At 65.6% G+C, this 103,632-nt stretch carries 82 protein-coding genes, 2 tRNA genes, 1 pseudogene and 1 riboswitch; of the genes and pseudogenes, 52 read left to right on the top strand and 33 right to left on the bottom strand.

Annotated elements, in window-relative coordinates; genetic code table 11:
• The first annotated feature begins 763 nt into the window (after nucleotides 1-763).
• Nucleotides 764-881, top strand: a riboswitch (SAM riboswitch).
• From AQZ59_RS09430 to AQZ59_RS07000, 3 genes are all read left to right on the top strand, one after another.
• Nucleotides 882-1,313, top strand: coding sequence for a hypothetical protein (locus AQZ59_RS09430; protein ID WP_070445752.1), 432 nt, complete (start codon nucleotides 882-884; stop codon nucleotides 1,311-1,313).
• Nucleotides 1,314-1,488: 175 nt separating this feature from the next.
• A complete protein-coding gene (locus AQZ59_RS06995) occupies nucleotides 1,489-3,177 on the top strand; it encodes an alpha/beta fold hydrolase (RefSeq protein ID WP_062613961.1) in 1,689 nt (562 codons plus the stop codon).
• A gap of 162 nt (nucleotides 3,178-3,339) precedes the next feature.
• Nucleotides 3,340-4,638: a hypothetical protein gene (locus AQZ59_RS07000; RefSeq protein ID WP_152994732.1), complete on the top strand. Its 1,299-nt coding sequence runs from the start codon at nucleotides 3,340-3,342 to the stop codon at nucleotides 4,636-4,638.
• On the opposite strand, the gene AQZ59_RS07005 is transcribed toward AQZ59_RS07000, so the two are convergent.
• Nucleotides 4,587-5,318: a hypothetical protein gene (locus tag AQZ59_RS07005; protein ID WP_062613963.1), complete on the bottom strand. Its 732-nt coding sequence runs from the start codon at nucleotides 5,316-5,318 to the stop codon at nucleotides 4,587-4,589. The two genes, AQZ59_RS07000 and AQZ59_RS07005, sit on opposite strands and share 52 nt — an antisense overlap.
• Nucleotides 5,319-5,440: 122 nt before the next feature.
• Here AQZ59_RS07005 and AQZ59_RS07010 point away from each other — a divergent pair, with 122 nt between their 5' ends.
• The 8 genes from AQZ59_RS07010 (at nucleotide 5,441) to AQZ59_RS07045 (ending at nucleotide 14,067) form a co-directional block, all read left to right on the top strand.
• Entirely contained in the window at nucleotides 5,441-7,105 is a 1,665-nt protein-coding gene (locus tag AQZ59_RS07010; RefSeq protein ID WP_082661213.1) for an MFS transporter, read from the top strand.
• Between the two features lie 69 nt (nucleotides 7,106-7,174).
• Nucleotides 7,175-7,435 carry an ACT domain-containing protein gene (locus AQZ59_RS07015; RefSeq protein WP_062613964.1) on the top strand — a complete coding sequence of 87 codons (261 nt, stop codon included), beginning with the start codon at nucleotides 7,175-7,177 and terminating at the stop codon, nucleotides 7,433-7,435.
• Nucleotides 7,436-7,442: 7 nt separating this feature from the next.
• Entirely contained in the window at nucleotides 7,443-8,807 is a 1,365-nt protein-coding gene (locus AQZ59_RS07020) for a PFL family protein (RefSeq protein WP_062613965.1), read from the top strand.
• An 81-nt stretch (nucleotides 8,808-8,888) separates the two neighbouring features.
• The gene (locus tag AQZ59_RS07025) at nucleotides 8,889-9,776 is read left to right on the top strand and encodes an ATP-binding cassette domain-containing protein (RefSeq protein WP_062613966.1); all 888 of its coding nucleotides are present in this window, start codon (nucleotides 8,889-8,891) and stop codon (nucleotides 9,774-9,776) included.
• Nucleotides 9,776-11,947 (top strand): YhgE/Pip family protein, encoded by a 2,172-nt coding sequence (locus tag AQZ59_RS07030; RefSeq protein WP_062613967.1) that lies wholly within the window; start codon nucleotides 9,776-9,778, stop codon nucleotides 11,945-11,947. Before AQZ59_RS07025 ends, AQZ59_RS07030 begins: the two co-directional genes overlap by 1 nt.
• A gap of 40 nt (nucleotides 11,948-11,987) precedes the next feature.
• Nucleotides 11,988-12,887 (top strand): DUF4862 family protein, encoded by a 900-nt coding sequence (locus AQZ59_RS07035; protein ID WP_062613968.1) that lies wholly within the window; start codon nucleotides 11,988-11,990, stop codon nucleotides 12,885-12,887.
• A complete protein-coding gene (locus AQZ59_RS07040) occupies nucleotides 12,884-13,501 on the top strand; it encodes an NUDIX hydrolase N-terminal domain-containing protein (protein WP_062613969.1) in 618 nt (205 codons plus the stop codon). Before AQZ59_RS07035 ends, AQZ59_RS07040 begins: the two co-directional genes overlap by 4 nt.
• A gap of 116 nt (nucleotides 13,502-13,617) precedes the next feature.
• Nucleotides 13,618-14,067 carry a carboxymuconolactone decarboxylase family protein gene (locus tag AQZ59_RS07045; protein WP_062613970.1) on the top strand — a complete coding sequence of 150 codons (450 nt, stop codon included), beginning with the start codon at nucleotides 13,618-13,620 and terminating at the stop codon, nucleotides 14,065-14,067.
• A 130-nt stretch (nucleotides 14,068-14,197) separates the two neighbouring features.
• On the opposite strand, the gene AQZ59_RS07050 is transcribed toward AQZ59_RS07045, so the two are convergent.
• Nucleotides 14,198-15,217: a DUF5692 family protein gene (locus AQZ59_RS07050; protein ID WP_062613971.1), complete on the bottom strand. Its 1,020-nt coding sequence runs from the start codon at nucleotides 15,215-15,217 to the stop codon at nucleotides 14,198-14,200.
• Between the two features lie 2 nt (nucleotides 15,218-15,219).
• A complete protein-coding gene (locus AQZ59_RS07055) occupies nucleotides 15,220-16,260 on the bottom strand; it encodes a hypothetical protein (protein WP_062613972.1) in 1,041 nt (346 codons plus the stop codon).
• A 250-nt stretch (nucleotides 16,261-16,510) separates the two neighbouring features.
• Here AQZ59_RS07055 and AQZ59_RS07060 point away from each other — a divergent pair, with 250 nt between their 5' ends.
• Nucleotides 16,511-17,869, top strand: coding sequence for a DUF5692 family protein (locus tag AQZ59_RS07060; RefSeq protein ID WP_062613973.1), 1,359 nt, complete (start codon nucleotides 16,511-16,513; stop codon nucleotides 17,867-17,869).
• A 106-nt stretch (nucleotides 17,870-17,975) separates the two neighbouring features.
• On the opposite strand, the gene AQZ59_RS07065 is transcribed toward AQZ59_RS07060, so the two are convergent.
• From AQZ59_RS07065 to AQZ59_RS07080, 4 genes are read right to left on the bottom strand one after another with little or no spacing between them, the layout of a single operon-like run.
• Entirely contained in the window at nucleotides 17,976-18,599 is a 624-nt protein-coding gene (locus tag AQZ59_RS07065) for a LutC/YkgG family protein (protein ID WP_062613974.1), read from the bottom strand.
• Complete coding sequence (locus tag AQZ59_RS07070) at nucleotides 18,596-20,191, bottom strand: LutB/LldF family L-lactate oxidation iron-sulfur protein (protein WP_062613975.1); 1,596 nt, start codon at nucleotides 20,189-20,191, stop codon at nucleotides 18,596-18,598. The genes AQZ59_RS07065 and AQZ59_RS07070 overlap by 4 nt, the downstream gene beginning before the upstream one ends.
• Nucleotides 20,191-20,979 (bottom strand): (Fe-S)-binding protein, encoded by a 789-nt coding sequence (locus AQZ59_RS07075; protein ID WP_062613976.1) that lies wholly within the window; start codon nucleotides 20,977-20,979, stop codon nucleotides 20,191-20,193. Before AQZ59_RS07075 ends, AQZ59_RS07070 begins: the two co-directional genes overlap by 1 nt.
• An 11-nt stretch (nucleotides 20,980-20,990) precedes the next feature.
• Nucleotides 20,991-22,640, bottom strand: a complete 1,650-nt coding sequence (locus AQZ59_RS07080) for an L-lactate permease (RefSeq protein WP_371258062.1) — start codon at nucleotides 22,638-22,640, stop codon at nucleotides 20,991-20,993.
• A 191-nt stretch (nucleotides 22,641-22,831) separates the two neighbouring features.
• On the opposite strand from AQZ59_RS07080, the gene lysX reads away from it, so the two are divergent.
• The gene (gene lysX / locus AQZ59_RS07085) at nucleotides 22,832-26,176 is read left to right on the top strand and encodes a bifunctional lysylphosphatidylglycerol synthetase/lysine--tRNA ligase LysX (RefSeq protein ID WP_082661215.1); all 3,345 of its coding nucleotides are present in this window, start codon (nucleotides 22,832-22,834) and stop codon (nucleotides 26,174-26,176) included.
• A 24-nt stretch (nucleotides 26,177-26,200) separates the two neighbouring features.
• Here lysX and AQZ59_RS07090 read toward each other — a convergent pair whose 3' ends face one another.
• From AQZ59_RS07090 to AQZ59_RS07100, 3 genes are read right to left on the bottom strand one after another with little or no spacing between them, the layout of a single operon-like run.
• Entirely contained in the window at nucleotides 26,201-26,881 is a 681-nt protein-coding gene (locus AQZ59_RS07090) for an alpha/beta fold hydrolase (protein ID WP_083200650.1), read from the bottom strand.
• Entirely contained in the window at nucleotides 26,841-27,623 is a 783-nt protein-coding gene (locus AQZ59_RS07095; RefSeq protein ID WP_062613979.1) for a DUF998 domain-containing protein, read from the bottom strand. Before AQZ59_RS07095 ends, AQZ59_RS07090 begins: the two co-directional genes overlap by 41 nt.
• A gap of 34 nt (nucleotides 27,624-27,657) precedes the next feature.
• Entirely contained in the window at nucleotides 27,658-28,689 is a 1,032-nt protein-coding gene (locus AQZ59_RS07100; RefSeq protein ID WP_062613980.1) for an ornithine cyclodeaminase, read from the bottom strand.
• A 307-nt stretch (nucleotides 28,690-28,996) separates the two neighbouring features.
• On the opposite strand from AQZ59_RS07100, the gene AQZ59_RS07105 reads away from it, so the two are divergent.
• The 3 genes from AQZ59_RS07105 (at nucleotide 28,997) to AQZ59_RS07115 (ending at nucleotide 31,862) form a co-directional block, all read left to right on the top strand.
• Complete coding sequence (locus tag AQZ59_RS07105; RefSeq protein ID WP_062613981.1) at nucleotides 28,997-29,995, top strand: FecCD family ABC transporter permease; 999 nt, start codon at nucleotides 28,997-28,999, stop codon at nucleotides 29,993-29,995.
• On the top strand, nucleotides 29,992-30,819 hold the full coding sequence (locus AQZ59_RS07110) for an ABC transporter ATP-binding protein (RefSeq protein WP_068539287.1): 828 nt from the start codon (nucleotides 29,992-29,994) through the stop codon (nucleotides 30,817-30,819). The genes AQZ59_RS07105 and AQZ59_RS07110 overlap by 4 nt, the downstream gene beginning before the upstream one ends.
• A 77-nt stretch (nucleotides 30,820-30,896) precedes the next feature.
• A complete protein-coding gene (locus AQZ59_RS07115; RefSeq protein WP_062613982.1) occupies nucleotides 30,897-31,862 on the top strand; it encodes an ABC transporter substrate-binding protein in 966 nt (321 codons plus the stop codon).
• Between the two features lie 10 nt (nucleotides 31,863-31,872).
• On the opposite strand, the gene AQZ59_RS07120 is transcribed toward AQZ59_RS07115, so the two are convergent.
• Nucleotides 31,873-33,129 carry an AI-2E family transporter gene (locus tag AQZ59_RS07120; RefSeq protein ID WP_070808060.1) on the bottom strand — a complete coding sequence of 419 codons (1,257 nt, stop codon included), beginning with the start codon at nucleotides 33,127-33,129 and terminating at the stop codon, nucleotides 31,873-31,875.
• 127 nt (nucleotides 33,130-33,256) lie between these two features.
• On the opposite strand from AQZ59_RS07120, the gene AQZ59_RS07125 reads away from it, so the two are divergent.
• Together AQZ59_RS07125 and AQZ59_RS07130 are read left to right on the top strand one after the other, a co-directional pair.
• Nucleotides 33,257-35,047 carry a BCCT family transporter gene (locus tag AQZ59_RS07125; protein ID WP_062613983.1) on the top strand — a complete coding sequence of 597 codons (1,791 nt, stop codon included), beginning with the start codon at nucleotides 33,257-33,259 and terminating at the stop codon, nucleotides 35,045-35,047.
• Nucleotides 35,048-35,224: 177 nt separating this feature from the next.
• Nucleotides 35,225-36,343 carry a class I SAM-dependent methyltransferase gene (locus AQZ59_RS07130; protein ID WP_062613984.1) on the top strand — a complete coding sequence of 373 codons (1,119 nt, stop codon included), beginning with the start codon at nucleotides 35,225-35,227 and terminating at the stop codon, nucleotides 36,341-36,343.
• On the opposite strand, the gene AQZ59_RS07135 is transcribed toward AQZ59_RS07130, so the two are convergent.
• The gene (locus AQZ59_RS07135; RefSeq protein WP_062613985.1) at nucleotides 36,340-36,684 is read right to left on the bottom strand and encodes a DsrE family protein; all 345 of its coding nucleotides are present in this window, start codon (nucleotides 36,682-36,684) and stop codon (nucleotides 36,340-36,342) included. The genes AQZ59_RS07130 and AQZ59_RS07135 overlap by 4 nt on opposite strands.
• Before the next feature lie 854 nt (nucleotides 36,685-37,538).
• On the opposite strand from AQZ59_RS07135, the gene AQZ59_RS09765 reads away from it, so the two are divergent.
• The 6 genes from AQZ59_RS09765 (at nucleotide 37,539) to AQZ59_RS07160 (ending at nucleotide 50,031) form a co-directional block, all read left to right on the top strand.
• Nucleotides 37,539-39,080 carry an adhesin domain containing protein gene (locus tag AQZ59_RS09765; protein WP_236698690.1) on the top strand — a complete coding sequence of 514 codons (1,542 nt, stop codon included), beginning with the start codon at nucleotides 37,539-37,541 and terminating at the stop codon, nucleotides 39,078-39,080.
• A 53-nt stretch (nucleotides 39,081-39,133) separates the two neighbouring features.
• Nucleotides 39,134-42,022, top strand: a complete 2,889-nt coding sequence (locus tag AQZ59_RS07145) for a G5 domain-containing protein (RefSeq protein ID WP_236698691.1) — start codon at nucleotides 39,134-39,136, stop codon at nucleotides 42,020-42,022.
• Nucleotides 42,023-42,697: 675 nt separating this feature from the next.
• Nucleotides 42,698-45,277, top strand: coding sequence for a type I restriction-modification system subunit M (locus AQZ59_RS07150; protein ID WP_062613987.1), 2,580 nt, complete (start codon nucleotides 42,698-42,700; stop codon nucleotides 45,275-45,277).
• The gene (locus AQZ59_RS09200; protein ID WP_152994733.1) at nucleotides 45,278-45,859 is read left to right on the top strand and encodes a restriction endonuclease subunit S; all 582 of its coding nucleotides are present in this window, start codon (nucleotides 45,278-45,280) and stop codon (nucleotides 45,857-45,859) included.
• Nucleotides 45,856-49,044: a type I restriction endonuclease subunit R, EcoR124 family gene (locus AQZ59_RS07155; protein WP_062613988.1), complete on the top strand. Its 3,189-nt coding sequence runs from the start codon at nucleotides 45,856-45,858 to the stop codon at nucleotides 49,042-49,044. Before AQZ59_RS09200 ends, AQZ59_RS07155 begins: the two co-directional genes overlap by 4 nt.
• Before the next feature lie 60 nt (nucleotides 49,045-49,104).
• On the top strand, nucleotides 49,105-50,031 hold the full coding sequence (locus tag AQZ59_RS07160) for a site-specific integrase (protein ID WP_062613989.1): 927 nt from the start codon (nucleotides 49,105-49,107) through the stop codon (nucleotides 50,029-50,031).
• 50 nt (nucleotides 50,032-50,081) lie between these two features.
• Here the strand turns inward: AQZ59_RS07160 and AQZ59_RS07165 are convergent, their stop codons facing one another.
• Together AQZ59_RS07165 and AQZ59_RS07170 are read right to left on the bottom strand one after the other, a co-directional pair.
• The gene (locus AQZ59_RS07165) at nucleotides 50,082-51,344 is read right to left on the bottom strand and encodes an O-acetylhomoserine aminocarboxypropyltransferase/cysteine synthase family protein (RefSeq protein WP_062613990.1); all 1,263 of its coding nucleotides are present in this window, start codon (nucleotides 51,342-51,344) and stop codon (nucleotides 50,082-50,084) included.
• A 238-nt stretch (nucleotides 51,345-51,582) separates the two neighbouring features.
• Nucleotides 51,583-53,253 (bottom strand): dolichyl-phosphate-mannose--protein mannosyltransferase, encoded by a 1,671-nt coding sequence (locus AQZ59_RS07170; protein WP_062614027.1) that lies wholly within the window; start codon nucleotides 53,251-53,253, stop codon nucleotides 51,583-51,585.
• On the opposite strand from AQZ59_RS07170, the gene AQZ59_RS07175 reads away from it, so the two are divergent.
• Nucleotides 53,252-53,806 carry a metallopeptidase family protein gene (locus tag AQZ59_RS07175; RefSeq protein ID WP_306452656.1) on the top strand — a complete coding sequence of 185 codons (555 nt, stop codon included), beginning with the start codon at nucleotides 53,252-53,254 and terminating at the stop codon, nucleotides 53,804-53,806. The genes AQZ59_RS07170 and AQZ59_RS07175 overlap by 2 nt on opposite strands.
• Nucleotides 53,807-54,195: 389 nt before the next feature.
• Nucleotides 54,196-55,017, top strand: coding sequence for a 16S rRNA (cytidine(1402)-2'-O)-methyltransferase (rsmI, locus tag AQZ59_RS07180; RefSeq protein ID WP_062613991.1), 822 nt, complete (start codon nucleotides 54,196-54,198; stop codon nucleotides 55,015-55,017).
• 521 nt (nucleotides 55,018-55,538) lie between these two features.
• Here rsmI and AQZ59_RS09845 read toward each other — a convergent pair.
• Nucleotides 55,539-56,117: pseudogene (locus AQZ59_RS09845) on the bottom strand (isochorismatase family protein); the annotation flags it as partial.
• A gap of 203 nt (nucleotides 56,118-56,320) precedes the next feature.
• On the opposite strand from AQZ59_RS09845, the gene metG reads away from it, so the two are divergent.
• The 7 genes from metG to AQZ59_RS07220 all read left to right on the top strand — a co-directional run bounded on the left by metG (nucleotide 56,321) and on the right by AQZ59_RS07220 (nucleotide 64,686).
• Nucleotides 56,321-58,126, top strand: a complete 1,806-nt coding sequence (gene metG, locus AQZ59_RS07190; RefSeq protein WP_062613993.1) for a methionine--tRNA ligase — start codon at nucleotides 56,321-56,323, stop codon at nucleotides 58,124-58,126.
• Nucleotides 58,126-59,085 (top strand): TatD family hydrolase, encoded by a 960-nt coding sequence (locus AQZ59_RS07195; protein WP_082661216.1) that lies wholly within the window; start codon nucleotides 58,126-58,128, stop codon nucleotides 59,083-59,085. Before metG ends, AQZ59_RS07195 begins: the two co-directional genes overlap by 1 nt.
• A gap of 233 nt (nucleotides 59,086-59,318) precedes the next feature.
• On the top strand, nucleotides 59,319-60,434 hold the full coding sequence (locus tag AQZ59_RS07200) for an aggregation-promoting factor C-terminal-like domain-containing protein (RefSeq protein WP_062613994.1): 1,116 nt from the start codon (nucleotides 59,319-59,321) through the stop codon (nucleotides 60,432-60,434).
• Nucleotides 60,435-61,313 carry a 16S rRNA (adenine(1518)-N(6)/adenine(1519)-N(6))-dimethyltransferase RsmA gene (rsmA, locus tag AQZ59_RS07205; protein ID WP_062613995.1) on the top strand — a complete coding sequence of 293 codons (879 nt, stop codon included), beginning with the start codon at nucleotides 60,435-60,437 and terminating at the stop codon, nucleotides 61,311-61,313.
• Between the two features lie 35 nt (nucleotides 61,314-61,348).
• Nucleotides 61,349-62,251: a 4-(cytidine 5'-diphospho)-2-C-methyl-D-erythritol kinase gene (locus tag AQZ59_RS07210; protein WP_070445694.1), complete on the top strand. Its 903-nt coding sequence runs from the start codon at nucleotides 61,349-61,351 to the stop codon at nucleotides 62,249-62,251.
• Nucleotides 62,251-64,125, top strand: a complete 1,875-nt coding sequence (locus AQZ59_RS07215; RefSeq protein WP_201783170.1) for an ABC-F family ATP-binding cassette domain-containing protein — start codon at nucleotides 62,251-62,253, stop codon at nucleotides 64,123-64,125. The genes AQZ59_RS07210 and AQZ59_RS07215 overlap by 1 nt, the downstream gene beginning before the upstream one ends.
• A 36-nt stretch (nucleotides 64,126-64,161) precedes the next feature.
• Nucleotides 64,162-64,686, top strand: coding sequence for a MarR family winged helix-turn-helix transcriptional regulator (locus tag AQZ59_RS07220; protein ID WP_062613997.1), 525 nt, complete (start codon nucleotides 64,162-64,164; stop codon nucleotides 64,684-64,686).
• A gap of 162 nt (nucleotides 64,687-64,848) precedes the next feature.
• Here AQZ59_RS07220 and AQZ59_RS07225 read toward each other — a convergent pair whose 3' ends face one another.
• The 3 genes from AQZ59_RS07225 to AQZ59_RS07235 all read right to left on the bottom strand — a co-directional run bounded on the left by AQZ59_RS07225 (nucleotide 64,849) and on the right by AQZ59_RS07235 (nucleotide 67,712).
• Nucleotides 64,849-66,060, bottom strand: a complete 1,212-nt coding sequence (locus tag AQZ59_RS07225) for an ABC transporter permease (protein WP_062613998.1) — start codon at nucleotides 66,058-66,060, stop codon at nucleotides 64,849-64,851.
• Nucleotides 66,060-67,019, bottom strand: a complete 960-nt coding sequence (locus AQZ59_RS07230; protein ID WP_062613999.1) for an ABC transporter ATP-binding protein — start codon at nucleotides 67,017-67,019, stop codon at nucleotides 66,060-66,062. The genes AQZ59_RS07225 and AQZ59_RS07230 overlap by 1 nt, the downstream gene beginning before the upstream one ends.
• 87 nt (nucleotides 67,020-67,106) lie before the next feature.
• Nucleotides 67,107-67,712, bottom strand: a complete 606-nt coding sequence (locus tag AQZ59_RS07235) for a TetR/AcrR family transcriptional regulator (RefSeq protein ID WP_062614000.1) — start codon at nucleotides 67,710-67,712, stop codon at nucleotides 67,107-67,109.
• A gap of 137 nt (nucleotides 67,713-67,849) precedes the next feature.
• Here AQZ59_RS07235 and AQZ59_RS07240 point away from each other — a divergent pair.
• From AQZ59_RS07240 to mfd, 6 genes are all read left to right on the top strand, one after another.
• Nucleotides 67,850-67,920 (top strand) — tRNA-Gln (locus AQZ59_RS07240).
• Between the two features lie 20 nt (nucleotides 67,921-67,940).
• Nucleotides 67,941-68,966 (top strand): NTP transferase domain-containing protein, encoded by a 1,026-nt coding sequence (locus AQZ59_RS07245; RefSeq protein WP_062614001.1) that lies wholly within the window; start codon nucleotides 67,941-67,943, stop codon nucleotides 68,964-68,966.
• 88 nt (nucleotides 68,967-69,054) lie between these two features.
• A complete protein-coding gene (locus tag AQZ59_RS07250; protein ID WP_062614002.1) occupies nucleotides 69,055-70,038 on the top strand; it encodes a ribose-phosphate diphosphokinase in 984 nt (327 codons plus the stop codon).
• A 236-nt stretch (nucleotides 70,039-70,274) separates the two neighbouring features.
• Nucleotides 70,275-70,892, top strand: coding sequence for a 50S ribosomal protein L25/general stress protein Ctc (locus AQZ59_RS07255; RefSeq protein WP_062614003.1), 618 nt, complete (start codon nucleotides 70,275-70,277; stop codon nucleotides 70,890-70,892).
• A gap of 164 nt (nucleotides 70,893-71,056) precedes the next feature.
• Complete coding sequence (pth, locus tag AQZ59_RS07260) at nucleotides 71,057-71,641, top strand: aminoacyl-tRNA hydrolase (RefSeq protein WP_062614004.1); 585 nt, start codon at nucleotides 71,057-71,059, stop codon at nucleotides 71,639-71,641.
• 21 nt (nucleotides 71,642-71,662) lie between these two features.
• A complete protein-coding gene (mfd, locus tag AQZ59_RS07265) occupies nucleotides 71,663-75,178 on the top strand; it encodes a transcription-repair coupling factor (RefSeq protein WP_062614005.1) in 3,516 nt (1,171 codons plus the stop codon).
• A gap of 233 nt (nucleotides 75,179-75,411) precedes the next feature.
• Here the strand turns inward: mfd and AQZ59_RS07270 are convergent, their stop codons facing one another.
• Nucleotides 75,412-75,693: a type II toxin-antitoxin system Phd/YefM family antitoxin gene (locus AQZ59_RS07270; protein ID WP_062614006.1), complete on the bottom strand. Its 282-nt coding sequence runs from the start codon at nucleotides 75,691-75,693 to the stop codon at nucleotides 75,412-75,414.
• A 338-nt stretch (nucleotides 75,694-76,031) separates the two neighbouring features.
• Between AQZ59_RS07270 and eno the strand changes: the two genes are divergently transcribed.
• Nucleotides 76,032-77,312 carry a phosphopyruvate hydratase gene (eno, locus tag AQZ59_RS07275; RefSeq protein ID WP_062614007.1) on the top strand — a complete coding sequence of 427 codons (1,281 nt, stop codon included), beginning with the start codon at nucleotides 76,032-76,034 and terminating at the stop codon, nucleotides 77,310-77,312.
• A 262-nt stretch (nucleotides 77,313-77,574) separates the two neighbouring features.
• Here eno and AQZ59_RS09435 read toward each other — a convergent pair whose 3' ends face one another.
• A complete protein-coding gene (locus AQZ59_RS09435) occupies nucleotides 77,575-77,859 on the bottom strand; it encodes a hypothetical protein (RefSeq protein ID WP_152994734.1) in 285 nt (94 codons plus the stop codon).
• On the opposite strand from AQZ59_RS09435, the gene AQZ59_RS09440 reads away from it, so the two are divergent.
• The 3 genes from AQZ59_RS09440 to AQZ59_RS07290 are packed head-to-tail and all read left to right on the top strand — an operon-like array spanning nucleotide 77,858 to nucleotide 79,892.
• Nucleotides 77,858-78,358, top strand: a complete 501-nt coding sequence (locus AQZ59_RS09440; protein WP_143602029.1) for an FtsB family cell division protein — start codon at nucleotides 77,858-77,860, stop codon at nucleotides 78,356-78,358. The two genes, AQZ59_RS09435 and AQZ59_RS09440, sit on opposite strands and share 2 nt — an antisense overlap.
• A 17-nt stretch (nucleotides 78,359-78,375) precedes the next feature.
• Nucleotides 78,376-78,939: a DUF501 domain-containing protein gene (locus AQZ59_RS07285; protein WP_082661218.1), complete on the top strand. Its 564-nt coding sequence runs from the start codon at nucleotides 78,376-78,378 to the stop codon at nucleotides 78,937-78,939.
• Nucleotides 78,936-79,892, top strand: a complete 957-nt coding sequence (locus AQZ59_RS07290; protein ID WP_062614009.1) for a Ppx/GppA phosphatase family protein — start codon at nucleotides 78,936-78,938, stop codon at nucleotides 79,890-79,892. Before AQZ59_RS07285 ends, AQZ59_RS07290 begins: the two co-directional genes overlap by 4 nt.
• 78 nt (nucleotides 79,893-79,970) lie before the next feature.
• Here AQZ59_RS07290 and nhaA read toward each other — a convergent pair whose 3' ends face one another.
• A complete protein-coding gene (gene nhaA, locus AQZ59_RS07295) occupies nucleotides 79,971-81,299 on the bottom strand; it encodes a Na+/H+ antiporter NhaA (RefSeq protein WP_068538761.1) in 1,329 nt (442 codons plus the stop codon).
• A 91-nt stretch (nucleotides 81,300-81,390) separates the two neighbouring features.
• Between nhaA and AQZ59_RS07300 the strand changes: the two genes are divergently transcribed.
• Nucleotides 81,391-81,463: transfer RNA gene (locus tag AQZ59_RS07300), tRNA-Leu, on the top strand.
• A gap of 9 nt (nucleotides 81,464-81,472) precedes the next feature.
• Here the strand turns inward: AQZ59_RS07300 and AQZ59_RS07305 are convergent.
• Nucleotides 81,473-82,234, bottom strand: coding sequence for an ABC transporter permease (locus AQZ59_RS07305; protein WP_062614010.1), 762 nt, complete (start codon nucleotides 82,232-82,234; stop codon nucleotides 81,473-81,475).
• 1 nt (nucleotide 82,235) lies between these two features.
• Nucleotides 82,236-83,255 carry an ABC transporter ATP-binding protein gene (locus AQZ59_RS07310; RefSeq protein WP_062614011.1) on the bottom strand — a complete coding sequence of 340 codons (1,020 nt, stop codon included), beginning with the start codon at nucleotides 83,253-83,255 and terminating at the stop codon, nucleotides 82,236-82,238.
• A 288-nt stretch (nucleotides 83,256-83,543) separates the two neighbouring features.
• On the opposite strand from AQZ59_RS07310, the gene AQZ59_RS07315 reads away from it, so the two are divergent.
• The gene (locus AQZ59_RS07315) at nucleotides 83,544-84,398 is read left to right on the top strand and encodes a Bax inhibitor-1/YccA family protein (protein ID WP_062614012.1); all 855 of its coding nucleotides are present in this window, start codon (nucleotides 83,544-83,546) and stop codon (nucleotides 84,396-84,398) included.
• A gap of 210 nt (nucleotides 84,399-84,608) precedes the next feature.
• Here AQZ59_RS07315 and AQZ59_RS07320 read toward each other — a convergent pair whose 3' ends face one another.
• On the bottom strand, nucleotides 84,609-88,085 hold the full coding sequence (locus tag AQZ59_RS07320) for a proline dehydrogenase family protein (RefSeq protein WP_062614013.1): 3,477 nt from the start codon (nucleotides 88,083-88,085) through the stop codon (nucleotides 84,609-84,611).
• A gap of 207 nt (nucleotides 88,086-88,292) precedes the next feature.
• Between AQZ59_RS07320 and putP the strand changes: the two genes are divergently transcribed.
• A complete protein-coding gene (putP, locus tag AQZ59_RS07325) occupies nucleotides 88,293-89,891 on the top strand; it encodes a sodium/proline symporter PutP (protein ID WP_062614014.1) in 1,599 nt (532 codons plus the stop codon).
• Between the two features lie 110 nt (nucleotides 89,892-90,001).
• Here putP and AQZ59_RS07330 read toward each other — a convergent pair whose 3' ends face one another.
• From AQZ59_RS07330 to greA, 3 genes are all read right to left on the bottom strand, one after another.
• Nucleotides 90,002-90,445 (bottom strand): FKBP-type peptidyl-prolyl cis-trans isomerase, encoded by a 444-nt coding sequence (locus AQZ59_RS07330; RefSeq protein ID WP_062614015.1) that lies wholly within the window; start codon nucleotides 90,443-90,445, stop codon nucleotides 90,002-90,004.
• Nucleotides 90,446-90,533: 88 nt separating this feature from the next.
• Nucleotides 90,534-91,178, bottom strand: coding sequence for a peptide-methionine (S)-S-oxide reductase MsrA (gene msrA, locus AQZ59_RS07335; protein ID WP_062614032.1), 645 nt, complete (start codon nucleotides 91,176-91,178; stop codon nucleotides 90,534-90,536).
• Between the two features lie 26 nt (nucleotides 91,179-91,204).
• A complete protein-coding gene (greA, locus tag AQZ59_RS07340; RefSeq protein ID WP_062614016.1) occupies nucleotides 91,205-91,678 on the bottom strand; it encodes a transcription elongation factor GreA in 474 nt (157 codons plus the stop codon).
• Between the two features lie 242 nt (nucleotides 91,679-91,920).
• Here greA and mca point away from each other — a divergent pair, with 242 nt between their 5' ends.
• On the top strand, nucleotides 91,921-92,790 hold the full coding sequence (mca, locus tag AQZ59_RS07345; RefSeq protein ID WP_062614017.1) for a mycothiol conjugate amidase Mca: 870 nt from the start codon (nucleotides 91,921-91,923) through the stop codon (nucleotides 92,788-92,790).
• 98 nt (nucleotides 92,791-92,888) lie between these two features.
• Here mca and trhA read toward each other — a convergent pair whose 3' ends face one another.
• Nucleotides 92,889-93,629, bottom strand: coding sequence for a PAQR family membrane homeostasis protein TrhA (gene trhA, locus AQZ59_RS07350; protein WP_082661219.1), 741 nt, complete (start codon nucleotides 93,627-93,629; stop codon nucleotides 92,889-92,891).
• Nucleotides 93,630-93,750: 121 nt separating this feature from the next.
• Between trhA and AQZ59_RS07355 the strand changes: the two genes are divergently transcribed.
• Complete coding sequence (locus AQZ59_RS07355) at nucleotides 93,751-94,506, top strand: isoprenyl transferase (RefSeq protein WP_062614018.1); 756 nt, start codon at nucleotides 93,751-93,753, stop codon at nucleotides 94,504-94,506.
• Here the strand turns inward: AQZ59_RS07355 and AQZ59_RS07360 are convergent, their stop codons facing one another.
• Genes AQZ59_RS07360 through xseA form a run of 3 tightly spaced genes read right to left on the bottom strand, consistent with a single transcriptional unit; the run spans nucleotide 94,507 to nucleotide 96,970 of the window.
• Entirely contained in the window at nucleotides 94,507-95,460 is a 954-nt protein-coding gene (locus AQZ59_RS07360) for a carbohydrate kinase family protein (RefSeq protein ID WP_062614019.1), read from the bottom strand.
• Nucleotides 95,460-95,726: an exodeoxyribonuclease VII small subunit gene (locus AQZ59_RS07365; protein ID WP_062614034.1), complete on the bottom strand. Its 267-nt coding sequence runs from the start codon at nucleotides 95,724-95,726 to the stop codon at nucleotides 95,460-95,462. The genes AQZ59_RS07360 and AQZ59_RS07365 overlap by 1 nt, the downstream gene beginning before the upstream one ends.
• A gap of 2 nt (nucleotides 95,727-95,728) precedes the next feature.
• Nucleotides 95,729-96,970 (bottom strand): exodeoxyribonuclease VII large subunit, encoded by a 1,242-nt coding sequence (gene xseA / locus AQZ59_RS07370; protein ID WP_062614020.1) that lies wholly within the window; start codon nucleotides 96,968-96,970, stop codon nucleotides 95,729-95,731.
• A gap of 215 nt (nucleotides 96,971-97,185) precedes the next feature.
• Here xseA and AQZ59_RS07375 point away from each other — a divergent pair, with 215 nt between their 5' ends.
• Nucleotides 97,186-98,247 carry a 4-hydroxy-3-methylbut-2-enyl diphosphate reductase gene (locus AQZ59_RS07375; protein ID WP_236698692.1) on the top strand — a complete coding sequence of 354 codons (1,062 nt, stop codon included), beginning with the start codon at nucleotides 97,186-97,188 and terminating at the stop codon, nucleotides 98,245-98,247.
• 23 nt (nucleotides 98,248-98,270) lie between these two features.
• Here AQZ59_RS07375 and AQZ59_RS07380 read toward each other — a convergent pair whose 3' ends face one another.
• Nucleotides 98,271-99,482, bottom strand: coding sequence for a DNA recombination protein RmuC (locus tag AQZ59_RS07380; RefSeq protein ID WP_070808061.1), 1,212 nt, complete (start codon nucleotides 99,480-99,482; stop codon nucleotides 98,271-98,273).
• 161 nt (nucleotides 99,483-99,643) lie between these two features.
• On the opposite strand from AQZ59_RS07380, the gene ychF reads away from it, so the two are divergent.
• The 3 genes from ychF (at nucleotide 99,644) to AQZ59_RS09215 (ending at nucleotide 103,063) form a co-directional block, all read left to right on the top strand.
• Complete coding sequence (gene ychF, locus AQZ59_RS07385; RefSeq protein WP_062614022.1) at nucleotides 99,644-100,741, top strand: redox-regulated ATPase YchF; 1,098 nt, start codon at nucleotides 99,644-99,646, stop codon at nucleotides 100,739-100,741.
• A gap of 98 nt (nucleotides 100,742-100,839) precedes the next feature.
• Nucleotides 100,840-102,018, top strand: a complete 1,179-nt coding sequence (locus AQZ59_RS09210; protein ID WP_148132208.1) for a DNA methyltransferase — start codon at nucleotides 100,840-100,842, stop codon at nucleotides 102,016-102,018.
• A 4-nt stretch (nucleotides 102,019-102,022) separates the two neighbouring features.
• Complete coding sequence (locus AQZ59_RS09215; RefSeq protein ID WP_201783172.1) at nucleotides 102,023-103,063, top strand: hypothetical protein; 1,041 nt, start codon at nucleotides 102,023-102,025, stop codon at nucleotides 103,061-103,063.
• Between the two features lie 438 nt (nucleotides 103,064-103,501).
• Here the strand turns inward: AQZ59_RS09215 and AQZ59_RS09850 are convergent.
• Nucleotides 103,502-103,632, bottom strand: a 131-nt coding sequence (locus AQZ59_RS09850) for an IS3 family transposase (protein WP_330218614.1), incomplete at its 5' end; no start/stop codon positions are given.

The raw sequence follows: 103,632 nt of genomic DNA on the forward strand, positions 1-103,632 counted from the left end.
AGCGGTCATCGTTACGTGCCTTTCGGTGAGATGTGGTAGTTGAGTCGAAGGTTACTGACGATGGCCGCCCCACTATTTCCGGGGCCCACCATCAGCAAGCGTTACACCACACTAAGGGACGCAACCCACTCCAATGCCGGCTCATATTTGTGAATGGCATAGTGAGTGAACGTATCTCGATCGACAAGTCGGAGCCTCACTACCTCATTCGCCCTGGCGGATTCTAAACACACCTTGACCAGTTTTACCGTCCGTAGCTCACGTGAGGGCGAAAGACGGCACCCCACCAGCTGCAATGAACCAACTCTCACACGGCAGGAACCAGTAGCGTATTACGGCGGGTCAGTTTGGCCGCGGAGCCAGCAACGATCTGAGACTCGCAAGCTGGACAAGCAGCCCGAATGCCAGGGGCTGAGAAACCCACAGGCGCAGTTTGGCTTGTTGTCAAGCGAAAAGCCCTCCGTCGCCTCTCGCTCTGCGATCAGCATTTTGTATCGTCTTCGGCAGTTACATAACAGGTGGCCCGGAAACCGCGAGAAATTGAGGTTTCCGGGCTTTTTCGTGCCCGGGAATGACTAACCGGATGACCGATGCGGGGCCGGCGGTGGATGCCGGCGGCTGGCCGGTGGGGGCCGGCCTGTGGACCGGCAGGTGGTGGGTTGCCGCTGGATGGCTGCCCGCTGGGTGGCTGGTCCTCGGGGTTGGGGGCGGCACCCAACTCGGCTTTCCCCTTGCTCGATTTGGTGTGATACAGTCCTGCGTGGATCAAGAAGATCAGTCGCAAGCCCTTCGGCAGACTGACTGGCAACCGCGCGTCGCGCACGGTGCCCCCGAAGGAAGATCTGTCCCGGGTGGAATTCGCCTCCGGGAAAGAGCGATCAATGAAGGAGTTCCCCATGCGGAACATCGAAGAAGAAGCAAACCTGCCCACCCCGAAGAAGTGTGGGCGTTTCCTGACGGCTCACGACATCCATTACATCCGGGCGAGGCACAGCTGGACCGCCACGTGGCGGGACGTGGAGAAGGTCGAGATGGATGGAGACTTTATCGTCTTCGTCGTCGACGGGGATACCGTCCGTGGCTGGAACCATGAACCGTCCTATGTGCAGGCGCTGATTGACTCTGGTCGGCGGGTGAAGTGGTGTGAGAGGTACGGGATTCTGAGCTTTGAAGCGCCGGGCGGGGGTAGTTCTCGCTATGTCGGAGTCGACTCCGTTGCGAGCCCGGAGGAATGCACCGGCACTCGCACAGATGGGTTCGTGATCGAGGGAAGGAAGCTCCTCGGAGGCGACGGCCAGGATAGTCGCGCATAGCGCGGCGCCGCCCCGCCCCGGCGATTTGAATTCACTGGACGATTCTGGGGCGATCTTCGTATGTAGAAAGATCGCCCCAGAATCGTCCAACTTGTCTCAACCCGGTTGCCCCCACGTCGCTCGCCCTGCGTTCGGTCTAGACTTGTAGCGCCTGCCCACGAGCTAAGGAGCCCCCATGATCAGCAACGCAGCGTCGTATTCGGTATCCGGCCGCGAGGAAAGGGGCGTGATCGTCGCGCTGCATGGTGTCACCGACAACGCCGCCGCACTGTCCAGCATCTCGCGCCGATGGGGGACCGAGTGGCGCGTCTACCTGGTCGACGCCCTCGGTCACGGCTTGTCGCGCCGGTTTCACGACGACGACCTCGCCGACCCCTTCACCGCTCTCGTCGCGGCGGCCCGGGCGGTCGTCATCGACGCGGCCCGCCACGCGGTGAGCCGGAAGGTGGTTCTGATGGGGCACTCGATGGGTGGGGCGATCGCGGCGGCGATCGCGCGGGAGGTGCCGGACCTGGTACAGGCGCTCGTGCTTGAGGACCCCGCGCTCCTCACCGATACCCAGCGGCAGGCCTACGCTGACACGGCTCGCGAGCGCGTCGTCCACCAAGATGCCGTCACCGCGGATCCGAGCCGCGCGATCGCCGAGCTGAAGGTGTCATACCCAGCCTGGCCCGCCGCCGAGTATGGAGCGTGGGCGCAGGGGAAGGCGCAGGTGGACCGGCGCTTTTTGGCCACGGGCGTGGTGAGTGGGCGCGGGCGGGAGCTCCTGGCCGAGCTCGCGGTGCCCACGCTTCTCCTTACGGGCGACGGCGGCGATGTCCTGTTCGGTGCGGCCGGCCTTGCCCAGGCCGAGGCCCTCGCCAATCCGCACCTCAGCACGGCGCTCATCCCCGACGCCACCCACACGGTCCGCCGCGACCGGCCCAAGGAGTTCTACCAGGTCGTGAACGAGTTCCTCGGCCGCCACGGGCAGGACCCGCAGCCGGCCCCTTACATCGCCGACGAGCTGGCCTCCGTCCTCGACACGACGCCGTCACAAGACATGGCCCGCTACCACGTGGTTCGCCGGCAGGGAGAGGACGCCTTCGGCGGCGCGAGTCCGGGTGCGGGCGTGACGGTGGAGACCGTCGTCGTTGGCGAGGTGCCCCTGCGGTGCCTGCGGGGCGACGGGGAGCCGACCGCGGCGGTGCTGTCCATCCACGGCGGCGGATACGTGGCGGGTGAGGCGCGGTTCGACGACGCCCGCAACGCCGATCTGGTCGAACTGTTCGGGGGAGCGGTGGTGGCGAGCCCGGACTACCGGCTTGCCCCGGAGTACCCGTGGCCGGCAGGCGCCACCGACTGCGCCGACGCGCTGCGCTACCTCGCCCAGACTTACCCGGGCTTGCCGCTGTACGTGTTGGGCGACTCCGCCGGCGCCGGCCTGGCACAACAGGCAATCGCCCTGCTGGCAGAAAGCGGCGAGCCGGTGCGGATCGAACGCGCGTTCCTGCTCGAACCGTGCCTGGAGCCGGGGATGGATACGGGGTCGTTCGCCACCTACCGCGACGGGCCGATTTGGACGCGGGAGGCGTCGGCGGCGTCGTGGCGCCACTACCTCGGCGACCCGCGCGTCACCCCGCCCTACGTGCCCTCACGGCGGGCCGCGGCGCTCATGCCGCCCACGTTTATCGTGGTCAACCCGGCCGATCCGCTTCGCGACGAGGGCCTTCGTCTCGCCCAGGACCTCGCCGACGCCGGCGTCCCTGTCGAACTCCACATGTTCCCGGGCACCTTCCACGGGGCGCTGTCGGTGCCGTCCTCGCGCACGTGGCACCGCGTGAAGGAGGCGATGCGGGCCTTCCTCGCGACGCCGATGGGCTAGCGCCCGGTGGCTGGTCGCACGGCTACCGAAAACCCGTAACCTCGCGTTCACATTGGCGGCTTAGCGTGCAATAGCATGGGACGACTGCTCTTTGCGCTGGTTCTGGGTGGCCTGGCCTCATCGCTCGCCTTCGCTACGACCGGCTCGGAAAAATTCTGAACCGTGACTCGCGTGCTGCTCTTCGTGGCAGCGGCGAAGGACATCGTGTCCCTCCTTGACCTGCACGAGGTGGAGACCGGGGCCCTCGTGGCGGTCGCGCACCCGTACGAGGAATACAGCAACATCCACGTCCTCCTTGGCGATGAGGTTCCGCCCGCGTCGCAGGCGTTAAACGCCGACGCCGTGGCCTACGCCGAACCGCTCGAAGAGTGGCGTGCACCGACCAAGTTCCACCGGAGGTGGTGGGTGCTGGTGTTGGCGTTCGTGGTCGGCGCTGTTGGCGCGCCGTTCCTGTCGACGTCGGACCCGGTGCCGTGCCTGAAGTACATGGTCGGCAAGTACGACGGGCGTGTGCAGCAAATCGACGACGGCTACCTCTTCGAAGAAGTGCCCTTGCTTGAGGCGCTCGACGTGCTGGAGGGCGAGCTCGGACACGACCAGGTGATCGAGGTTGCGTTCGCGGACATCAAGCTCGACGCTGACGCGCCCACCGCGCTTGGCGGGGCGCAGATCGATGATGTGGTGGTGCGAGGCGGCAAAGTCATCTCGCGAACAGTCAAAATACGTGAGCCCGGGCTTGATTTCAACGAGGCGGCCTTCAGCTTGGGGACGAACTGGTCGCAGATCATCCGAGCCATCCCCGAGGCGAAAAACGTGGCGCGCGAGCTGGGGCTTGCCGACCCGAAGATCGAGAGGGTCTCGGTGGCCCGGCTCCTTCCCATTTCGGTTGCGCTTGAGGTGCGCACGGTGTTCCGAGACGAGACCGGGTCCGAGACGGTGTTCCTCACGCCCAAGGGCGAGGTCACGACGTCGACCGAGTTCGCCCAGCTCGACGACGCCGCCCGCGAAACCTACTACTTCGCCCTCGATCGCTTCATGCCCGCCGTCCAAGAGACCCTTGACGAGGTGGGTCTGACCGAGATGGTCAGCATCACGGTGTTCCGCGGGCGGCTTAACGTGGAGTCGTTCCGCGAGGAGGGTGGACGCAGCGAGACTGTTGAGGTGACGCACTCTGACGGGCGCGTGGCGCGCATCGCGCCCGCCGATCCCACGAAGGTGGACTCCGGGCGGCGCTTCACGATCAACGACGTCGACTGGGAGGCCACCTTCGCCATGATCGCCGAGGGGCAACGCATCATGGCCGAGGCTGGCGCTGAGGGCACCGAGCCCACCCACATCATCATTGAGCGCGACGACACGGACGTCCCGTATTTCCGGGTGTACTTAAAAAACGAGTACGACGAGGGTGGTTATCTCGAAGTGGACGCGAACGGGTCGATTGTGCGGACCATGCTCCCGTAGGCGCGAGCCAGTATCGCCCGCGTCGCCTGCGTGGCCTCCTCGATGACGTCCTCGCTGCCGCCCGCGTCGATGAGCGTGAAGCCCGTGGAGATGAGCCCGCGGATGAGGGCGGCCACGATCGCCCGCCGTTCGGCTTCAACCTGCGGCAGCGCCTCGGCCACGAGCTCGGCGAGCATGTCGTCCAGCACGGCGTGCCCGCCGCTCTCGCCCTCCAGCTGCGAGCGCCGGATCCCCGCGCCTAGCTGCATGAGCCAGCCGTGCCCGCTGCGGGTGGCCTGGCGCAGGTTCGCCTCCACAAAAGCAACCGTAGCCCGCGCCCCGCGCTCGGCGGTGCCGGCAGCCGCAGTGCCAGTCATCCCCGCGCCCGTGCGCTCAGCCACAGAGCTAGCCTCGGCTGGCTCGGTATCCGACGCCCCGGCCCGCGCCTCGTCCACCGCCTCCCGGACGGCCGTGATCCACGCGGGGAAGTGCCGTCCGACCACGCGGGCCCGCAGGTCGTCGATCGAATCGATGTAGCGGTAGAGCGAGTTGCGCTTGATCCCCACGGCGTCGGCCACGGCGCCCGCGGTCAGCTCCGCGCCCGAACTCATGATCGCCTCGGCGACGTCGTAGATCTGCGCGAGGGTCTTTGCGCGGCGGCTCGCGAGCTGTTCGTGGTAGGGGCTATTCACGCCTGCCATTGTGCCACGATCGGCTACCCGGCCGGTACTTGCGACACCCTGTCGCAGGGTGTTTAATGGAGAGGTGCGACACCGTGTCGCACCCTCGACGGCCGCGCCGCCGATCATCGAAAGGTTCATCCATGACCACTACGCGCAGCGCCGCCCTCGACGCTCCCGACGCGGAAACTCCCGCCGCGTCCGCCACCTCCGGCGTACCAAGCCGCGCCGCCCCAACCCCGCCCAACCGCTGGCTCATCCTCGGCGTGGTCATGTTCGGTGTCTCCCTCATCGTGCTGGACTCCACGGTGGTGGCCGTGTCGATCCCGGCGATCATCGCCGACCTCGGCCTCACCCTCACCCAAGCCCAGTGGGTCACCTCCCTGTACTCGGTGATCTTCGCCTCCTTGCTCCTAACCTCGGGCACGCTCGGCGACAGGATCGGCACCAAGCGGGTCTTCCTCGCGGGCCTCGCGGTGTTCGCCGCGGCTTCCCTCCTGGCCGCGCTCGCGACGTCGGCCGCCACCCTCCTCCTCGCTCGCGGCCTGCAAGGCCTGGGTGGCGCGCTCGTGCTACCCTCCACCCTGTCCACGATCAACGCCACCTTCCGCGGCAGCTCCCGCGCGGCCGCTTTCGGCATGTGGGGCGCAGTCATGGCGGCAATGGCCGCGATCGGCCCGCTGCTGGGCGGTTGGATCACCCAGACTTTCTCCTGGGAGTGGATCTTCCTCATCAACCCGCCGATCGCCGCGGTCATCTTCGCCCTCGCCCTGCGCGTGCTGCCCGCCGGGGAGCGCGCCCGCGTCGGGATCGACTGGCGCGGCTCGGCGCTGTCCGCCGCCGCGATGGCCACCCTCGTCTTCGGCCTCATCGAGGCCACCACCTTCGGCTGGGTCCGCATGAAGAACGACGCCGCCCTCGGCCCTCTCACCTGGCGCGCCGGCTGGGTCTCACCCACGCTCGTCGCGATCGCACTCGGGCTGGCCCTGCTCGCCCTCTTCGTCTGGGACCAGGCTCGCCGTGGCCGCGCCGGCCAGGCCGTCCTCCTCGACGTCAGCCTCTTTACCCTCTCCTCCTTCAGCAACGGCAACGTCACCGCGATGATGGTGGCGATGGGCGAGTTCGGCGCCCTGTTCGTCCTTCCCCTGTTCCTGATTAACGTGCAGGGCTTCGGCGCGATCGAAGCGGGCTGGGTGCTGGCCTCGCTCGCTATCGGCGCGTTTTTCTCCGGGGCAGCCGCGCGGCACGTGGCCGGGCAGATCGGCGCGGCCTGGACGGTCGTCGTCGGGCTGGTACTGGAAGTCGCCGGCATTGCGGTACTCGCCGCGATCTTGCACGCGGACCTGTCGGCGATCACGATGTCGGCGGTGCTGGTCGGCTACGGGCTGGGCATGGGTCTGGCCTCGGCGCAGGTGGCCTCCGTGGTCCTGGCCGACGTGCCGATCGAGCGCTCCGGCATGGGATCCGCCACGCAGACGACGTTCCGCCAGCTCGGCTCCTCGCTCGGCTCGGCGGTGGCGGGCTCCGCGCTCGCGGCCGGCCTCACCGTCCTCCTCCCCGCCAAGCTCGCCGACCTCGGCATCCCCGCCGCCGGCGCCAGCGCCATCACCGACGCCACCGTCACCTCCGCCGGCTCCGCCATGTCTCAGCTCGCCGCCCAGGCCCCCGACCCCGCGGCCCTCCACGCCGCCCTTACCGAATCCTTCGCGACGGCGACCAGCATCTCCCTCGCCGGCTCTGCCGTGGCGCTCGGCGTCGGCCTCGTCTCCGCGCTCATCCTCGCCAGCCGCGCGTCATCCCGCGCCTAAACCCGGGCGCCGAACCATCCCGCCCATGCGCCCATATGACCTCCCAGGCCAGCGCGATAGAATGGAAAAATGTACGCAATCATCACCGTTACCGGCTCGGACCACCCGGGCATCGTCGCAGGAGTGACCACCGCGCTCGCGGAACACAAGGCCAATATCCTCGACATCTCCCAGACTCTCATGGGCGGATTCTTCACCATGATCCTCCGCGTGGAGGTCTCCAACTCGATCGACGAGCTCCAGGCCGCCCTGACCGCCGTCGAACGCGAGCAGTCTACCGTGATCCGGGTCCAGTCCGAGGCCCTGTTCACAGCAATGAACGAACTGTAGGTGCGCCGTGGCTTTCCATTCGAGTCCGCAGTCCATCCTGTCCACGGTGGAGATGATTGAAAAGTACCGCCTGGACATCCGCACGGTCACGATGGGGATCTCGCTCCTGTCCTGCCGCCGGTCCACTATGGCCGCCACGTGCGAAGCGATCTACGAGCGCATCACCACCCAGGCCGCGCGCCTCGTGGAGGTCGCCGAGGGCATCGAGCGCGAGCTTGGCATCCCGATCGTCAACAAGCGCATCTCGGTCACCCCGATCGCGTTGGTGGCGGCGGGGTTGGAGGGCGACGTCGTCGACATCGCTCACGCCCTCGACCGGGCCGGCAAGGCCGTGGGCGTCAACTTCATCGGCGGCTACTCGGCGCTGGTGGACAAGGGGATGAGCGACGTCGATCGCGCCCTCATCGCCTCCCTCCCGCGGGCCCTGACCGACACGGATGTGGTGTGCGGGTCGGTCAACGTGGCCTCCTCGCGCGCCGGCATCAACATGGAGGCCGTGGCCCTGCTGGGCGAGGTCATCAAGGAGGCCGCCGCGCTCACGGCCGACCGCAGCGCGATCGCCTGCGCCAAGCTCGTGGTCTTCGCCAACGCGGTGGGGGACAACCCGTTCATGGCCGGCGCCTTCCACGGCGTGGAGGAGCCGGACGCCGTGATCAACGTGGGCGTATCCGGCCCCGGCGTCGTCGCCAACGCGATTGAACCCATGCGCGGCGCGCCGCTCAACGAGATCGCGGAGGAGATCAAGAAGGCCGCCTTCAAGATCACGCGCGCCGGCCAGCTCGTGGGTGAATTCGCGGCGGAACGGCTGGGCGTGCCCTTCGGCATCGTCGACCTCTCGCTCGCCCCCACCGCCGAAGTCGGCGACTCCGTGGCCGCGATCCTCGAGGCCATGGGCCTGGAGCGCGTGGGCGCTCACGGCACCACCGCCGCGCTCGCCCTGCTCAACGACGCGGTGAAGAAGGGCGGCATGATGGCTTGCTCGCGCGTGGGCGGGCTGTCCGGCTCGTTCATCCCCGTTTCGGAGGACGCGAACATGATCGACGCCGTCCGCGCCGGCACCCTCTCGATCGAGAAGCTGGAGGCGATGACGGCGATCTGCTCGGTCGGCCTGGACATGGTGGCCATTCCCGGCGACACCCCCGCCGCCGCAATTGCCGGCATGATCGCCGACGAATCCGCAATCGGGGTGATGAACCACAAGACGACAGCCGTGCGCGTCATCCCCGCCCCCGGCACCGCGGAAGGCGACGAGGTGGACTTCGGCGGGCTACTCGGCTACGCGCCCGTCATGCCCGTACGCGCCGTGTCCTCGGCCGAGTTCGTGGCACGCGGCGGATTCATCCCCGCACCCGTCCACGGGATGCGCAACTAACGCGCGCGGCGAACAAGTTTCGAGGGCATTTTTCACGGCGGTAGACTTCCGAAGTTAATGCTGGTCAGAGTAGGAAATCAGATGAGACGCAAGCAACAGGTCCAAGTTGATTCGCTTAACGACGACGGCAGCGTGCTTCGTGCCATTCGCCTCGCCGCTTCTTCGGTGCACGGCCCGATCTTCGGGCCGCTCGACCTCGCGCTCGCCCCGGGCACGCTCTGCATTGTGCACGGCACCTCCGGCTCGGGCCGCTCGGCCCTGTTGCTCGCGCTCGCCGGCCGGTTGCGCCGCGTGACCGGCGGGCTTGAGATCGCCGGGTACGACGCCGACACCGAGCTTTCCGCCGTCCTCCAGTGTGCCGCGGTGGGCCGGATCGGGCAGTACGCCGCCCCGGATGACCGCCTCACGGTAGGTGAACTTATCGGTGAGCGCGCGGTCCAGGACGGTATGAGCATCCGCCAGGCCGTCGAGCGCGCGGAGCAGATCGAGGACTTCCTCGGCTACCGAATCGACCGCGGCGCCCTCTACCAAGAGCTCCCGGGTGCGGAGAAGGCGATGCTGTGCGCGGCGCTGGCGATGCTGCGGCCGGCGGCGGTTATCGTCGTGGACGGGGTGGATCACGACGTGCCCGCCCACCACGCCGCCACCCTCTTGGCCTCCCTGCAAAAGCTTGCCACGATGGATAACAACGTCATCGTCGTCAGCGCCTCCAATGCCAACGCGGCGCCCGTCGGCGCGGTCCGCGTTCACCTCGTGCCCACGAAGGTCACGCGCATCCACAAGATTGAGGAGCCGCCCGTCACCATCGACGAGGCCATCGAGGAACCCGAGGTCATCGCGCCGTTGGACCCGGACCAGGACGAGGTGGTGGTCGCAACCGTCGGAGAGCCGACGCAGGCCGAGCCGACACAGGCCAAGCCGGCGGACGCGGCCGGGGGCGACGTCGTCGTGAACGAGGAGGAAGAATAATGAAGCCGCTGCGCTCCGCGACCCTCGAATTCAAGCACTTCCGGGGCATCCCCGTGATCGCCCTCGTCTTTATCCTCATCGTCCCCGCCCTCTACGGCGGCATCTACCTGCACGCCAACTGGGACCTCTACCACGAGATCGACAAGGTCAAGGTGGCGATCGTCAACTCGGACAAGGCGGTGGACTTCGACGGGCAAACCATCGACGCCGGCTCCCTGTTCGTAGATGCGATCAAAGGCCAGGACGGCTTCGACTGGCAGTTCATGGACGACGAGGCCGAGGCCGAGCGGCGGCTGCGTGAGGGCGAGATCTACATGATCGTCTCCGTGCCTGAGAACTTTTCCGCGAACCTCGTGGCCGCCGGGCGCTTCCAACCCGAACGCGCCACCATCACCTTCCACCGCGACGACGCCAACGGCTTCATCGCCGGCTCCCTCCTGTCCCAGATGCAGGCGCTCATCCAGGAGCAGGTCAACGCCGCGGTGGGCGAGGCGTACTTCTCCACCCTGTTCGGGCAGCTGTCCGTCATCCGCGATGGCATGACCACCGCCGCCGACGGCGCCCGCCAACTCTCCGACGGCCTCACCCAGGCCGCCACCGGCGTATCCACGCTCAACGAGGCGCTCTCCGGACTGGACGTGCCAGGGATGCAGGAGGAGATGGCGCAGCTGTCGGACGCGATGGCCACCCTCGACCGGGGCGCCACCAGCGTGTTGCTTGGCGTGTCCGGCGCCACGGGCTCCGTGGTCGGGCTGGAGAACGTGGCCGACGGCGTGCAGGTGGGCAAAGACAACGTCAAGGCCGCGCTCGGCCCGCTACGCAATTACGTCAACAACAACCTACCCAAGCTCCAGGACGACGCCGTCAACCTCGGCGGGCTCAGCGCCGAACTGTCCGGGAACGCAAACTCGACGATTGGGAAGACGAACTCCGCTCTCGACGCCGTCAACAAGGCCCTCCTCCAAATGGCTGCCAACCCCGACCTGGCAAACGACCCCGCCTTCCTGGCGAAGTTGCAGGAGGACATCGCAGCGTCGTCGTCGTTGCTGGGCGACCTGTCCGCGAACGTGTCCGGGCAGCTGAGGCTGACCTCGAGCCTGCAGGCGAACCTCGACTACAACGCCACGAAGGCGGCCGTGGACGCGGCGGATGCGGCGATGGCGGCGATCGATTCGTCGTTCAACAGCCTCGATGCCGCGCTGCGGAGCTTCGGCTCCTCCGCCGAGGACATCAACGCCGGCGTGGAACAAATCAACCAGGGTAAGACCCAGCTCACCACCCTCATCTCGGGGCTGAGTGGCAAGCTGCCCGAGGCTGTGGCGGGGCTGGAGCAGCTGGTCAGCGGCGTGTCCCAGCTCGACCTTGCGATGCAGCAGCTCGACACCGGCGCCGCGACCCTGGCCGACGGGCTCGAGCAGGGCGTGGCGCAGATCCCCGCGCTCACGGACTCCGAAGTGGATCACCTTGCTGAGATCATGTCCTCCCCGGTCAGCATCAGCGTGATCACCGACAACGACGCGGAGACCTACGGGCGCGGCCTGGCCCCATTCTTCTTCTCGATCGCCCTGTGGGTGTCCTCCGTGACCTTCTTCCTCGTGATGCGCACGATGCCCGGGCGGCTCGTGCTCTCCCGCGCCAGCAATTTCGCCACGATGATGCACGGGTTTGCGCCATTCGCGGTGATGGGCGTGGCCTCCTCGCTCATCATGGGCCTGGGCGTGTGGGGCCTGCTCGGCCTACACCCGGTGCACCCGTGGCGGTTCATCCTGCTGCTGATCGTGGCGGCGCTAGCCTTCATGGCGCTGGGCTATCTGGTAAGGCTGTGGCTGGGCTCGCCGCAGAGCGCCGTGTTCCTCGTGGCGTTGATCTTGCAGCTGCCGGCCTCGGGCGGCACGTTCCCCACGGAGATGCTCAACTCCTTCTACCGCGGGCTGTCGTCCATCTCACCGATGCGGTACTCGGTAGATGCCTTCCGCGTGGCGATCTCCGGCGGCACGGCCACCCAGTACTGGGGGTCGGTGGGGGTGCTCGCGCTGATCGCCGTGGTGTCGCTGGTGTTCCTGTACTGGCTGGTCGGGCGCCGGCGCGTGCTACGCATGCGCGACCTGCACCCGCCCATGATCACCGGCGAATCCACCGGCGACTTCGCCTTCTCCGTCCGCCCCCGCTAACCGGGGCTTTGAGAGGATTGGAAGGATTGAAAGGACTGACATGATCGTTGGAGCCTACGCGGCGATGCCCGCCACCCGTGCCGAACAAGAAGCCTTCCTCGACGCGCTCGCCCTCATCGCCACCGGCCTGGAGATCCCGTGGCGCACCGATGCCCTCGACCCCGACCCCGCCTGGCTCGCCCGCCAGCTCGCCGGCCGTTTCACGGACTCGGTGGTGACCGCGATCCCCGACACGATGCGGATGCTCGGCTCCTGGCCCGGGTTCGGGTTGGGGAGTCCCGATGACGCTGCCCGGACCGCCGCGCTTACTCAAGCGCGCCAGATCCTGGGCGCCGTTGAGTCGCTGAATGATGCCGCCGGGGGAGTGGTGCGGCGGGTGGAGCTACACTCCGCGCCGAGCCATACGGCCGATGCCGGGGCGCTGGTGGCCTCGCTCGGCGACCTGCTGCCCGAGGCCGAGCGGATCGGCGTGGAGATCGTGATCGAGCACTGCGACGCCCGCGGCCGCGCGGGGGCCGGGGAGAAGAACTTCCTCAGCCTGGAGGAAGAGATCGAGGTGGCCCGGCAAGTCGGTGTGAAGATCGCGCTGAACTGGGGGCGCTCGGTGATCGAGTCCCAGGATCCCGGCCGGCCCGAGGCGCAGGCGGCGCTGTTGGCCGAGCACGGGTTGCTCGCCGGGCTCATGTGCTCGGGCGCGGGAGGGGCGGACACCGCGTACGGCGCCGGCTGGGCTGACACCCACCTGCCCCTCAGCGTGGATGAGCCCTCAAGCCTGCTCACCCCGCGGCGCGTCCGCGATTTCATTGCGGCCGGGGGCGGCACCGAAGACTACCGCGGGGTCAAGATCCAGGTCCCCGCCGACGCCGGGGTCGAGGCGCGGGTGGCCATGATCGCGCGTGTGGCGGAGGCCTGGGCGGGCTTGGGTAGGCTGATCCCATGAACGAGCAATGGCTGACGTGGGCCACCGAAATCCAAGCAATCGCCCAGACGGGCCTGGCCTACGCCACGGACGTCTTCGACAGGGAGCGGTATACGCGCCTGCGGGAGATCTCGGCGGAGATCCTCGCCTCCTACACCGACGTGCCGGTGGAGAAGGTGGCTGAGCTTTTCTGCAACGAGGACGGCTACCAAACCCCGAAGCTAGACACCCGGGCTGTGATCGTGCGCGAGGGCAAGATCCTGCTGGTGCAGGAGGCCTCCGGCCGATGGGCGATGCCCGGCGGGTGGGCCGACATCGGCCTGACCCTGGGGCAGAACGTGGCCAAGGAAACCAAGGAAGAGGCCGGCCTGGACGTGGTGCCCCGGCGTGTGCTCGCCGTCCAGGACCGAGCCAAGCATAACCAGCCCGAGCTGCCGTGGAGCATCTGGAAGATCTTTGTGGCCTGCGACGTGATGGGCGGCCAGTTTGAGCCGAATGTAGAAACGATCGACTCGGGCTACTTCGGCTTGGACGAGCTTCCCCCGCTCCACGAGGGCAAAACCACCCGCGCGCAGGTAGAGATGTGCCTGGCGGGAGTGGCCGCGGGTGCGGGCGCGGACGTCGTTTTTGATTAGTGAATCGCGGGAATGAAATCCGCCCGTGGTCGGCTACAGGGTGCGAACGTGGTGGGCGCGCGCCCGTAGAATGCATGCGTTCCCCGAACGACCTCGCGTTTGACCGAAGGAGAAGAATGACCCGAATCGACATTGCCAAGGCAACCCCGGATGTCTACAAGGCTCTCAACGCCGCTTCGATGAAGTCGCGCGAGGCGTGGGAGGCGGCAGGCCTCACCGCGGAGGAGGTCGAGCTGGCGAAAGTGCGCGTCTCGCAGATCAACGGCTGCGTGGCGTGCCTCGGCGTCCACGTCCCCGCCCTGCGCGAGGCCGGTATGGACCAGCGCCACATCGACGTCCTGCCCGCGTGGCGTGACGCCGGCTCCCCGTTCACGCCCAAGCAGCGTGCGATCCTCGAGCTGGCTGAGGCTCTCACCACCCTGGAGCGCCCCGAGGCGCTCGACGCCGTGATCGCCGCCGCCCTCGAGTATTTCACCCCGGAGCAGGTCTCGGCCCTGGAGTGGTCGATTATCCTCATCGGCGCCTACAACCGGATTTCGATCGCGTCGGGCCACCGCCTGCGCTAACCCCCCGGCCCAGACCGCGCCTGGTAGCCGGCCGCGCCCGGCCAGCCCGGCCGGCAGGGCCAACCCTGTCCCTTCGCGGGACGAGGCCAGTCAGGTCACGCACAAGCCCGGTCAGGCCACGCGCTGGCCGTTACCGATAGCCCACTTCCTCGGGTATCTTGCCCAGGCGGGCGGCGATCCGGTCCTGCGCCTCGGGAGTGGCGGTGTCGTGCACCCAGGTGATGTAGGTGGGGGTGTCGGAGTAGACCTCCTGCGTGAGTGGGTTCCGCCGGTACTTGAACACGCGGTAGAAGTGGTAGATGGACAGCGCCGCGTTCGCTGCCAGGGCGAGTGCGGCGATGAGGAACATCGCGTGCGGGTTCTGGCTGTGCCGGTGGGCGAACATGGAATCGTGCATGAAGTGCGGGAAGGTGAGCACGATCGCGGACCAGAACGTGAGGGTGTAGGCCCGGTACTGGATCCACTGGCCGCGCCCGAACCACATGAGTGCGGGGATCGTGCAGGCCAGCAGGAGTGCCACGCCGGAGTACCACGCGCGGTCCGAGAGGCAGTTGTAGACGTAGGCAACGTTCCACAGGTCGTAGGCGATGATCCACCACACGGTGAGGTCGCCCCAGATGATGCCCTTGTCCTTATTCTTGGACACGTAGATGCCGATCCAACCGGAGATCATCAGCAGGTTGAGGATCCCGGCCACGCCGTTCATGATGTTCCAGGGCCCGCCCCACGTCCACTGGCCGGTCACGGGGTCGGCGCCGTGGATGAAGTAGCACTGGAAATCGCGGATGACCGCCTCCACAATGTTGACGGCCAGCAGCAGCGGCGGGATGAGCAGGTACCACTTGTTGGTCTGCAGTTTCTTCACGTACTGCAGGGCCACCAAGCTGAGTGATCCGGCGAGCGCCGAGTATTGCTTGACGATCGCGAACCACCCGGCGGCCTCCGTGCCTTGGGTGGAGGTGGGCCACACGAAAATTGTGAGCGTGACCGGGATGACGATGAACACGGCGAGCGCCACGTACTTGCTACGTTGCGCGAGCCACGCCGTGAAGGCGAGCCCCGCGATGACCACGAGGAGCATCGCGTAGTCCCACCACTCGCCCACCTCGAAGAAGAACAGGGTGGGGTAATCGGGAATTGGGGGATTCATGGCTATTTACCCTCGCTCGGCGTCTTCTTGCCCCAGCGCTTGAGGTAGGTGCGTTCCATCTTCTGGCGGATCTGCTCGTCCCAGGAGAATTCGGGCTCTTCCCAGTCCACGAAGTACTCTTCGTCGACGACGTCGGCCCAGGGCGTGTCCGGGCCCGTGGGCGGCCAATTTGGATTGTCGGTGACAGGTTCGCGGATGTCGAGCACGGAGGGCCGCTGGCGTCCGTACTGGAACCATTGCGTGTAGGTGTTGTCGAAGAGCGGGGTGCCGTCGTATCGGCCGGCCGGGGTGCCGGTGTTGATGATCCCGCCGCCGAAGACCTTGCGCATGGCCTTGCCGCCCAGGGTTTCCTTCTTGCGGAACTCGGCTACGCGCTTGATGTAGATGTTTTGCAGGTGGGCCATGACGCCGCCGATGAGCTCGATGTTGGTCCAATTGATAGCGGAGATGATCTTGCCGTTGGGCTCGAATCCGATGCGCCAGTGGTTGATGAGGCGGGTGCGCTCGCCCTTGAGTGGCATGAGGTAGAAGCACCAGGCTGCGGCGAAGTGTTTCATGCCGGGGAAGCGGAAGGCATACGATCCGGGGGCCATGGGCGCGGACTTCGTGTCTACCCATTCCACGAGGTACTTTCCGGGTACGACGTCGGTCCACTCCATCGACATCCCGTGGAAGTCGAATGCGGCGTTGTCGCCGGGCATGAGCGAATCGGGCTGCTGGTATTCTTCCTGGATTTCGTAGGAGTTGTAGAAGGGGAGCCGGGCGAAGACGCGTTCGAGCAGGTCCGAGCTGAATGAGCCGGTGCGGTTGGCGCCGATTTGCTTGATGATGCGGTAGACGGCGTAGGCGGGCGCGTCGATGTCGATCGCGTAGGTTGAGGAGCGGCCGTTGGTGTAGTGGGCGTCGATGAGGTCGTCGGCCGGGTAGTACCAGGCGTTTTCCTCGGGGGTGGCTTTGCCGGTGAGCTGGCTGAATGTGATCATGCCGCCCAGGCCGGCGAGCCCGATCGGCGCAAGGATCTTCAATGCGGACTTCGCTTGCATTGTGCTTCTTCCTTCGTTGGAATCTGTTGCGAACGACGACGACGGGCCGGGCCGACGTCGTCGGACGCCACGAATGCCACCGCACGCATTTTGGTTGAAGAAGAGCTTACTGTGACCTCGTGCACATTTGTGGGGACTGAGGTCCTTAAAGCGTGCCTGTGAGCTGGGTATACGCTAATGCCACTGTTTCTAGGCGTCAATGGCGACGCCGCGGGGCTGCGCAAGGGCGCGCGGCGGTAGGAGAAATGACGTGGACTCGCTCTTTTTGTGGGAGATAGGAACTCCCATTGTGTACGTGACATGGCTGGTGGTGTTCGTCGCGCAGGTGGCGATCGCGGAGGTGCATCGCAGGTGGCCGTGGACGGTGTTTGTGCTGTGGACGGTGGGTGGCGTGCTCGCGATGCCGTTCGCGATCAAGTATGCGATCCCGATCGTGGGCTGGTTCCCGTTCGGCAAGTTCGCGATCATGGTGGCCACCGCCACGATGACCGGCTATCTGCTGTGGTACGGCAAGCGCAACCCGCTCAAGGCCCACCGTTACGCGATCTGGTTTGGTGTGGCGCTTTGGCTGGGGTTGGCCCTCAACATCATGGAGGCCAACATCCGCGACATCACAATTTTCTTCGAGGCCGACACGTATAACGCCTGCGCCGCCGACCCGGCCTGCCTGCAGGCGATCAACGACGGCTCGGCCCGCGACATGCTGGCCGGCCTGCCCGAGGCCCGCGGGATCACCGCCACCCTCCACAGTCCCGAGTGGTACCAGGCGCTCGCCGCGAACTTCGAAGCGAACAACGTGGGCATCGACCCGGCCACCGGCTTCCGCACGATTGGCGGGTACTGGAACATCATCACCGCGATTGGCGGGTACTGGAACATCATCACGATCACGGGTCTGGGCAAGATCATGATCACCTCGCCGGGCATGAAGAAGGCCAACGGCAAGGACAAGGTGCGCGGGCTGATCTGGGTTGACATGGTCTGGCCGTGGGTCATCGCCTATGACCTGTGGAACCACGCCTTCCTCTACAACTCCCTGTCCGACTACACGTGGTACGCCACGCTCGCCCTGCTGTTGGCGTGCACGATCCCAGCGTTCACGTGGGCGCGCGGGCAGTGGATCTGGTTCCGCTGCTTCACCCTCATGTTCTGGATCGCGGTGAACAACCTGCTCGCCGAGTTCTTCGTGCCGCCGGGGAAGATGCACAACTTCTCCACGATGGACCCGTTCGCCAACGAGGTGTGCGCGTGGGCGGCGCTGATTTCCAACGTGGCGTTGTTCGTCTACTGGATTTACAAGATGGTTAAAACTGGCCGTCACCCGCTACGCGACGGCCTGTACCACGAGCACAAGGAGTTCCGCGACATCGTCAAGGACAATTTCGACGACGCCGACAAGTACTTCCTGGTCGACACGATCAAGGAAACCCCGGCCGAGCTGGGCTTCGAGCCCGAATCGCCAACCCCTCCCGCGCACGGCTGGGTGGGCTGGATGCCCTGGTGGAAGGAAGACAAGCGCTACCCCAAGCCGCGCACGCCGATGTCTGCCGACCCGCGCCTCATTGAGAAGGGCGTTAAGGCCGACCCCCGTTGGGACGTGAAGAAGTAACTGGGACATGAACCAGTGACTGGGACGTGAAGAAGTAGCTGCACGCTCAGCAGGCGAGGGCCCCGGGATCGCTCCCGGGGCCCTCGCCCTGTTGCCTACGTGTGGCCTACCGCTCGACGATGATCACCCGCAGGTTGCGCGGCCCGTGCACCCCGTCCACGCGCACCAGCTCGATGTCCGAGGTGGCCGACGGGCCCGCGATCCACGTGGTGGGCCGGGTGGGGTTCTCGCCCAGCACGGCCACGGCCTCGGGGAGGGTGGCCTTGATGGCGTCGGCTTCGAGCACGACGACGTGCGTGTCCGGCACCAGCGTGATCGCGCGCCGGCCCTGATCGGGCTGGCCGTCAAGCATGATCGTGCCCGAGTTAGCCACGGCCACGCGCGAGGCGGTGAGGACGGCGTCGATGGAATCAAGCTCGGCCTTGGAAAGCGCCGGCTCGTCCACGCGAACCTCCCGGCCCTTGCCGGCGGCCTCCTGCCACTCGGCGGGCAGGCCGGCGGGCACTACCACGCTCGAGCAGTCGTCGAGCAGCTCGTCGATCGCGGCGGCGATCCCGTCCGGACTCACGCGCTTGACCACCGCGGTGTAGTCGATAAGGGCCTCTTCCATCTCGTCGATGACGACCGCGCGCGAGGCGTCGGTGCCGAAGCGGTAGTCGCGCGGGATCTCCGGGGTGGGGATCGGGCCGACGTTACGGATGCGGTTCAAAATCACGTCCTTGGCGCTCATCGCGCACCTCCTTCATGGCCGCCACAGCAGCCCTCCGAGCCTTTGCCACCGCAGCAGCCCTCTTCGTGCCACCAATCGCGGAAGGATTGTGCGGGCGGGGCGGGGATGTCGCGGGCGCGGGTCCAGTCCTTGGCCACCGGCAGGGGCAGGTAGCCGATCTTGCGATCCTTGCCGGCGGCCACACGGCCGGTGGTCACGGCCTTGCCGGCCGCCTCCATGGCCTTGCCCGATCTCATGATCTTGGACGTGGCCTTCATGCCGATGTCCCACTTGTCGGGGATGCCGCCCCGGTTGGCTTCGGCGTACTTGTGGCGCAGGTGGACCAGGATGTCGGGGATGTTGATCTTGACCGGGCACACGTCGTAGCACGCCCCACACAGGGTCGAGGCGAACGGGAGTGTGGAGGCCGGGTCCTTGCGGTCCGTGGCGCCCAGCAGCTGCGGGGTGAGGATCGCGCCGATCGGCCCGGGGTAGACCGAATTGTAGGCGTGCCCGCCCGTCACCCGGTACACGGGGCAGATGTTCATGCAGGCCGCGCAGCGGATGCATTTGAGGGCTTCACGGCCCACCGGGTCGTGCAGCACGTTGGTGCGCCCGTTGTCCATGAGGATGAGGTGGAACTCCTGCGGGCCGTCGCCCTCCGTGACGCCCGTCCAGAAGGAGGTGTAGGGGTTCATGCGCTCGCCGGTGGCGGAGCGGGGCAGGAGCTGGGAGAACACCTCGATGTCCTGGAAGTGCGGCACCAGCTTTTCGATGCCCATGACCGTGATGAGGGTTTCGGGCAGGGTGAGGCACATGCGGCCGTTGCCCTCGGATTCGTAGATCGCCACGGTCCCGGTCTCGGCCACGCCGATGTTCGCGCCCGAGATCGCCACCTTCGCGGAGAGGAACTTCTTGCGCAGGTGGGCGCGGGCCGCCATGGCGAGCACGCGCGGCTCGTGGGTGAGCTCCCCGGCGTCGTCCATGCGCGCCTCGAAGATCGCCTTGACCTCGGCGCGGTTGCGGTGGATCGCGGGCACGACGACGTGCGAGGGCATGTCCTCCGACAGCTGGACGATCATCTCGGCCAGGTCGGTCTCCCACGCCTGGATCCCGCGCTCGCCCAGGTATTCGTTGAGGTTGATCTCCTGCGTGGCCATGGACTTGACCTTGACCACCTCGTCCACGCCCTTCGCCTTGACCAGGTCGTAGACGATGCGGTTGGCCTCATCGGCGTCGCGCGCCCAGTGCACGACGCCGCCCTTGGCGGTCACGTTCGCCTCGAACTGTTCGAGCAGCTCGACCCAGTTCGCGGCCACGGTGCGCTTGATGTTCGACGCCGATTCGCGCAGCGCCTCCCAGTCGGGCATTTCCTCCACGCGCGTGTTGCGCTTGGTGCGGATCTTGCCGGTGGCATACCCGAGGTTGCGCCGCATCTGCGTGTTGCGCAGGGTTTCCTCTGAGCCTTCACGGAAGGACTGACCCCAGCGGAGCGGGTCGTTGGGAATGGGGTGGCCGGGCACCCAGCCGAGCTCGGTTTCGGCGATGTCCTTTTCGGCCCAGTCGGCGGGGTTGAGCCCCAGCTTCGAGCCCAGTTCCTTGATGTTCAACATTAGGCACCTACCTTCGTGGTTGTGGCCGGGGCGATGAACGGGTCATCCTGGCTGCCGGCGAGCACCTCGGCCAGGTGCATGGCGCGGATTCCGGAGCGTGTGCGGGACAGGCCGCCGGCGATGTTCATGAGGCACGAGTAGTCGCCGGCCACGAGGATTTCGGCGCCGGTGGACTTGATGTTGGCCATCTTGTCGGTGAGCATGGCCGAGGACACGTCGGGGTTCTTCACCGAGAACGTGCCGCCGAAGCCGCAGCACACGTCGGCGTCGGGAAGCGGGACGTAGTCGATGCCCTCCACGGCCTGGATGAGCTGGAGCGGCTTGTCGCCCACCTTTGCCACGCGCAGCGAGTGGCAGGTGGTGTGGTAGGTGACGCGGTGGGGGAAGTAGGCCCCGACGTCGACCATGCCGAGCACGTCCACGATGAGTTCGGGCAGGTCGTACGTCTTCTCGGCGATCTTCTCGGCCTTGGTGGCGAGGTCCGTGTGGCCGAGTTCGCGGGCCACCATCGCCTGCTGGGTGCGGATCGAGCCGGTGCACGAGCCGGAGGGGGCCACGATCGCGTCCCACTCGCCGTCGAGCACGGGGGCGAACGTGCGCACGTGATTCTCAATGAGGGGCAGGGCCTCGGGGTAGTAGCCGGTGTTGATGTGCATCTGGCCGCAACATGCCTGATCCTCGGGGAAGACGACCTCGTGGCCGAGGCGGCGGAGGAGATGCACCGTTGCTTGCGCGGCCTGCGGGAACATGAGGTCGTTCATGCAGGTGGAGAAAAGCGCGATTCTCATGGTGAACCTTTCTATGCGATGAGGAATCCGAGGATTCCGTTGGAGGCGAGGACCGTGATGAGGCCCAGCAGGACGATGAGGGTAAGAGAGTAGGGGGCGGCCTTGCGCAAGATTTCCGACTCGGAGCCCTCGGACTTCACGGCGCCTGCCGCGATCGCGAGGTTCTGGGGGCTGACGATTTTGCCGATGCCGCCGCCGATCTCGTTGACGCCGAGGAGGAGGCGGGTGGGCAGGTCGGCCGCCTGGGCGGCGGTGGCCTGCAGGTTTCCGAACAGGGCGCCGGCCGAGGTGGCCGAGCCGGTCACGGCGGTGCCGATCCAGCCGAGCATGGGGGAGAGGAAGGCGAAGGCGGCGCCCGTGCCGGCCAGCCACGCGCCGATCGCCACGGTCTGGCCGGAGAAGTTCATGACGTAGGCCAGGGCCATGACCAGGCAGATCGTGAGGATCGCGATGCGCAGGTTGACCACGGTGGTGACGAGCGTGCGCATGCCGGTGGCAAACGGCAGCTCGAAACGTCCCTCCGAGCGCGAGTACGCGATCGCCACCACCAGACCGGTGAAGAAGAGCATCGTGCCGGGCGAGGACAGCCAGGGCAGGGTGAAGGTCACCGACGTGTTCTGCTGGCCGTTCAGCCCCATGACGTCGGCCAGGCCCGGCCAGACGAAGGAGATGTCGGTGGAGGCCAGGGCGGCCGGCACGTCCACCCCGATGCGCCACAGCTTGGCCACCGCGAAGACGATGACCACCAGCCAGTACGGCAGGAGGCCGAGCATGATCCGGCTGCCCGAAAGTTGCTCGGTGGGCGCGGGGGAACGCAAGTCCTCGGGCGTCGTCGGCGTCCAAAAACGTAGCAGCGCGGCGAGCGCGGCGAAGGAGAGCAGGGAGCCGACCACGGCGGCGAGCTCGTAGGACAGGAAGTTGGAGGTGAGCCCCACGCCGGCGGCCATGCCGGCCCAGGCGACGATCGCGGCGAGCCAGCCGTCCTTGATCCCGCGCATGCCGTCCATGATGAACAGCATGAGGAAGGGGACGATGATGAGCAGGATCGGGGTGATGCGGCCCATGGTGGCGCCCACCAGGTTCGGGTCTTCGCCGCCGAGTTTGGCCACGGTGGTGACCGGGATCGCCATCGCGCCGAACCCGACGTTGAGAGCGTTGCCTACCATGACGGCGAGCGCGGCGCGGATCGGGGGCAGGCCGAGCGCCCACATCATCGTGCAGGCGATCGCCACGGGGGCGCCGAAGCCGGCCAGGCCCTCGAGTAGGCCGCAGAACGCGTAGCCGATGAGGAGGCCCTGGATGCGCTTGTCTCCTTTGCCCACGGCCGAGAAGACGGCCTGGACGTCGGCGGCGCGGCCGGAGCGGTCGGTGAGGTTGTACAGCCACACGGCCATCACCACGATGTAGATGATCGGGATGAGGCCGAAGGCCGCGCCTTCAACGGCGGACATGCCCGCCATCGCCGCCGGCATGTCGAAGCCGACCGTGGCCACGATCAGCGCCACCACAAGGGCGCCGAGCGCGCACCAGTGTGTGGGGATGGAAAACACCCCGAGCGCGACGAAGAAGAATACGAGGGGCAGGAGGCTAACAAGAGCAGTGATCAGCGACGACCCGGCGATCGCCGTGGTCGAAGGCTGAAAGAGTGTAAGCGCAATCATAAACATCCTTGTTGTCGATTTCTTCTCCCTACCTTAGTGAAACACTTCGCGCGCACATAGCCAGGATCTGGGAAAATGTCCGTCTTTACGTCAGAGTTTGCTTGCGCAAATCGTGAGGTCTGAGGAGGGCGGTCCCGCGGCTGTACCACGGTATGACGGGCGCGCAGAGGGTCGAGTCATAGGATTGTCCTATGCATACATCGATGGACGTGGACCTACCGTGTCAGCCCGCGCGCGCCAGCCAAGAGGCAGTCGCGCGTTTCTTCACCTTCCTCCTTCAGGTGGTGGCCGTGTGGAATATCGTGGGCCTGCTGGTTGAGCGCATCGCTCCCGGCACCGCGGCCGCGATCTCGGACTTCTTTTGGCTGACGAACATCTACTCCGACCCCTCCCTCATCTGGGGCCTCATCAACGCCATGCTGGCCTCCGGCTTCATGCGCCGCCAGCGCGCCGCGATGATTGGCTTCCTCGTCGTCTTCCAGGTGACCACCCTCGCCCTTGCCGTGGCGGTCATCCCAATGTGGCACGACCTTGCCGAGCTGGGCGTGGAGCGCCTGGAATACTTCCTCTTTGTCGCCGCCACACTCTTCGCACTCGCGTCGATCATCGTGCTGTTGTGGGCGCGCGCGGCGTTCCCGGGGCGGCTCGTACGCGGGGCATGGTGGCGGGCGCTCGCGGTCGGCCTCGGCGGGCTTGGCCTGGGATTCGGGTACGGCTTCCTCAGCGCCGTCATGGTCCACCACATGCCCTACCTCGACGCGGCGAAGTGGGCGGCCGCCGCGATCGTTAGCGCCGACCCGACCGGCCACCCCTACGACGTTTCCTACGACGCCGGCTGGTGGACCTTCCTCATCGTTGAGATCATCGTGGTCGCCGGCCTGCTTGGCGCGATCTCCACCTTCTTTCGCGCCGACGCCCGCCAGGTGGCCCGCCAGGTTGATTCGGCGGTCACCGCGCGCACGATACTCCTTCACGATGACGACGCCGACTCCCTGTCCTACTTCGCCACCCGCGACGACCGCCGGCTCACCACCAGCCCCAACGGCCGGGCGGCGATCTCGTGGAAGGTGACCAACGGCGTGGCGTTGGCGGGCGGCGACCCGCTGGGTGATCGGCGCTCGTGGCCGGAGGCGATTGCCACCTGGCAGTTGGTGGCCCGCCGCTACAGTTGGGTGCCCGCCGTTATTTCCGCCTCCGAAGAGGGCGCCCGCGCCTACCAGGACGCCGGCATGCACCTCATCGCGATGGGGGATGAGTCGGTCATCTACCCCGCCGACTTCTCCCTGTCGAAGAACAAGCCCGTCCGCCGCGCGATCGCCGGCCCGCGCAATGCGGGCTACACCGTGAAGATCCGCCGCCAGGAGGAGATCGACGCCGCCGAGCTGGCCGAGCTGGCCGCCTGCGCCGAGCGTTGGCGCGTGGGCGACGAGCGCGGCTTCTCCATGGCGCTCGGCCGGCTGGGCGACCCGCGCGACCCCCGCATCCTCGTCGTCACCGCCCACGACGCCGGGGGCGAGGTCCGCTCCCTTCTCACGTTCGTACCGTGGGGCAAGCGCGGGGTGTCGCTGGACCTCATGCGCCGCTCGCCGGACGCGGCCTCCGGCGTCAACGAGCTCATGATGACCGAGCTCATGCAGAACGCCGAAAACCTTGCGATTGACCGTATCTCGCTCAACTTCGCCATGTTCCGCTCGGCCTTCGAGGTCAGCGAGCGCGTGGGCGCCACCCCGTTGCAGCGCCTCAACTACCGCATCCTCATGCTGGCCTCGCGCTGGTGGCAGTTGCACTCGCTGTACGAGTCGAACGCCAAGTACAACCCGGTGTGGAAGCGCCGCCTCATGTGTTACAGCTCGGCCCAGCAACTCACCCGTACCCTCATCGCGTGCGGGCGGGCCGAAGGCTTCGTGCCCGACGCCCCCCAGGCCTTCCGCCGCCGCAACGCCGCCCAGGAGTCGGCAACGTATGTGGGCGACGTTGTGGCGCGCATGCAACCTATCCTCGACGAGCTGCTCAACCCGCCTGCGATCGAGCCCAAGCGCAACGAGCAGCAGCGCGTGCGAATCGCCAAGCTCGCCACCCTTGAGGCGGCCGGCATGGATGCCTACCCGCCCGCCGTCTCGCACACGGCCTCGATCGCGCAGGTCAAGCGGGGTCCGGTTGCGTTCGGGCCTGGCGCGGACGCAACGGGCGCTGTTGACGCGACGGGCGCGGACGGCGTCGTGGGCGAGATCTCGATCGTGGGGCGCATCCTGCGCATCCGCGACCACGGCGGCATCATTTTCGCCGATCTGCGCGAGGGCACCGACGAGCTGCAGATCAGCCTCGAGCGCTCAGGCGCGGCCGACATGGCGCTGTGGCGTGCGGGCGTGGACCGTGGGGACGTGGTGTCCGTGACCGGGCGCCTCGGCGTCTCCCGTACCGGCGAGCCCACCTTCGCAGTGGAGTCTTGGACCATGGCGGCGAAGTCGCTGGTGGCGCCGCCGGACAAGTTCCGCGGCGTGGCCGACCCCGAGGCCCGCCTGCGCAACCGCCACATGTACCTGGCCACCGACGCGGGGGCGTGGACGCGCCTGTACACGAGGTCGGCGGCGGTGAAGGCCGTGCGCGACTTCCTGGCCGTCCGGGACTACATCGAGGTCGAGACCCCGATCCTCCAACGCGTGCACGGCGGCGCGAACGCCCGTCCGTTCGCCACCCACATCAACGCTTACGACCTCAACCTCACCATGCGTATCGCCCCCGAACTGTTCCTCAAGCGGCTGTGCGTGGCGGGCGTGGAGCGTGTGTTCGAACTCGGACGCAACTTCCGCAATGAGGGCGCCGACTCCACGCACAACCCCGAGTTCACGTCGCTCGAGGCATACGAGGCCTACGGCGACTACCTCACGATGCGCGACCTCACCCGCGAGCTCATCATCGCCGCCGCCACCGCGGTGCACGGCTCGCCGCGCGTGCCGCGCCCGGGCGGCGGCTGGCTCGATATCTCCGGCCCGTGGCGCTCAATCACGGTTCACGACGCCGTCTCCGAGGCCTGCGGCCAGCGCGTCACCGCCGAGACGAGCGCGGAGGAGCTGCGTGAGCTGTGCAAGAAGTTCGACATCGAGGTGGGCCTGCACGCTACGCCCGGCGCGATGGTGACCGAGCTGTACGACGAGCTGGTGGAGTCCCAGACCGAGGAGCCGACCTTCTACCTCGACTTCCCCGTGGAGACCTCGCCGCTCACCGCCCCGCACCGCTCCGTTCCCGGGCTGGCCGAGCGCTGGGACCTCGTGGCCTTCGGCATGGAGCTCGGCACCGCGTACACCGAGCTGACCGACCCGATCGACCAGCGCGACCGCCTCACCCGCCAGTCCCTGCTGGCTGCCGCCGGGGACGCCGAGGCGATGGAGGTTGACGAGGAGTTCTTGAGCGCCCTCGAGTTCGGCATGCGGCCCACCGGCGGGCTCGGGATTGGCATCGACCGGCTGACGATGTTCCTGGTGGACGGCACGATCCGCGACACGCTGGCGTTCCCGTTCGTCAAACCCGCCCAGTAGGGTGCCGGTGCCGGTGCCGGCGGGTCAGTTGGCGGGCGGCTGGCGAGTAGATGGGCCGGCCAGGATCAACTCCGCCACCTCGGCCGGGTGCGTGAGCGGGAACAGGTGGTTCCAGCCGCGTGCCTCGATGAGCTCGCTACCGATCTGGCGCGCGAACGCGCGCTGGGCCGAGCGATGCGAGCTCGCCCCCGGGTGGGGGAGAGCGCACACGTGCAACGTGGGCGGAAGCGGGTGCCCCAGCTTCTGAGAGATCCGATCCTGCAGGCGGGCAAGCTCGGCGAGCTGGAAGGTGATGGCCTCGAGGCCGGCGGGCGTGCCGTAGCGCGCCTGCCGCTCGGCCCCGGAAATCGGGTCCTTCCCCGTCAGGGCAAGCATGGCCGCCGCGCGGGCCAGCGCTCCGAGCGGGGCGGCGAACCGGGGAACGCGTACGTGGGAGCTGGCCTCGCCGAGGGTGGTGGGGTCGAGCAGGGTGAGAGAGTCTGCGCCGTCCAGGGCTAAGGAGAGGGCGGCGAGCCCGCCGAGCGAGTGGCCGATAAGGTCGAGCCGCTCGGTGCCGCGGTCGGGGAGTCCGAGGGCGCGCGGCAGATCCTCCGAGGTGAGGGGCACGGCCCACTGGTCGGCCACGATGACGCGCCCGCGAAGGAGCGCGGCGAGCGGCGCGTAGTCACGCGGAGCGAGAGCCAGTCCGGGCAGGATCACCCACATGTCCACCTCCCATCCGCGCCGCAATCATCAGCATGAGGACGACGGACGCCGCCACCTGCACGCGCTGCGCGATCCCCACCGGCCACCCGGCAGCGATCGTCACGAGCTCCACGCCCATCGCCCCCACCACCACGGCCCCCACGGCCTGCATCACCCGCGTGCCGGCGAGCAGCGCGCCCACCGCCACCGCGACCAGTCCGAGCCCCGCCAGCGACGACGTCACCGTATGGGCGAGGTGGCTGAACGACGTGCCGGCCTCGAGTTGTGCCCGGCACGAGGGCACGGATTCGGCACAGTCCATGGGGAAGGCGGCGTCCAACACGGTGGCGATTCCGGCCAGCGCCATCCCGCCCGGCACCAGTGCTACGAGCACCCGCTCCGGCACAAGCCCGGCCAGCCGGCCGCCAACCCCGGCACCGCCCGCCGCGCCCGGTAGCCCGCCGCGCGCTCCCGCCAGCCCCGCATCCAGCTCACCCGCGTGACCTGACCCCCAGCGCACCCCGGGCAGGAGGTCGCGCGCCGCGCCACGGCGTCGTGACCACAAGTAAAACCCGACGGCCGCGAACGCCACCCCCGCAGCCGCATCCATCGAGCGCACGAGCGCGGAGGACGCCTGGTCCGCCGCCGACAGCTCGGACAAATACGACACCGTGGGGGAGAGCGGGTAGCCGAGGGCGGCCTCGGTCAGAACGCTGGCATAGGCCAGCGCCCCCAGGGTCAAGGCGATCGCGGCAATTAACACGCATCAAACCTAGCGCGCCGCGCCCTGACCCCCATCAGCCCACCGGATGAAGCGAGGGCACGATGAGGGAGAACAGATCCTTGGGGTCGTCGGGTTCGGCGACCAGCTCGATGTCGTCGAAGTAGCTGGTGCCGGCCACGGAGTCGCGCGTGTAGCGCAGGGCGGAGAAGTCGCTCATGGCGAAGCCAACGGAGTCGAACAGGGTGATCTCGTCTGCCGACGTCCGCCCGGGCGCCTTACCCGCCAGGACGTCGGCGAACTCGGTCACGGGGAAGTCCGGGGCCATCTGCTGGATCTCGCCCTCGATGCGGGTTTGCGGGGTGAATTCCACGAACACAGTGGAGCGCTCAAGGATCGCGGCTTCGAGCTCGGTTTTGCCCGGACAGTCCCCGCCGATCGCGTTGAGGTGCACGCCGGACCGCACCTGCGCATCCGACAGGATGGTGTTGTTGGCCTTGTCGGCGGTGCAGACGGTGATGACGTCGGCCCCGGCCACGGCGTCGTCCACGCTGTCGCACACCGTGATCGTAAAGCCCAGCGGGGCGAGGTTGCGGTGGAATTTTTCCATGGCGTGCGGGTCGATGTCGTAGATGCGCAGCTCCTCCAGGCCGAGCGCGGCGCGCATGCCGAGCGCCTGGAATTCCGACTGCGAACCCGAGCCGATGAGGGCGTGGACGCGCGAGTCCGGGCGGGCCAGCGTGCGTGCCACGAGCGCGGAGCACGCGGCCGTGCGCAGGGCGGTGAGCAGGGTCATCTCGGCGAGGAAGGTCGGATAGCCGTTGTCGACGTCGGCGAGCACGCCGAACGCCGTGACCGTCTGGAAGCCGCGCGCTGGGTTGGACGGGTGGCCGTTGACGTACTTGAACGAGTACTCCTCCGAGTTCGACGTGGGCATCAGCTCGATCACCCCGATCGGGGAGTGGCTGGCCACGCGCGGGATCTTCTCGAACGAGTCCCAGTTGAGGAAGTCGGCTTCGAGGTAGTCCATCATCCCGGAGATGATCTTCTCCACGCCGGTGCTGAAGATCCAGCGCGACATGTTCGTCACGTCAACGAAGGTGGTCATGGGTGATCCTTTCGCGTTGTTCATCACATCGTAGCGCGCCGCCGGGGGCGTGGCTAGGCGGTCCGCCCGCGGGCTCGGCGGTGGCGGCGGGGGCCTTTTTCACGACGCCGTGGCGCGGCTTTTCCGGGCTTTCTCCCGATGCCGCGCGGGGGCGTTGGGTGCGGGTCGCGGCCGGCGGGGTGGGCGCCTTACGTGACCGGTTGCCGCGCGCATGTCGCTAAGCTGATCGGCCCTCCGTTCGACGCGCCGGCGGAGAGTGCGTAGGCTGAAACGGTTCAGATGGCAACGAGAGTGCGAGGAGGTTGCCATGAGCAAGCGCGGGCTCCTCATCGGGTGCGTGGCCCTCGGTGTCGCTATGCTCCTCGCCGTTGCCATCGGCCCGATCCTCACCCCGCCAGCCGACGTCGCCGCCGCCCTCTCCCGTGCCATCACCGGCGCTGATGCCCCCGCCTCCGACGCCCTCATCACCCACATCCGCCTCCCACGCGTGCTCATGGCCGCGCTCGTGGGCGGGGCGCTCGCGGTGGCCGGGGCTGCCATGCAGGCCGTGTTCCGCAACCCGCTCGCCGAGCCGGGGATCACCGGGGTGGGGACGGGAGCGGCCGCGGTCGCGGTGGTCGTCATCGTGTCCGGGGCCTCGCTCGCGCATCCGGCCCTGCTGCCGCTCGGCGCGTTCGCCGGGGCGTTGGCCGCCACTGGGCTCGTGCAGCTGGTGGGGGCGCGCGGCCCGCGGGCGTCCACGGCCACGATCCTGCTGGTGGGCGTGGCTCTCAACTCCTTCCTCGGCGCTATCATCGCCGCCACGATCGCCAACGCCCCCGACGCCGAAAACGCCCGCTCGGCCATCTTCTGGCTGAACGGCGACCTCGCCGGGCGCACGATGTCCGACGTCGCGCTGGTAGTGGCGCCCGTGGTGATCGGCGCGATCGGCGTGGGCCTACACGCCCGCGAGCTCAACATGCTCTCCCTCGGCGCCTCGACGGCCCAGAGCTCGGGGGTGGCGGTGCGGCGGGTGTCGCACACGGTGCTGGCCTTCGCGGCGCTCGCCACCGCCGGTGCCGTGGCTACCACGGGCGTGATCTCGTTCGTCGGGCTGGTGGTGCCCCACCTCATTCGTCTGGCGCGCGGGGAGAACTACCGGATGCTCATCCCCGCGTCCTTCATCTTCGGCGCGGTGTTCCTCATCGTCGCCGACACCGTAGCCCGCATGATCTTCACCCCCGTGGTGCTGCAGACCGGGGTGGTGACGGCACTGGTGGGCGCGCCGATGCTGCTCTTCCTCGTGCTGAGGGAGGGGCACCGATGAGCGGGGCGAGCGCCGGGCAGCCGGTTGCTGGGCGCGCGGCGGCCGCGGTCAGCCTGCGCGGCCTTCGGGCCGGCTACGGCGACCGGCCCGTGCTGGACATCGCCCACCTCGAGCTCGGCGCCGGCCGGATCGTGGGTCTCATCGGTCCGAACGGCGCGGGCAAGTCCACGCTGGTCAAGGCCATCCTGGGGCTGGTGCCGGCTGAGGGTGTGGTGGAGGTCGGCGGGGAGAGCCTTGCCCGACTCTCTGCGCGCCGGCGGGCCGAGCTCGTGGCCTACCTCGCCCAGGAATCCCTGCGCGGCTCGGCCTTCACCGGCCGCGAGGTGGTGGAGATGGGCCGGTATGCCGCCCTCCCGCGCTTCGGTTCGCTTTCCGCCGACGACGACGCCCGTGTCGCGTCCGCCCTTGCCGCCACCGGCGCGCTGGCCTGGGCCGAGCGCCCCACCCGGCAGACCTCGGGAGGTGAACGCCAGCTCACCGGCCTGGCCCGCGCTCTCGCACAGGACGCGCCCCTGCTCTTGCTGGATGAGCCGGTCTCCGCGCTCGACCTGTCCCACGCCGTGGCCGTGCTCAAGGTGCTACGGCCCTGGGTGGCGGCCGACCGGCGTCGGACCGTGATCGCCGTCCTGCACGATCTCACGCTCGCCGCCCGGTTCTGTGACGAGCTAGTCCTCCTCCAGCCCCGGCTGGGAGGGGCGCGGGTGCGGGCCCGCGGCACGCCAGGCGAGGTGCTCACTCCCGAGGCGATCAAGGAGATCTACGGCACGCCCGTGGACGTCCGGCCCTCCCCGGTCACCGGCACGCTCGTCGTCACCCCGCTCTAGCACCGCTCACGCAGTCTCCGCGAAGCCCCTGATCACATGCCCTCCTATCAATTTTCGACTCACGAAAGGTCAACATCATGAAGAAACTCCTTGCAGCCGCAGCCGTCCTGGCCCTCGCAGCGTGCTCCCACGCGCCGGCGAGTTCGGGGGAGGCCGGGCCGTCGGCGTCGGGAAGTGCCGAGACCACAACCCAAACCGATGAGCCTACGGACACCGTGACGGAGACCAGCGCCTACACGCGCATCGTGGCCACCAGCCCCGAGACCAGCGACATGGCCCTCATGCTCGCTGGGCCGGAGAACGTGGCGGTGATTTCGGCGTCGGCGGCGTCGCCGATGGGGCAGAACCCGGAGCTCGCGCGGCAGGTGACCGAGCGGCTCGAGACGGGCATCAACCCCGACGCCGAACAGATCCTGTCCTACAACCCGGACCTGGTGGTGATGACGGCGCGCTTCGAGTCGGAGAGCGGGGTGGCCGAGCAGCTGCGCGCAGCCGGCGTGGAGGTGCTCGACTTCGACGGCCACGAGTTCGACACCCCGGAGCTGTACGCGGCGGCGGTGGAGAAGATGGGCGAGAAACTGGCGATGCCGGTCACGGCCGCGGGGCTGACGAACGATTTCCTGGGGCGGATCGCGCAGATCGACGCCGAGGTGGCGCAGGTTGAGAGCAAGAAGAGCCCGGCGGTGCTCGAGCTCATCGCGCGCGGGGGCAAGGTCATGGCGATGGGCGTGAACAACGTGGTGCCCGGCCTGGCGATCCGCGCGGGCGCCACCGACGCCGGCGCGGCCGCCGGCATCACTCGTACCATGCCGATCGACGCCGAAACCCTGCTCAAGGCCAGCCCCGACATCTTGTTCGTGGAGGATTTCATGGGCGCCGGACTTGAGCCCTTCGAGGATCTGCTGGGCAACCCGGCGCTGGCCGACGTGCCCGCGATCAGGGACGGGCGCGTGGTGCTACTGCCGATGAACGAGGCCTCCTCCACGGCCGGCCTGCAGATGGACAAGGGCTACGCCACGATCGCTACCGAGGTGCAAAAGTAAAGGTGAGGGGTTAGTCCTCTTCAGGGAGCACCTTCTCCTGCGGGATGTCGGGAAGCTCGGTCATCTCCTCGTCGCCCTGGCGGAGCGTGCGGTAGACCGACCAGGCGATCGCCATGAGCGGGATCGCAATCACCGCGCCCACCAGGCCGCCGGCGAAGCCACCTGCCGCCACGCCGATCGCCACCACGATCGGGTGAAGCGCCACCTGGCGGCCCATGATAAGCGGCTGGAGGAGGTGCCCTTCGATCTGGCCAATGCCCGCGATGCCCACGCCCACGACGATGAACTTGACCAGGCCGCCCGACGCCAGCGCTACGATCATCGCCACCACCATCGCCGCCGGTGCGCCGACCAGCGGAATGAACGTGCCGATCAACACCAGGACGGCGAGCGGGGCTGACAGCGGCACGCCCACGATTGACAAGAAGATGAAGGCCAGGATCCCGTTGATGATCGAAATGATGACGGTGCCGCGGGCGTACCCGGAGAAGGCCACCCAGCCGGCCGTCGCGCCCAGGTGGCTGCGGTAGCGGTTGCGCGCCGGGAGCAGGTTCAAGAACCACAGCCACATCTGAGGGCCCTGGGCAAGGAAAAAGAAGGTGACGAACAGCGACAGAGCCAGGATCGTCATGACGACGGCGAAGTTCGAGGCGTTGGCCAGCACGGTCTGCGCGATGGCGCCCGCGTTGGACTGGATCCAATCCGTGCCCGTGGACACGGCGTTCGAGATCGCCTCGGACAGGTCCTGGCGGGACAGGTGCCAAGGCAGGTTGTCGCGGGTGAAGAAGTCGAGGATGGAGTTCACGCCGTCCTGAAACTGATTGGCCAGCGAGTCCCATTCGTTGGCCACCGAGTAGACTACGTAGCTGACCATCCCGCCGAACACAATGAAGCCAAACAGCATGGCGAGCGCGGTGGCAGCCGTGCGGGGCATGTACTTCGACAGCCACGATACGATCGGGTAGAGCACGGCGGTGAGCACGAAGGACAGGAAGACGCCCAGGAACACCTCGGTGACCGCGCCCAAGATCCACGCGATCGCCACGATCACGATCCCCAGGCCGATCAGCATCCAGGAGGCGAGCCCATACTTGGCCAGCCAGTGCGGCACGCCCAGCGCCGAGTTCATCGCCGCCGGGGGCGCCACCATGCCACCCCACGTGCCAGTGGATTTCCCCGCGGCGATCGCGGCCACCTGTGCCTCATCCGTAGCCACCTGCGCCTTCTCGGTTGACGCCTTTTTGCGCCCACAATTCCAATTCATCATGCCTTCGAGCCTACTCGCTTGTGCCGGTGGGCACGACCCGTCCCGCCGCCCCGCCTGGCGGGAGAGAAATCGCATAGTCTGCGCCCAATACTGGAATATATGCGGAATTTATTCAAAGAATGGAGGTATGGAAGAAAAGAATCAGGACGTAAACTGGAGCGAACCGCTCGACGCTAACTCATCAGCCACCTCGGAGCTCGCCGCGCTCCTGTCAGTGGAAAAGGAAATCAACGCGGCAGACATTCAAGAAAAACCAGTCGAACTTGCCTCCGAAACCGCCGACGGCTCCATCAGCTGGCCCGTGGTCATCCCCGCGATGGCACTGGTGATCGCGGTGGTCGCCTGGGGACTCGGCGCCCCGGACAACTTCGAAAACGCTGCCTCGGCCATGTTCAGCTGGGTACTTGAGAACCTGGGGTGGGCGTTCGTCTTGTTCTCCACGGTGTTCGTGGTATTCGTCGTCGTGATCGCCGCCTCGAAATTCGGCTCGATCCGGCTTGGCGCCGCGAACGAGCAACCGGAATTCTCCAACACGTCGTGGGTGGCGATGATGTTCGCCGCCGGCATGGGGATCGGCCTCATGTTCTACGGCGCCTCCGAGCCGCTCGCTTTCTACCGCGACGGCGTGCCCGGCCACGAGCCCAACGAAGTGGGCACCGCGATGGCCACCGCGATGTTCCACTGGACCCTGCACCCGTGGGCCATGTACGCGATCGTGGGCCTCGCGATCGCCTACTCGACCTACCGGATCGGGCGCAAGCAGCTGATCTCCGCCGCCTTCACTCCGCTGATCGGGGAGAAGCACGCGAACGGCGCGCTGGGTAAGGCCATCGACTCCCTGTCCGTCTTTGCCACTGTGTTCGGCACCGCCTGCTCGCTCGGGCTGGGCGCCCTGCAGATCCGGGCGGGCCTGACCGCGGCCGGTATCGTGGAGAATCCGGGGACCGGGCTGATCGTGGCGATCGTGTCCGTGCTGACCCTGGCCTTCCTGCTCTCCGCAATGTCTGGCGTTGGGCGTGGCATCCGCTACCTGTCGAACGCGAACATGGTCTTCGCCTCGATCCTCGCGGTCGCCGTCTTCATCCTTGGCCCCACGATCGCCCAGCTCAACCTTTTGCCCGGCTCGGTGGGCGCCTACCTGTCGCGCTTCTTCGAGATGGCCGGCCGCACCGCCGAATCCGCTAACGGCACTGCCGGAGATTGGCTGTCCGGGTGGACGATCTTCTACTGGGCCTGGTGGATCTCGTGGTCGCCGTTCGTAGGCATGTTTATTGCGCGGATCTCGCGCGGGCGCACGGTGCGCGAGTTTTGCATGGGTGTTATGTTCATCCCTGCCGGCCTGTCCACGGTGTGGTTCGCGATCTTCGGTGGGTCCGCGATCTCGATGGAGCTCGCCGGCGAGTCGATCTACGGCGATGGCAACGTGGAGTCGCAGCTGTTCAACCTGTTGCACTCGCTACCGGGTGGGTTCGTGCTTGGGTTGGTTGCGGTGTTGTTGCTCGCCACCTTCTTCATCACCTCCGCCGACTCCGCCTCCACGGTCATGGCCTCCATCTCCCAGGGCGGGAAGTCCACGCCTACCCCGTGGTTGTCCGGCCTGTGGGGTCTACTGACCGCGGCCATCGGGCTCACCCTGCTCGTGTCCGGCGGCGACAGTGCCCTCGGCAACATCCAATCGGTGACCATCGTGGCGGCCACCCCGTTCCTCTTCGTGGTGGTGGCGCTCATGTTTGCCCTGGTCAAGGACCTGCGCAACGATGTCGTCTACCTCGACCAGCGCTCCCAGGAGGCCTTCCAGCGCCAGCTCGCGATCGAACGCCGCCACCGGCGCGAGCGCGAGGAGGAGAAGCGGCTCAACCGAGCGCTGCGCCACGCGATGAGCCGCCGCGGGCCCCGGGAGCACAGCAAGACTGAGTAGTCCGCGCTGATCCTGTAAGTAACTGGTGAGTCTGGGGGCATTGCTGAAAACGGGGCTTTCGGGCTCAGATTCACCAATTAGCCACGCCGGGGCGTTTGCTGCCCCGCCACGTGGCCCGCAGGGCGGGCCAGCGGGAGTGGGTATGATGTGCGGGAACCGACTGAAGGCGGAAGTGACATGACCTCAACCCTTGACCAGCTGATCTTGGACGTGGCGGCGGCCGAAGCGCCGGGCGCCGCGTCCGTGGCGATCCTCGACGACCCCGCCGCCACCCTCCTGCGTAGCGCCCTTGATACCGCCGAGCGGGTGTGGGTGGCCTCGCGCACGGTGATGCAGGCGCGCGAGGCGGATCGGATGGCTCGTGAGCTGGGCGCCCGCGATCGCGTGCGGATCGCGGGCGCGGACGGTCCCCTGCGTCTCGATGAGTTCTTTACGGAAAAGATTGACGTGGCGCTCGGCCACACCCCGAAGTCGCTGGAGGAGGTTGCCTATCTCGCCGGGTCCGTGCCCGCCGGCGCCCTTATCTTCGGGGCGAATAACAAGCATATGGATCGCGGGCACAACGCCACGCTCGCCCGCTATTTCACTGACGTCCACGCCTCCCGCGGCCGCGGCAAGTTCCGTTGCCTTGTGGGCGCCGGCCGCACGGGCCAGGGCTACGAGCCGGCATCCCGTGAAACGGAGGCTGGGACGATCGTGGGCGTGGGCGGGGTGTTCTCTGGCGCGGAGGTCGACCACGGCGGCCAGCTACTGGCCGACACCGCCCTGGCCGAGCTTCGTGCCGAGCGCCGCAAGGCGAAGCTCGCCGCAAACCCGTGGGATTCCTGGGAGGCGCCGAGCGAGGTCGATACCGGCCGCAGCGTCGTCGACCTCGGATGCGGCAACGGAACCGTTGCCCGCATCGTGCTTGCCACCCTGCCCGACGCCACCGTGCTCGCCACGGATGCCGATGCCGACGCCGTCGTCTCCGCCAGCCTCACCCTCGCCGAGTTCGGAGACCGCGCCCGCGTGACCTGGGACGACGCCGCCGGGCAGGAGCCGACCGGGAGCTCCGACGTCGTGCTCCTCAACCCGCCCTTCCACGCGGGCACGGCGCTGGACGCCACGCTCGTCCAGGACCTGCTCGACGCGGCCGCGCGCCTCCTGCGCCCCGGCGGGCGTCTCTACATGGTCCACAACAACCATCTGCGCTACCGCCCGGAGGTGGAGCGGCGGGTGGGCCGCACGCGCCAGCTGGCCCGGAACGCGAAGTTCACGGTGCTGCGGGCAGACGTGCCGTTCGGTTCGCAGGTTTAGACCTTGACGTACCCGTAGCCCTCGGACTGGAGCTTGGCGATCTCCACGATGCCGGCGGGGACCACCTTGACGTATTCGGGGATGAGCTCTTCCTTGACTTGCCGCTCGCCGAGCGCGATCTGGCACACCACGAAGGACACGCCTTCGGCTTCGAGGCCGCGGATGCGGGCCATGCGGTTGGGGTCGGCTTCGAGTTGGGAGAAGGAGCGGACGGCCCCGCCGTTGGCGACCACCACTGCGCGGTGGCGGTCGTCGGCGCGGATGAAGTTGCGTACGGAGCGCAGGGTGAACGGCCAGCGGTCGTTCTCGTTGATGTGGAAGACGAGCTTGTAATCGGACATTCTTTTCCCCTTCGAAAATCCCGGCGTGTGCCGGTTGTCACCTGATTATTCTTCTGGTGCTCACACTACAATGTCCGCGGAGTATTTTCACGTCAAGATAAAGCCTTACCCTATCGGTTCTAGCGGGTGCCCGTGCGTCCGCCTGCCCGGCCCTCGTGTTCACGACGCCCGAGCCGCCCTGTCCGCCTGCGGGATCGCCTTGCCTTCACCCACCCCACAAGCGGCCTGGCTGCCGTGACGCAAAAGCTTTCGAGGTGGTGCCGTGGCGAATCAACACGCGTTCGCCTTGCTGGCGGCTCGCAACCCGGTCATGAAGGTGCTGGGCGCGGTGCTCGGGATCGTACTGACCGGCGTCGTCCTGTACTGGGTGTGGTTCGCCCTTGCGACGTCGACCAGAGCAGTGGCGACCAGACGGCGTTTGTGTGCGACCCCGTCAGCCAGACCGGCGGGAAGAACGGCATCCTTCTGGTCGGCGACGGCATGGACGACCAGGAGATCACCGCGGCCCGCAACTACGCGGTGAGCAACGGAAACAGATCGCCATCCTCCCCAAGGTGAGAGCATCTAGAACCAATCCTTGACGATTGCTGTGTGATCTTATGCTCACTAACAAAACGCCCGTAGGGGAGTACCCCTCAACGCCTTGCTGTTCAATTGTTGGCCGCCTCGGATAAGCGAAATCCGCGCAGTGTCGAAAGCAAGAAAAGTGCAGTATCCTAGATGCGAATGCTGTTAACTCCTTTACAAACCTGCCGACCCTGAGCCTGCGAGGCCGGCGGTGGAGAGTGTTCTTGCGCGCCGCCCCATCCTCCGGCTGCCGCAGAAGGCATATAGAAGATTGGAAGGACTTAGGGATGGATTTATCTAAAGCTTCGACACCGGGAAGGCGCTTTTTGCGTGCCCCGAGTGCTGCACTGACAGCCCTCGCCTTAACTCTGGGCGCATCTGCCGGATCCAGCCTCGTGACGGCCTCACCGGCGTCCGCGTCAACCTTCACCGGCGGCATCCGAGACACGTCCGGCGCGGTGGAGAAGGACGCCCAGAAGGCTTCCGACCTCCCGGCTGGATCGTGCGTTGTCTCTGAAAGCACTCCGGACGGCAGCCAGGCGGGTTTCACGTGGAAGACGTTGGAGCCAAGCGCAACGAGCCCCTCGAAAACCCTATGGGGCGTGAGTGTGTCTTTTGATAACTCGAAAGACCGCACATTCGCTGATTGGAGCTTCACCAATTCGGGTCTACTTGGCGGTGTTCTGGATGCCGGCGAGCTGCCCTCCATGGAAGTCGGTCAGACCTTCCTTGACAAGAACGTCACCCACAAGGCTGACGAGAACATTGAGATTACTGCGTCCGTCCGCCAACGAAACGTTAATATCTATGCAGAGCTGACCGAGGAGAAAATCAAACAGTTCGCCTCGGCCACTGCCGATAACCCTGTGCGTTACGGTTGGCAAAGTAACTACAAGAAAGAGAACCCGACCGGACCGTATGCCTCGCAAGGTAACAGTGCTGGATTCAGCGCTATCGTAAACCCGTGGCCGAGCGAGAACATCGAATGTAACCCGATCACGGTGTCGTGGGAGTCTTTCGAGAAGCACGTTATCGTCCCTGGTGTGGAAACCAAGGTCGGTAAGATCAACGTTCCTGCTGTCAAGGGCGAAGGCACGGACGATTCGATGTCTCGCATGGTCGTGGAGGCCTACGACGGCAACGGTAAGTTCATCGGCACCACCGACCCGGCAGCGTCCGGCGGTACGCAGAACCTGCGTATCGACGAAAAGACCGGCGAGATCTACTTCACCTGGCCTGAGTATCGCGGTACCGACTTGGCCACTGACAAGAACGTGAGCTTCTCCGTTCTGGCTAAGCCACGTACCGTGGACCAGCTCCAGGCTGCTGACAAGAACAACAATCTCTATGGCGAAGGCAAAGTCTTCGACAGCTCTAATTCGCTGACTCGCTACAACAAGGCGAACGTCATCGACTCGAAGGCCTTCTCCCTGGATGACACGGAGTACCACTCCCCGAAGTACGACAAGACCGAGGCTTCGATCATCTCCGGCGTCGATAGCGCTACCGGCCCGATTGCGACCGAGCCGCAGAAGGTCACCTTCACCCAGACCGCTGACCTGATTAAGAACTGGCAAAGAAGAAGGGCGACGGCGGCTTCGAAGCTAAGGTCACCCTCGACGAGAGGTACGTCTACGAGGGCTGGACCGTGGAGATGGACGAGGACTACAACGTCACCGTCACCGCCCCGGAGAATCCGCGTCCGGGCACCTTCGCGCGCCCTGTTATTACAGTGGAGTACTCCAACGGCTCCACTGACAAGCTTGAACTGCTCGTCGTTGTTGACCCGAACAACACCCAGGTCACCGACCTCGTACGCCCGGGTCTGACGAAGGGCACGATTGGCGACGAGCTGACCGCCCAGGTGGGCACGAAATCCATCATGAAGGGCTACAAGCCGGTTCACCCGGCTAAGTTCGAGATCGATGAGTCCACCGTTCCTGAAGGCTGGACTGTCACTATCGATGAGACCGGCAAGGTCACTGCGAAGGCCGACGACACCGTGGCGCCGGGCACCATCATCACCCCGAAGGTGAAGGCAACCTACCCGGACCAGACCACGGACGAAATCGAGACCCAGTTCCAGGCGATCGTTGACATCAAGATCCCGACCTACGGCACGGTGACCAATAAGCCGAGCGCCAAGGTCACTCTCAAGCCTACGGTTCCAGAGCGCGGCCTGAGTGGTAACACGACCGATGAGGCGCCGAAGCGCTACACGTTCAAGGACGGTAAGACCGAGTACACCCACACGGATGACAGCGGCACCTGGACCGTCAAGATTGACGAGAACACCGGTGAAATCACCACGACCATTCCTCGCACCGCTCCTGAGGGTTACATCCTGAACGTGCCGGTTCTTGCCTACTACGACAACGCTGACAAGCCGCAAGAGGTCAAGGGCGCCGTGGTCGTTCTGAAAGGCGATATCAATGCGTCATACGACGTGCAGACCACCGGCCCGAACCAGGCTGTGAACCACAACGTTCAAGACGCCCCTAAGGGGTCGAAGTTCTCGTTCGGTAAGGATGAGAACGACCAACCGATCACCGAGCAGGAGGTTGACGGCTGGAAGTACAAGGTCGACCCGAACACCGGTGTCGTCACTTCTACCCCTCCGGCAGATGCCAAGCCGGGTGACAGCAAGACCATCAACGTCACTGTTGAAACCCCAGACGGTTCAACTCCGTTGGTGCCTGTCACCACCGTGGTGAAGCTAACCAACAGCTGGGAAGCTGAGCCGACCTACCCTGTAGAAACGGTCTACCCGGGCGAGACCGCGACGCTACCAGTTGCTCTGGAAAAGCCAGACAACGTCAACGTCGCAAAGGAAAACCCCTACAAGCTGGGTGAGATTCCGGCCGGCTGGGATGTCCGCATTGACGAGAACGGCCAGGTAACCGCAACCGCACCTGCGGATGCAAAGCCGGGCGACCAGGTCAAGATTCCCGTCACCGTTTCCTACGAAGACGGTTCCACGGATACCGCTTACGCAGTGGTGAACGTTGTTGACGTTCCTACCCGTGAAGTTCCGTTCAAGGTCGAATACAAGTACGACGACACCATCCCTGCCGGCGAGTACAAGGTTGAGACCAAGGGCGAGCCGGGCTCAGAAAAGCAGAACAAGGACGGCAGCTGGGAGCAGACCAAGGCGCCGGTGAACGAGGTCGTCATCGTCGGCACTAAGCCTGCTAAGAGCGCCAAGGAAGTCACGTGGACGGTTCCGATCCCGTACCCGACCGAGGTTCGCGAGAACCCGGACCTGAAGCCTGGTGAAACCCGGGTTGTTCAGGAAGGTGAGAACGGCGAGAAGACCTATACCGCTAAGTTCACGGCCGAGGGCGATAAGGCTGAGGTAGCCGAGGAGAAGACCACCAAGGAGCCTGTCAAGCGGATCGTTGAGTACGGCCCCGGCCTAGCTCCGAGCGAGCTGGTGACCAAGGTCGAGAAGCCTGTTCCGTTCGAAACCGAGATCGTCTTTGACAACACCCTGGAAGAAGGTCAGCAGAAGGTTGATCAGAAGGGTGAACTCGGTACCGAGGTTGTGACTTCGACTCAGAAGATCGTGGACGGCAAGCCCTCGGGTGACCCGGAAGTGACGACTGAGCGCACCAAGGAACCGGTCAAGCAGATCATCCGCGTCGGCACCAAGACCACCACTGAAGGCACTCACACCAGTGAGTACACCAAGGACGTGCCGTTCGAGACAGAGGTCATCTTCGACGACACGATGGAAGCCGGGAAGCAGGAAACTGTTCAGGAAGGCAAGCTTGGTAAGGACAAGGTCACCACTACCCTGACCATCGAGAACTCGAAGGTTGTGGACTCCAAGACCGAAACCGAGCGTGTGACCGAGCCGGTCAAGCAGATCATCAAGGTCGGCACGAAGGGCAAGCCCGCCTCCACCGAGATCGAGTGGACTGAGAAGACTCCGTTCGACGTCGAGGTGCGCGTCAACCCTGACCTGCAGCCTGGTGAAACCAAGGTTGTCCAGGAAGGTAAGCAGGGCGAGGTCAAGCACACCGTCAAGGTGAACGCCGAAAACGGTAAGATCTCCACGGAGGACACCTCCGAAAAGATCAGCGATCCGGTTAAGCACATCGTCGAGGTTGGTCCGGCCAAGAACCAGACCGAGCTGACCGATAAGCACACCGAGAAGATCCCGTTCGACACGGTCATCGAGTACGACCCGAACCTCGAAGTCGGCAAGATCGTTGAGGACCAGCCTGGCGCTTTCGGCGAAAAGGAAATCACCAAGACCTGGAAGCTCGAAAACGGCAAGCCGGTCGGTGACCCGGAGACCACCGAGAAGGTCGTGACCGAACCGCAGCCGCGCAAGCTGCGCGTAGGCGCCAAGTGCAACTGCGAAGAGCCGACCCCGGACCCATCCGAGGACCCGAGCGAAGAGCCGACCCCGGACCCGACCGACGATCCGTCAGACGAGCCTACGCAAGACCCGTCCGAGGATCCGGGTGACAAGCCCAGCAACCCGACTGAACCCGGCACGCCTGGCGACGAGCCGAGCCAGCCTTCCACGCCCGGCGACGAGCCGAGCCAGCCTTCCACGCCCGGTGACAAGCCGAGTGATGGAGTTCAGACTCCTGGCACCTCGGGTGGGCACGGTAGCAACCCGGCGGGCTCGAGCAGCGCTGGTAGCTGGTCTCTGCCGCACACCGGCGCCAGCGTCGCAGCGGCACTCGTTGCAGCAGCTATGCTGATCACCGGCGGCGTGGGACTGCTCGCAGTGCGCAGGCGCCCCTCGAAGCGCTGAGCTGTAGAACAGTCACTGCGCTGAGTCGCTGACTAACACAAAAGCGGCGAGGCCACGGGAGAGATCCCGTGGCCTCGCCGCTTTTTGTATACGAATTTGTGTGGCGCGTTCAAAGCTGTCTCCTGCAGTGGGTTCAGGCTGCTCGTAAGGCTGGGTTGCCGTCGCCTGGTGAGGGGGACATAAGCCTGGACAACGCCCGGCTTCGCGCCGCGGGCAGAGCGTCAGAGCCGTGCGGGACATGGCACTCATTTGAACGCGCGAAGAGCATGCATGACGCGCGTGATTGCAGCTATGGAGTGTGGAAAATGTGGCAGGCCCTGCACCGTAATGGCATCGCGGTTAGTTGAGAACAGACTGCTAGACTGATGTGCATAGCTGGAGTATCGGGTAGAGGCAAGGGCACATCACCGGTGACAACTCGTAGCTCGAAGAGATTAGATATGTGTCCTGATCTGGTCGGCCGCGACTTCCACCCAGGACGCTTTAGGCTCTTCTCAATTGGTGGTGTATTGGGTCTATGGCTGGGGCCGGGCCGACGGCGACCGGCCGGCGTGCGGGCAAGCCCACCCAGACGGCGACCGGCCGGCCTGCTCAGGTGCCCGCTTCTCCTCCAGTAACATGGCAAGCAGCATGTCGGCGTTGGTGCCGGAGTCGAAGTAGAATGTGGGTTGAGTGATGAATAAGCAGGAGCTTGCTTCCAGGATTTGGAAGTCTGCGAATCGTATGCGCTCGAAGATCGAGGCGAATGAATATAAGGACTACATTCTTGGCTTCATTTTCTACAAGTTCCTGTCTGAAGAGCAGGTGGCGCGGCTGAGGCGGGACGGGCTGGATGACTTGACGGCGCTGACGGAGGACGACGTCGAGATCGTCGAGTACACCCGAGACCTGTGTGGCTACTTCATTTCTTACGAGAACCTGTTTGGCACGTGGCTGGCCAAGGGCAATGATTTCGGCATAGATAACGTTCGCGACGCGCTCTCCGCGTTTAGCCGCAACATTGACCCGGCTCGCAAGAAGGTCTTCAACGGCATTTTTGACACGCTTCAGTCGGGTCTTTCGAAGTTGGGTACGGATGCCCGCGCCCAGTCGAAGGCGGCGCGTGACCTCATCTACCTCATCCAGGACATCCCGATGGGGGGCAAGCAGGACTATGACGTGCTGGGCTTCATCTACGAGTACCTCATCTCGAATTTCGCGGCGAACGCGGGTAAGAAGGCGGGCGAATTCTACACGCCGCACGAGGTGTCGTTGCTGATGAGTGAGATTGTGGCCTGGCACTTGCGGGACCGCGAGAACATCGAGATTTATGATCCGACCTCCGGATCTGGTTCACTGCTCATCAACATCGGCGCGGCCGTGGCTCGCCGAAATGGGAGCAAGGACAACATCAAGTTCTTTGCGCAGGAGCTGAAGCAGAACACGTACAACCTCACCCGTATGAACTTGGTGATGCGCGGGATTCTGCCGGACAACATCGAGGTCCGTAATGGTGACACGTTGGATGCGGACTGGCCGTGGTTTGAGTCGGAGGAGAATAAGGAGGAAACCTATAACCCGCTGTTTGTGGACGCGGTGGTGTCGAATCCTCCGTATTCTCAGCAGTGGGAGCCGGAGGACAAGGAGCTCGACCCGCGCTTTGCGAACTATGGTGTGGCCCCGAAGTCGAAGGCGGATTACGCGTTCCTGCTCCACGATCTTTTCCACTTGAAGCCTGACGGCATCATGACGATCATTTTGCCGCACGGCGTGCTTTTCCGTGGCGGTGAGGAGGGCAAGATCCGCCAGAACCTGCTGGAGCGCGGCCATGTCCAGGCGGTGATCGGCTTGCCGGCGAACATTTTCTATGGCACGGGTATTCCCACGATCATCATGGTGTTGCGCAAGGCGAGGACGGAACGCGGTGTCCTGATCGTGGACGCCTCGAAGAACTTCCTCAAGGCTGGAAAGCAGAACGTGCTGCGTGCTTCGGATATCCAGCGGATTACGGACACGGTGGCGGGATGCCGCGAGGTGGACAAGTTCAGCCGCCTGGTTTCACTCGAGGAGATCCGTGCCAACGACTACAACCTCAACATCCCTCGCTACGTCGATTCCTCGGAGCCGGCGGAACCATGGAACCTGCACGCCCTACTTTTCGGCGGCATTCCGGAGGATGAGTTGGGCAGGCTGTCGCCGTTCTGGGAGGCGTGGCCGGGCCTGCGGGAGAAGCTGTTTGACGTGAGCGGGGACGCGATCGCGGCCTGGGATGTCGACGTCGAGGAGGTTGTGTCCAACGACGACGCCGTGGCCGCTTTCCGTTCGAGCTTTGGTCAGGCTGTGGGTTCCTTCCCAGCCCACATCAAGAAGCGCCTCATTGACGCGCGGATGGGTGTCAACGCGCTCGCGGAGCAGGGGATGTTCGCGGCGTTGCTCGAGGAGTCGCTGGATGGCATCCCGCTTATTGACTACTACGATGCATTCCAGGTTCTCGACGAGGCATGGGATGAGATGAGCCAGGATCTTGAGATCATTCAGACCGAGGGGGACTCGGCGATCACTGCCGTGGCGCCGAACATGGTGGTGCGGAAGAAGAACGGTAAGGAAGTGGAGGTCCAAGAGGGATTCGTGGGCAGGATCTTGCCGTTCGAACTCATTCAGCGCAGGCTGCTGAGCGACGAGCTGGGCGAGCTGGATGATTTGAAGCGCAGGGCTGCCGAGGCCGGGGAGGAGCTGACTACTTTGTTTGAGAGTCTACCCGAGGACGCTCCAGACAACCTATTCAACGAGGCCAAGTCTGCGTTTGCGCGCAAGGGTGTAGTCGATTACCTCAAGGCTGCGGGCGTGAAGCCGCGCGCGGTGCCGGAGGACTTCCCGGAGGAGTCGGCGGAGAGGATCGCCCTGCAGGCGAAGGCGTTGCTGGAGTCGAAGAGTGGGCTCGATAGGGAAGTCAAGGCTGCATCGCGAAAGCTTGAGGACGACACGAAGGAGCGGTTGGAAGGCTTGAGCGTGGAGGAGGGCCTGGTGCTCCTCCATGACAAGTGGAGCTCGCCTCTCATGGATGGTCTGGCCGGCCTGGCTGAGGCTAAGGTTGCCGAATGTGTGGCGGCTGTGCGTGCGCTCGCGAAGAAGTACGAGTCCACCTTCGCGGACGTCTCCCAGGAGATCGCTGACACCGAGCGTGAGCTCTCAGCGTTGCTTGGCGATCTCACGGGTAGCGAGGCGGCCGACATGGAAGCCATCGCCGAGCTCGAGCGCCTGCTCGGGGGTGAATAAATGCCTGAAGAAAGGAGTGTCCCTCAGATCCGTTTCAAGGGGTTCACGGAACCTTGGGAACAGCGAAAGCTCTCGGATGTTTATGGCTATGAGCAACCGCAACCGTTTATTGTTTCTAGTACAGAGTACGACTCACAGGGTGAAATACCAGTTCTTACTGCAGGTAAGAGCTTCATTCTCGGCTATACAAGGGAAAAATCCGGGGTAAGAGACGCATCGGTTTTCAATCCAGTCGTGATCTTTGACGACTTCACGACATCGGCACATTTCGTTGACTTCCCCTTCAAAGTCAAGAGTTCAGCAATGAAGATTCTGAGTCTGAAGAATCAGGGAGATAACCCGTATTTGGCTGTACATGCCTTGCAAGCGGTGAGGTACAAGCCGGAGACACATGAAAGGCATTGGATTTCAATCTTCTCTGAATTTAGAGTGCGGCTGCCTAGGGCATCAGTGGAGCAAGATGCGATTGGTGTGATTCTTAGAAACCTTGACCGTCTTATCTCCCTTCATCAGCGTAAGCATTCGCACTCCAAAACCCGACTTTCAACCCTGCGTCCGCTACAAGTAAAGGAAGTCTCATGACGTTTGAACGTGAATCGGACTTTGAAGAGGCCGTCATCGAGGTCCTGAAGCAGAACGGCTGGAACGATTCGGGCGGCGTGCTGAAGAATCCGACTGAAGAGGATCTCATCCGGAACTGGGCCGAAATCCTGTTTGCTAACAATAAGCACAGGGATCGGCTCAATGGCGTGCCGCTCACGGATAGCGAGATGGCCCAGATCCTCGACAAGGTCCAGGAACTCCGCACCCCCTACGCGCTCAACGCGTTCATCAACGGCAAGACGGTGTCAATCAAGCGCGACAACCCGGATGATCCCGAACACTTTGGCAAGGAGATCAGCCTCAAGATCTACGATCGGCAGGAAATCGCTGCGGGTGACAGCCGGTACCAGATCGCCCAGCAGCCCAGATACCCCGCACACAACCGCATTCGCAACGACCGCCGGGGAGACCTGTGCCTACTGATCAATGGCATGCCGGTCATCCACATTGAGCTCAAGCGCAGCGGGGTGGCAGTTAGCCAGGCCACGAATCAGATCGAAAAGTACTCCCACGAAGGGGTATTCACGGGCATCTTCCAGCTCGTCCAGGTGTTCGTGGCGATGACCCCCACCGAGCTGAAATACTTCGCGAACGCCGGCCCGGACAGGTTTAACCCCGCCTACTTCTTCCATTGGGCGGACGTGAACAACGAGCCGATGTGCGCGGGAGGCGACACCACGCCGCACCCGTGGAAACGCGTCACGGAAAAACTGCTCTCCATCCCGATGGCACACCAGCTCATCGGCTTCTACACCGTGGCTGACGCCACGGACGGTTCCCTCAAGGTGATGCGAAGCTACCAGTATTACGCGGCAAGCGCGATCTCAAACGCCGTGCGCAACCACGACTGGAAGACGCCGCCGCTCGCCGGCCAAAGCGGCCACCTTGGCGGCTACATCTGGCACACCACCGGCTCAGGCAAGACTATGACGAGCTTCAAGTCCGCCCAGCTCATCGCCGATTCTGGCGACGCCGACAAGGTCGTCTTCCTCATGGACCGCATCGAACTAGGCACCCAGTCCCTGAGGGAGTATCGGGCTTTCGCTGATGACGCTGCCGACATCCAGGGGACCAGAAGTACCCTCGAGCTCAGGGAGAAGCTCCTCAGCTCGAGCCCGTCGGAGAAGCTCATCGTGACCTCGATCCAGAAAATGAGCAAACTGAAGATCGACGGTGACATGCTCCGGCAGCACGACGTGGAAATGCTGGCCCGGAAGCGAATCGTGTTCGTCGTCGACGAGGCACACCGTTCGACGTTCGGTGAGATGCTGCAGACGATCAAGCAAACGTTCCCGAACGCCCTCTACTTTGGGTTCACTGGCACACCGATTCTTACCGAGAACAAGAAGAAGGACACGACCACGTCGATGGTCTTCGGCTCCGAGCTACATAGGTATAGCATTGCGGACGGGATTCGCGACGGCAACGTGCTCGGCTTCGACGTCTACCAGGTGACCACGTTCAAGGACGCGGAGGTGCGCAAAGCGGTGGCGCTGGAGAAGGCGAAGGCATCGAGCGTTGACGAAGCGCTGGCTGACACGCGCAAGAAGGACGTTTTCTACCGCTACATGAATGAGGTGCCGATGGGGCCGTCACAGGACGAGCTCGGCCGGTCCCAAGAATCGATCGAAGGGCACCTCACCCAGGCCCAGTACGGAGACGACACGGCACACAAGGACATGGTCGTGTCAGACATCCTCGACCAGTTCCAGGTCCTCAGCCACGGCGGGAAGTTCCACGCGATCCTCGCCACCAGCTCCATCCCTGAGGCGATCACCTACTACCGCAAGTTCAAGGATCAGGCACCGCGTCTGAACGTTACCGCCCTCTTTGATTCGAGTGTGGATAACTCTGACGGTGCGATCGTCAAGGGCGACGCGCTCGAGGAGATCATCGAGGACTACAACTCCTGCTATCGCAAGAGCTTCACGATCCCTACGTGGGCGCTGATGAAGAAGGACATCGCGGCACGCCTTGCGCACAAGACTCCCTACGTCACGATCGATAGGGATCGGGACGAGCGGATCGACCTCCTCATCGTGGTTGATCAGATGCTCACCGGCTTCGATTCGAAGTGGGTCAACACGCTCTACCTTGACAAGATCATCCTGTTCGAGAGCATCATCCAAGCCTTCAGCCGCACCAACCGCGTGTTCGGGCCGGACAAGCCGTTCGGGACCGTACGCTACTACCGCAAGCCGCACACGATGAAACGCAACATCGAGGCGGCGGTAAAGTTGTATTCAGGAGAAAAGCCGCTCGACATCTTCGTCCAAAAACTCCCCGAGAACATCGACCTCATGAACGAGCAGGCGGCGGCCATCCGCAACCTCTTCGAGGTTGCCGGCGTGGCCGACCTCAGCCGCCTGCCCGACACCGAAGAAGAACGCAAGATGTTCGCCAAGATGTTCATCGAGTTTGACCGGGCCCTTGAGGCCGCCCGGATCCAGGGCTTCACCTGGGACACGTCCACCTACGAGTTCATCGACGACGACGAGCGCCAGGTCACCCGCACGGTCGCCATCGACGAGCGAACCTACCGCATTATGGTCCAGCGCTATAAGGAGCTCTTCTCGGCGGGCGGATCCGCGGACACCTCCGTGCCCTACGACCTGGCCGGCCACACCATCGAAAACGACACGGAACGCATCGACGCGGACTACATGGAGCTTCGATTCACCAAGTGGCTCCGGGCGCTCAATTCCGGTGACCCGAACCTAGGGGCGATCGCCAACGAACTCCATCGCTCGTTTGCCGCACTGAGTCAGGAAGACCAGCGCCACGCACAGACCCTGATTCATGACATCGAGTACGGGCGTGCCGTCGTGGAGGAAGGTCAGACCCTGCGCGACTGCATCAACGCCTACGCCAAGCGAACCGAGAACGCGCAGGTGGCGCAGGTGGTCGACGGTTTCGGGGTGGACAGGTCGGCCCTCGAAGAGCTTCTCCGCCTGAGGCTGACCGAGAACAACCTCAACGAGTTCGGGCGCTTCGACGAGTTGGCCACCACGATCGATGCCAGCCGCGCTATCCAGTTCCTCAGCGAGCACGGCTCGAGTTACGCCAGCGTCTTCGGGGCAAAGATGAGGGTGCGGACCCTTCTCAAGGACTTCGTCCTCGAAGGCGGCTTCGACCTCGAGGAGCGGATAAGAATGGAGGGTTAACAACACCTTTTGCTTTCTTCATCAGCGTAAACGATCAACTGAAGAAAGAGGCGATAACACGTGCAGATCTCCAATGATAGAAACGCTCTGTTTGCTACCTACTACGCGGAATGGGTGCAGATCTACAAGGAGGGCGCAATCCGTGAGGTCACGATGGACAAGTACCGCTTGTCTCAGGCGTGGCTCAAGCGGCTCGCGCCTGACCTCCTGCTCAAGGACCTCAACCGCATCCGCTACCAACAGCTCATCAACGCGTATGCCGAACACCACGAGCGCCAGACCACGATGGACTTCCACCACCAGTTGAAGGGCGCGATCCTCGACGCCGTGGACGAAGGTTTTATCCCGCGCGACCCCACGCGCAAAGTCATCATCAAGGGCAGGACTCCGCGTCAGAAGAAGATCAAGTACCTCAACCAGTTCGAGCTCCACTCGGTGCTAGCCAACCTGGAGCTCGGCCCGGAGCCGAGCTGGGACTGGCTCATCCTCCTCATTGCCAAGACAGGTCTGCGCTTCAGCGAGGCCCTCGGCCTCACCCCCAACGATTTTGACCTCGCTCACCAGAGCCTCTCCGTCAACAAGACGTGGGACTACAAGCGCAAAGGCGGGTTCGTCCCCACCAAGAACGCCTCGTCGGTCAGGAAGGTTCAGCTCGACTGGCAGTTGGTTATGCAGCTGTCAGGGCTAGTGAAGGATCTTCCTGCCGACGAGCCGATCTTCGTCAAGGGCTCGGTCTACAATTCCACGGCCAACGCTGCGCTTGCTCGCCACTGTGAGGCGGTGGGTGTTCCCGTCATCACGATCCACGGCCTGCGCCACACGCATGCCTCGCTGCTCCTGTTCGCGGGTGTGTCGATCGCGAGCGTATCGCGCCGCCTCGGGCACGCGAGCATGACGACGACGCAGGAGACTTACCTCCACATCATCAAGGAACTGGAAAACCAGGACATCGACATCGTCATGCGTTCGTTGGCCTCCCTAGCGTAGCGACTGCAAGGCGTCTGGTTGGGCCGGCGTCGGCCGGCCCAACCAGGCCCCTACAGCGCCGCGAGCGCCTGCGCGATGTCTTCGAGGATGTCGTCCACGTGCTCCAGCCCGATCGAGATCCGCACCAGCCCCGGCGTGATGCCGGCGGCTGCCAGCTCGCTATCGGTCAGCTGCCTGTGCGTGCTCGACGCGGGGTGCAGTACGCAGCTGCGCGAGTCGGCCACGTGGACCTCGCGGGCAACCAGCTTGAGCGTGTCCATGAAGCGGGTGCCGCGCTCGCGGTCGCCCAGGTCCACGCAGATCACGCCCGAGTACCCGCCAGACAGGTACTTGTTCGCCAGCTTGTGGTAGGCGAAGGACTCGAGGCCGGGGTAGCGGACCTCCCCAACCTCCTCGCGCCCCTCAAGGAACCGCGCCACGGCGAGCGCGTTCTCGCTGTGCCGGGCCATTCGCAGGCCCAGCGTTTCGAGGGACAAGTTGAGCAAGAACGCCGAGTGCGCCGCCGGGTAGGCACCAAAGTCGCGCTGGAGCTGGGTGCGGGCCTTGACCATGTAGGGCGCCGCCGCATAGTCCTTCGTGTACACCACCCCGTGGTATGACTCGTCCGGCTCGGTGAAGTCGGGGAATCGCCCGTTCGTGTAGTCAAACTTCCCGGCGTCGACGATCATGCCGCCCACCTGCACCGCGTGCCCGTCCATGTACTTGGACGTGGAGTGGATGACGACGTCGGCGCCCCACTTAATCGGCTTGCACAGCGCGGGGGTGGCGAACGTCGAGTCGACGATCAGCGGCACGCCGGCCCCGTGCGCCACGCGGGCAAACTTCTCGATGTCGAGCACCGACAGCAGCGGGTTCGCGATCGTCTCACCGAACAGGGCCTTCGTGTTGGGCTTGATCGCCGCCGCGATCTCCTCCTCCGGCGCGCTCGGGTCCACCCAGATAACCTCGATGCCGAACTTCGCCAGCGTGACCGAGAACAGGTTCGCCGTGCCGCCATACACCTCGATCGACGACACAAGTGAATCACCTGCCGAGCACAGGTTGAGGACCGCCATGAGGGTGGCAGCCTGACCGGACGACGTCGCCATTGCTGCCACTCCTCCTTCCAGCGCCGCGACCTTTTCCTCCACCGCCATGACGGTGGGGTTCGCGAAGCGCGAGTAGATCAGCGCGTGCGTGGGCTCGTCAAAGACGCCCGCGATCGAGTTGGCCGAATCGAACGTGTACGTGGTCGACTGCACGATCGGTAGCTGGCGCGGGTCGCCATCGCCGGGCTGATAACCTGCGTGAATGTATTTGGTGTCGTCCTTCATGGGGCTCTCCTTTTTTCACGACGCCGTCGCCACGGCGCCCTTGATGCTCCACCTTAGTCCCGGGTCGGTTTTAGTTCTGCGCCGTGCACCATGTGGACGGGGGAGTGTCAGGGTCAGTCCGACAGAAGTCGTGAAAATACCGGCTACCGATTTCTATAGAAGCCAGGTCCACGCCAGGTTCACGAGTTGTGCCGGGGATCCCGGCAGACACCGGCTGCCGGGCCCGCCGCGACCGCTTCTAGACCCAGCTGGGTAGCCACATGTGGAGCTTCCAGAACCAGCGCGGAATCGGAGTGCCCCACCACAGGGGCATCCAGAACAGGGCGGCCACCACGATCAGGCCCACGACCACCGCGATGAGCACCCACGCCTTGCTCGTCCGCGGCAGGGGGCTCACCACCGAGGGCAGCATCTCGTGAGGGCCTGAGGCGAGCGGGGCGACGGTGTCGTCGGTGACCTTGATCAGGCGCAGGGGAGGGAGGGTGCGCGCGGCCCAGCCGACCCCGTACGCGAGCGCGAGCGCCACAAACGGAAGGAAGGCCACGGCATAGAACTGGTAGATCGTGCGGTCGAGGTAGAAGAACCACGGCACGTACATCGCCAGATAACCGGACAGGATCGCCCAGGCGCGCCAGTCGCGGCGGATGGCCGCAGCGATCACCACGATGAGCGCCAGTGCGGCGAGCCACCACACGAACGGGTTGCCCACCGAGGTGATGGCCATGACGCAGTCGTCGCTGGGGCAGGAGCCGGCGGGGACGTCGTCACCGGCGCGCCAGAAGAAGGACACCGGGCGGAACTGGATGATCCACGCCCACGGCTGGCTCTGGTACGTGTGTGGGGAGGACAGGCCCCGGTGGAACTCCATCGTGGCCTGGTGCCAGTGGAGGAAGGAGTTCACCACCCCGGGCGCCCACGGCAACGGCAACTGCGCGGTGTGCTCCACGGCCCACTGGCGATCCCAACCGGAGGGGGAGGCGAACCAGGAGAACCAGGACGCGACGTAGGTGACGATCGCCGTGGGCACCAGCTGGAAGAACGCCGGCACCCCCTCGCGCCACAGCCCCGCCCCGATCCACAGGCGCGCCCCGATCGCACGGCGGGCGGCCAGGCCCCAGAAGAAAACGAGCAAGCCGAAGACCGCCAGCGCATACGCCCCTGACCACTTCACCCCGCACGCGAGCCCCACGAACACGCCCGCGAGGATGAGCCACGGCCGGAAGGCGACGTGGGGGCCCCAGACGTCGTCCACGCGGCCCGGGGAGCCGGTGGGCCAGGCCACGCGGGCGGCGAGGCGCTCGCGGGCGTAGTCGCGGTCGCGCAGGATCGCCCAAAAGCCGGCGAGCACGAAGAACGTCACCATGTTGTCCAGCAGGCCCGTGCGGGAGAGGGTGATCCCCATGCCGTCCAGCGCCATCGCCAGGCCGGCGATCGCGGCGAGCGGCACCGAGCGGAACAGGTGCAACGCCACCCGCACGAGGATCGCCACCGCAATCACACCCAGGATCGCGGTGGTGGCGCGCCAGCCGAAGCCGTTGTCGTCGCCGAAAAGCCGCATCCCCACGCCCATCAGCCACTTGCCGAACGGCGGGTGGACCCAACGGTCGGGGGCGGTTTCCATGGCGGACAGGTCCCCGTTCACGAACAGCGCGTTCTGGTCCTCGCCCTCCCAATTGCGCTCATACCCGAAGTTGAGCAGGGAAAAGGCGCCCTTGACGTAGTAGGTCTCGTCGAACACCATCGCGTGCGGGTGGGTTAGGCGCGGCAGGCGCGCTAGCGCCGCGATGAGCGTGGCCAGGGCCGTGACAATCCACCCCTGCAGCCGCAGCTGCGCGGGCAGGCTCGCCCCCTTCGGCAGCAGGCCGAGCAGGCCCCGAAGCTCGTTCTCACGGCGAAGGTGTGCATGCATGGTGTCCACGGCCAAAGTCTACGCAAAGGCACGGCGGGCTTCGAACGACGCCGGAGCTCGGCTTGCGTACTGGTGGCGCGGGGTGGGCGCGGGGCGGGCGCTGGGCGGGCGGGGGCCGGGCGTCGTCGCCTGGCGCTGGATGTGGCGTCCGCTTTCGGGGCGGGCCGGATTCTGGGAAACTGGGTGCATGGTTGAGATGACCGAAGAGCGATTCGAAGAGCTTGTAGCCGACGCCCTGGACGAGATCCCGGACGAGTTCGCGCAACGGCTGGAAAACCTCGTGTTCCTTGTGGCCGACGAGCCGAACGAGGAGCAACTCAAAGAATCCCAGGGGGAGGACCTGCTCGGGCTGTATGAGGGGATCGCGCTCACCGACGGCGACTTCTTCGGCTACGCCGAACCCAACCGCATCTGGATCTTCCGCGGGCCCACCCTGCGCATGTGTGAGACGGAGGACGAGGTGGCCGAGGAGGTCATGGTGACTGTCTTCCATGAGGTGGCACACCACTTCGGCATCGAGGAGGACCTGCTGTGGGAGACCGGCTGGGCGTAGCGCGGGCGCGGGGCCGGCGGGTGCGTGGGGCGCGGCGCAGGCAAGGCCGGCGAAACTGGGCATAAAAAATGCGGACCTCTTTGTCCGCCTCTTTCATCCGGTTGCCCGGCCTAGTGTTTTTGCTTAGCGACCGAAGATTTCAGCCTGGACTGACTGCTCGAGTGCACGCGCTTCGGTGATGTAAGCGTTGGAGCGCTCGTCCTTGTTGCTTGCAAAGATCTTCCATGAAATTGCCATGGTGTTTCTCCCTATTTAATTGTTGAGGTGAAGCCAAAATCTTCGACTTCCCGACCTTTCGGTCACTTCCAAGTATAGCCCCGCGATGCAACGGCGTGAAAAAACTTGCCCGGTCTCACACTGCGCGAAATCCGGCGTTATAGGGTGGAGCCATGATCGTGCTAGCTGCAACGCCTCTTGGCAACGACGACGACGCCTCGCCCCGCCTCCGCGCCGAGCTCGAGGGCGCCGACCTCATCGCCGCCGAGGACACCCGCCGCCTCCTGAATCTCGCCGGCCGTCTCGGCATCACCCTGCACGGCAAGGTGGTGCCCTACCACGAGCACAACGAGTCGGAGGTGGCCCCGCAGCTCATCGAGGCGTCGCGAGAGGGCCGGCGAGTGGTGGTGGTGAGCGATGCCGGCATGCCTTCGGTGTCCGACCCGGGCTACCGGCTGGTTTCCCTCGCCGCCGCGGAGGGCGTGCCCGTCACGGTGGTGCCCGGGCCGTCCGCAGTCCTCACGGCCCTCGCTCTGTCCGGGCTCGCCTCTGACCGATTCACCTTCGAGGGTTTCCCGCCGCGCAAGGAGGGGGAGCGGCGCCGCTACTTCGAGTCACTCGCCGCCGAGCCCCGCACGATGATCTTCTTCGAGTCCCCGCGCCGGCTTGTTGCCACCCTCACCGCGATGCGTGACGAGCTCGGCCCGGACCGCCGGGCCGCCGTCTGCCGCGAGCTGACCAAGATCTACGAGGAGGTCAAACGGGCCACGCTCGCCGAGCTCGCCGACTGGGCGGAGGGTGTGCGTGGGGAGATCACGATCGTGGTGGAGGGTGCACCTGCCCACGTCACGGCCGACGCTAGCGCCCACGTCCCCGAAGTCCTGGCGTTGCACGAGGCCGGGCTCCGCCTCAAGGACGCCGCCGCTCACGTTGCCGCCCGCGAGGGCCTATCGAAGAATGAGCTGGCCAAGCTCGCCCTGGCCGCCAAGCAGTAATCCCGTGGGTCCTGCCGGCAAGAGGACCCGCCCTAGCCACTGAGACCAGCCGTTTATGGCTGGAAATCGATGTCTGAGAAGTCGAAATCGTCGTCGTCGGCGTCGCCGGAGAAGTCCACGTCCTCCAGGTCAAGGTCAAAATCGGATAAATCGTAGTCGGAGAGGTCCTCGCCGAGCTGGACCTGGTTGGCCAGCGTGTCGAGCTCCTCGTCCTCCCCGTCGGAAGTCAGCTCGGCGTCGGAGTCCTCGTCGTATTCGTCGCGTACGAAGTCGTCCCGGTCGAGCGCGGCCCCGCGGCGGGGTTCGTCGTCGCGGTAGTCGGCGGCGCCCCACTCGTCGTCTTCGAGGTCATCGGCCAGGCCGTCGCCGTCCAGGTCGTTGTTCTCCAGGTCGTCCCAGTCCTCGCGAGACCAGGCAGACTCGTCGTCGTCCCAGTCGTCCTTGTTCCAGGCTTCCACGCTGTTGCCTTCGCCGTCGTCGTAGCCGGGGATCGGTGTGTCCTCGCCCTCCTCGTAGAAGCCGAAGGCCTCACTCGAGGAGATCTGCTCGATGCCCGCCTCGTCCATTTCCGCGCGGGCCGCCTCGCCCAGCTCCTCGCTGACCGGCACGGTCAGGTCCGAGAACACGCGCACGGGCCACCCGGCGCGTAGCGCGTCGAGCGCGGTTTCTTTCACGCAGTGCGACTCGGCGATGCCGACCACGTCGATCGCCCCGACCTCCGCCTCCCGCAGGATCCGCTCCAGGGTGTCCCCGTCCTTGTTCACGCCCTCGAACCCGGAGTAGGCCGCGGCGTATTCGCCCTTCTTCACCGAATCATCGAAGGGGAGGGAGGCAACGGCGTCGTGAAGCTCGGCTTCGGGCGTGCCGGCAACCCCGTGCGGGGGCCAGGTGTCCACGAAGTCGGGGGTGTCGGAGAAGTGCGTTCCCGGGTCGACGTGCCAGTCCTGGGTGGTGACGATGAGGTCGTATTCGTCGGCGTGGTCGGTGACGAAGTCGGCGATGCGTTCGGCGCAGGCGTTGCCGCCCACCACGCCTAGCGCCCCGCCCTCGCAGAAGGTCGGCTGGACGTCAACGATGATGAGAGCACGATTTTCGGACATTGTTCCTCCTCAGTATGACCCGATTCTACCCGCTTCCCCCCGTGCCCGTCGCCCGGCCCTCACCGTGAACGACGACGCCGTCCGCGCCTGTCACGCCCGCGGCTCGGCGTGCGGCCGCACCGAGGCGACGCACGCGGGTCGCTCGCGCCACATCGGCTCGGGGCCGGTTTCGCTGATCCGCGCGCAAAGGTTACCCTTGAAGCATGTCTAGGATCCTTTCAGCTGTTGCTTGGCCGTATGCAAACGGGCCACGCCACATCGGCCATGTTGCCGGGTTTGGTGTGCCCTCGGATGTATTCTCGCGTTACATGCGAATGCGTGGCCATGACGTGCTGATGGTGTCGGGCACGGACGAGCACGGCACCCCGATTCTGGTGGCTGCCGACAAGGAGGGCGTGACCCCGCAGGAGCTGGCGGACAAGAACAACCGCATCATTGTGGAGGACCTGGTCAAGCTGGGCCTGTCCTACGACCTGTTCACGCGCACCACCACCGGCAATCACGAGCACGTGGTGCAGGACCTGTTCCGTGGCTGCCGCGACAACGGTTACATGCTGGTGGAGACAACGCCGGTGGCGATCGACCCGAAGACGGGCAACACCCTGCCGGACCGCTACATTGAGGGTACGTGCCCAATCTGCGGCGCCGCGGGCGCGCGCGGCGACCAGTGCGACAACTGCGGCAACCAGCTCGACCCGCAGGACCTCATCGACCCGATCTCGAAGGTGTCCGGCCTGGCGCCCGAGTTTAAGGAGACCGAGCACTACTTCCTTGACCTGCCCGCGCTGGCCGACTCGCTACGCACGTGGCTCGGCGGCGTGGAGGAGGACGGCAAGTGGCGCCCGAACGTCATTGCGTTCTCCAAGCATTTGCTCGACGACGTCCGCCCGCGCGCGATGTCGCGCGACATTTCGTGGGGCATCCCGGTTCCGGGGTGGGAGGATAAGCCGAACAAGCGGTTGTACGTGTGGTTTGACGCCGTCGTCGGCTACCTGTCCGCGTCGATTGAGTGGGCGAGGCGCCGTGAGGCGGCTGGCACGGGCTCGGCGGAGGACTGGAAGCTGTGGTGGACGGACCCGGAGGCTCTGTCCTATTACTTCATGGGTAAGGACAACATTGTTTTCCACTCGCAGATTTGGCCGGCGGAGCTGCTGGCCTACAACGGCGAGGGTGCGAAGGGCGGGGAGCCGGGCGGCATGGGCCGCCTCAACCTGCCCACCCAGGTGGTGGCCTCGGAGTTCCTCACGATGGAGGGTAAGAAGTTCTCCTCGTCGAAGAATGTGGTGATCTACGTGCGTGACGTGCTCGAGCGCTACCAGCCCGACGCTCTGCGCTACTTCATCTCGATCGCCGGGCCGGAGAATCAGGACGCGGACTTCACGTGGTCGGAGTTCCTGCGCCGGAATAATTCGGAGCTGGTGGCCGGCTGGGGCAACCTGGTCAACCGCACGGCGGCGATGATCGCGAAGAACTTCGGCGAGATCCCGGCCCCGGGCGAACTGGAGGACATCGATCGTGAGCTGCTGGACGCCGTCGGCGCCGGCTTTGACACGGTGGGCGATCTGATCGCGAACCATTCGCAGCGCGCGGCCCTGGCCGAGATCATGCGCCTGGTGGGGGAGGCGAACGCCTACGTGGCGCGCACCGAGCCGTTCAAGCTCAAGGCTCCCGAGCAGCGTGAGCGTCTGGCCACCGTGCTCAATACGCTCATCCAGGCCGTTTCGGACCTCAACACGATGATGTGCGTCTTCCTGCCGCACTCGTCGAACACAATCGACGCCGTGCTCGGCGGGGCTGGCGACATCGCGCCGATGCCGCAGATTGTGGAGGCCACGGACCTCGACACCGGCCACCCGTACCCGATCATCACTGGCGACTACGCGGGTGTTCGCGCATGGGAGCACCGCGCCGTGGTGCCGGGCACCCCGATCGCGAAGCCGAAGCCGGCGTTCGTCAAGCTCGACGAGTCGATCGTGGCTGAGGAGCTCGAGCGCCTGGGGATCGAGTAGTGGGCGATTCGGCGTTGAAGAAGGACCGGCGGCGGGCGTTCCCGGACATCCCGGCCCCGCTCGCGGTCCCGATTGTCGACAACCACACCCACATCTACCCCGACCCCGCGCCCGACCCCGGCCAGGTTACCCCTGTCCAGCGCCTCAATAACGCCGGGGTATGGAAGCCGCCGATCCTGCTGGAGAACCTGCGGGAGGGCATGGCGCGTGCGGGCGTGCGGGCCGCGATCACGTCGGGGTGCGAGTACCCTGCGCTCGAGTGGACGGTCGAGCTCTCCCGCACCTGCCCCGAGATCTGGGCGGCGCTCGCGATCCACCCCAACGAGGCCGCGATGCACGCGGGCGTGCGCGAGGTGGCACCCGACGGGCTCGAACCGCGCGTCGAGGAACACCATGCGATCTCGCTTGAGGACGCGATCGGGCGGGTCGCCGCACTGTGCGCCGACGACGCCGTGGTGGCAGTCGGCGAGACCGGCCTGGACTACTTCCGCACCGGCGAAGAGGGCAAGACCGCACAGAAGCGCTCGTTCAGGGAGCACATCGCGCTCGCGAAGGAGCTGGGCAAGCCGCTCCAGATCCACGATCGCGACGCGCATGCCGACGTTGTCGACATCTTGAAGCGCGACGGCGCGCCCGAGCGCACGGTGTTCCATTGTTTTTCCGGCGATGCCGACCTCGCGGCCGTGTGCCGCGAGTACGGTTGGTATGCCTCGTTTGCCGGGCCGGTGACGTACCCTGCTAACGCGTACTTGCGCGAGGCCTTCGAGGCGCTGCCGGACGAGCTGGTGCTCGTGGAAACGGACGCTCCCTACTTGACGCCGGCGCCGTACCGCGGGCAGCCGAACGCGGCGTGGGCAGTGGCTTACACCGCCGCCCACCTGGCTGAACTTCGGCTCATGCCGCTGACGGACTTTTGCGCGAAGCTGGATGCGACGACGCGCGAGGTTTACGGGATCTGACACCCAGCCTTCGCCCGCACAGGACTGGTGGTCGAGTAAGATCTCGCACTTTCTGCTTGCGGTTGATAACAATTTGATTACAATCGATTTCGTTGATGTAACTTTCGCTGGGCGCACACCCGTGCGCGTGGACTGGAGACGTTTTGACAGATCACTCGACCAATCGTGGCGTGGCCTTTGATGCCTCACTTCTGGCTACTCCTCCGAAGCCGGGTTCGCGCCGCGCCCGCCGCATGGCCGAACGTGTAGCCGGCCAGGCCGCCCAGCATGGTTCCGCTTTCGCCCAGACACCTGACACGGCGGAGATCCCGGCCGTCACCCGAGTGGTGACCTCCGGCGCGATGCCGTACGCCGAGCACATGAACTTCCACCTGGTCACCTCCCGTGCGGCTCACGCCCCCGCGCGTAAGCCGCGCCGTTACACGAAGGCGATGCACGTGGCCGGTGCTGCCTCCCTGGCCGTTTTCGCGGCCGGGGGCACGGTTGGTTTCCCGGCGCTGACCGCCCCGCAGGTGGAGCAGGCCGTGGCGGCCGTCGTTGACGCTCCGGAGGAGGCCCCGAGTGCGACGGCCGGCACCGTCTCCTTCGATGTCACCGTGGATGGGCAGACCACCCGCGTCGTCGCCTCCGAGGGCGACACGTACGCCGCGGCGCTGGCGAACGCCGACATCTCGATCGCGGCGCGCGACGAGGTCTCCGTCTCCCTGTCCGACACCGTGACCACCGCCCCGATCACGATCGCCCGCGTCACGAACACCACGGTTTCTGAGGAGTACACCATCGCGTTCGAGACCGAGCGCGTGGAGACCGCCGAGCTTCCCAAGGGCGAGGAAGAGGTTGCCACGGCTGGCGTGGAGGGCAAGGGCACGCGCACATACCAGGTCACCTCGCGCGACGGCGCGGAGAGCGCCCGCATGCTCCTCGTCGAGACCGTCACCGCTGAGCCCGTCAACGAAGTCATCAAGGTCGGCACCCGCGAAGAGATCCAGCCGGAGCAGGCCGCGACGTCGGCCGCCGCCTCCGCGCCCGCGTCCGCCCCGGTCCCGGCCGGCTCCTCACGCGAGATCGCTCAGGGCATGCTCGCCTCCTACGGTTGGGGCATGGACCAGTGGGCGTGCCTTGACGCGCTGTGGCAGCGCGAGTCGGGCTGGAACTCCCAGGCAGCGAACCCGTCCTCGGGCGCGTACGGCATCCCGCAGGCGCTGCCCGGTTCGAAGATGGCCTCCGCCGGCGCCGACTGGCAGACCAACCCCGCCACCCAGATCTCCTGGGGCCTGGGCTACATCGCCGGCCGCTACGGCAGCCCGTGCGGGGCGTGGGGCCACTCCCAGGCGCGCGGCTGGTACTAAATGCTGCTCGGGCCCGTTCAGATTCACGAGCTCGTTGACCGCCTCGGCATCCGGCCAACCAAGACCCTCGGGCAGAACTTCGTTCACGACGCCGGCACCGTGCGTCGCATCGTTCGCGACGCCGGCGTGGCGGCTGGCGACCAAGTGCTCGAGGTCGGCCCCGGGCTCGGCTCGCTGACATTGGCAATCCTCGAGGCGGGCGCCTACCTGTCCGCCGTGGAGATCGACCCGCCGCTGGCCGCCGTGCTCCCCGAGACGGTCGCGTCCTTCATGTCCGACGCCGCCGGCCGCTTCGCCGTGCTCCGCGAGGACGCGCTCAAGGTTCGTCGCGGGGATCTGGCTGTGCCGCCCGAATACGCCGAGGCCCACCCGGGCGCTTTCGAGCCCACGCACCTGGTGGCCAACCTGCCTTACAACGTGGCCGTGCCCGTCATCCTCACCCTGCTTGAGGAGCTGCCCTCGCTGCGGTCCGTGACTGTCATGGTCCAGCTCGAGGTGGCCGATCGCCTGGCCGCCGCTCCGGGCTCGCGCGTCTACGGCGTGCCCTCGGCAAAGGCTAGCTGGTATGGGGACGTGCGGCGCGGGGCGAAGATCTCCCGCAACGTCTTCTGGCCGGTCCCGAACGTCGACTCTGCCCTCGTCCACCTCGAACGCCCCGCCGTGCCGCGCTTCCCCGAGGAACTCCGGGCCGGAGCGTTCGCCGTCGTCGACGCCGCCTTCGCCCAGCGCCGCAAGACCCTGCGCTCGGCCCTCGGCACGTGGGCTGGTAGCCCGGCGCAGGCCGAGTCGATCTTGCGCATCGCCGGCGTGGATCCCGCGTTGCGCGGGGAGCGCCTCGCGATCGAGGACTTCGTCAAGATCGCTCGCGCCGCCCGCTAGGCCCGCCGCCGGCGAGAACCGCTAGAATACGACACGTGCAACGAGTCTTAGTTTCCGCCCCCGCAAAAGTGAACCTGGCCCTGCGCGTCGGCGGCCCGCGTCCCGACGGCTTTCACCCCCTCGACACGGTCTTCGAAGCGATCGACATCTTCGACGACGTCGAGGTACGGCCCGCGCCCGAGCTCACCGTGTCCATCTCTGGGCTGGGGGAGGACCTACCGACCGATGAGTCGAACCTGGCTATCCGCGCCGGCCGTGCTCTGCAGTCCCGCGCGCGCGAGGTGGGCTTGGACTGCCCGGCCGGCGCCAACATCCGCATCACCAAGCGCATCCCCGTGGCCGGGGGGATGGCCGGGGGTTCCGCCGACGCCGCCGCCACCCTCGTGGCCCTCAACGAGCTGTGGGGGCTCGGGCTGAGCGCCGAGGAGCTGCGGGCGATTGGCGGGGAACTGGGCTCGGACGTGCCGTTCGCGCTCATGGGTGGCCTGGCCCACGGCGTCGGGCGCGGGGAAGAACTTGCGCCGCTGCGGGCCGGGGCGATGCATGCGTGGGTGCTGCTCACGCGCGAGCACGGCCTGTCCACGCCCGCCGTTTTCCGCCAGTTCGACGCGATGTACCCAGGTGCGGGCGAGCCCGCCGACACCGCCGAATTGCGTGCCGCTCTCGCCGGCCCCGCGATCGACACCGTGGCCGCCCTCCTCGCCAACGACCTCCAGGCCCCCGCCTGCGCGCTTCGCCCCGAGATCGGCGCGGAGATTGAGCTTATCGAAGCCGCCGGCCGCGCTGTCGTCCTCTCCGGGTCCGGACCCACGATCGCCGTGCTTACCTCGCCCGAGCAGGCCGAGGAGCTCGCTGCGCAGATGCGCGCCGACTTCCCCTACGACGTCCACATCGCCTACGGCCCCACCGCCGGCGCACACGTCAGGATGGCCGAGTAGTGGCGCACATCCTGGGCATGGAGGAGGTCGGAGTCTCGCTCGGGTCCCGGCCGATCGTCGGCGGCCTCAACCTCTCCCTCGAAGACGGCAACCGCATCGGCATCGTGGGCCCGAATGGTGGCGGCAAGACTACCGTGCTGCGCCTCCTCACCCGTGCCCTCGAGCCCGACACCGGCCGCGTCACCGTCCGCGGCGGCACCCGCTTCGCCGTGCTTTCTCAGCGTGACGGCCTCGACCCCGACCTCACTGTCCGCGATGCCATTCACGAGGATGCCGCGACCTTCGAGTGGGCCTCGGACGCGCGCGTTCGCGAGCTCCATGCGGGCCTCATTCCGGAGGTCGACCTCGACCGGCCACTCGGCCAACTCTCCGGCGGGCAGCGCCGGCGCGTGGCCCTGGCGGCGACGCTGGTGCGGGATGCCGACGTCGTCGTGCTCGACGAGCCCACCAACCACCTGGACATCGAGGGCGTGACCTACCTGGCCGCCTACCTGAACGAGCGTTTCGCGCGCGGGGAGGGTGCGCTAGTCGTCGTCACGCATGACCGCTGGTTCCTTGACGCCGTCTGCACGCGGCTGTGGGAGGTGGTGCCCGGCAACGACGGCGCCGGCGGGCGCGCGCCCGTGCCCGGACACGTGGAAACCTATGAGGGCGGGTATGGCGCCTACATCCTCCAGCGTGCCGAGCGGCAGCGTCTTGCGGCCCAGGCGGCCGAAAAGCGGGCGAACCTGCTGCGCAAGGAGCTGGCTTGGCTGCGCCGGGGCGCGCCCGCTCGCACGTCCAAGCCCAAGTTCCGCATCGAGGCGGCCAACGAGCTCATCGCGAACGAGCCGCCGCCGCGTGACACCGTGGAGCTGACCAAGATGGCCACCACGCGCCTGGGCAAGAAGGTGGTGGACCTTGAGGACGTGACCTTCGCCTGGCCCGGGCGGGTTGAGCCCGTCTTGCGGGACGTCACGCTGCGGCTCGCGCCCGGCGAGCGCGTGGGGATCCTCGGACGCAACGGCGCCGGAAAGTCCTCTCTGCTCGGACTGATCGCGGGCGCGCTCGAGCCGACCGAGGGCGCGGTCAAGCGCGGCAAGACGGTGGAGCTGGCGGTGCTCAGCCAGGACACGAAAGAGCTCGACGAGGTCGCTCACCGCCGGGTGGTCGAGTCCGTGGCGGACGTGGCCACCCACATGATGGTGGGCGGCAAGGAGGTCTCCGCCTCGCAGCTGGTGGAGCGGCTCGGCTTCACCCGCGAGCGTGCGTGGACTCCCGTGGCCGACCTGTCGGGTGGTGAACGACGCCGCCTGCAGTTCCTCCGCCTGCTCATGCGCGAGCCCAACGTGCTCCTGCTCGACGAACCCACCAACGACCTGGACACCGACACCCTTGCCGCAATTGAGGACCTGCTCGACACGTGGCCAGGCACCCTGGTGGTTGTCTCGCACGACCGCTATCTGCTCGAACGGACCACCGACCACCAGGTCGCCGTGATGGGTGGGCAGGTGCGCGACCTGCCCGGTGGCGTGGATCAGTACCTCCAGCTCTCCGAGGCGGCCGAGGCGGGCGCGGCTAGTGGCTTGGGCGCGGGTGGGGCGACGGCGTCGTCGGACATGGCACCGGCGGGCGCAGCTCCGCTAAAGAACGCGGCCAAGGAGCGCGAGGCGCGCAAGGACATGGAGCGCGCCGAGCGGAAGATGGGGCGCGTGCGGGACAAGATCGAGAAGCTGGGTGTGGCGCAGGGCGAGGTCGCGGCGACCGTGGGGGAGACGGGCGACTACGAGCGCCTGGCCGCCCTCGGCAAGGAAATCGTGGCGCTGAAGGACGAGCTCGAGGGCCTGGAGTTGGAGTGGCTCGAGGCGGGGGAGCGCGCCGAATACTACGGGTGACTTCACGTTTATCTCGATGTGAAGTAAACTCTCGGCATGGACAAGCACGATGAGGTGGACCGCGTTGTAGCGGCCTGGCGCGCCCAACGCCCCGACTTTGATGTCGAGCCCCTGGAGATTTTTTCCCGGCTCTTGCGGGTGAACCGGCACTTTACGAAGGTGCGCAAAGCGGTCTACGCGCGCCACGGGCTCGAGACCTGGGAGTTTGAGATGCTCGCCGCCCTGCGCCGCGACCCCGCCCACGTACTCACGGCCGGTCAGCTCATGAAAGACACGTTCGTCTCCTCCGGCACGATCACCAACCGGATCGACCGCATGCAAGCCCGCGGGCTGGTCAAGCGCAAGTCAGCTCCCGACGACGGGCGCGTGGTCAAGGTGGCCGCCACGAAGAAGGGACTCACGGCTGTCGACGAGGCGATGGCCGACCTGCTTGAGATCGAGCACGATATCCTGGCCCAGTTCGCCGACGAACAAAACGAGCGGGCAGCCGGCTACCTGCGCGACATGCTGCTCACCCTCGTAGACCTGAAGATCAAGCCCGCGGAGCCGGCCGGCAAGTAGGCGCGGCCCCGCGCGGCCTGCCGCCGGGCCACGGCGTGCATCTGCTGCACTAAACCGCAAGATGCTGCACTAAATTACCGTAAATTAGTGCAGCATCTTGCGGTTTTGTATAGCATCTGCGGAAATCCGGGGCTTCCGCCACGGCGGGGCAGGGCCGCCGCCTTACTGGCCGCGGAAGCCCTGGGCCAGGGAGAGTCGCTTGCCCGTGTGCAGGATCGAGTTGGAGTAGATCTTGCCGGCCACCATCGCCACCAGCGGGATCGCCACCAGGCCCAACCCGGCCGCGAGCACCATCTCACCCACCGGCACCGCGCCGTAGGCCTGGCGCACCGGGATCATGAACGGGCTGATGCCGGGAATCATGGACACTACCTTCGTCCACACCGAATCCGGCGCGGAGGGCACCATGAACAGGGCGAGGTAGAACGGGATGAGCATGCCGAGCGTCAGCGGCGTGGTGACCGCGCCCAGGTCCTCCTGGCGCGAGGCCAGTGAGGCGAAGGCGCCCATGAGCATCGCGTAGAAGAAGAAGCCTAGGATCAGCCACACGAGCATCCAGCCCAGGTAACTGCCGATGTTGATCGAGAAGTTGACGCCGGCAATCTGGAGGCCGATGTAGATCGACGCGCCAAGGATAGCGAATTGTACGAGCAAGAACGCGCCAATGCCGAGGATCTTGCCGAGCAGGAGCGTGCGCGGGCGTACCGAGGTCAGCAGGATCTCCACCACGCGCGAGGACTTTTCCTGCACCACGCCGTTGGCGATCGTGGTCATGCCCATCATGATCATCATGAACAGGATCAAGATGCCCGCGAGCGAGGTGAAGTAGCCGACCGGGTCGGTCGCCATGAGGAAGCCCGAGTCGAAGGAGACGAACGTGGGCATCACGGCCACGGAGGCGGCCAGCTCGCCGTAGTCGGCGTCGGTCAGCGTTACGCCCTTCGATTCGACCAGGTAGGCGGTGGCGGCCAGGTTCGTCACGTTCGTGACCACCGGATCCACGCCCTCAGCCGCGTTGCCGGGCACCATCAGGCTGGGATCGCCCGGTGTGCCCGTGAGCACGGCCGCGTTGGGTTCGTCCGCCTCGTGCCGGGCTTCGAGGTAGGACTTGGCGCCACCCGAGTCGATCGGCTCGGTCGCGATCGAGCCCGCCCCTACCTTCTCCAGGTAGGGCGCGTAGTCGCTCATTTGCTCCTCCACGGCGATGGTCACCGTGTCGGGGTCGGCCGGATCGGAGCCGGAGTCGTCGTTCAAAAAGTAGCGGGCGGCAAAGCTACCAAGAAGGATGAGAGCCGCCATGACCGCGATCGAGATAACCATGGCCTTCGAGCGTGCCATCGTGGTGAATTCGCGCTTCATGATGTGAACGAGCATTACTTCTTACCTCCAAACAGGCCAAGGAGGCCCTTCTTCGGTTTCGTCTCTTCGGGCTGCGGTTCGGGCACCTGGACGATGTTGCCAAACAGGTCGGTGAGCGTGGGTCGCACGTGCGTAAACCCGTGGACCGCGCCGGCGCCCATCGCCGCCTGCAGCACCTGCTGGTCGGTGACCGCTCCCGTCAGCCGCACGCGCACGTGGTTCCGCTCCACCTCGGGAGTAAGACCAAGCCCGCGAATGGCGCCAGCCGTGGCGGTGGCGTCGGGAACCTCGAGCTCAAGGAGCGTGTCGGAGCCGGAAGAGCGCAACTCGTCGATCGTGCCCTCGGCGGCGATCTTGCCGAGCGAGGCGATGCCCACGCGGTCGCACAGGCGCTCCACCAGATCGAGCTGGTGGGAGGAGAAGACCACCGTGGCTCCGGCCTCCGCCTTTTCGCGCAACACGGTGCTCATGTCGGCCACGGCGAGCGGGTCGAGGCCGGAGAAGGGCTCGTCGAGCACCAGCACCTCAGGGTTGTGAACGAGGGCCGCCGCGAGCTGCACGCGCTGCTGGTTGCCGAGCGACAGGGCCTGGACCTCATCGCCGCGGCGCATGTGAACGCCGAGCCGCTCCGTCCAGTACTCCATCGCCGTCCTCGCCTCGGATTCTGACAGGCCGTGCAGGCGCGCGAAGTAGATCAGTTGCTCGCCCACCTTCATCTTCGGGTACAGGCCGCGCTCCTCGGGCATGTACCCAAAGTGCTGGCGGTCCTCGAAGGTGAGCGGCTTGCCATCGCGCGAGACCTCGCCCGAATCGGTGCTGAGCACGCCCAGGGCGATGCGCATCGTGGTGGTCTTGCCGGCGCCGTTGGAGCCGACGAAACCATAAAGCTCGCCTGGATGAACGGTGAAGTTCATCCCGTCAAGCGCCTGGGTCTTCCCAAAGCGCTTGTAGAGTTGGTGAATGTCAAGACTCATGATCCTCCTTAGGGCTCGTGCGAGTCTATAGATCAAGGGTAGCGCGGCGGGGTGCGGGCGGCGGGAACGCGGCTCTGATCGCGCTACTTACTCGCGCCCCGGAAGCTCTAGGGTCGGTTCGTGCTCCAGCCCGCGCAGCCCGTTCCACATGAGGTTGACCAGGTGGGCGGCGAGGACCTCCTTCTCCGGCGCCTTGTCATTGGCCCAGATCTGGCCCATCGTGCCCACCGCGCCAGCCAGCATCTGGGCGTACAGCGGCGCCGTTTCCACGTCGAAGCCCAGGTGGTCGAAGTAGGCGGCCAGCAGCTCCGTGAGGTATTCGCCCATGTCGGACATGATCGTGGAGAACTGCGCGCCCGCAATCGCCTGCGGCGACTGGTGGACCAGCAGCCCGAAGCCATCCGGGTTGACCTCGATGTAGTCGAGCATCGCCAGGATCGAGCCTTCGAGCGCCTCGCGCGGGGCGAGTGCCGGGCGGACCTTTTCTTGTAGCAGCTCGTACAGTGCCGTGGTCTCCCGGTCCACGATCACTTGGTACAGGCCTTCCTTGCCGCCGAAGTGCTCGTAGATGACCGGCTTGGATACGCCGGCCGCGGTGGCAATCTCCTCCACTGACACGGCGTCAAAGCCGTGGGCGGCAAACAGATGGCGGCCGATGCCGATCAGCTGTTCGCGCCGTTGAATACGCGACATCCGTGAACGCTTTGGCCGAGGATCTGCGGTGGGCTCAGTTGTCATGTTCCCATTATCTCAAATGCCACCGACATTGCTAAGACCACCCCGGCTTGATTGGAAAACACGGGGCGGAAACTGGCACAATGGTAGGGAATTCCGCCATGGTGTAATGGCAGCACACGGGTCTTTGGAACCCTTTGTCTAGGTTCGAATCCTAGTGGCGGAGCGCTGACCCCAGGAGGAATCATGGCCGAACTCACCGCAGCGATCGTCCTTGCAGCTGGCAAGGGCACCCGCATCAAGTCCTCGATCCCCAAGGTGCTTCTACCGATGAACGGCCGCTCTTTGGTGGGGCATGCCAACGACGCCGTCGTCGGGGCTGGCGCCCAGCACATCGTTTTCGTGGTGCGCCACGAGCGCGAGCAGGTTGCCGCCCACATCTCCCAGATCAACCCGGGCGCCACGATTGTCGATCAGGACGACATCAAGGGCACCGGACGCGCCGCGTGGTGTGGACTCCAGGGCCTGCCGGCCAACCTCGAGGGTTCGGTGCTCATCATGGCGGGCGACTCGCCGATGTTCACCGCGGACACGCTCGCCGAGCTCGCCCGTGTTCACCGCGCAGGCTCCAACGCCGTCACCGTGCTTTCCACGGTGGTCGAGGACGCCACCGGCTACGGCCGCATCATGCGCGATGAAGCTGGGGGTGTGATCGGGATCGTCGAGCATAAGGACGCCACGCCCGAACAGCTCAAGATTCGCGAGATCGGCACCTCCACCTACGTCTTCGACATCGCCTTCCTGCGCGAATCCCTCGACACGCTCGACACGAACAACTCCCAGGGGGAGATGTACCTGACCGACGTCGTCGCCCGGGCTCACCAGCTCGGCGCGGGCGTCGGTTCCTTCGTCCTGGAGGATTCCGTCCAGGCCGAGGGCGTCAACGACCTGGTCCAGCTCGCCACCCTGCGCGCGGAGAAGAACCGCCGCATTCAGGAAGCCTGGATGCGCACCGGCGTCCACATCGTCGACCCGGCCACCACCCACGTCGACGTCGATGTCCGCCTCGAACCCGACTCGATCGTCCAGCCCGGCACCGTCCTGCGCGGGACCACGCGAGTGGCCGCATTCGCCGTCGTCGGTCCGAACACCGAACTTGACTCGGTGGACGTGGGGGAGAGGGCGGTTGTGGCCCACGCGGTCGTCGTCGGCACAAAGATCGCACCCGGCGAGGTAGTCTCGCCATTCAGCACGCGTAACACCAACAAGTAAGAAGGGCCCACCGGGCCCCACTGACGCGGGGTAGGGTGGGAAGTATCACTCAGGCACCGCGGACGCGGCCGAAGAAAAGGGAAGTGGAATGACGGGAATTCACGCCAGCGGCGCGAAGCATCTGGTTCTGGCGAGCGGGCGCGCTCACCCCGAGCTGGCGAAGGCGGTGGCTGACGAACTCGGAATCGACCTCCTGCCCGTCACCGCCTACGATTTCGCAAACTCCGAAATCTACGTGCGATTCGACGAATCGCTGCGCGGCTCGGACGTGTTCGTCCTCCAGTCCATCACGGTCCCGGTCAACAAGTGGATCATGGAGACCCTCATTATGGTCGACGCCGCAAAGCGAGCCTCGGCCAAGCGCATCACGGTGGTCGTGCCCTCTTACCCCTACGCCCGCCAGGACAAGAAGCACAAGGGCCGCGAGCCGATCTCGGCCCGTCTCATGGCGGACCTGTTCAAGACGGCCGGCGCGGACCGCATCATGTCGGTGGACCTACACGCCGCCCAGTCCCAGGGCTTCTTCGACGGGCCGGTGGACCACCTGTGGGCCATGCCCACGCTGGTGAACTACGTGCGCACCCGCATCGAGCCGCACGAGTCCGTCATCGTCTCTCCTGACGCCGGGCGCATCAAGGTTGCCGAGCAGTGGGGCGAGCGCCTCGGCGGCGTCCCGCTCGCCTTCGTGCACAAGACCCGCGACATCACCCGCCCCAACCAGGCCACCGCGAACCGCGTGGTGGGTGACGTGGTGGGCCGCACCGCCGTCATCGTGGACGACCTCATTGACACCGCCGGCACCATCGCGGGGGCCGTGCGCGTGGTACTCGAGGCCGGCGCTAAGGACGTCATCATCGCCGCCACCCACGGCGTGCTCTCCGACCCGGCCGCCCAGCGCCTGGCGGACTGCGGCGTGCGCGAGGTGATCCTCACCGACACGCTACCCATCCCCGTGGAGAAGCGCTTCCCACAGCTGACCATCCTGCCGATCGCGCCGGTCCTGGCCCGCGCCATCCAGGAGGTCTTCAACGACGGTTCGGTCACCAGTCTGTTTGACGGCGCTCACGCCTAGCGTGGGACGCGGGCGGGTGCTCGGCGCAAGTCTGGTGTTGGGCGCGGGCGGCGTCGTGCGCTGTGAAATTCCCCCACCTGTTTCCGGAATCGGCAAGGCGGACGGTAGGATAATGGGGTTGCCTCGGCGAGGGAAGCGCGTGCTTCCGTTATCGACGCGGTGTCTATGCCTGGCGTAGCCTCCGTATCGGGGCCATCCGCTCACAGCGCGTGAGCCTAGTAGAACAGGAGATAGACATGGAAAAGCAGATTCTTCAGATCGCCGAGCGTACTGAGTTCGGTAAGGGCGCGTCGCGCCGCATCCGCCGGGAGGGCGGCCTGCCCGTCGTCGTCTACGGCCACGGCGCTGAGCCCAAGCACTACGTTGTCGACTACCACGACGCGTTCCTCATGGTCCGCGGCAACCCCAACGCGCTGCTCACCCTCAAGTCAGACGACGTCGAGCAACTGGTCATGGTCAAGGACGTGCAGCGCAACCCGCTCACCCGCAACATCGAGCACCTCGATCTGCTGCGCGTGAAGGCCGGCGAGAAGGTGGCCGTTGAAGTTCCGGTCGTCGTTGAGGGCGAGCCCATGGGCGACGCGATCGCAACCATCGAGCTTATGGTCCTGCCGGTCGAGGTCCCGGTCCAGGAGATCCCCGAGGCGATTGTCATTGACGTCGAGGGCGTGGAAGATGGCACCAACATCACCATCGCCGACGTGAAGTTCCCGACCGACGTCACCACCGACCTGCCGGAGGACGAGGTCGTGGTGGTTGTGGCCGTTCCGCAGGTTGAGGCGCTGCCCGAGGCCGAGGAAGGCGACGCCGCCGAGGCTCCGGCTGAGGAGGCTCCGGCCGAGGACGCCGAGTAAGCAAGGCGCACATCAGCCAATCTTGCGCAGGGCTCGCCCGTGGGGCGAGCCCTGCCCCATTTTCTGGCTGCTTTCTGGCAGTGCACAAGCGGCTTTCTGGCAGTGCGCCGGCCGTCCGATAGATCGGGGGCGGGCATCGTTGGTAAAGTTTCGGTGGAGGGAAAATGTTTGCAGTCATTGGCCTAGGCAACCCGGGGCCCAAGTATGAAGCCACGCGCCACAACATCGGCCAGCACGTGATCCACGAGCTGGCTCGCAGGGCGGGTTCGTCGCTGTCGATGCACAAGCAGTCGAACACGCGGGCGGCGTCGGTACGGATCGGCATCGGCCCTGGTCAGCCGGGGGAGCCGGTGGTGCTCGGCGTGTCTAACGGCTACATGAACACCTCGGGCGGGCCGGTCAGCTCGCTGCTCAAGTACTACAAGGTGGCCCCGGAGGACCTGATCGTTGTTCACGACGAGCTTGACCTGCCCTTCGGCCAGCTCAAACTCAAGCGCGGCGGTGGGTCTGGCGGCCACAATGGCCTCAAGTCGATCACGCAGTCGCTCGGCACGCAGGACTACATCCGCCTCCGTTTCGGCGTGGGCCGCCCGCCGGGCCGCCAGGATCCGGCCGACTTCGTGCTCTCCCCCTTCTCCTCGAAGGAGGACAAGGAGGTCGACCTGCTCATTGCGCTCGCGGCCGACGCTGTCGAAGACGTCCTCCTCCTTGGCCTGGACAAGGCCACCATGCGCCTTCACACCAAGTAACCCGGTAGCTTTAAGGACCTCATGGATCTGCGCCCCGTTCTTTCAGTCCTCGCCGACCAGGACACGCTGTCCTCGCGCGCGAACTCCCGCTTCGCCGACTTCGGTATGCCGCGTGGCGCCTTCGCCCCAGCGATCGCTGAGCTCCTGGCCTCGGGGGACGGTCGGCTACAGGTGGCGGTGACGGCGTCGGGACGCGAAGCCGAGGACCTGCGCGACGCCCTGCGCGCCTACGTCCCGGCAGAGAAGATGGCGATTTTCCCCGCATGGGAAACCCTCCCGCACGAGCGCCTTTCGCCCCGCTCGGACACGGTGGCCGAGCGCCTGACCACCCTGCGCCGCCTTGCTCACCCCGAAGACTTCCCCGAGCTGCGCGTGCTACTCGTGCCGATCCGTGCCTTCCTCCAGCCGATCGCGGCTGGGCTGGGCGAACTGGCGCCGGTGCGGCTGGCCGTGGGCGACGTCGTCGACTTCGATGACCTGCAAGAACGCCTGGTCGCTACCGCCTACGAGCGGGTGGACATGATCGAGGCGCGCGGGCAGTTCGCCGTGCGCGGCGGGATCATCGACGTCTTTCCGCCCACCTCCGACTCCCCGTTGCGAGTCGAATTCTTCGGCGATGAGGTGGACGAGATCCGCTCCTTCGCCGTAGCCGACCAGCGTTCACTGGACGACGTCGGGCACCTGTACGCCCCGCCGTGCCGGGAAATGCTGCTCAACGACGACGTTCGCTCGCGTGCCGCCCAGGCCCTCACGGAGCTGCCGGGCGCGGTGGACATGCTCGACAGGATCGCGAACGGGATCGCGGTGGAGGGCATGGAGTCGCTACAGCCGGTGCTGGTGGAGCAGATGCACCCGTTCGTCGACGAGCTGCCCGCCACCGCGCGGATCATCATGATTGAGCCGGAGCGGATCGAGGCCCGCGCGCAGTCCCTTCAGGAGACCACGGAGGAGTTCCTGGCGGCGGCGTGGTCCTCGGCGGCGGCCGGCGGCGAGATCCCGATCTCGGTATCGAAGGCGTCCTTCCTTGAGATCCCGGACGTGCGCGCCCATGCGCGCGAGCTCGGCCTGGGCTGGTGGAGGCTCGGCGGGTTCGCAGGCGAGGACACCGTTCAGCTGCCCCTGCGCGAGCCACGCAACTTCGCCGGCGACGTCGACGCCGCCCTTCGCGAGCTCGGCCACAAGGCCCGCCAGCAGTGGCGGATCGTTGTGGCGGTCGAGGGCGCGGGTTTGGGGCGCCGCCTGGTCGAACAGCTTTCCGACGCCGACGTGCCCGCCCGCTTCTCCGAGGACCTGGGCGAGGTGCGGCCCGGGGTCGTCGAGATCGTTACCGCGCCCGTCCAGTCCGGGTTCATCGCCGACGCCGAAAAGTTCGCCCTGCTGGGTGCGAGTGAGCTCATCGGGCGCAAGCGCTCGAGGTCGGCCCAACAGCGGCAGATGCCGAAGCGGCGCAAGAACGCTGTCGACCCTCTGCAGCTCAAGCCGGGCGACTACGTGGTGCACGCGCGCCACGGCGTCGCGCAATTCGTCCAGCTCGCCAAGCGCAAACTGGGCGGGCCGAACGGGACACAGCGCGAATACGTGGTGCTTGAATACGCGCCGTCCAAGCGCGGGCAGGCACGCGACCAGCTGTGGGTGCCTACCGACCAGCTCGACCAGATCTCGAAGTACGCCGGCGGCGACGCGCCCACCCTCAACAAGATGGGCGGGGCTGACTGGGAAAAGACGAAGTCAAAGGCGCGGGCCGCGGTCAAGCAGATCGCGAAGGAGCTCGTGCGGCTCTACGCCCAGCGACGGGCCACCAAAGGCCACGCCTTCGCCCCCGACACCCCGTGGCAACACGAGCTGGAGGACGCCTTCGAATTTGTGGAGACGCCGGACCAGCTCTCCACCATCGAAGAGGTCAAGCGCGACATGGAGGCACCCGAGCCGATGGACCGCCTCATCTCCGGCGACGTCGGCTACGGCAAGACCGAGATCGCCGTCCGGGCCGCGTTCAAGGCCGTGCAGGACGGTAAGCAGGTGGCGGTCCTCGCGCCCACCACCCTGCTTGTGCAGCAGCACCTCGAGACCTTCCAGGAGCGCTACGCCGGATTTCCCGTCAAAGTGGCGGGCCTGTCACGTTTCCAGACGGACAAGGAGTCGGAGGACGTCAAGGACGGGGTGCGACGCGGGGAGATCGACGTCGTGATCGGAACCCACCGCCTCATCACCGGCGACGTGCGGTTCAAAGACCTGGGGCTCGTGATCATCGACGAGGAGCAGCGCTTCGGTGTCGAGCACAAGGAGACCCTCAAGCAGATGTACCCCACGGTGGACGTGCTGTCGATGTCGGCCACCCCGATCCCGCGTACGCTCGAAATGGCGGTGACGGGGCTGAGGCAGATGTCCACGCTTGCCACCCCGCCCGAGGAGCGCCACCCCATTCTCACGTATGTGGGCGCGCACGAGGACCAGCAGATCGCGGCGGCCATCAAACGCGAGCTCCTGCGCGACGGGCAGGTCTTCTACGTCCACAACCGTACCGAATCCATCAACCGGGTGGCGACCCACCTGTCCGAACTGGTGCCCGACGCGCGGATCGGCGTCGCGCACGGAAAAATGAGCGAGAACCAACTCGAGGCCGTGATCCAAGAGTTTTGGGACAAGGACATCGACGTGCTCGTGTGTACCACGATCGTGGAAACCGGGCTCGACATCTCGAACGCCAACACGCTGATCGTGGAAAATGCCCACAAGCTCGGGCTTTCGCAGCTCCACCAGTTGCGCGGGCGTGTGGGGCGCGGGCGCGAGCGCGCATACGCCTACTTCCTCTACCCGCGAGACGGGTCCATGACCGAGACCGCGATCGAGCGGCTGCGCACCATCGCCGCTCACACCGAGCTCGGCGCCGGCTTCCAGGTGGCGCTCAAGGACCTGGAGATCCGCGGCGCCGGCAACCTGCTGGGCGGGGAGCAGTCCGGACACATCGCCGGGGTTGGCTTTGACCTGTACATCCGCATGGTTTCCGAGGCCGTGGCGGGGATGACCGGGCGCGACACCCGCACCGAGGCAGAGAAGGCCGCCGAAACCCGCATCGAGTTGCCGGTGGACGCCTACGTGCCCGAATCGTGGGTGACGTCCGAGCGGCTGCGGCTGGAGATCTACACGAAGATCGCCGCGTCGACGACCGAGGCGCAACGGGCCGACATCCACCAGGAACTCGTGGACCGGTACGGCTCCGTGCCCGTGGAGGTGGAGCGGCTCTTCACGCTGGCCCAGCTGAGGGAGAAGGTGCGGTCCGTGGGGATCGAGGAGATCGTCATGCAGGGCAATAACGTGCGCTTCGCGCCCGTGGTGATACCCGATTCGCGCCACGCGCGGCTGCGCCGTCTCTACCCGAAGGCGATCGCCAAGCCCGCCATCCGGACGCTACTTGTGCCCCTGCCCGTGGAGAACGAGCGGCGGCTTGGCGCGGCAAAGGTCATCGAGGGCGACGCCGTGGTGCAATTCGTGGAGCAGGTGGTCGACTCGGTGATGCTGGCGAGCATCGGCAGTTAGGCCGGGCGCGGGGCGGCAGTGGGGCCGGCTGGCGTGGGGTGCGGGGCCTGGCTGCATGGGGCCGGGTTGTCAGGCGCCGCCACCGGAAACCCTGCGAGGGTTCTTGTCTGGCTGTCAGCTTGTAGGGTGCTCTTCCTCAATGGTGTGGTCGAGCAACCACCGGGTGATGTATTGGAGGTCGGCTCACTTCGCGACCGTCAGGCCGAACTCGATGAGCTCGTCATTTGTTGCCGTCAGGGTGATGCCCTCCAGAGTTCTGTCAGAGCACGGTTGTACCGGTCGGCAAACTGCTTTGCCATGTGCATGACGAGCTCATCCGGGACATCCTCGGCAACCTCAGGTTGAGCCTGGTCTGCCTGGTAGGCCTCGGCGTCGTCGAACTTCATCAAGATGAAATGGGGTTTGTTGTTCTTGAGGATCACCACTTGCCCCTTGATGTCGGTCAGTCTGGCGACCTTGGAAAAGTTCTGGTTCGCGTCGCGCATGGAGACTAGAGCGTCGCTATCGATCAGCATCGTGCACCACCTCGGTCCTATTGTTTGTAGCTATAGTATGTCCTACTTGCCTGATCTGGGACAAGGGCCTGAGTGGTGGCGGGTCCGTAGGCGGGAGCGGGTGTGAGAAGGGTGCCGGGAGAGCGTGGGTGATCTCGGGGCGGGGCGAGTCCGCGCGGAGTCGGGACGAAAGACGCCCGCGCGTGCGTCGCGTCACAGCAAGGGATTGCCCCAGGAGATGAAAAGTTGGGAGATCTGGGCGGGGCGGTGTCTTTTGTCGGTGATTCGTAGGACAATAGTGGGTGGAGGTAGTGCAGTCCCGCTGCGGTACCGAAAGTAACCCTATAGAAGGAGTTCTTGTGGCAAACATTGAAGCCGTTCACGCTCGTGAGATTCTTGATTCGCGCGGCAACCCCACCGTTGAGGTTGAGGTCCTGCTGGATGACGGCCACTACGGCCGCGCTGGCGTTCCGTCCGGCGCATCGACCGGCGCCTTCGAGGCGGTTGAGCTTCGTGATGGCGACAAGGCCCGCTACGGCGGCAAGGGCACCTTGAAGGCTGTTGCCAACGTGATCGAGGAGATGGAAGAGGAGCTCATCGGCCTCGACGCCTCCGAGCAGCGCTACATTGACCAGATCCTGCGTGACCTCGATGGCACCCCGAACAAGGGCAAGCTGGGTGCCAACGGCATCCTCGGCGTTTCGCTCGCTGTGGCGAAGGCTTCCGCTGAGTCCGCTGGCCTCTCGCTCTTCTCCTACCTTGGTGGCCCGAACGCCCACGTTCTGCCCGTCCCGATGATGAACATCCTCAACGGTGGCTCGCACGCCGATTCCAACGTTGACATCCAGGAGTTCATGATCGCCCCGATCGGTGCTCCGACCTTCAAGGAAGCCCTGCGCATGGGCGCCGAGGTCTACCACGAGCTGAAGGCGGTGCTCAAGGAGCGCGGCCTGTCCACCGGCCTGGGTGACGAGGGCGGCTTCGCCCCGAACCTTGAGACCAACGCTGCGGCCCTCGATCTGATCGTTGAGGCCATCGAGCGCGCTGGCTACAAGCCGGGCGCCGACGTCGCTCTCGCACTTGACGTTGCCTCCACCGAGTTCTTCAAGGATGGCAAGTACATGTTCGAGGGTGGCGAGAAGGATACCGCTTACATGGTGGACTACTACGAGAAACTCATCACCGACTACCCGATCGTCTCCATTGAGGATCCGCTCTCGGAGGACGAGTGGGAGGATTGGAAGGCCCTCACCGAGCGTATCGGTGACCGCGTCCAGCTCGTCGGCGATGACCTCTTCGTCACCAACCCGGAGCGCCTCGCCAAGGGCATCGAGATGGATGTGGCGAACGCCCTGCTCGTGAAGGTGAACCAGATTGGTACCCTCACCGAGACCCTCGAGGCCGTGGAGATGGCCCACCGCGCCGGCTACAAGTCGATGACCTCGCACCGCTCCGGTGAGACCGAGGACACCACGATTGCCGACCTCGCCGTTGCCACCAACTCCGGCCAGATCAAGACCGGTGCTCCGGCTCGTGGCGAGCGCGTCAACAAGTACAACCAGCTCCTGCGCATCGAGGAGGAGCTCGACGACGCGGCCGTCTACGCCGGCCGTTCCGCGTTCCCGCGCTTCAAGGCTTAAGTTCATAGCCTGAAAAAGGGGTCCGGGGTTGGGAAACCGACCCCGGGCCCCTTTTGTTGCGCCGGCGTGCTGAGACGCGCCTGACTGTGGCGCGCCCATCGGCCTTTCCCGGTTGACGACGGACGGGCCCTAGACTGGGAGCCATGAGTTCGCGGCGTCCACCATCGTCCGCCCGGGGCCAGGGCGGCCGCCGGCCTACCCGGAATTCCGCGGCATCTGCGGCTCGCCGCCGCCATAGCGAGGACCTGCGAAACCAGGACCCTCAGCGCCGCCAGGGTGCGTCGTCGGGGCCGGAGACGCGCAAGCCGACGTCGTCGGGAAAGGGTGCCCGGCGGGCGGGGAAGAACGAGGCAGGCACTTCGACTCGGGCCGACGGTACTCGCGCCAACAGCACGCGAACCGGCACCCGAACCACGAACACGCGAACCAGCTCCCGGTCCGGTAGCAACCGCCCCGGCGGCTCCCGCGGATCCCAGGATCGTTTCGCGAAGAAGTTCAACGTGCGGTTTTCGTCGGGGGAACGCACCCGCCAGTTTTCGGTACGCATGCTCGCGGTGGCACTGTTCGCGCTGGTGGGGATCATTATTGTGGCGAGTCCGCTCAACCAGTACCTGAATCAGCAGCAGGAGAAGCGCGAGCTGCTGAGCCAGCTGCAGGAGACCACGGCCCGCGTAGAGGTGCTCGAGCAGGAGCTGGCGCGGTGGCAGGATGACGACTTCGTGCGCTCCCAGGCCCGCGAGCGGCTCGGCTACGTGATGCCAGGGGAGACTCTCTACCTCGTCTCGGACCCGGAGAAGGGCACCCCGGAGGAGATCCGGGCGGAGCGGACGAAGGAAGTCAACGATCGGCGCCGGCAGGCCACGCCGTTCTACCAGACGATGTGGGATTCGATCCAGATCGCGGGCGCGGCGGGCGAGGTGGTCAACCCGTCGAACATTCCGCTCATTGGAACGACGCCGGAGCAGGACACCACCCCCACCGACACGGCTCCGGTCGAGGATGAGACATCCACGACCCCGCCCGCCGATGAGGAGGGCGAAGGCTAGCAGGTAGGCTTAGGGCTATGAATGAAACGCCCCAGGTTACCCCTGAGATTCTGCGCCAGATTGCCGCGAATGCGAGCCCGATCCGTGATACCGACGTCGAGGTGTTGACCGAGCAGCTCGGCCGGCACCCGCGTGGGCTGGTGGGGATCGGGGCGCGGTGCGCATGCGGTAATCCCGCGGTGACGATCACGTATCCGCGCCTGCCCGACGGGACCCCGTTCCCCACGCTCTTCTACCTCTCGCTGCCGGCGTTGGTGAAGCGTATTTCGCGCGCCGAGTCGTCGGGGCAGATGGAGGCGTTCAACGAGCGCCTCGCGAACGACCCCGATTACCGCGCCGCCCACGAGCGCGCCCACGTCTCCTACATTGAGCGGCGCAACCTGCTGGAGGACGTGGAACACCTGGCGGACCGTTCGGCTGGCGGCATGCCGGACCGCGTCAAGTGCCTGCACGCGCTGGCGGGCTACGCGCTCGCGGTGGGCCCCGGGGTGTGCCCTGCTGGCGACGACGCCCTGGCCCTCGTCGGTTGGGACACCGCCGTGTGCCACTGCCAGGATCCGGCTGAGGAGGGCGCGGAATGAGGGTTGCCGGAATTGATTGCGGCACGAACTCGATCCGGCTGTTGATCGCCGACGTCGACGCCGCGGCTGGCGAGCTGATCGACGTCGTGCGCCGGATGGAGGTCTCGCGTCTGGGGCAGGGCGTGGATCGGACCGGGCGCTTTGACCCGGAGGCCCTGGCCCGCACGCTCACGTTCGTGGATGACTACGCGGCACAGTGCCGCGAGCACGGGGTGGAGTCGATCCGGTTCGCGGCCACGTCCGCCACGCGCGATGCTGCCAACCGGCAGTTGTTCGTCGACGGCGTCCGGGAGCGTCTCGGCATTGACCTCCAGGTGCTGACGGGTGAGGAGGAGGCGCGGGCGTCCTTTACGGGGGCGATCTCGGCGCTGGCCTCGGCCGATGACCCGCTCCTCACCGTTGACCTGGGCGGCGGGTCCACCGAGTTCGTGCTCGGCCGGAGCGACGGCATCGTGCTGGGCGCAGCCTCGATGGACGTGGGGTGCGTGCGGATTTACGAGCGCCACCTCAAGGATTCGGGGGAGGCGGGCATCGAGGCTGCGCGGGCCGACGTGCGCGCGGCAATGGACGCCACTGGCATCGACTTCTCTGCGGCCCGCACGCTCATCGGGCTGGCTGGCACGATTACGACCGTGACGGCGAAGGCGCTCGACCTCGACGTCTACGACCCCGAGCGCATCCACGCCACCCGCCTGCCCTTTGCGGAGATCGACGAGGCGTGCGAGTGGTTCATCCACGCCAGCGTCGAGGAGCGCGCGGCCCGCGGATTCATGCACCCGGGGCGCGTGGATGTGATCGGCGCCGGATCGCTCGTGTGGCAGGAGATCATCCGCCGCCTCGAGCGCGAAACGGAGAACACGACGGCGCTGACGAGTGCGGTGACCTCCGAGCACGACATCCTTGACGGGATGACGCTCTGGGCCGCACGCGAACCCAACCCTCCACACCTGTAACGCGAGCGGCCCGGGCGCCGTAGCACCCGGGCCGCTGGATGAGCGGTCGTCGCCGGCCCAGCGGCCGGACTGGCCGGACTAGCGGTCGTAGTGGCCGGGCCCGACCTCGGGTTCGCCGCCGGGGACCTCGCCCCAGGACTCTTCGATCGTGTCGTCGGCGAGCACCTCGTGGCGCTCCAGGGTGGCGCGGTTTTCGGTCATGTGCTCGTAGTCGTAGACCGGGGCGTGGTGGCGGTGCCACTTGGCACGCCCGCGCAGGAAGAACGCGCCGACCACGAGCGAGATGAGGGTGCCGAGCAGCACGGCCACGCGGGCGTGCGGGCCGGCCGGGTCGTGATCGGGGAAGGACAGGGTGGCGATCAGCAGCGACACGGTGAAGCCGATGCCGGCGATGAACGCCATCGCGTTCACGTCGCCCATGTAGAGGTTCTTGCCCAGCTGGAGTTTGAATACGTACACCATGAGTGCCACGCCGCCGGTGATGCCGATCATCTTGCCCAGCGGCAGGCCGAGGTAGATGCCCATGGCCGCCGGGTCGGTCAGCATCGCCATGACGCCACCGGAATCCACCACGTTCACGCCCGCCGCGAAGAACGCGAACACGGGCAAGATGATGCCGGCGGAGTAGAACTCGAGCTTCTCGGTGAGCTCCTCGGTGAGCGGCAGCTTCTCTGTGGCGAGCTTCTTGGCGGGGATGGTCATGCCCATGAGCACGCCGGCGATCGTGGCGTGGATGCCGGAGGAGAACATGAAGTACCAGGCCACCAGCCCGATCGGCCACAGCAGGTACCACTTGATGATGCGCTTCTGGGCGAGCGTGCCGAAGGCGGCCACCACCAGGATCGACAGCCCGAGGTAAATGAAGTTGAGGTTGTCGGAGAAGAAGACCGCGATGATGAGGATGCCGAGCAGGTCGTCCACCACCGCGAGGGTCATGAGGAAGGTGCGTAGCGCGATGGGCAGGCCCTTGCCAAACAGGCCGAGCACGCCGAGCGCGAAGGCGATGTCGGTGGCAACCGGCACGGCCCAGCCGTTCCAGTTCGGATCGGCGGAGAGCAGCTGGATGGTCACGTACACGAGCACCGGCCCGATCATGCCGAACACCGCGGCGAGGATCGGCACCAGCGCCTTACGGATGTCGCGCAGCGAGCCGACCACAAACTCCTGCTTGAGCTCCATGCCCACGATGAAGAAGAACAGGGCGAGCAAGAAGTCGGCCGAGATGAGCGAAAGGCTCATCCCGTGCCCGTGCAACTCAAACAGGGAGGTGTTCGCGAGGGAATCGTACGCGTTCCGCGCACCCTGGACCGGGAAATTCGCCCAGATCAGGGCGAGCACCGCCCCGATAATGAGGACGACTCCGGCGGTCGTTTCGTTCTTCAGGGCCTGGTGGTAACGCGCGATCATATAAGTCCAATCCTCGTGTCGTTGACCTCCCCAGTCTAAAACGTTCCGCCTATTTTGGCGGCATCGATCGCACAGGTAGTGTTACTTGCAGGCCCCCATAGCCCAACGGCAGAGGCAGTCGACTTAAAATCGATTCAGTGTCGGTTCGAATCCGACTGGGGGTACTGCCGCGTCTAGATGTCCCGTTTCTTGAAGGCGGTGAGCGTGCCGACGACACCGACCACCGCGTATCCCACAAAAATGGCGAGCGCCACCCAGCGGCCCGTGATGAGGTCCCCAAGCGGTTGGTCGCTGATGGCCACCGAGCCGAGCGCGCTCGGGATCAGCTGGGAGACGGTCTTGCGGAAGAACTCCTGCGGGATGATCTGGACCAGGTCAATGAGGTACATGAAGCCGATCATGATGGAGATCGCGCCGGCCGTGGAGCGCACGAGGTAGCCCATCGCGGTAGAGAGCACGCCGATCGAGACCATGATGATGCAGAAGATCGAGTAGGCCGCGATGGCCTCCCCGCCCGGATTGAACCCGTCCTTGAGGATCCTGGTGAGCGTGTACCCGATGGCGATGAGGGTGGCGCTCAGCAGGAGAGAGACGATCGTGACCGCCGTCAGCTTGGCCGTGAACGAGCGCCCCCGGCGCGGGTCCGCAAGCACGGTGGTCCGCATCGTGTTGTGCGAGTACTCGCTGGTGACGGCAACGGTGCCAATGACGATGAAAAAGATGGTCATCGACGGCCAGCCGGCCGTTACAACCAGCGGATCGGCCTCCACGTACTCGGAGCTGGCCAGCATCCACATGATGAGCCCATAGAGGATGATGCCGATCGCGGCGGTCACCTGAATCGAGCGAGTGTTGAGCTTCATCAGCTCCGAGTGCAGGGAGCGCCCAAACGTGGGACGGTAGGAATCGGCGAAACGGCCAGAAAACATGGTCATCTTAGGCCTCCCAGGTGGTGTGCGCGGGCGGGGCGGGCGGCGTCGGCGGAACTGGGCCAGGCGGCGTCGGGGACATCGGCGCGAAACCGGAGGAGGGACCGCGCGCGGAGCTGAACTGCACCTGGTCGGAGGTCAGCTCCATGAAGACGTCTTCGAGGGTGGAGTGGATCTCGGTCAGCTCGTGGATCTCCACGTTGTGCTGATAGAGGTAGTGGCCCACCTGCTCGCGCCGGAGCCCGGGGAGTTCGAAGGAGCCGCGGGGGCTGGAGTGGCTCGGGGCGACGTCGTAAACCTGCCACCCCGCCTGGGTAAGCAGGCCGCGGATCGTGGCCATGTCCGGGCCGGAGACCCGCACGCGCGCGCCCCGATCCGACTCGGTGAACTTGGAGATCGGGCCGGAGTCGATGAGGCGGCCGCGGCCGATAATGACCAGATCGTCCGCCGTGAGCGCCATTTCGCTCATAAGGTGGGAGGAGACGAGGACGCTGCGGCCCTCCGCGGCAAGCGACCGCATGGTGGAGCGGACCCAGCGCACGCCGTCGGGGTCAAGACCGTTGACCGGTTCGTCGAGGATAAGCACCTGCGGGTCGCCAAGCAGGGCTGTTGCGATGCCGAGGCGCTGGCCCATGCCGAGCGAGAAACCCTTGATTTTCTTGCCCGCCACGGATTCGAGGCCGGTGAAGCCAATGACCTCGTCGACGCGCTCGTGGGGGAATCCATGCGTTTTCGCCACGACCCGCAGATGCTGCCTGGCCGTTCGTCCGGGGTGAAACGCCTTCCCGTCCAAGAGCGCGCCGACCGCGGTGAGCGGGGAGGCGAGGTTGCGATACTCGGTGCCCCCGATCATTGCCCGGCCCGACGTGGGGCGGTCAAGTCCGACAATGCAGCGCATCGTGGTGGATTTACCCGAGCCATTCGGCCCGAGGAACCCGGTCACGGCGCCGGGGCGCACGGAGAACGACAGGTTGTCAACCGCGCGCGTCTTGCCGTAGTCCTTCGTCAGGTTCTCGACGGTGATCATCTGGTCCTCCCTGCGGCCCGCCTGCGGTGCCGACTCCTTTAGCGTATGAGTCCACTATCCCCGATTTCGTCATACCGCGGACGGATCATCCACAGTTTTTCACGACGCACGGCGGGGCGGGCGGCGTCGTGCGCGCGTTCTACAGCGCGGACTCGCGCTATGGACGGCAGCGGGCCGGGGCGTTTCTCTTTGGGGAGAAAAGAGCGCGGGAGTATTGCCCTTAGTTACGCCATGGTTAGTATGGGATGTGGATGGCCGTAGCGACGGCCCTAATAAAAGGAGGCTCCCGTGAGCAATCCGATTACGACACGTAATCCCTACTTCTCGACCCAGCAGGTCCGGCCGAACCAGTTCGACCAGACCGCCTACGGCGACCAGTACGCCTACGGCACTCCGAACGCCCAGCAGGCGGCGTACGGCCAGGCGCAAGGCGAGGTCGCCGGGAACGGCGCGTTTGCCACCGAGCGCATGACGTACAACGACGCGCTGAACAAGGTGGCCGTGCTCCTCGGCATCGCCGTTATTTCGGGTGTGGCGACCGCCGTGCTCCTCCCGCCGGCCATGTGGATGTCGGTGGCGGTGGTTTCGGTGATCGGCGCGTTCGTGGTCGGCCTGATCTTAGCGTTCCAGAAGATGGTCAAGCCCGGCCTGGCGATCGCGTACGCGGTGCTCGAGGGCGTGGCGCTCGGCGCGCTGACCGCCGCCTTCGAAATCTTCGTGCCGGGCATCGCGATCCAGACCATCCTGGCCACCGCGATCATCGTCGGTGTGACACTGGCATTGCACTACTCGGGCGCGGTGCGCACCACCCCGAAGGGCCGAAAGATCGTCATCACGGTGGCGCTCGGCTACCTCATCTTCTCGCTGGTCAACCTGGTACTGATGTGGACGGGCGTGCTGGATCAGGCGTGGGGCGTGCGCGGGTACGAGGTCGCGGGTATCCCGCTGGGCGTGATCCTGGGCGCCGGCATGATCCTCATCGCCGCTTACATGCTGATCGGCGACTTCGAGGACATCAACACCGCGATCGTCAACGGTGCGCCCCGCGAGTTCTCGTGGACGGTGGGCATCGCGATCGTCATGACGATCCTGTGGATCTACATCGAGGTTCTCCGCCTCATCGCGATCCTCTCGGACCGCTAAAGCCAACAGATTAGGGGGCTGGCCTGCGGGTCGGCCCCAGCGGGGCGCCGATGTTGGCACTCGCCGCGGCCGCCGCGCTGTGGGGAATGACCTGGCTGCTCTATCGCCGGTTGCCGATGAGCCGGGGTTAGGACACCGAAAGCAAGCCTGGCTCCAAGAAACAAGTGGGCCGGCCCCGCGTCGGGGCCGGCCCACCTCAGTTCACGGCGTCTAAATCACTCCATCGAGCAACTTGGTGTGATCGCCGAACCGGTGATTTGTGGCGGCAACCGCCTGCTCAAGGAAGAACGGGCGCAGTTCCACCCGACCATTGCCCGTGACGGGCTCAGCGTAAATCGCCACGTCCACCGAGCCACCCACGGCTTCGGCCACCGCGCGGGCGTCGTCGCCGACGTAGCGGATCTTGTGCGCGCCAGACTTGGGCAGGTCGGAGAGCCACTGGGCGGGCGATGCCACGCTGACCGTGGCGCCCGCGGCGCGGAAGGCCTGGGCCACGGTGTCGCGCAGGTCGTCGCCCACGCTCAGCTCCACCGACGTCTTGCCCGTGAGCGCGCCGGCCACCATCGGGGCGACCTTCCACCACTGCTCCGGATCCTCCAGGCGCACCATCACCGACGTGGGCCGGTAGCGGAACACGTTCTTCTCAACGCCCAGCGCCGACACGTCGCGCGCCGACAGGTAGTGTTCCTTGAGTGCCGCCTCCACGCTACGCAGCGCGGCACGGTACTGGCCGGCGTCGTCCTTCGGCAGCTTGTCGGCCAGGGCGTCGAACTCGCCCAGGGTGGGGTAGGACAGCGTCGCGAACGACTCCGGCACCGCCACCTCCACCGGCTCCGCGTGCGACATGCCGATGAGGTGGTTGGGGCCGCCCGCCTTCGAACCAGTGCCCACCTGCGAGCGCTTCCAGCCGCCGAACGGCTGACGACGCACGATCGCGCCCGTCGTGCCACGGTTAACGTAGACGTTGCCCGCCTCCACCTTCGACAGCCACAGCTTGATCTCGTCCGGGTCGAGCGAGTGCAGGCCGGCCGTGAGACCGAACTCCACCGCGTTCTGCAGCCGGATCGCTTCCTCCAGGGTCTCGGCGCGCATGATGCCCAACACCGGGCCGAAATACTCGGTCATGTGAGCGTCCTGGCCGGGGGTGACGCCGTCGCGAATACCGGGCGACCAGAGGCGGCCCGAATCGTCCAGTTGGCGCGGCTTAAGCAGCCACGTCTGGCCCGGCTCCAGCTCGGTCAGGCCGCGCTTGAGCTTGCCGGCCGCCGGCTCAATGATCGGGCCCATCTCCGCCGACGGGTTGGTCGGCCAGTCCACCACTAGCGACTCTGCCGCGTCGACCACCTGGTTAATGAAGCGCTCCGACTTGCCCATCGCCCCCACAAGGATCGCAATCGACGCCGCCGAACACTTCTGGCCCGCGTGCCCGAACGCGGACTGGACCAGGTCTTTCGCCGCGAGGTCGATGTCGGCCTGCGGGGTGACGATAATGGCGTTCTTGCCCGAGGTCTCGGCAAAGACCGCCAGGTCCGGCTCCCAGGAGCGGAACAGCTTCGCAGTCTCGATCGAGCCGGTCAAAATCACCTGGTCCGAGCCGGTGACGAGCGCCTCGCCCACCTCGGCCATCTCATCCGGGTGGATATCGACCAGACGCAGGGCTTCCTTCGGCACCCCGGCATCCCACAGGGCTTGGGCGATGACGGCGCCACAGCGGCGAGCCTGCTCGGCCGGCTTGAAGACGACGACCGAGCCGGTGGCCAAAGGCGCCAGCGCCGAGCCAGCCGGGATCGCCAGCGGGAAATTCCACGGCGGGATCGCGGCGGTGACGGGCGCGGGGGAGAAGCGCACGCCCTCCAGCTCGTCCAGCTCCTCGGCCAGATCCGCGTAGTAGTTAGCAAAGTCGATCGCCTCGGAGACCTCTACGTCAGCCTCGCCCACGATCTTCCCACACTCCGAGGCGGCCACCTCGATCAGCTCCGCGCGGCGCTCACCAAGCACCTGCCCAGCCCGGCGCAAGATCTTTGCGCGCTCGGCTCCGCTGAGCCCGGCCCACTCCGGAGCGGCCTTACGTGCCTCGACCACGATCTGCTCCATCTCGGCAACCGTGCGCACCCGCGCGTCGTCGGCGCCCTTCACGCCCAGCTCCGAATCGCCCATCTTCGCAAAAATCTGGTTCGCCCACTCGATATTGGCGGGAAGCGACGGGTCCGAATCCGGGGTGTTACGGAATGAGGTCAGCAGATCGACGTCGTCGGTCAGCCTGTTCTGGTGCCGGTTCGGCCCGAAGGAAAGCGTGGGCACCTCGTTGAGCGGGCCCATGGCCTCCGCCAGGTCCGCCTCCGGGAACGCGGCCACGACGCCGGTGGCGAAGCGATTGCGCTCGCGGGCGAAGACGGAGTCGTTATCAGCGATCTCGAAAACGCCGGACATGAAGTTTTCGTGTGCCGCGGACTCCTCGAGGCGGCGGACGAGGTAGGAGATGGCGACGTCGTAGTTCGCCGGATCCACCACGGGCACGTAGTACAGGATCCGGCCCACGTCCTCGCGGATGGCGAGCGCCTGGTTGGTGGCCATGCCCTTGAGCATCTCCACCTCGAAGCCCTCCGTGACTCCGCGCGCCTTGGCGAGGTTGAGGCCAAAGCCGAGGGTGAAGAGGTTCTGGCCGGCGATGCCCAGGTTGACGTTCGAAATGTGCTCCGGGCGCAACGCGTACTCGAGGATGCGCATGTAGTTCGCGTCCGTGGCGGCCTTCGACGGCTGGACGGCAAGCGGCCAGCCGTGCATGAGCGCGTCCACCTGCTCCATCGGCAGGTTCGCGCCCTTGACCAGGCGCACCTTCACCGGCGCGCCCCCGTCCGCCACGCGCTGGGCGGCCCACTCCTGCAAACGCTCCATCGCGGGCAGGGCGTCGGGCAGGTAGGCCTGCAACACGATGCCGGCGCGCAGGTTCTTAAACTCCTCGCGGTCGAGGATACCGGTGAAGACGTCGATGGTGAGGTGGAGGTCGTGGTACTCCTCCATGTCCAAATTGACGAACTTGCCACCTTTGTTCGCCACCCGGTACAGCGGTAGCAACGCCTCAATCGCCTGGTCCACCGCCTTCTGGTAGCCCCACGGGTTGTGAACGCCGAGCACCGAGGAGACCTTGATCGACACGTAGTCCACGAAGTCGTACTCGAGCAGCTCCGTGACCGCCGCCAGGCGACGCGCCGCCTCCTTGCGCCCCAGCACGGCCTCGCCCAGCAGGTTGAGGTTGAGGCGCGAACCGTCGGCCCGCAGCTTCTTCACCGCCGGGCCGAGCTTCTTCGGCGTCGTGTCCAGCACAAGGTTACCCACCAGCATGCGGAACACGCGGAAAGCCGCTTCCGTGATGAACGTGGGGGAGGCCGGGGCCAGCACGCCACCCACCTTTGCGGGAAGTGACAGGTAGGCGGGCAGGAAGCTGGCCGGCTTCTTCGCCAGCTTGTTGAGGTTGGCTGCCCGGGTCTTCGGATCCTCGGGGCGGATCACGCCGTCGACGAATTGCACCGTGAAGTCGAGCCCGCCCTCACCCTTGAGGACCTGGGACAGCAACTTGCCCGCGCGATCCTCGGGGAAGGAGGCCGAACGCTTGGCCCAAGTCTTCGCCTGGTCAATAGCTGCGTGTGCCACCTGAGAAAAATCGACGTCATTCTTGACTGTTGCCACTGATTATCTCCATCTTTGCAGTCGTGGGGCCGACGAGGGCCAGGTGCCCTCATTGTAAATCGGCAACGGGATCCTAGCTACCGAAATAGTGGTCATTTTTCGGAATTCTCTTTACATCGAAATTTTTTCGGGTATTGTCACTTTCAATCGCCTGTGTTGCATGGCGCACATGCAACCGGCACACCTACCAGCACAAGGGAGAAATTGATGAGCGATACCGCATGGCAGATCCTCACGATGATCTTGTACTTCCTCCTCATGATCGGTATCGGACTGTGGTCCTACCGCAAGACCTCCGATGTCGACGACTACATGCTCGGCGGACGCCAGCTCAACCCAGCGGTTGCTGCCCTGTCCGCCGGCGCCTCCGACATGTCCGGCTGGCTCCTCATGGGCCTGCCCGGCGCGCTCTACCTGTCCGGAGTTTTCGAATTCTGGATCGCGATTGGCCTGACGGCCGGCGCCTGGCTGAACTGGAAGTTCGTGGCCCCGCGCCTGCGCTCCTACACCGAGGTATCGAACAACTCGATCACCGTCCCGTCCTTCCTTGACTCGCGCCTGCGCGATTCCACGCACAGCCTGCGCATCGTGTCGGGCTTCATCATCCTGTTCTACTTCACGTTCTACGTCTCCTCCGGCATGGTGGCCGGTGGCACTTTCTTCGAGGGCGCGTTCGGCGTGGACTACAAGCTGGGCATGATTATCATCGCCGCAATCACGGTGTTCTACACGCTGGTGGGCGGCTTCCTAGCGGTGTCCTACACCGACGCCGTCCAGGGCACCATCATGCTCCTCGCCCTCGTGCTGGTCCCCGTGGCCGGCGTCATCTATGTGGGCGGCTTCGACATCGTCCTCGACACCACGCGCTCGATCGACCCGGAACTGCTCAACCCGCTGAAGAACGTGACCGCGATCGGCCTCATCTCGGCCGTCGCCTGGGGTTTGGGATATGTGGGTCAGCCCCACATTATCGTCCGCTTCATGGCGTTGCGTAGCCCGAAGGAGGCCCTCGCGGCCCGCCGCATCGGCATCGGCTGGATGCTGCTCGTCGTGTTCGGCGCGCTCTTCACGGCGCTCGTGGGCGTGGCCATCTTCAAGCACGACGAGTCGCTGCTCGCCAACCCTGAGCAGGTCTTCATCGTGCTCGGCCAGCTCCTCTTCCACCCGATGATCGCCGGCTTCATGCTCGCCGCCATCCTCGCGGCCATCATGTCCACGATCTCCTCCCAGCTGCTGGTCAGCTCCTCCGCCCTCATCGAGGACGTCTACATGACGTTCACCAACCACAAGCTTTCGGCCAAGAAGGGCGTCATGCTCTCCCGCATCGCGGTGGCCGGCATCGCGGTGCTCGCCGGCGGCCTCGCCCTCAACCCGAACGGCACGATCCTCAAGCTTGTGGCCTTCGCCTGGGCCGGCTTCGGCGCCTCCTTCGGCCCCACCATCATCCTCAGCCTCTACTGGCGTAAGCTCACCGGCTTCGGCGCGCTGGCCGGCATGATCATGGGCGCCGTAACTGTGGCGGTGTGGGGCAACCTCGACGGCGGCCTGCTCGACCTGTACGAGATCGTGCCCGGCTTCATCGTCAACCTGGTTGTCACCTACATCATATCGTCGCTGACCTACCGTCCGAACACCATCATCGACAAGGAATTCGACACGGCGGTCCAGCTGTCGAAGGACTGGTCGAACCACGAGGCGCTCGCGGCCGAGGTCCGCCAGATCGTGGCGAACAACCCCGACGGCTACAAGCCGCGCTCGGCCACCCTCGTGGCCGACGACGGCAGCGAGGTCGAACTGCCCAAGTAAGCGCACACGCGCGTTAGCTCAAGGGGTGTGGCCCCGGCGAAACCGCCAGGGCCACACCCCTTTGTCCAAAAGTTTTCAAAAGCGGCGGGGGCGCGCTCGCCCCGCGCCGATCAGTTGTCGTGAAGTGTGTTGAAGTTGAACGCCGAATCCTGGATGCCTTTGATGTCCACCACGAATACCAGGACATCATCACCTTTGATGCCGGCGCGCGCGTTGCCCTGCGGACCGTAGCCCTTGAACGGGGGCACGCAGATGAGCAGACGCGATCCGACCTGCTTGCCCACGATCGCCTCGTCCCAGCCCTCGATCACCATGCCCACGCCGATCGGGAAAACGGCCTCGCCCTCACGGTAATACGAGGAGTCAAAAATCGGGCCGTCCCAGATCTGGCCGTGGTAGTCGACCTCGATCTCGTCACCCGCATGCACGACGCGGCCGGTGCCCTCCTCCAAGACCTTGACGCGCAGGCCCTTCGGCGCCTGCGCGCCCTCGGGGAACGTGAGCTCGGGGGTCTGGCCGAACGAGCCCGACACTTCAGGGTAGATGATGTCCATGACAGCCTTTCAACAGTAAACAGAGCCGAGCCCAGTCTACCGTGTCGGTGCCCCGGGCAAGGCCCACAGCCCCTCGTGCCCCGATCCCCTAGAGCCCGGCCAGCGGCCCGGCGCCCGGCATCGGGCAGGCCATCCCCGTCTTGGTGTGGCACCGGTAGCCGTTCGGCACCTTGATGAGGTATTGCTGGTGGTCTTCCTCGGCGGAGAAGTAGCCCGTGGTATCCGCGGCGTCCACAATCTCCGTCACGATCGGGCTTTGGCCCGCATCACCCAGCACGCGGTCGTAAGCGGCACGCGAGTCGAGGGCGAGGCGCGACTGCTCGGGCGTCGTCGTGAAAATCGCCGAACGATACTGGGTGCCCACGTCGTTACCTTGGGCGTTGAGCGAGGTCGGGTCGTGGCACTCCCAGAACGTCTTGAGAATGAGCGGCAGCGCCTCCGCGCCAGAATAGACCACGCGGACGGTTTCGGTATGCCCGGTGAGCCCGGTGCAGACCTCACCGTACGTGGGGTTGGGCGTGAAGCCGCCCATGAAGCCCACCGATGTGGTGACCACGCCGGGCAGGTCCCACATGATCTCCTCCACGCCCCAGTAGCAGCCGGCGGCGAGGAATATTTCGAACTGGCCGTGGGCCGCGGGCGCGAGGATATCCGTGCCTAGCTTCAGGTGCCGGGCGGGGTTGACCAGGATCGGCTCGGCCCGCCCGGGCAGCGCGGCCTCGGGCGACACCATCGTGGGGGTGGGGCGGCGAATGAACACTAGTTGGCCTCGATCGACAGGATATCGACAGTGAATTCCTTGCCGTTCGGTGCGATGTAGGAGGTGGAATCGCCCACCTTCAGGCCCATGATCGCCTCGCCCAGCGGCGCGGATTCGGGATAGACGTCCACGTCCACCCAGTCCTGCGCCTGGCGGGCGCCGAGGAGAAAGCGCTTCTCCTTGCCGTTGACAGTGGCCGTGATGATGAGGCCCGGGGCGACCACGCCGGTATCCTTCGAGCCCTCGCCCACCTCAGCATGCTCGAGGAGGTAGGTCAGCTCCTGGATGCGGCCCTCCATTTTGGACTGCTCCTCGCGCGCGGCATGGTAGCCGCCGTTCTCGCGCAGGTCGCCCTCCGAGCGGGCCGCCTCGATGCGCTGGGCGATTTCGGCGCGGCCGGTGGTCTTCATTTCCTCCAGCTCAGCGGACAGGCGATCGAACGACTCCTTCGACAGCCACGTGGTCTCAGCCATGAGGTTCCTCCTTATAGTGCGAGCGCTCCTGCGCGCCCCACGGCAACAAAAACATGCCCGCCATTTCGGGCATGTATCTGGCGAGAATAACACCAAGAACGTGCCAGCTTCAAGGGGCCGCGGACGTGTTTCCTCAGGGCGGAGAACCCCGCGCGCGGGCGTGTGAGAAAGTGGTTTGCGCTCGGCCCTGCTCTTGACGTTGCTCTATACTCTGCCGTGGTAACTATTGACGAGGAGGAACTGTGGCAGAACGCAGACTGATGGCAGTCCACGCCCACCCGGACGACGAATCGTCCAAGGGGGCCGGCACGATGGCCAAGTACGCCAAGCATGGCAGGGTCCGCGTCGTCACGTGTACTGGCGGCGAGCGCGGCGACATCCTCAACCCGCGCCTTTTCAACGACGCCGACCTGGCGGCCAACCTCCCGGCCGCGCGTCGCGAGGAGATGGCCCGCGCTGCCGAGGCGCTCGGGATCGAGCACGTGTGGCTGGGCTTCATCGACTCCGGCCTGCCCGAAGGTGATCCGCTCCCGGCCTTGGACCCGGGGTGCTTTGCGATGGCGCCGCTCGACGTCGTCGTTGGCGCGCTCGTCCGGCAGATCCGCGAGTTCAAACCGCAGGTGCTGCTGACCTACAACGAGAACGGCGGCTACCCGCACCCGGACCATATCCGCACGCACGTCGCCTCGATCATGGCGGTTGCCGCCGCCCACGATCCCCAGGCCTACCCTGAGGCAGGCGAGCCGTGGCAGGTGTCGAAGGTGTATTACGACGTCATGTTTAACAGGCCGCGCATCGAGGCCTTCGATTCGGCCCTGCGCGCCGCGGGTCAGGACAGCCCGTTCGAGGGGTGGCTCGCGCGCGACACGGTGGCGCTCCAGCCCTCCGCCCGCGTCGACGTGGCCGACTTCTTCCCCCAGCGCGACGCCGCCCTGCTGGCCCACGCCAGCCAGATCGACCCCGACGGCTTCTTCTTCGCGATGCCCCGCGAGCTGGAGGCCAAGATCTGGCCGTGGGAAGAGTACGTGCTGGCGCTCACGACGGTCGGGCACGCGGCCGGCGTCGAGACCGACCTGTTCGAGCGGGTGCCGGGCGTGGAGCTGGTCGAGTAACGGCCCGGCGGAATTTAAGAAAACTGGACGATTCTGGGGCGATCTTCGTATATGAGCGGATGACCCCAAAATCGTCCAGTTTGTTTCAATCGGCGCCCCTACACGAAGAGCGCCAGCCACACGGCCACCGAGTGGCACGTGTAGCCGATCACGGTGCCCGTGTGGAAGAACTCGTGGAAGCCGAACCACTTGGGCCACGGGTTCGGCCAGCGTAGCGCGTACATCACGGCGCCGATCGTGTAGGCCACGCCGCCGGCGATGAGGAGGACCACGATCGCCGCACCGCCCGTGCGCCAGAAGCTGGGCAGGAACCAGATCGCCACCCAGCCGAGGGCCACGTAGAGCGCCACAAGGAACCAGCGCGGAGCGTGCAACTTGAACACGTGGATGAGCGTGCCGACGATCGCTCCGCTCCACACGATCCCGAGCACGAGCGCGGCAGTCTTGGTGGGAAGCAGCACCACGGATAGCGGGGTGTAGGTGCCGGCGATGAGGAGGAAGATGTTGGCGTGATCGATGCGCCGCAGGATGGCGTGGACCTTCTCGCCCCAGTTTCCCAGGTGGTACAGGCCCGAATTGCCGAAGAGGAGGACGGCCGACAGGGCGAAGACCACGCACGCCAGGGTTGCGGCCGTGCCGGAGGCGAAGATGATGAGGAGGATGCCGTTGGCAAGAGCCAGGGGAGCGGTGATGGCGTGAATCCACCCGCGCACCTTCGGCTTGGGCAGGGCCGAATAGTAGGCCTTGCGCTCGGCGCGCGAGGAGGGCGCCTGTTCGACCGGGGGCACCGGAGTGGCGGGCCCGATGTCGCTGCCCGCGGGATTTGCTTGATCGATCATATCTTTACCCTAATCCTCGCACCGGGCGGAACAAAGGGTGAAGGGAATGCAGTGGCAGACCCTCGCGGCGGGAGTGCGGCTAAACTGGGAAATGTATACCGGTGGAAGGAAAGGTTGGCCCATGCGCGTCCCCGATTTTCTTTACTCGCTCTACGAGCGCCGCCTCGCGCGCGAAATCGACCCGGAGCGCCGGCCCTGCCACGTGGGCATCATCCTGGATGGCAACAGGCGCTGGGCCAAGCAGCTGGGCTCGTCGGCGTCGGCGGGGCACCGCAAGGGCGCCGACCACGTGAGCGAGGTGCTGGACTGGTGCGCGGAGGCCGGAATCCAGATCGTCACCCTGTGGATGCTGTCCACCGATAATCTCAAGCGCTCGCCCGACGAGCTCGCCCCGCTCATGGCGATCATCGCCGAGACCGTGGAAACCCTCGGCGGGCGCTGGAAGATCCGCATCATCGGCGACCTGAAGCTGGTGCCCGAGGAGTTTGCTGCCCGCCTGCGCGCCACCGAGGAACGCACCGCGGGCTCGTCGGGGATGACAGTCAACATCGCCGTCGGCTATGGCGGGCGTCACGAGATCACCGACGCCGTGCGCACCTACCTGCGTGAACGTGCCAAGGAAGGCGCCACGCTCGAGCAGGTGGCCGACGAGATCAACATCAGCACCTTCACCGAGCACATGTACACCAAGGGCCAGCCAGACCCGGACCTCATTATTCGCACCTCCGGCGAACAGCGCATGAGCGGCTTCATGCTGTGGCAAACCGTCCACACCGAGCTCTACTTCTGCGAGGCCTACTGGCCCGAATTCCGCCGCACAGACCTCCTGCGCGCTCTGCGCGACTATGCCGCCCGCGAGCGGCGCATGGGCAAGTAGCTATAGGAGGTTTGCCACGACGTCGTTGAGCTCGGCCCGCGTAGGCGGGTTGGCCCCCGCACGCGACACCGTGATGCCGGCCGCGCGCGAGGCGTACTCGCCCACGGACTTCAGCATCTGGGAGGAGATCGAGGTCAGACGCGCACGGTCCTCGCCGAGTACGGAGATCCGGGCGAGGGAGTCGATGAGCGCGGCCATCATGGCATCCCCGGCGCCCACCGTGTCCACCACCTCTACCTGCGGGGCCGGGATGTGGACCGAGGTGGTGGGGGTGAAGAAGCGCGAGCCGTTCGGCCCGTCGGTGATCGCCACAAACTTCACCCCACGCTCGAACAGGTGGCTGACGAACGCCGCCGGGTCGACGTCGGGACCATAGAGCATCGCCAGGTCGTCGGTGGAGGCCTTGACGATGTCAATGTAGGGCAGCATCGCCTCCATGTCCGCCACGATCGACGCCGACGAGCCGAGGATCGACAGGCGCACGTTCGGGTCATAGGAGACGGTCGAATACGAGCTCAATAGCTCGATCCAGCGGCGCACCGTGTCCGAGCCCGGGCGCAGGTGGGCGCCGATCGAGCCGATGTGAACGTGGAGCGGCGGGTGAGCGAGCAAGGCGGCGCGCTTTTCGCCGGCCGCCGGCGGGTCCACGTACGCCGAGTGCACGTCAAAGCGGTAGGTCGCATGCCCGTGCTCGTCAAGGGACGCCATCGCGATCGACGTCGCGTCCGTGTCCACCGCCCCCGGCATGAGCGTGACGCCGGCGCTTTCCACGTAGTCGCGGATCGTATCGCCATCAAAATCATCACCAAAACGGGTGAGGAGCGTGACCCGGCGTCCCAGGCGCGCCAGGCCCACGGCCACGTTCATCGGGGAACCGCCCGGGTGGCGCGTGGTCTCAGTCGGGCCGCGCTTGACGACGTCGATGAGGGACTCACCGATCACAAGGCAGCTCATCACTCCTCCTCTTCCGGGACGGAGCTGGCAGGGGAAGAAGCGGCGGCGGTCTGGGCGGCGCGGAGGCGCTCGCGGGCGCCGTCGAGCCACGCCTCGCAACGCCGGGCCAGCGCCTCACCCAGCTCCCACATCGTGAGGGCCTCCTCGAGGGGGATGTTGCCCTGTTCGAGGCGCGTGACGATCTCGACCAGCCGCGAACGGGCATCTTCGTAACTGAGCTCGGCTACCTTCTCATCGAGCTCCTGCGGGCGCGGGGCCTTTGCCATGATCATCCCTTCGTGACGTGGTCGATCGTCATGTCGAGGGTGCCGTCATGGAGCGTTGCGCGAGCCGCGGCACCTACGGCGACGCCGGCCACGCTGCCCACGAGTCCATCCTCGGTTCTAATGACAGCGTAGCCCCTCTTCAGCGTCGACAGTGGGGACAAGGTCCGCAGTCTGCCGAGCTCGGCCTCGAGCGCGGTGACGTGAGAGTCGAGGATCCGGCGGATGTGGACGTGGGACCATTCGCGCAGGTTGGCAAGGTCTTCGGCACGGTTGTCCACCATCGCCTCGGGGTGGGTGAGGGAGGGGCGGGCGCGGAGCGTGGCCAGTTCGCTCAAGGCCAAGTCAAGCAGGTGGTCCACCGCGATCCGGCCCCGGCGGACGGTGGTCGTCAGCCCCTGGCGCTCCTCACCCACATCGGGCACGATATTCTTCGCCGCATCCGTGGGAGTGGAGGCGCGGAAGTCAGCCACGAAGTCGAGCACAGGAGAGTCCGGCTCATGCCCGATTGCGGAGACGATCGGAGTGGTGGCGGAGAAAGCTGCCCGGACCAGCCGCTCGTCGGAAAACGGGAATAGATCCTCCACGGAGCCGCCTCCGCGGGCGAGGACGATGACGTCGACGTCGTCGATCGCGTCCAACTCCTGGAGCGCGGGGATCATCGCATCGACGGCGCCCGCGCCCTGCACTTGCACCTCGCGGATCTCGAAGCGCGCCGCAGCCCAGCGGCGCTGGACGTTCTCGACGACGTCGTGCATCGCCTGCGTGTTACGCCCGCAGATGAGGCCAATCTTGCGCGGAAGGAAGGGCAGGGGCTTCTTCTTCGCCGGGTCGAATAGGCCTTCGGCCGCGAGCTTGACTTTAAGCTGCTCGATGCGGGCCAGGAGGTCGCCGACGCCGACCGTGCGGATCTCGTCCACCTGCAACGACAGGGAACCGTTGCCCGTCCAAAAGTCAGGCTTGGCGGCAATGATGACGCGCGAGCCCTCGCTGATCGTGGGCGGTAAATTGTGCGACCAGATCTTGCACGTGATCGTCATCTTCTCTTCGAGGTCGGCAAGCGTAAAGAACTGGACCCGGGCGTTCGCGCGGCGATTGAGCTGGATGACTTCCCCCTCCACCCATAGACGCGACATCTTCGCCACGTACTCACCAATCTTCGCTGACAGCAGGCGCAACGGCCATGGGTGCTCGGGGCTGGTGAGATGGGCCAGCTGGGGAAGGTCGTCCGGGACTTTGATGCTCACGTGAACAGCCTACCGGTTGGGCGAGCGCGATTGCCGGGACTGGGCGCACGGTGAGGGGCGGCGGCCTGGCGGGGGCCGCGCGTCGTGGGGAAGGTGGGCGGCGTCGTCGTGCGCGCGGGCGGGCGGAACGGCGGCAATGCCGATAGGATTGCGGCGTGAATGAGATCAAGGAGCTTCCCGTCACCCTGGCCGGCGCGTCGGCCTTCCCGCAGGACATCCCGTCCGAGCCGAGCCCGGAGGGCAAGCGGATCCTGGTGGCGAGCCCGCGCGGCTATTGCGCCGGCGTGGATCGGGCGGTGGACGCGGTGGAGAAGGCGCTCGAGCTGTACGGGGCGCCGGTGTACGTGCGCAAGGAGATCGTGCACAACAAGTTCGTGGTGGAGACGCTCACGGCGCGCGGCGCGATCTTTGTGGATGAGACCGACGAGGTGCCAGAAGGCGCGCGCGTTGTCTTTTCTGCGCACGGCGTCTCGCCCGAGGTGCACAGGCAGGCCGAGAGCCGCCAGCTGCAGACCATCGACGCCACCTGCCCGCTCGTGACCAAAGTGCACAAGCAGGCTGTCCGTTTTGCCGACGACGACTACGACATCCTCCTCATCGGCCACACCGGGCATGAGGAAGTGGAGGGCACGTACGGCGAGGCGCCCTCCCACATCCAGATCGTCAACGGGATCGAAGACGTGGCGGGGGTGGAGGTGCGCGACCCGGACCGGGTGGCGTGGATCTCGCAGACCACGCTATCGGTGGACGAGACGATGGAGATCGTGCGCGCCCTGCGCGAGCGTTTCCCCAACCTCATCGACCCGCCGAGTGACAACATTTGCTACGCCACGCAGAACCGCCAGGTGGCGGTGAAGAAGATGGCGCCCGAATCTGACGTGGTCATCACCGTGGGCTCGGCGAACTCCTCGAACTCGGTGCGCCTCATGGAGGTGGCGCTCGAGGCCGGGGCCGGCGCTTCTTACCGGGTGGACAAGGCCGACGAGCTCCAGCCCGAGTGGTTCGAGGGCGCGATGACCGTGGGCGTCACCTCGGGTGCGTCCGTGCCGGAGATCCTGGTGCGCGACGTGGTCGAGGCGCTCAAGGCGCGCGGGTACACCGAGGTCATCCCCGTTACCACCGTGCAGGAGGACGTGCAGTTCTCCCTGCCGAAGAACCTGCGCGCCGACCTCAAGGCCGTGGGCGTGGAGCCCGACCGACCGCACCGGGCCCGCAGCGCCGGGGAACGCGGCCGCGTGTCGAACGCGCGGGGGACTGGCAACATCGCCGGCGCCTAGTTCATCTCACGCTCACTCTGGTATCACCCCTCCCTGTGCGACAGCTCGGGGGAGCGGAACTCCACCACCTGAGCGCTCGCATCTCGCACGGGCGGCGGCCCGTCCAGGGCGTGTGGCGCGCTCGGCTGGAGAGAGGACAGCGAGCGCGCCGAGACCAGAAGCCGCGATTCGATGGAACTCACGGCGGCGTTGTAGTGGTTGACCGACTGGCCAATGCTCTTGCCCAGCCGCTCAAGGTGGCTCACCACCACGGAGATACGTTCGACCAACGTGCGCCCGAGTTCCACGATGTCCCGCGCCTCGGCGGATGCCGCCGCCGACGTCCACACCGACGCCACCGTGCGCAGGATCGCCAGCAGTGAGGAGGGCGATGCGAGTACCACGCCCCTGCCCAGGGCGTACTCGAGCAGGGTGGGGTCGGCCTGAGTTGCCTCCGCGAGCAATGCCTCCGAGGGCAGGAACAAGATGGTGACCTGTGGGGACTCCGGGAAGTCACCCGGGTAGTTGCGCTTGATGAGCTCACCAACGTGGGCGCGCAGAGCTTTAGCGTGCTTCTGCAGCAACTCCGCCCGTTCCGGGGCGGCGGCCGGATCGTCGGCCGGGATCTCCATCGCGAGCAGGTAGGAATCCATGGGTGCCTTCGAATCGATGGCCAGGTGCCCATCGCCAGGCAGGTGGATGATCGCGTCCGGCCTGAGCGTGGAGTCCTTGCCCTTCCCGCCCGCGAAGCGCTTGGAGGCAACCTGGATGTCCACGTCCACGTGCTCGAGCATCCCGGCAGCCTCCACGATCCGCCGTAACTGGACCTCGCCCCACTGACCGCGGGCCGTGGTGGAGCGCAACGCCGCGTTGAGGGAGGCCGTGGCCGAGGACAGCTCGGCGCCGATCTGCGCCTCGCGGCGCATGTGCGTAACCATCTCCGAATGCTGGGTGGCCGCCGTCGTCTCCAAGCTACGTACGTGCGCACTCACCCTGTCGAGTTGCTGAGTGATGGGGGAGAGCGCTTGGAGGATATTGGCGTCGTCGCGTGAGCGCTGGATGAGGCCCTCATTCTCCTCCAGGAGCCGCTCTGCGCGGGCGTCGGCCTGCGCCACCCGCGCCCGCAACGCCGCCACTTCTTCGGCGCACTCCGCTGTGGCATTGCCCGCCCGCGCGGATGCCGCCAGCCACCCGAGCGCCGCGCCCAGCGCCGCGGCGAGTGCCACGAATACAACAAATAGAGGTGTCGAGATCATGCCTCCACACTATCGCCGCCCTCCGACAAGTTTTTCTGCCGGGCGTCGTCTTTCTGCCGGGCGTCGTCGCGACGGGAGCTCGTGCCGCGACCGGCCGCCCGTCGTCGTCGGAGAAAGCCTGCCACTTTGGGAAAGAAACGCGCGGCAACTAGACTGGGGCCGTGAGCTTAACAATTGGTATTGCTGGACTGCCCAACGTCGGTAAGTCGACCCTCTTTAACGCCCTGACGCGCGCCAACGTGCTGGCCGCGAACTACCCGTTCGCCACGATTGAGCCGAACGTGGGCGTGGTGCCGCTGCCGGACCCGCGCCTGGAGAAGCTGGCCGAGATCTTCGGCTCGCAGAAGGTCCTGCCGGCTACGGTGTCGTTTGTGGATATCGCGGGGATCGTGCGCGGTGCGTCCGAGGGGGAGGGCCTTGGCAACCAGTTCCTCGCCAACATCCGCGAGGCCGACGCGATCTGCCAGGTCACGCGCGCGTTCGCGGACCCGGACGTCACGCACGTGGACGGCAAGGTGGACCCGAAGTCCGATATCGACACGATCACCACCGAGCTCGTCCTCGCCGACATCCAGACCCTCGAAAAGCAACTCCCGCGCCTACAGAAGGAACTGACCGGCAAGAAAATCGGCCCCGAGCACGTGCAAACCGCCAAGGACGCGCTCGAGATCCTCTACGACGGCAAAACCCTGTCCTCCGCAGGCATCCACCTCGACCAGGACATCCTCAAGTCCTTCCAGCTCATGACCACCAAGCCCTTCATCTACGTCTTCAACACCGACGACGACGGGCTGGCCAACGCCGCTATGCAGGAAGAGCTACGTCAGCTGGTGGCGCCCGCCGAGGCGATCTTCCTCGACGCCAAGTTCGAAGCCGAGCTCATCGAGCTCGAACCGGACGAGGCCCGGGAGTTGCTCGAATCCACCGGCCAGGATGAGTCCGGCCTGGACAAGCTGGCCCGGGTCGGCTTCGACACCCTTGGCCTGCAAACCTACCTCACCGCCGGCCCGAAAGAAGCCCGTGCCTGGACCATCCACAAGGGCTGGACTGCACCGCAGGCCGCCGGCGTCATCCACACCGACTTCGAGCGCGGCTTCATCAAGGCGCAGGTGGTCTCCTACGACGAGCTGGTGGAGTTCGGCTCCATGGCCGAGGCCAGGGCGCATGGGCGCGTGCGCATGGAGGGCAAGGACTACGTGATGGCCGACGGCGACGTCGTGGAGTTCAAGTCAGGACTAACGTCTGGGGGTAAGAAGTGACTTCCCAGCCGTTACTGTTCGACGTTGCAGGCAGCGGTGTCGCCCCGCACAAGCTGCCGACCAACCTCACCACTCGAAATCACGCTGTGCACCGGTGGATGAACTTCACCGCGGGGTACTCCCCGGAGTTTGTGCTTCAGTGCCTGGAGCGGGACGGAGTTTCCGGTGGTTCTGTGTTGGATCCGTTCTCGGGTATGGGGACGACGCTAGTAGCGGCGAACTCGGCAGGGCTAAACGCCGTCGGGTATGACCCCAATCCGCACGCGGCGATGATGTGTCGAGCCAAAACACAGTCGCGATCTCTACGTACCGTCGATCGGATTGAGGAGGTTCTGCGGTCCCTTGAGCCTGTGACTTCGGTCGACGCGCAGTGGAATGAGAGTCAGCTGAAGTTCCTTAGGAAACTGATCGAGCCGGATCAGCTAGGCTACTTGGCCTCAGCTCGCACCTTGGAAGCGGAGCTGGAACCCGACGATCGCCCCCTGTATCGGTTGGTGGTTACTCGGTTACTTGAGAGTGCTAGCGGATCCGCAACGGACGGAATCTACAAGGCTCCAACGTCCAAGAAGCGCGCACGGCCGGTGAAAGAATCCTACCCTCGGGTGCTCCGTGAGCTGCGCGAGGACATTGGAACAATTGACGACGACTGGGGAATCTCAGAAGTGTACGAGTCCTCATCTGAGGTAATGGCAGACATTCCCGCCGATGAGATTTGTCAGGTAATTACGAGTCCACCATATCTAAACAACTTCGACTTCGCGGAAATGACGCGAATGGAAATCTATTTCTGGGGCTACGCCACATCCTGGGGAGATATCACCGCGAAGGTACGAAGCAAGCTTGTCGTGAATACGACAACTGCGCCTACGGAACTTAAGAAAACGCAAGATGTTTGGCGTAATCAGCTGTCGGCCGAAATTGCGGGCGAGTGTTCGAACTACGTCGACGCTTTGGCTGAGGCGAGGGCGGAGAAGGCGAGGAGTAAGGACTACGACCGTCTCGTCTATCCCTACTTCGCTCAGATGCAAAACGTAATAAGGGAGAGTTGCCGAGTCCTCAAACCTGGCGGTGCGATGGACTTGGTTGTTTCAGATGCAGCTCTATACGGCGTGCACATCCACACCGAAGATGTTCTTCGCAGAATCATGCTGGAATCAGGATTCACGGCGGTAGATGTTGTCCGACTTCGCACCAGGGGTGATCGATGGGTTCTTTCAAAAAGAACCGGCTCGAAAGATCCACTCGGTGAATTTCATTTGACCGCCAGGAAGGGCTGACAGCGTGCCAACTGCAAAGGCTGCGAGCCTCTACTCAGTCGCCCGCGAGGAAATGAATCGTCTCATCGAGGTGTATCTCGAAATGGCAGAGATAACCTCGGGCTTTGTAGTGCCCGCGATCGAGGTGCTAGCAACCGAGGATCAGCGACGGATAGTACTCGGTGGTCTAGGCAGCCCACTCAGTGCTGATGAGGAACCTGCCCGCGTCTTGGCTGAGTGGAGTCGGATGCAGGCGGTGCCATTCAGTGCGGAAGAGGCCGTAACGCGTGGAGTCTATGTCGCCTTGGAGGAGGCAGTGGAGGGTCTCCTTACTGATCTCAGTTCAAGGTCTAAGGGGTTTACTGAGTTCTCGGCAGAACTGATCGCCGAAAGCCCCTCGTTTCTGCCTGTATTCCAACGGCTTCTAAATGTTTCGAGTAAGTCTAAATTGAAGGAGTTGGTGGGAAGCGTCAGTGACAGATCGATTTCGAAGCCGGCGTCCCAGCGGATCGCTGACCAATTGAAGATCCGAGCGAGCGCCACCCCTCCTACGGTTAAGCAGTTAAAGGCATCGATGGCGCCCACGCTTGAGGGTATTGTCCGAGACCTTGTCGGTCGGGTTCTTCTAGAGAGCGTTGTTGCCAGAGCATTGGACGGTGCTGGAGTTCCATATAAGCGTGAAGATGAGTACGCGGGTATTGAAGGCGTCGTATACAAGTTTAGAGCGGACTTCGTCATTCCGGATGCGGACTCACCACTGGTTTTTATTGAAGTCCGTAAATCGTCGAGCCGGCATGCCTCGCTGTATGCGAAGGACAAGATGTTCTCCGCAATCAACTGGAAGGGCTATAACAAGAAGCTTATGGCTGTGTTGATCACCGAAGGCCCATGGACAGCGCAGACGCTTCAGGTCATGGCCCGGGTCTTTGACTATGTGGTCCCACTTAACAAGTCGACTGAGGTCGCGGATGTGATTGCCAAGTACTTAGCGGGAGATCAGTCGCAACTGAAGACTCTGATCAACTTCTCCATCCTTCCTGCGGGTGGTTCAGACAGTGATGGCTGAGAGGTGGAGTTCAAGTTCAACGTTTAGGACTCAATCCGGTTTTTCGCCTAGGGCGGCTTCGGGTTTCCGAGGCCGCCTTTTGCGTCCTGCGCTCGCTCAAGGTCTGCATCCGGAACGCGAAGACAGTATCGTTGTGAACCGTTAATAAACTCGTCGATCCCACATAATTACGGATCCAAGACGAGGCTAGCGATGAAATGCCGTTAAGGTGCTCTTTCTCCGGCACCGTGAGTAGGTGATTTTTTTCCCCCCCATACGTAGTCTGAGAGCCTTTTATTTTTTTGGTAGCTCTGAGCTCAACGGGCGCGGTCGAGGCCCAACGTATACACACGGTGCATCTAATAAGTATCCATTTGTTTGGGATACGTTTGTGCGAATATCCTCATGGAAATATATGGTGGGCTTGCCCGCTTGTTGTTGACGGTTTCGTTGTGTAGTTCACGCCGCGAGGTCCAGTCCGGCGTGGAGTTCGTATTCGACCGGGCTTTGGTAGCCGATCGCTGAATGGATTCGTTTGTGGTTATAGAATCCCTCGATCCAGGTGGCAACGCCTTCGTAGACCTCTTCAC

Origin of the sequence: Trueperella bernardiae, from assembly GCF_001469025.1 — a bacterium.
GTDB classification, from domain to species: Bacteria; Actinomycetota; Actinomycetes; order Actinomycetales; family Actinomycetaceae; genus Trueperella; species Trueperella bernardiae.

Coding starts and splice junctions, on each gene's coding strand:
- AQZ59_RS09430 (WP_070445752.1), top strand. CDS start 882: ATGAAGGAGTTCCCCATGCGGAACATCGAAGAAGAAGCAAACCTGCCC.
- AQZ59_RS06995 (WP_062613961.1), top strand. CDS start 1,489: ATGATCAGCAACGCAGCGTCGTATTCGGTATCCGGCCGCGAGGAAAGG.
- AQZ59_RS07005 (WP_062613963.1), bottom strand. CDS start 5,318: ATGGCAGGCGTGAATAGCCCCTACCACGAACAGCTCGCGAGCCGCCGC.
- AQZ59_RS07010 (WP_082661213.1), top strand. CDS start 5,441: ATGACCACTACGCGCAGCGCCGCCCTCGACGCTCCCGACGCGGAAACT.
- AQZ59_RS07015 (WP_062613964.1), top strand. CDS start 7,175: ATGTACGCAATCATCACCGTTACCGGCTCGGACCACCCGGGCATCGTC.
- AQZ59_RS07025 (WP_062613966.1), top strand. CDS start 8,889: ATGAGACGCAAGCAACAGGTCCAAGTTGATTCGCTTAACGACGACGGC.
- AQZ59_RS07030 (WP_062613967.1), top strand. CDS start 9,776: ATGAAGCCGCTGCGCTCCGCGACCCTCGAATTCAAGCACTTCCGGGGC.
- AQZ59_RS07035 (WP_062613968.1), top strand. CDS start 11,988: ATGATCGTTGGAGCCTACGCGGCGATGCCCGCCACCCGTGCCGAACAA.
- AQZ59_RS07040 (WP_062613969.1), top strand. CDS start 12,884: ATGAACGAGCAATGGCTGACGTGGGCCACCGAAATCCAAGCAATCGCC.
- AQZ59_RS07045 (WP_062613970.1), top strand. CDS start 13,618: ATGACCCGAATCGACATTGCCAAGGCAACCCCGGATGTCTACAAGGCT.
- AQZ59_RS07050 (WP_062613971.1), bottom strand. CDS start 15,217: ATGAATCCCCCAATTCCCGATTACCCCACCCTGTTCTTCTTCGAGGTG.
- AQZ59_RS07055 (WP_062613972.1), bottom strand. CDS start 16,260: ATGCAAGCGAAGTCCGCATTGAAGATCCTTGCGCCGATCGGGCTCGCC.
- AQZ59_RS07065 (WP_062613974.1), bottom strand. CDS start 18,599: ATGAGCGCCAAGGACGTGATTTTGAACCGCATCCGTAACGTCGGCCCG.
- AQZ59_RS07070 (WP_062613975.1), bottom strand. CDS start 20,191: ATGTTGAACATCAAGGAACTGGGCTCGAAGCTGGGGCTCAACCCCGCC.
- AQZ59_RS07075 (WP_062613976.1), bottom strand. CDS start 20,979: ATGAGAATCGCGCTTTTCTCCACCTGCATGAACGACCTCATGTTCCCG.
- AQZ59_RS07080 (WP_371258062.1), bottom strand. CDS start 22,640: ATGATTGCGCTTACACTCTTTCAGCCTTCGACCACGGCGATCGCCGGG.
- lysX (WP_082661215.1), top strand. CDS start 22,832: ATGCATACATCGATGGACGTGGACCTACCGTGTCAGCCCGCGCGCGCC.
- AQZ59_RS07090 (WP_083200650.1), bottom strand. CDS start 26,881: ATGTGGGTGATCCTGCCCGGACTGGCTCTCGCTCCGCGTGACTACGCG.
- AQZ59_RS07100 (WP_062613980.1), bottom strand. CDS start 28,689: ATGACCACCTTCGTTGACGTGACGAACATGTCGCGCTGGATCTTCAGC.
- AQZ59_RS07105 (WP_062613981.1), top strand. CDS start 28,997: ATGAGCAAGCGCGGGCTCCTCATCGGGTGCGTGGCCCTCGGTGTCGCT.
- AQZ59_RS07110 (WP_068539287.1), top strand. CDS start 29,992: ATGAGCGGGGCGAGCGCCGGGCAGCCGGTTGCTGGGCGCGCGGCGGCC.
- AQZ59_RS07115 (WP_062613982.1), top strand. CDS start 30,897: ATGAAGAAACTCCTTGCAGCCGCAGCCGTCCTGGCCCTCGCAGCGTGC.
- AQZ59_RS07120 (WP_070808060.1), bottom strand. CDS start 33,129: ATGATGAATTGGAATTGTGGGCGCAAAAAGGCGTCAACCGAGAAGGCG.
- AQZ59_RS07125 (WP_062613983.1), top strand. CDS start 33,257: ATGGAAGAAAAGAATCAGGACGTAAACTGGAGCGAACCGCTCGACGCT.
- AQZ59_RS07130 (WP_062613984.1), top strand. CDS start 35,225: ATGACCTCAACCCTTGACCAGCTGATCTTGGACGTGGCGGCGGCCGAA.
- AQZ59_RS07135 (WP_062613985.1), bottom strand. CDS start 36,684: ATGTCCGATTACAAGCTCGTCTTCCACATCAACGAGAACGACCGCTGG.
- AQZ59_RS09765 (WP_236698690.1), top strand. CDS start 37,539: ATGGATTTATCTAAAGCTTCGACACCGGGAAGGCGCTTTTTGCGTGCC.
- AQZ59_RS07145 (WP_236698691.1), top strand. CDS start 39,134: ATGAAGGGCTACAAGCCGGTTCACCCGGCTAAGTTCGAGATCGATGAG.
- AQZ59_RS07150 (WP_062613987.1), top strand. CDS start 42,698: ATGAATAAGCAGGAGCTTGCTTCCAGGATTTGGAAGTCTGCGAATCGT.
- AQZ59_RS09200 (WP_152994733.1), top strand. CDS start 45,278: ATGCCTGAAGAAAGGAGTGTCCCTCAGATCCGTTTCAAGGGGTTCACG.
- AQZ59_RS07155 (WP_062613988.1), top strand. CDS start 45,856: ATGACGTTTGAACGTGAATCGGACTTTGAAGAGGCCGTCATCGAGGTC.
- AQZ59_RS07165 (WP_062613990.1), bottom strand. CDS start 51,344: ATGAAGGACGACACCAAATACATTCACGCAGGTTATCAGCCCGGCGAT.
- AQZ59_RS07175 (WP_306452656.1), top strand. CDS start 53,252: ATGGTGTCCACGGCCAAAGTCTACGCAAAGGCACGGCGGGCTTCGAAC.
- AQZ59_RS07170 (WP_062614027.1), bottom strand. CDS start 53,253: ATGCATGCACACCTTCGCCGTGAGAACGAGCTTCGGGGCCTGCTCGGC.
- rsmI (WP_062613991.1), top strand. CDS start 54,196: ATGATCGTGCTAGCTGCAACGCCTCTTGGCAACGACGACGACGCCTCG.
- metG (WP_062613993.1), top strand. CDS start 56,321: ATGTCTAGGATCCTTTCAGCTGTTGCTTGGCCGTATGCAAACGGGCCA.
- AQZ59_RS07200 (WP_062613994.1), top strand. CDS start 59,319: ATGGCCGAACGTGTAGCCGGCCAGGCCGCCCAGCATGGTTCCGCTTTC.
- rsmA (WP_062613995.1), top strand. CDS start 60,435: ATGCTGCTCGGGCCCGTTCAGATTCACGAGCTCGTTGACCGCCTCGGC.
- AQZ59_RS07220 (WP_062613997.1), top strand. CDS start 64,162: ATGGACAAGCACGATGAGGTGGACCGCGTTGTAGCGGCCTGGCGCGCC.
- AQZ59_RS07225 (WP_062613998.1), bottom strand. CDS start 66,060: ATGCTCGTTCACATCATGAAGCGCGAATTCACCACGATGGCACGCTCG.
- AQZ59_RS07230 (WP_062613999.1), bottom strand. CDS start 67,019: ATGAGTCTTGACATTCACCAACTCTACAAGCGCTTTGGGAAGACCCAG.
- AQZ59_RS07235 (WP_062614000.1), bottom strand. CDS start 67,712: ATGTCGCGTATTCAACGGCGCGAACAGCTGATCGGCATCGGCCGCCAT.
- AQZ59_RS07245 (WP_062614001.1), top strand. CDS start 67,941: ATGGCCGAACTCACCGCAGCGATCGTCCTTGCAGCTGGCAAGGGCACC.
- AQZ59_RS07250 (WP_062614002.1), top strand. CDS start 69,055: ATGACGGGAATTCACGCCAGCGGCGCGAAGCATCTGGTTCTGGCGAGC.
- AQZ59_RS07255 (WP_062614003.1), top strand. CDS start 70,275: ATGGAAAAGCAGATTCTTCAGATCGCCGAGCGTACTGAGTTCGGTAAG.
- pth (WP_062614004.1), top strand. CDS start 71,057: ATGTTTGCAGTCATTGGCCTAGGCAACCCGGGGCCCAAGTATGAAGCC.
- mfd (WP_062614005.1), top strand. CDS start 71,663: ATGGATCTGCGCCCCGTTCTTTCAGTCCTCGCCGACCAGGACACGCTG.
- AQZ59_RS07270 (WP_062614006.1), bottom strand. CDS start 75,693: ATGCTGATCGATAGCGACGCTCTAGTCTCCATGCGCGACGCGAACCAG.
- AQZ59_RS09440 (WP_143602029.1), top strand. CDS start 77,858: ATGCTCGCGGTGGCACTGTTCGCGCTGGTGGGGATCATTATTGTGGCG.
- AQZ59_RS09435 (WP_152994734.1), bottom strand. CDS start 77,859: ATGCGTACCGAAAACTGGCGGGTGCGTTCCCCCGACGAAAACCGCACG.
- AQZ59_RS07285 (WP_082661218.1), top strand. CDS start 78,376: ATGAATGAAACGCCCCAGGTTACCCCTGAGATTCTGCGCCAGATTGCC.
- AQZ59_RS07290 (WP_062614009.1), top strand. CDS start 78,936: ATGAGGGTTGCCGGAATTGATTGCGGCACGAACTCGATCCGGCTGTTG.
- nhaA (WP_068538761.1), bottom strand. CDS start 81,299: ATGATCGCGCGTTACCACCAGGCCCTGAAGAACGAAACGACCGCCGGA.
- AQZ59_RS07305 (WP_062614010.1), bottom strand. CDS start 82,234: ATGACCATGTTTTCTGGCCGTTTCGCCGATTCCTACCGTCCCACGTTT.
- AQZ59_RS07310 (WP_062614011.1), bottom strand. CDS start 83,255: ATGATCACCGTCGAGAACCTGACGAAGGACTACGGCAAGACGCGCGCG.
- putP (WP_062614014.1), top strand. CDS start 88,293: ATGAGCGATACCGCATGGCAGATCCTCACGATGATCTTGTACTTCCTC.
- AQZ59_RS07330 (WP_062614015.1), bottom strand. CDS start 90,445: ATGGACATCATCTACCCTGAAGTGTCGGGCTCGTTCGGCCAGACCCCC.
- msrA (WP_062614032.1), bottom strand. CDS start 91,178: ATGGTGTCGCCCGAGGCCGCGCTGCCCGGGCGGGCCGAGCCGATCCTG.
- greA (WP_062614016.1), bottom strand. CDS start 91,678: ATGGCTGAGACCACGTGGCTGTCGAAGGAGTCGTTCGATCGCCTGTCC.
- trhA (WP_082661219.1), bottom strand. CDS start 93,629: ATGATCGATCAAGCAAATCCCGCGGGCAGCGACATCGGGCCCGCCACT.
- AQZ59_RS07355 (WP_062614018.1), top strand. CDS start 93,751: ATGCGCGTCCCCGATTTTCTTTACTCGCTCTACGAGCGCCGCCTCGCG.
- AQZ59_RS07360 (WP_062614019.1), bottom strand. CDS start 95,460: ATGAGCTGCCTTGTGATCGGTGAGTCCCTCATCGACGTCGTCAAGCGC.
- AQZ59_RS07365 (WP_062614034.1), bottom strand. CDS start 95,726: ATGGCAAAGGCCCCGCGCCCGCAGGAGCTCGATGAGAAGGTAGCCGAG.
- AQZ59_RS07380 (WP_070808061.1), bottom strand. CDS start 99,482: ATGATCTCGACACCTCTATTTGTTGTATTCGTGGCACTCGCCGCGGCG.
- AQZ59_RS09210 (WP_148132208.1), top strand. CDS start 100,840: ATGAACTTCACCGCGGGGTACTCCCCGGAGTTTGTGCTTCAGTGCCTG.